The organism is Leptospira idonii, from assembly GCF_004770995.1.
Taxonomy (GTDB): Bacteria; Spirochaetota; Leptospiria; order Leptospirales; family Leptospiraceae; genus Leptospira_A; species Leptospira_A idonii.
In genome coordinates this window covers 57672-156221 of record NZ_RQHW01000008.1, presented here as the reverse complement: position 1 = coordinate 156221, position 98550 = coordinate 57672, and the positions used below count along the sequence as shown (strand labels likewise).

The window sequence follows — 98550 nt, the reverse complement described above, 5'->3', positions numbered from 1 at the left end:
TTAGGTTGGCTTTTCGTTAAGGTTATAAGTGCTAACCCGGCAATGTCCTACTCTCCCATTGAGCGAACCCAATAGTACCATCGGCGATGAGAAGCTTGACTTCCGTGTTCGGAATGGGAACGGGTATGGCCTTCTCTCCATTATCACCAGGAGTATTTACCATATGAAAGCAAAGAGCTCTCTCGTCAAGCAACTTTATAAAAAAAGATTCACTATTTGAAATCTAAATCGTAGCTGACTCCCATTTTAATTCCAGAGATTTTGATTCGATCTTCGGAAGTTGCGGATACATATTCTCCCAATGTTCCCAAAGTATTGAATCCGACTGTGGTCACGCTCAACGCAAAAGGAGATTCCGCTTTCAAATGAAGTCTTTCTTGTTCCAAAGACGCATTCAATCTGAGTCCAGGCATCAATACGAAACTACCGCCTAACGATATCTTTTGAGAACTGAACGTATAACCACCATTAGCAGTTGAAAATGTAGCAAACCCGTTTCCGATTTCGAATTTTTCGTTATTGTATTCTCCTTTGGAGCGGAAAAGAAAAGGACCATACACTAACAAATCGGCAAAGAGTGTGATAGATTCGGAAATATCATATTCAAAACCCACTCCCAAAAGCCCGGAAAGGCCTCCTGCCGTTCTAGTTTGAGACCCATACTTGGAAGGATTTCCCAATCCGAAGTATTGTCCATCCAACTGTTGAGACAAAGAACGAATCACATATTTTGGAAGGATTCGGAAACCAGGTGCTACAGCTAAAGTAACTCCTGCATTGATATCCGTGTAATTTAAAGAATAATCGCCTTCTTTTTTACCGATCCCGAAAGGATAAAAAGAATCCCATTGATAACTTCTACCATAACGATTCAATTGAATCCCTATAAAAAAATTAGAAAGAACTCCAGAGTTTAATGAATGAAAATAATCTACGCCGAGGCCGTTGATCAAATCCAAATCTCGGTGGTTCTTCCAATCTTGATTGACTTCCGCTGAACTAAAGATATCGGAAGTTTGGTTTCTTTTTTCAAAATCTGTTTTTACGCCGCCATAAAAAAGGCCGCCTTTGATGCGAAGTGCGTTTCCTTCCACTTTTCCTTGTGCGGAAATTCCAGTGACTGCAAGAAACAGAAAGGTAAGCAAAAAAGCTACATTTCGAATGAATATCATATATTTACACCTATTTCCTAGAACTTAGTAATGTTACTAGGTATTGGACAAGAAAAAAATAAAAATGGTTCCTTAGGGAAAAAGTTAGGAAATATATTTTTGCTGAAATTTAAATTTTTTTTCAACAGATTCACTCAATGGAAACTGTAATATTGCCGATGAGCGCTCCTGCTGCATTTGAAACAGCCGTTACACTAAAAAAATAATCTCCAGGTGTGAAGATTGTATAGATAGTTGTTCCTGAAGAAGACGAGGAAGTAATTGCTGATGTGGATGCGACAACAGGATTCGTCAAATCGAAAGAACAAACTGAACCGGAATATGCACGGAGAGTCACTCCCGATGCAGGGAGATTATGAAATGTGATTGTTTTAGCAGTGGTTAGTCCTGGTGCTCTGGCTGCTGCAACTGTGTATGTTCCCAATGCGGTTCCAGTCAGATATAAAGAAACTCCTGTGGCTTGAATAGCGGTTACGGTTCCGATGGAAGTTCCGTTAGAAGATACGTTGCAAACTGCATCATTTGTCTCTGCAAGTGCGGAGAGCAAAAGCGCATCTTCCTCGCTTCCTTTGAGTTCCTTTTTACAATCCTGCAAAAAAACGACGGATAAAAGCACCCACACAAACAGAGAAAGATTTCGTTTCATTTTTTTGAAATTTCTACCTAGATCCTTTTTGGTAGAAAAAGAAAAGTTTGGAAAGGATTTTTGTAGGAGTTCCTACAATGGATTTGAGTTATAAGTGCTAACCCGGCAATATGCCAATCCGCAGCGACCGCTTGCGAGTCGCAGGACATTAGCCGATTACACAAAACCTTCGGGCATAAAAAAAGCGTGATCTAATGACCACGCTTTCGGATTCAATAATGACTAACCCGGCAATGTCCTACTTCCACCCCCAGGCACCGCTCCGCTCCGCGGGTGCCTGTCCGAGCCTTGCTCGATCATCCGTGTTCACCCCCCTATTTTTCTTACGAAAAATCCTAGCAGGCTTCGGCTTCCTACTGAAGCCTCACCCATTTCGCGAACAGACTTTTTCTAGTATGGGTTCGCTCTCATGCTTACTATGCTGAACAAATAAAAAAAGCCAACCTTTCGGCTGGCTTTTTCGTTAAGGCTATAATTGCTAACCCGGCAATCATGCCGGAAAAAGTAGAGCAAGACACCTTGCTCTACTTTTGAGGCAGCGACCGCTACTGCGAGTCGCAGGACATTAGCCGGTCAATTTGGACGCCCACAAACAAAAAAGCGCTCACTTACATGAACGCTTTCTATTACGATAATGACGAACCCGGCAATGTCCTACTCTCCCATTGAGCGAACCCAATAGTACCATCGGCGATGAGAAGCTTGACTTCCGTGTTCGGAATGGGAACGGGTATGGCCTTCTCTCCATTATCACCAGGAGTATTTACCATAGTCATGAGGAATTGCGAGAAGGCAAGAAAAAAATTAGGAAATGATTGCAGAAAGTTTTGGGGGGAATATTTTTTCACAATGCCACTCATGAGAGAACCTCTCGTATCCACAGAACCTTTTACGGTTATGGGTTTGAAAATCAGAACCTCAAATGCACCGGGAGAAGCAGATATAAAAATTCCGGCGATTTATTCCGAGTTCTACAAACAAGATCTTCCTAAAAAACTAGAAGTCATTCGTAAATTCGATCCACTCTTTGCCGTTTATTTCAATTATGAAAAAGACGAAACAGGTTTATACGATTTCTTATTGGGTTATTCCGTTTCGCCAGAACAAAAGGCTTTGCCTGGATTAGAGATTGTGCATATAAAAGCGCAAAACGGTCGTTACTTTGCAATCCAACCGGGAGCTCCGGAAGAAGTAGTTCCTAAATTTTGGGGAGAAATTTGGAATCATCCGGAAATCCCGAAGGTGAGAAGCTTTCAAATGGATTGGGAAGAATATTCGGAAGCGGGGATCAGGGTTTTTCTTTCTTGTAAATAGGCGGTTACATAGATCCGCCAGTCTCTTACGATCCAAACCCAAATTCCGACAAACATGGCTGTGGCGATCCAATTGCCGAAAGTCGCTCCAGGAATCAAAAGAAAATCGACCACACCGTGTTGCAAAACCGCCAGAACAAAAGCTAACAGTAAATATGTGATTCTATCCGTTTTTTCCTTGTCGTTGGATTTCAACATAAACAAGGCGAAACAAAGATCGATCAATAAATGAAAGTTGGAAGAATGAATCGTTCTTCCGATAAAGATGGCGATCTTTTTATCAGGAATCTCTCTTGCTATATAAAGGGAATTTTCGATCAAAGAAAAGCCCATAGCGATAAACGCCGCAAACAACACCACTTGAGGCTGAAATTTTTTCTCTTTATAATCGTAACCTAAAGCAGCGGTAAGAAATAGAAGAAATAAAATCTTCACGCTCTCTTCCATAATTCCCGCTTGGATGAATGCAATATGAACCGTCTGAGTCAACATACTTACTTTCTTCTTAGGATTGAAATCTGTTTCAGGCCAAAGAATCGGATGAAGCCAAGTGATGATTTCAGTGGAAATCCATCCGAGTGTCAATGCGATCAAAATTCCCGAGACCAATCGAACCGTTTTTTTCTCAGGATATGCCTTCCATACCACACAGGCCCAAGGAAGGATCGTGAGTGCTCCGATCATGTATTCGGTAAATCCGATAGGAGTTTCTTTCATTCTGGAAGTTCCTCCATATATCTGCCGTCGAAAAGATTGATCATTTCTTTCTGCAAGGGAGTGGGAACGAATTCAGGATCAATCGGACCGTTCCAAAAAAGCTCAGTCACTCGAATGTCGCTCTTTGTATTCGGAGGAGGGAGCAGAGGTCCTAAATTTTCAATCAATTGTAATGTTTTTAGATCCTGATCGGGATAGGAAGATCCTTCCACCATTTCTATATCGATGATGTCTCCTTCCTGAGTGATCGTATAAGCGACCACACTGGAGTATGGATGAGGAGCGTTGGCCCAATAATCCATATAACTTTCAGGAATTCTCATCTTTGCGGAAATATAATTGGAATATGTGGGAGGAACTTTTTTACCTTTGATTCTTTTTACGAATCCCGCCTTTGGTCCGTTATCTGCAGTTTTCTCATTGCTTATCTTTTCGCCCTGTTTCTCATCTTTGGCATCATTTCCCGTAATGACTCCCCCGTTCAAACCTTCCATTTGATCGGGAACATTGGGATCGATGAAATAAAACTCCATTTTCTCCGGCTGAAAGTGATTCGATTTTTCACTGCTTTTGTCTTTTTTCTGTGAGGATCTTTGCAAAGTGACAGGAATGATAAAAACAAGACAGATCAAAATCAAATGCAGTAGTAAAGAGACGGGAAGAGTATTTCGAAACCCTCTTCTGATTCCCGCTTCGAAAACGGGATCCAGTTCTTTGTCTCCCGCTTTTTTAAGGCCTAAGTTCTCCAAAGAGAAAGTTCTTCCTAAAAGATGGGAAGAATAACCGTATAAAAGCACTAGTCCCAAAACGGTCATTATAGAATAAGCGATGTTTTGTGAAGTAATGAAAAAATCTTTGTCAGGAATCCCGGGTTTCAACCCCATTCCACCTAAGAATTGTAATCCGAAGATGGGACTGATATAAGAGAATGTCCAAACGGCAAAAAACAACCAAAGAAGAAGAGAGACGAACAGGATGGGGAATCCTCTCCAATAGTCTTCTACATAAACATGTCCCCAACCCGGTAAAATCCGATCGCGAAAGAATGCTCTTTTTCTGATTTCAATTTCCTTTAAAAAAGGGAATTTTTCATTTTTCAGATAACTTTGTTTCCAAGCCTCTCTCAAACGAATTCCTTTTTGATAACGAAGGAACCATCTGGAAAACAAAGAAGGAGTTTTGTGTTTAGAAAAAGAAAGAAGCAGGATCGCATTGGAAGTTAGATAATTGAAATAAAACTGAAATAGCTCGGACAAAGGAGCCATTTGATTTCTAGCGGCACTCGGATGGATTTTTTCGAGCAGAAGATGCAGCCCTAAGGTCAAAAACAAAGAAAGAAAAAATACCAGAAGAAATGTATCGAATCGGGAATCCTTGATGGGTTTTCCTTTCGGACGGGTAAGATCCGGGAAACGCTGCTTATAACTTTCATTTCTTATTTTTTCCCGACGGTTCTGCCGGGAAGAAGAATGCACATAATTGAAAAACAAAAGAACGGCAACGAAGAATACAATCCCCAGTTTGGCTAAGGAGGAATAATCCTCTTCCACAAGTTTTGTATTGAGGAAGGTCTCCCATTCCTGTCCGAAACGATGCAATAGCTCCAAAGGATAAAAAAGAATCCAAGAAGATACATAGATTAAGATGATCGCCAGAGCTTTTCTCTTGAGCAGAAGAGAATGAGGAAACGCAAATAAAACTCCGATGGAGAAGAAAATCCCCAAATCGAACATGGGGGACATCCAAATCAGCAAACTGAGTCCTGTCAGCATCCAGGGAGACATTCGGTTAGAAATTACAGAGTTCATTCGGTGACATTCTCAAGGAAAATACTTTGAATTTTCATGGAAAACAAAAAATTTGGCGGATATGGCACAGCCGAAAGAGAAAGAAGAACAGTCACTCAAACCCATCGTCGCAGTCTCCAAAAGGAGAGGTTTTGTTTTCCCAGGATCTGAAATTTATGGGGGACTCTCCAATACATTTGACTATGGTCCGAACGGAGTGGAAGTATTAAATAACCTAAAGAGACTTTGGTGGGAATATTTTGTCCACCGCAGAGATGATGTTTTAGGATTGGATTCCTCCATTTTACTTCACCCTCGTGTTTGGGAAGCTTCCGGCCACGTTTCCAATTTCAACGACCCTCTTATGGACTGTAAAAAATGCAAAGCCAGAGTTCGTGTCGATAAGTTCCTGGAAGATAAGGAAGGAGAAGGTGCCGCTACAGGAAAAACCTTAGAGCAATTGACTGCGCGCATTTTGGAAAAACAATATGCCTGCCCTACTTGCGGCTCAGTAGGAACTTTTACGGAAGCCCGCCAGTTCAATTTGATGTTTAAAACTTCTCACGGTGCCTCGGAAGAAGGAGCTACCGACATTTATCTTCGTCCTGAAACGGCGCAAGGTATCTTTATCAATTTCAAAAACATTGCTCAAATCGCTCGTAAAAAAGTTCCTTTCGGAATTGCCCAAGTAGGTAAATCTTTTCGTAACGAAATCATGGCGCGCCAATTCATTTTTCGTACGAGAGAATTCGAACAGATGGAGATGGAATTTTTCTGCGAACCAGGAACTCAGAAAGAATGGTTCAAATACTGGGTAGACTATTGCATGAACTGGCTTGTGAATGTGGTAGGTCTGAAAAAAGAAAACCTAAGAGTCAGAGAACACGAAAAAGAAGAACTCTCTTTTTACAGTGATTCCACAAGCGACATCGAATACAAATATCCTTTCGGATGGGGAGAACTTTGGGGGGTCGCATCCAGAACCGACTACGACCTAACCCAACACGAAAAATTCTCTTCGGAAGATATGAAATACAACGACTTGGATGGTAAAAAGAAATACCTTCCTTACGTGGTAGAACCTGCTCTTGGACTCAATCGACTCTTCCTCGCAGTGTTATGCGATGCTTACGAAGAAGAAAAATTGGAGAAAGACGAAATTAGAACGGTTCTTCATTTCGGAAGAAGAGTTTCTCCCGTAAAAGTCGCCATTTTCCCTCTAATGAAAAAAGACGGTTTGGATGAAAAAGCGAAAGAAATCTACCAAGATCTAAGAAACCATTGGTATGCGGATTATGATGACAGCGGTGCCATCGGAAAAAGATACCGCCGCCACGATGAAATCGGTACTCCTTTCTGTATCACTGTAGACTACGACAGTTTGCAAGATGGAACCGTTACCATCAGAGAAAGGGATTCCATGAAGCAGGAAAGAATCGCAATATCATCCATTAAATCCTACCTCATCGACAGAATGGTGTAGTGCTTCTTAGAGAATTAAAAGAATCGGATAGAAACCAAACGATCGAACTGGTGAATCAGTTCTTTCGTTTGGTAAATGAACTCTCCTTAGACGGTGTATTCAGCATCCGGCCGAGAGCGGCCACAAAATTCACAGACATCTATTTTAAACTTCTAGGCTCCGGGAAAGTGTATATGAAAGGAATCTTTGAAAAAGGTCCCAGTCAGGAAGAAGAATTAGTTTCCCTCATCATCGGCAGGCTGGAAGAGAAACCCCATTTGGTAGAAGAACGATCTTTATTTATCGATCTGGCGGTGACCAAAAACGGCAAAAAGAAAAAGGGATATATGAAATCCCTTCTTGCAGATGTGGATCTTTGGTGCAAAGAAAAACAAATCCTTGCCATTGAACTGCGCGCCATTTTGGCAAATACCGATGCGGTTTCCTTTTGGGATCATTCCGATTTCGAACGATTTTATGTTCGCTACCGGAAATTGGTGAAATAAACTTACAAAATCAAAATGAAATCCTGGGGAAACTTCCTTCGTTCTCTAGGAACAAGCACTCCTACCTTCTATAGTATCTGCTTCCTCCAATATTTTATGTCATTTATAGCATTTTTTATGATAATCCGTGGTAGGTACCACAATTTTTTCAAAAATCAGTGGCACATGTGTAAAAAATCCTTGCACACCATGTCATAATCTGACACACTTTCTCCTTAGAAAATTCAGAGGTGAAAAATATATGAATCGTAAGGCAATTTTAGCCCTATTTGTTGCAGCTTTCTTGACTGCTCCTACTTTTGCGAGCTCAGGCTCTTCTTCTAAACCACTTGCAGGAACATATCCAATTGTTCTTTCTCACGGTCTTTTTGGCTGGGGATCTAATTCAGGTGGTATCATCAGCATCATCAACTATTGGGGTGGAATGGATGACTACTTAAGAAGCCAAGGAGCAACGGTTTATGCTCCTTCTAAATCTGCAGCGAACTCAAACGAAGTACGTGGAAACCAATTCAAAACTTTGGTTCTTTCTTATGCAGCATCTTCCGGTTACACTGGAAAATTCCATATCCTTGGACACTCTCAAGGTGGATTGGACACTCGTTATGCAATCTCTAACTTAGGACTTTCTTCTAAAACAGCAAGTTTAACGACTCTCAATACTCCTCACTACGGTTCTCCTATTGCTGATATCGTAAAAGGTGTACTCCCTAGCTGGATCCAACCTTTCGTAGCAGTGATCGTAGAAACTTTGGTAAAAATCGTTTACGGTGGAACCAACCAACAAAATGCATTGGCAGCATTGACTTCTTTGTCTAAAGAAGGTCTTGTTGCATTCAACAAGGCAACGCCAAACGCATCTGGAGTGAAATACTTCTCTTACGGTTCCAGCATTACAATTCCAGACCTCATCCAACACCCTCTGATGGGACTTCTTCACCCTGCATGTGCAGCTGGTGGTCTTTTCCAAGGACAAGGAATCACTAACGATGGTTTAGTTCCACTTTCATCTCAAAAATGGGGAACTTGGAAAGGTGGTCCTTCTTACGGAATCTTCACCACTGGTATCGACCACTTGCAAGTATCCAACACTCTCAAATCAGGAAATCTTTGGTACGACGTAGAAGGTTTCTATCTTGATATGGGAAAAAACATGAAAGCGAATCAATAAACGCAAATCCCTTCGATTCGAAGAGGCTCAAAGCAAATGCTTTGGGCCTTTTTTTTGCATATAGAAAGCTCGGCATTTGCTTGCCAATCCCCACTGTCTGCTGTAAACTTTGTATCTTATCGTTATGAATAGAAAATTAATCCTAATCTTACTCTCCTCTCTTTCTGCTTTGGTTCTCATTCTGATCCTAATCAAAGTCTTCTCCGGCAGCCCGGAACAAACCCAAAACGAAGAGGAGAATCCAAATGACAAAGCTCAATCTTATTTTTCCAGCTCGGGAGATGGATTCGAAGTCGATCCCTACTACTTGGAAAGTTCCAAAAATCTATTTCAACCTGATGGAAGATTTCTCCGATTCGACGAGATCATGGACAGAGTGAGATCGGGAGAAATCAATCTGGTTTCCGAACTTTGGACCCTCAGAAGACAATGCCCGGAAGGAAGCACCAGAGAACAATGCAATGAATATATCAAAGCTTTCCTAAAAAACCAATATTCGGAAGAAGAAGCAAAACATCTGATGACCCTCCTGAACGGATACCTTCGTTACGAAGAAGCAATGGTTCAATTCGAAACTCCTAAAGATATTTCCAACCAAGAAAAATACGAATTGGTGAAAAACTTCAGAAGGAAATTTTTTTCCAATGACGATGCAAACTTAGTTTTCGGCCTAGAAGAAACCACTGCCGAATTTAGTTTCAATCGAAAACAATTCTTAGATGAAACCAAAAACGTAAGCGGAGACGAAAGGATCCGTCAATACGATCAGTTTAGAAAAAAAACATTCGGCAACTATTACGAATCTGTACAAGCTAGAGAACCTAAGTTCGGGAAATTTGAAACCGAAATGGAATTAAGAAATATAGAACTTTCCAAATTGGATTCTAGCCAAAGAGATACAAAAGAAAAAGAAATTCGAATTCGTTACTTTGGAAAAGACGGAAACGAAAGGATGGAAAAAGTCTTAAAAGACATGAAGGAAGAAGAGGAAAGAGAGAAAAAACTCGCCAAAGAAGAAGAGGAATATCTCAGAAAAAATCCGAACCTACCTGAGAAAGAAAAAGAAAAAAAACTATTAGAGATGAGAACTCAAATCTTAGGAAGCAAAGAACTTGCGGAAGAATATACACGCAGACAAGAATACGAAAAGAATATGAAGGAACTAACAGAGTAAAAATTCTTTTCTAACTAAGGAAGTTATCCTGAAACACAAACAATCTTTCCCAACTTTACTCACCATCCCCTTGGCCACTATCTTTCTGGCCTTGGGATTAGATCCCATCGCTTCCAGTCTATGCAGTCTGTTAGGTCTTTGGGTTCTCATCCGTCATTTGGAAACAATCACCGGGGAAACAAGTTTCAAATCGATCCTGTTTTATGGATTTTTATTTTCCTTTTCCATCACAATCTTCGCATTCACATGGATCTTCACTGCCGCACAAAATTTAACAGGTGCAAGCTGGCCTGTAGTATGCATTTGTTTTCTAGTCTACGGGCTTTTCTCTTTTTATAAAATCTTCTTTTTTTATATAGGAAAATGGGCATTCGAAAGATTCAGAAAAGAAGAACTTCCTTACACCTTTTTCCTTATCATCGGATACCCTTCCCTTTCCTTGATCAGCGATTGGTTGAGCCCTATGATTTTTCCAGTCTATTGGGGAGATTTTTTTCGAGGGAACTCCATCTTACGTCAGTTTGCAAGTGCGGCGGGAGTGGAAGGTTTAGGTGCGGTAGGATGGTTTTTCGCAGCAACCTCCTACCATTTCTTTCGCATCTATCGAGAAAATAAATCGAAAGGGAAACAAACGAATCCTTCTACTGCATTTCGCAAATTGAATATCGCACTGATCAGCACTGTTCTTTTGATTTTATCCTACGATGTACTGGTCCTATTCAGAACTCCTGAGACCCAAGGGGAAATTTTCGCGGCAGCGATACAACCTAATCCTAGTTTTGCGAAATTGGAACTTAGAGAAAATAAAGAATATATAGGCAAAACATTACAAACCGTTTTGGATATGGGAAAAGAGGCGATCCTTCGTTCTCCTAAAGCGATCGATCTTTTGATTTTTCCCGAATCCAGCGTTCCTTTTCATGGAACATCCCAAAAGGAAGAATCGAAAGAAACCTATTCTTCCACATTCTTAGGAATTCTGGAATACCTTTCCAAAACGGGAAACACTACCATTCTATTCAATGAACTTATATTAGATGATGGAACTAGGAACAGCGCAGGTCTTCTCAATTTCGAAAGGCAATCTGTGGAAAGATATTACAAACAAAAACTCCTCCCTTTCGGAGAATACCTTCCTTTCGAATCGAGCCTGCCGATCCTGAGAAATATATTTCCGGAAGCTTCTTCCCATAAGGAAGGTAAAAACTCTGGGATGTTCGTACTCTCTAAAAGCGGAAATATACCTGGGACAAACAGAAACCTAATCGAAAGGATTTCCGAGAACGAAGATTTGATCCTAAATCCGGTCTCCCTTTTCGAATCGGAAGCTGTTCCGAAAGAAGGCCTAACTCTTTCGACTTCTCAATTTTTTATCTCTTCATTGATTTGTTATGAGGTTATGGATCCCGATTTGGTGCAGAAACGATACGGAACAGGTTCCGCCCCCGACTTGATCGTCAATCTGACAAACGATTCTTGGTTTCAATCGGAAAGAGAATCTTACCAACATTCGGGAGCTGCCATGATGAGAGCCATAGAGACGGGAACACCTATAGTACGTTCGGCGGTTTCCGGAGTGACTCAAATCTTCGATCCCTGGGGAAGAGAAATCGTAGAAGCAAGCCCCTTCGAAAAAGAAGCGATCATCTACGTAAATATCCCAATCATTCGGGGAGGGATTCCCACTCTCTTTCGGAATTTAGGACCCTATCCTTTCCGAATTATTGCGGGTTTGAGTCTAATTTTTGCATTTTTGGCCGCAAGAGGTCTTTTTCCTCTTTCGAAGCAAAATTAAAAAATGAAATTGAAATTTACATAAGGCAAGAAAGGCTATTCGAATATGGAATGGGAAAAAGTCCTTCGCGACGCAGTAAAAGAAAATTCAATTAAAGAGTTACATTTAAGGAAGGTACCTTCTCTCAAAACTTGCGAAGATTGGAATAAAGTCACAGAACTGGGAACCATCGATCACAAAACGAAATATGCCTATTACAGAGGCGGACTAGTGAAATACGGAGACAGACTCTTCTTTGTGACTCAGGAACGTCTCGATGCGGTGTCCCCTTTTCGCAAATGGGAATTCAAATCCAAAATCAAAGTAACAGATCCGGAAATCGTTTCGGAGAAAAAATAGAAATAACTTTCGAGTTAAAAAACTAAGAACAAAAAAGATCAGCGATTCAGACGAATGATCATATTGAGCTTCTCTGCAATCGCAATCACTTCCATCACCTTCGATTTTTCAATGATGATCCCTGTCGGGCTCACTTCTTCCAAAACGAATTTTTTACCTTTGATCTGACCTAGAAGCAATTCCATCACCTGAGCATCTTTCGTTCTGAGAAGAACGGAATCTTCCGTGATTGTGACGATAGGCAAATTATTGCCCCAATCATCTAACAAGAAGAGCAGGTTTTGCGCCAATTCCGCTTTGCTGGATTCTCTTAAAAATTGAACGAAAGTTTCTTTTTCGTAACCGAGAAGTACTCCCAACTGGAAGGAATCCTTGGTCAAAACGAAAGTATAAACTCTGTCGTAATCTTTCAGTTCACAGAAAGCTTTTAATAAATGAATTCCATTGATGGAAACTCGATCCGGGAAAGCGATGATCGAGAAGTCCGGGTTGATCGTGATCCCGCCTTTTTCCGTAAGCGTAGCGAGAGGATCGTGATTGAAATAATGTTTTCCTAACTCCGCCAAACTAAGGTTTCGTTGAGGATACTCTACTTCGATAAGACCGAATAATTGTAAGTAAAAGATAGCGGAAATAATTTCTTTTCTAAGATCAGCCAGATCTTCTTCGTAAGTTTTGATTTGAAAAGTCGGTGCGAATACCAAATGATCTCTTACGATATGGGAAAAAATGACGGATACATTGATTTTTCCGTGAGCCATAATCAGCTTCACAGTTTTGTCTAAAATTCCTTTTTCATAAAAAGGAACTTCCGCCGCAGTGAACACTTCAGGTGGGCTGAGTCTTCTTGTGCGAGCTTCATTCACTTCGTGAATGACCACTTTCATAATCTCGAAAATATCTTTTTTGAGGAACTCGTCGGTTTCGCTAGTAAGGATTACATTCTCACCTTTGATGTCGACGTAACCTAACAATTTTAAAATGGGAAGTATAAGTTCGATTTGATAAACTTGGCTTTTCTCGGGAAAAATTTCGATATCAGGAGAAAGTAGTTCCGTTTCGGTGCGTTTGTGATCCGCTTGTTTGATCTTGCCGGATTTAGCCAGATTCAAACCCTTTCTGGAAATATAGGAAATTAATTTCTTAACATTTAGGAAGAAGTCCAAACCGTTCGCACTGATTTTTTCCTGACGAACTCTAGTTCCTTTTTTAACAGGAGGTAAAATCGGAGAGAACTGAAGGAAATCGAGAATTTCCTTAGGGATGACAATCACACGAATGAACTTGTCTTCCACATAATAGATGTCTCGAATCAGATATAAAGAAGCAAGAAGAGGGATAGATTGTTCGAACTTACCTCTATTGACTGTGATATAGTTACGGATTGTATCCGCTTCAATGACACCGCCATGAGTGTAGATCTTATGAAGCACATCGCGATCGAAATCGCCTAAAGAATCTATTACCTTTTGGAGAACTTCTTTGGAGAGAGCATGGACTAAAAAGTTTTCGACAGTGTCTTGTTTTTTGGCTCCTGTCGCGTCTTTCCACTCGTTAGGAATCTCCGCATAAGTGGATTTGTTCAGAGATTTTTCGATGGAAAATTTGAATTTTTCGCCCTTAGGATTCGATTCTACTTTGATGAGTTTGAGATACTCATCGTAAGCATGGTATTTATCTAAATTATTAGTAAGACGTTCCCTGTTCTTTCTTTGGTAGACCAGGTAGTATTTGCGTAGAACATTCAGTTCCATCTCCACGTTGATAGGAGGGATGTTTACTTTTCGGGAGATTTCCCCCAGGGTCATGACCCCTTTGTTCTTGAGAATGGAAGTGAGAATGTTGACTTGGAGAGGAGTGAACTTCTCCAAAACCCCTTTGAGGTAAAATTCGTTCTGAAAAATCTCCATTAGGCCCAGAATTGTGGACTTTTTGTCCTTTCCTGGCAATTTCTGGATGTTCCAAAGAGTCGCAATCTTCTTGATTTCGTTCAAATCGAGCTTTTCTAGCTCTTGGTACAATACACTCTCTTGGCTCATGGGGGTGATTTGATTAGTTTTTAGAGGTCACCTAATCCTGCAACTCTAATTCATTTGGAGGAAAGGAAGGGATTTTTCTCGTTTTCGGACCTCACTCGGGTCATAAAATTGCCCTATGGATTCCATTTCCGACTACCTATCCTTTGGAATGAACTCAAGTTTACGAGTCGTACATTCCAGTCTTGTCTTTACTACAAAGGCAGCATCCATCCTTGCCAAACTGGCAACAGGCAAAGCGAACCATAAAGAAATCGCAATCTCACTGAGGGAATCTTTCGAGTCCTTGGGAGCAACCTACATCAAATTAGGTCAATTCATTGCAAGCGCCCCTTCCCTCTTTCCGGGGGAATATGTAGAAGAGATGCAGAAGTGTTTGGATTCGGTTCGACCGGTCAGCTACAATGAGATCAGACATATCGTAGAACGAGAACTTGGCGATAAAATCAAAAACGTTTTTCATAGTTTCACGGAAGTCCCTTTGGCATCGGCATCCATCGCTCAGGTGCATCCTGCAATCACCAAAGACGGATTAGATGTTGTAGTAAAAGTACAACGTCCCGACATCCAAGTGACACTCAAAACGGATATGCAGATTTTAGGACTTTTGACTAAAATTCTGGAATGGATCGCTCCCGAATTCAAAAAATCGGGACTTACGGGAATGTTCCAAGAATTCCAAACTTCCATCCTTCAGGAAATCGATTTCATTCAAGAAGCAAGGAACATAGAAGAGTTCGAAGAGTATCTTTTAAAAACGGGAGAAACCAGAGCGAAAGTTCCCAGAGTCTATCATGGACTTTCCACAAAACAAGTGCTCACTATGGAAAGATTCTACGGAGTCCCTATCACGGACGAAGCAGGACTTCGCAATTTTACGAACAATCCCAGAAAGGTTTTGAACGATGCCTTGGAAATTTGGTTTTCTTCCTTGGCTTCCAAAGGATTTTTCCATGCAGACGTACATGCAGGAAACGTAATGGTCTTAAAAGACGGTCAGATCGGATTCATCGATTTCGGGATCGTAGGACGCATCTCACCTAATGTTTGGAAAGGTCTTATGCTGTTTACCCAAGGGATCGGAATGGGGGAACCCAGATTGGTAGCGGAAGGACTCGTTGCGATGGATTCCACGGACAGAGGAGTGAATCCGGATGCGCTTGCGGAACAATTGGAGACTCTCTTCGAAGAGATGGAAAATATCTACGAATCTATGGCGACGGGAGATGCAACCCAATTCGACGAATCCAAAGTCAATAGAATCATGTATGATCTGAAAGATATCGCAGAGAAAAACGGTCTGAAGATCCCGAGAGAGTTCGCACTCCTTATGAAACAGATGTTATATTTCGACCGTTATGTAAAATCAATGGCCCCGGAAATCAATCTCTTCCGGGATACCGGCAAATTCATAGCAAACTGAACAAAGGCGAATCCGAATATGAAGTCTTCCTTTCCCGGTTTGGATCTTTTGAAAGAAAATTCTTTCGGAGAGATTGTCTCTTTCGATTCGCAGACCCCTTCTCATTTTTTGACCGAGTTACTCGAACTGGGTTTTTTCCCGGGAGCGAAACTGAGAATCTTAAATACGGTCCCCAGTCAAAATAAAATGATCGTCCTCATAGGAGGAAGCAAAGTAGGACTTCGTCTCTCCGATTGTAAATTCATATTGGTGAAGGAAGAAATCATTCCTTCCACCACATAACATAAGTTCATGATGACAGAAAAAACCATTTATTTAGTCGGCAATCCCAATTGCGGCAAAACCACTCTCTTCAATCAATTGACAGGTCTCAGACAAAAAACGGGAAACTTCAGCGGAGTCACAATCGAAAGAAAAACGGGAACAATTTCCCAAGGAGAACAATCCCTGTCTTTGACCGATCTTCCTGGAACCTACGGATGGGGAGGGAAATCGGAAGACAAAAAAATCGCCTATGAAGTGTTACTTTCCAGAAAGCAGGAAGATGCCGCCATATACGTATTAGATGCATTGAATCTGGAAAGAGGGATGCAGTTCCTTCTTCAAATGGTGGACATGGGAGTTCCTTTGATCCTGACTCTTACCATGAAAGACGTTTTGGAGAAAAAAAACATCCGTTTGGATCTGCAAAAATTGGAACAAACTCTGGGTTTGAAGGTATTCCTCATCAACGCAAAATCGGGAGAGGGAGTCAGGGAGCTGAAAGAAGCCGTCTTTAGAAACGACTTCGCCAAACAAAAAAGACTTTGGACTTGGGACACCAAAGAAGAATCTCTTTTCGCCAAAGCGAAACAAGAGATAGGAATCCCGGAACCGGACGGAGAATTTTTTCTCTCACAAGCTTTCAAATACGTAAACAGGGATCTCAGCCTTCCCGATTCCCGTTACTTCGAATCGTTCCCGGAAGAAACCAGAGTTTGGATCAAAAAGGAGATAGAAAACAAAGAATACCGTTTCTCTTACCAAGAAGAAATCATACGTAAATCTTTCTTCATCAAACAAGTATTAGCAAAAGTTCTGCAAGCCTCCGCCAAGGAAAATTTCGCCTTTCAGAAAAAGGCGGATGCGTTTTTACTTCATCCTTTTTGGGGATTCGTTTTTTTCTTTTCATTGATGGCCATTTTGTTTCAAACATTGTTTTCCTGGGCGGAATATCCCATGGATGCGATCGAATCCGGCATTCAGTTTTTGCAAGGAACAGTGGGTTCCCTTTTGGAAGACGGACCTCTAAAATCGCTGTTAGTGGATGGAGTTATGGCGGGAGTGGGAAGTGTGGTCGTTTTCGTTCCTCAGATCGCACTTCTTTTCACATTCATAGGAATTTTAGAAGAATCAGGATATTTAGCGCGTGCTAGTTTTTTGATGGACCGTCTTATGGGAAGATTCGGTCTATCCGGAAAATCCTTCATTCCTTTGCTTTCTTCCGCAGCCTGCGCCGTACCTGCCATTATGGGGACCAGAACGATCGAAAACAAATCGGACAGACTCACTACCATTTTGGTTTCTCCCTTGGTGATGTGTTCTGCCAGATACCCCGTTTATATTCTGATCGTAGGGACGGTATTTTCCCTTCCTCCTTTGTTCGGATTCATCAATGTGCAAGGAATCGTTTTGTTCGGAATGTTTCTTTTGGGAATGTGCACCTCACTCGTCTTCGCACTTCTTTTCCGCCGAACTGTGTTTAAAGAAGATTCTTCCTATTTCATTATGGAACTTCCCAGATATATGGTTCCTTCCTTTAGAAGCATCGCCCATTCCGTATTGGGAAAAGTTCGATCCTTTTTGACAACAGCAGGACAAGTGATTCTTTATATTTCAGTATTATTGTGGTTTCTATCCAATTTCCCTGCGAGTTTTGAAAACGAGGAATGGAAAACAAGCCCCATAGAATCGTCCTATATCGGAACAATGGGAAAAACGATAGAGCCGGTTTTATCTCCCATGGGTTTCGATTGGAAGATAGGAATCTCCATCATCACTTCGTTTGCCGCTAGAGAAGTGATGGTATCCACCTTGGCAGTGCTATATGGAACGGAAGACTCCGAAGAATCGGAATCTCTCAGGGATTCCTTACGATCAGAAAAAAGAAAAGACGGCTCCCCTCTTTGGACTCCTCTCACAGGAATTTCACTGCTTCTGTTCTTCGCATTTGCCAGCCAATGTATGTCCACTCTGGCAGTTGTAAGAAAAGAAACGGGAAGTTTGGTTTGGCCTTTCGTTCAATTCGCCTATATGACCGCACTTGCAGTCGCCTCTTCCTTACTTATCTTTCAGTTGGGAAAAGCTTTTGGTTTTTCTTAATCTGCCGATGATGAGAGTAGAGGTTTCTCTTGGACTTTATTCTCGGCAAAAAAACAATCACTCGTTCTTCCAGACCCTATCTCATCGCTGAGATCGGTCTCAATCATAACAATGATTCGGAGATAGGCAAACGAACCATCCAAGCCGCAAAAAAAGCGGGGGCGGATGCGGTGAAATTCCAATCTTACATCACGGAAGACTTCGTGAACGAGAAGGACAAAGACGCCAAATTTCTTTTCGATATATTCAAACAGTACGAACTTTCCGAATCCAAACATAGGGAGTTTCAAAAAACGGCGGAAGCAGAAGGCCTTGATTTTTTTTCCACTCCACTTTGCCTCAAATCTGTGGACCTTCTTGTTTCCCTTAAAGTTCCCGTTTTAAAAATCGCTTCCGGAGATATCGTCAACTATCCTTTGTTAGAAAAGGCGATCTCCACAAAACTCCCTCTGATCGTATCTACCGGTGCGGCATTGCCTGAGGAAGTGGTTCGAACATTGAGTTTGTTTCGAACCAACGGAACCAATCTTTCCCTGTTACATTGTGTTTCTCTTTATCCTACTCCTGCGGAAAAAGTGAATCTAAACTCCATCCCTTTCTACTTGGATACGACTCCTTATGTGGTCGGTTTTTCTGATCATTCCGCAGGGCCATTGGCGCCGAGCATTGCAGTAGGAATGGGAGCTTCTCTTATCGAAAAACATTTCACTTTGGACAAAAACTTGGACGGGCCGGATCATTCCATCTCCGTTGACCCGGAAGGTTTGAAACAGGTTTCCGAGCAGATTCACCAAGCATACGATATGCGGGGAGTCTACGGTAAAAACACTCATCAAGAAGAATTGAACGGATGGTTTTGGGGAAGAAGATCTCTTTATAAAAAAGAAGGACAACTCATTGCGATGAGACCCGCACTTCATACGAAAGATTCCTGTTATGCGGAAGCTTGGGACTACTCCAAAATAAAAGACCCGTCTCTTTTTTCAGAGGACGGGCCGATTCGAAATTCCTGGAAATAAATCGATTAGATTTTTTTAATCAATCGATCCAAAAGCGTTTTGAGGAAAACAGGGTTAGGTGTTCCGCTGTCGATCCTCTTATCATTGATATAAAGAGAAGGAGTCGCTTGGATGTTCAATCGTCCCGCTTCTTCGATTTCTTTGTTCAACTGATCGGACGCTTCTTTAGAACTCATGCAAGCTTTCAATTGGTTTACGTTGAGAGAAAGAGTGTTCGCTAAATTGAGCACTGTGCTTGTGGAATGAGCCACTCCCTTCTCCGTATTGTCGTAAAGCCCTCTATACATTTGTTCGAACTTTCCTTGTTTGTCCGCACAGATGGATGCCATAGCAGCCACGCAGGAACTAGCACCAGGTCTCGCTTGTTGCACGAAATGGTTACAAGAGCCGTCTAACGGGAAATTGCGATACACAACTTTTACCATTCCGTCATATTCGGAAAGAACGGTATGAAGGATGTGGGATGTATGAAGACAATGACCGCAATTGAAGTCGGCATATTTAACGATCGTGATAGGAGCGTCTTTTTTACCGATGGAAGCAGAGCCGGAAATATCGATATTCAAAGCTGGACTCGCCTCGTATTCCGCGACTTTTTTCTCGATCTCGGAAGTATCCATTCCCTTACTTGTGGAAAGAGTATTCGAAGAAGGAGAAGCGGTTAGTTTGGAAGATGCGTATCCTACCGAAAAGGAAAAGAAAAACACCAAAGCAAGCGTGCCGATAGTGGAAACGATCGCCGATTTTAATTTTTGATAATCTGCTTTAACTTCTTTCACAAGCAAAACTCCCGTAACTCCGATGATGAAAGTGACTAAGTATGTAAAGGCGCATAACTGACACACTGTGCCGATGATCCCTACGGAAATGCCGAATAAAACGATGTCCAACAGAAAACCTAACGCTGCAATAGCGACAATCAAAAGACTTCTGGTTTGGAAACTTTCTTCGTCGGAAGGGCGAAGATTTAAGAAGAATAAAAAACTAAGGACTCCGTAAAACCCGAACCCGAAAAGAGCGATGGGAACGTCCCCTAAAATAGGAACATTAGGAATGGCGGAAAAACTACTTTCTGCCACCTTAAGGCAGGAAGATCCTCCTCCCATAGCGGAACAGGCGGAGTTCGCTATATTGTCCGTTCCCAAACCAAAGTATTCCACAGCCAACAGGAAGGATAACACCAAACCTGCGATGCTCGCGGCAATACCGATGATATTTAATTTTTTTCGGTCCATTGACTCACTTCCTCTTAAACTTTCGAAAATTCCCGAAAGGTTTCCTTTAAATTAATTTTTCCTTCGTAAACGGCTTTTCCTGTGATGGCACCGTAAAGTTTCCCGTTCGTAACTTGGCGCAGTCGTTTCAGATCCTCCAAAGAAGAAACCCCTCCGGATGCGATGAGTTTCATTTCAGGGAAACGATCCAAAATATCTTTATAAATTTCAAAATTGGGTCCAAGCATCATACCGTCCTTGGAGATGTCGGTAAAAATGATATGACGAACTCCCATAGAATGCATGTTTTCCAAAAAGCCGAAGATCGTTAAACCGGTGTTTGTTTCCCAACCTTTGGTTCTTACGATTCCGTCTTTTGCATCCACTCCCACCACGATTCTTTCCGTTCCGTAAACCTTTAGACCTTCTTCGACCACTTTAGGTTGCTCTACTGCTATGGTTCCCAAAATAAAACGATCGATTCCCAAATCGTCATAAAAAGCCATGGAATCGAGAGAGCGGATTCCTCCACCTAACTCTAATTTCATTTTACAGAAAGAACGAATGTTTCGGATCGCTTTTCCATTGTCGGAACTTCCCGTTTTGGCAGCGTTCAAGTCGACGATATGGAGAAGTTCTCCTCCGTCTTTTTCGAAACTGACAGCCATCTCTTCCGGCCGGGAGGAATAAACGATTTTTTGATTGTAATCGCCTTGAGTGAGACGAACCGCCTCGTTGTCTAATAAATCGATTGCAGGGATAATGAACATATTCAGATTTCGATAAAATTTTTGATGATTTGCAGACCTAGTTTGTCCGACTTTTCCGGGTGAAACTGAGTTCCCATCACGGAACCTTTTTCCACCACTGCGGGAAAGGTTTCACCATAATAACGACAATTAGCCGTAGCATCGGCTCTATCCACACCTGTAGGTCTGTAGGAATGGATAAAATACATAAAGGATTCGTTCTGGATTCCCTTTAGAATTTTAGTCGATTTGGATTTGATTTCGTACAGTTTGTTCCAACCCATATGAGGAACTTTGGAAGTGGGTTTTCCTTCGAACTTTCTGATTTTACCTCGCACCAAACCCAAACCTTGGACGAGTTGTCCCTTTTTGGAAGTTTCGTCCGAGTCTTCAAATAACACTTGATAACCGATACAAATTCCCAGAAGAGGTTTTTCCTTCAGAATGTGTTCTTTGATGGAATCTGTAAATCCCGATTGGTTCAGGTTTTCCATCGCTTTGTGAAAATGCCCGTCTCCTGGCAAAATCACTTTATCCGCCTTTGCGATGTCTTTCGGTTGATTCGTAAACTGAAACTGATCCGTATAAAGTGAAACCGCTTTCAATAAGGAATGGATATTTCCCATTCCGAAATCAAGAATTGCGATCACTCTAACATACCTTTGGTGGAAGGAATTTGACCCGCCGCCGCAGGATCCAATGCGATCGCTTGCCTAAGAGCTTTTCCCAAACCTTTGAAGATGGATTCGTGGATATGGTGGCGATTGTCCCCGTAGTGAACCACAATATGCAGATTCATTTTTGCATTGAGAGCCAATTTTTGCATAAACTCCAAAGTGAGTTCCGCATCGTAAATTCCGAACTTTCCGTCCAACTCGGGGCCGGTGTATTTGAAGAAAAAACGACCGCCCAGATCCACGGCAACGGTAGTCAAAACTTCGTCCATAGGAATGGTAAAATGGCCGTATCGAAAGATACCTTTTTTATCCCCTAATTGTTTATGGATCATTTGTCCCATAAGAATGGCAGTGTCTTCCACGGAATGGTGACAATCGATTCCTATGTCCCCCCGCAGATGGAGATCCATATCGATCAAACCGTGTTTGGAAATATGAGAGAGCATATGCTCAAAAAAGGGGATTTCTGTATCAAAACGGTAATTTCCGGTTCCGCGAACCTCCAGGTCCAAACGGATATCGGTTTCCGAAGTTTTACGGGATTCGATCATATTCTGAGCATGCTTGGCGGAAAACCACCATGTCAACCGAGAAAGAAACCTGGTTTTCGGGAAATCTAAGAAGGGAGGCTGACTAAACCGACAATATCGTAACCTACGAAAATCCAAAGCATATAAATAGCGGTGATCAAAAGGAAAATAATAAATCTTTGAAAATAGGGATTCATGGCTAGCATTCGAAATTTCTCTCTATACTAACATTAACAATCCCGGTCTGTAAATATCCCAGCTGGGACAGAATTTTTATTTTTTTTCGATTTCCCTAAGGAAGGAAAATGGGGAGAGAAACGGAAAATTTCGTGCCTGAAGAATCGGAATTCAGTTCAATTCGTCCGTCATGTTTCTCTACGATTTGTTTGGTGATATGAAGCCCTAGCCCTGTCCCCTCTCCTGCAGGTTTCGTCGAAAAGAAAGGTTCAAAAACTTTCTTTTTGTCTTTTTCGGGAATGCCCTTCCCTGTGTCTTGAACGGATACAACCGCATAACTTATATCGTTTGAAACTTCCTGTCTGATGGAAATGCGAAGTATCCCCTTCCCCGTTTCCATCGCTTGAATGGAATTATGGATCAAATTGGTCCAAACTTGAATGAGTTCGTCCGGATAACATAAGAATGCGGGAATCTCATCGAAGTTTTTCTGCACTTCGATTCCGAATTTCAAAGGATGGGAAAATATAATAAGCACGGTTTCAATCCCTTCTTGGATGTGAGAAAGTCGTTTTTCCGCCTTAGGATCCAAATGAGTGAATGTTTTCAAGGACTGGATGATTTTAGTGACGCGATCGGAAGCTTGATGAATCCCTTCCATTTTTCTAAGGAAACCGATCCACTCGGAAGTTTTAATCCAAACGGAATCACATTCCGGATCCGTTAGATATTCCTTGTAATCTTCAGAAATAGAAACAAATCCTAAATCCACAAGCAGTTCCGCCTTCGAAGAAGGATTCGGACATCCGATTTCATTCAGATACTTTTCAATCTCTTTGCGGACAGTTCGTTCTCCGATTCCCGGTAAATTACGTTTGGGTTCATCCGCAAATCGAAGCAATTTTTCGAACAAAGATAATTTTTTTCCCTGAAGAATAGACCCGAAAGAAGGAAGATCGGAAAGCATCTGTTTCAGCGAATAAAGTACGTTTTGTTCGGCAAGACGGATGACTGCCATAGGCGAATTGATCTCATGAGCCACTCCCGCAACTATGATGCCCAAAGAAGACATTTTTTCGGACTGAACCAATTGGTATTGAGCCGCCAAAAGTTCTTTTTCCGCAAGATTCACAATCGCAGAATGGATTCGGGATAGATAAACGCTTTGGGACAAAACGAACGCAAGTAATCCGAAACTCAAACTGTCTTTCCATGAAGTGGAAAAGAAAGTGGAACAGATATCCACAACGATGCTCACCATAAGTATGATCATCCCTGAAATCAAAATCAATCTTCCTTGTCGATCCGCCATCCATATCTTTGCCAAAATATAAAAGCTTAAAGAAAGAGGAATGAAAGTGAAAACCAACATAGGATGAAGAGTGAAACTCAACCAATAAAGGGAACCGAATACGGCAAAACAAGAAGCAAGTATGTACAACGAAGAGAAACAATGAACCCACAAAATGGGAACTGCTTGAGGATACAAGGAACGCACATAATACATCGCAATCGCAGCCCCGGAATAATTGGTTAGATAGTCAAGCCTAAACGGAAGTTCTCCGTCCTGCAGATTTCCGATGATGGCAAAAACATAAGAACCGGTTACTGTCAAACGTAAGGACATGACAAAACAAAATGCAGAGAACAAAAGAGAACTTGGGTTTTTACGACGGAAAAAATAAAGAAAGAGCTGATACAATCCTAATAAAAATAAACCTCCCATAGCGAAAGATTCTCGAATCATATCCGTACGAGAAGAGGAGATCATATAACTTCTTTCTCCCAAAGCGGGAGCCTTCCACATTCCTCCTCTTATATGCATGGAGTTGGAAACCTGAACATACAAAACGGCGTTTTTCCCGATTTCATTCAAAGGGAAAATAGTTTCTCCGAAAGACATCCATTCCGTTCTCCCGGCAAATGCGGAAGAAACTCTTCCGACTTCCCCGATCTCTTCTCCGTTTACGATGAGTTTGGCGGCAACTCCATAAAGACCCGAATTCAATCGGTAGTCCCTAAAGGCAAATCGCTGAGGCAATTTCAATTTCAAAACATAAGTGCCCCATCCCAAACCTTCTCTATCAGAGGAAGGGAACAAAACTTGATCGTTCCAAGTTCCCCTAGAAACGACAAGATGAGGTTTGCCGGAAGCAGGATGACGATCGTCCACCCATTCTTCCGGGTAAAACAACCATTCCCCGTCTAACAAGATCATGTTTGTTTCGGAAAGATTCCAAGAAGAAAGATCGATTTCTCCGTCGATAGCCCGGGGAGAAAAGTCGGTATTTTGGCAGCTTAAAAAAATGCAAAAACAGAAAAGAGCGGCGCATCTAAGGAAGCGTTTCATTTTCGACAGTCTCCGTTTTTGTTCCTAGAATGGCAGGACAAACTTATGATTTGCCTGGTCCGAAGATGATTCTTAATATTCGAATGAGTAACAAAATCAATTCAAAAAATAAATTTCCTTAGAACGATGATCCCTTTTCCAAAGCGAAGCAGAAACGAATCTTCTCTCCTTCTTCCGAAAATTGAAACCCTTTCGCATGCAAAGCTAGTATTGAATCTTCGATCAATTTTCTTCCTCTTCCCAAAGATTCATGCCGAGTCGTTTTGGAATCGAAATTGAAACAGACCTTATCTCCTTCTTCTAAGATCTCCCATACGGGATCCCCGAAACCGTATTTCAAGTCGTTGTTTGTGATTTCGGTAAGAAGAGATAAAAACTGTTTTTCCTTTCCTTTGAGAGAAAATCTTTCCAAAGACTCGGGAAATCGAAACTTCAGCTTTCTTCCCGAAATGGAATACCTTCGGATCAGGATGGACTTCATTCCCAGCAAAAAATCTCCGGATAGATTTTGCACATCCTCTTTCACCGAGATCCCTGACTGGAGGCTGCTGATCAAAAACAAGGCGGTGTTTTTCAACTCTTCCTTTTTTTCACTGCTGACAACCTCCCCGATGGGAATTTTATCAACAGCTAACATAAGTTGAGTGAGTCCTGCGCCCAGATAATTATGCATGTCGCTGTAGATGGAAGTCCTTTCCTGCTGCACAAGTTTGGCCTGAAGCATAAGAATTTTCTGTTTTTGGGTTACGTTCTGAAGATTCAGTTTGTACCACCAATTGAACGTAAGTATGGCGAAGATATAAGTGGGAATTCCGTATGTGGACATAACGATGAATCTGGAAATGATGTTATCCAAAGGGCCCAAAAATGTATAACGAATGAAAGAATATAAATAAATTCCCACCCAGAATAGAAAGAACTGATATGGTTTTCCAGGAAAAAGAAAAACGGACAACATTAACACTAGATATACGGCATATCCAACTCTAACGTTATCGAACTCTCCCACAGGATCGAAAATTTGAGTTTCGATTTCCAGAACGATCCCTACAGTCAAAAAGAATAGATAAAGAAAAATATGCGTCCTTCTTTCCCTTCCGCCGGAAAGTAGAATCAAAACGACACTGACCAAACACATTGTAAAGTCGAGATAGAATAAAATAGGAACATTCCTTTTCCATTCCAAATAACAACCAAGTGCATTTGCGAATAAGAATGCGAATCCGAAATAGAAGCGGGGTTTTTTGGTGATTTTTCTGAAAATCAGTTCATAACGAGAATGGGATTCCATTTATCTTTTGAACTTCAGAATCAATTCGCTTTTTGATTTAACTTCCAGTTTGCGATAAATGCTTTTTAATTGGTTTCGAACCGTACCGTCCGAAGTTCCCAAAGACAGGCTGATGTCTTTCGTATTCTCTCCGTTCACGATTCGATCCAATATTTGTTTTTCTCTTTCGGTAAGAACGCTTACGATCGAATTTTGACTGGCAGGAGTCTGAAAATGTTTGATGATACGAAGAGCGATGCTTTGTGTTAACAGAACTCCTTCCTCTAACAATACTTTGGAGGTCTCCGGAAGATTTTTCACATCCGATTTCCAGATGTATCCGCAAGCTCCGTGACGAATCGCCTGAAACACTCTTTCCTCATCCTGAAAGATGGAAAGAACGGAAATTTTGGCTCCCGCATAACGAGTAGATAAGTAAGGAATGATTTCCAATCCGTCCACATCGGGAAGTCCCAAATCCAGATACACAAGATCCACATGTTCGGGTTGATTGGCGGAAAAGTCGCGAAATGAAGTGAAGTGGATGATTTTATAACCGTTTCCTTCTTCTTGAAAACGGGAAATCGTTTCGTGTGCGAACGATAAGTCATCTTCCAATAAGAGGATGACTTTTTTTAAAGCATCGTTCATTTAAACTAACTCTGCTTATTTGCCAAATCTTTGGCTTAACATTCGAATCAATTCTTGGATGGATTCTTCTACGTATTTAAAATGTTTCGGTTTCATAGGTTCCATCGGCATCAGACTATGGATTTTTTTATAACGTTCGAAGGCTTCCCTTACATACTCCAAATATTTTTTTCCGTTGATTGAGTGTCTTTTGAAGATGTTTTCGTTTTCTAAAAATAAATTTTTGAATTGAGTCCCGTAATCGGCTTCGCCTAAAAAATAATACCTTAAGTCTTTCGTTGCTTGGGAATAAGCGATGTCAAAAGCGGTGATAAATCTTTTAGAAGAGGAAGCGGAAGCGACAGTTCCGGAAGATTTAGAGGAGGTTTCCATTTTGGCAACCGCAGCCTCGATCGCCTTTTTTTCCGTTTCGATTTTTTCTTTTTCGAAGTCTTTGGAAAGTTTTTCCCTTTTCAAAACTTCGTTGATCGTACTGGACTTAGGTTCAGCCATGCGCTTTATTATCTCTATTTGACAGCTTTGTCAAGAAATTACCGAAAAAAACTAATTCCTTGCTTTTCTCAAAGCGCAGTTCGGCAACCAATCACATCTCAAACAGACAGGATCCGTTTCCTGAAAACTGGAAGGTGGGCAGATATTGGCATTTGGCACCTGTTTATCGAGAAGAAAAGCTTCTATCTGCGCCAGATCCACCCATTTTGAAATTTGAGATAACAATTGCTCATTGGCTTTTTTCTGATCGGAAAATAGTTCCTCTGTTCCGGGAGAACTCTGTTTGACGGGAACATTTGGGGATTCCTCTAAGGTTTCCCATTCCGCTCCGGGTAACGTAGGTAAGTTCTTAGGCTGAATGTATTTTTCAAATAAAGTATAGAGTAGAATTCCTGTAACCATTCCTCCCATATGAGCGGTGTTCGACATAGGCACATTCATAAATATGCTGAGAGCGTATCCTACCAAAAATGCAACCCAAGCGGCATTGCTTGCTCTTACAGGAAAAATAAAAATCACAATCATCGCATTCGGATAAAAAACTCCGAAAATGGCAAGAAGCCCGAACACTGCCCCGGAAGCTCCCACTACCAAAGTAGAAGGATCATAAAGAATGGGAATGTCTCCTCCCAACTTCACATTCAAGTAAGCGGATAAAACAACAAAGGCCCCACCACCTAACTGAGATAAGAAATAGAGAAGTGTAAACTTAAATTTTCCTAGAATAGGAACGAGATAGTTTCCCATCATATACATGGCATACATATTAAAGAGCAAATGAAAAGGAATGATTCCTTGTTGGTGAAGGAAACCGTATGTAAACACCTGCCAGTAGGCACCGGAAAAAAAGAATTTAGGAATGAGGGCAAAACGATAGATCAGCTGCTGTTCCGCAACCATCTGAATTAAATAAACAAGGACGTTGAAGATTAAAATTAAGTTGAGCGGATGAAGAATTGGATTTCCGAATAATTTCAAATCTTCCCTGCGGCTTTCTCTCATACATCTTCCAGTATTTGCAAATCAGAGAAAGAAACAAGGGAAATAAAAAAAAGGGGGTCCCCTTTCGGCGCCCCCCCGGGAGTGATTTTAGACAAAATCAGGCAACAGACTTTGTCTTGATTATCAATCACTAAGATGATCGGAATTTTAGGGATTTGAGTTAATAGCCGAGAAAGTTTTTTAAGCAATTTTAGAAAGGGAACGAAGTGCGTCCTTGTTCAGAATATCGATTTTATTCTTTTCTACGGAAATATAATCTCTGGCTTTTAGGTCTGCCAAAGCACGCACCAAGGTCTCCGTTTGAATGCCTATGAAACTAGCCAACACGTCCCTCGTGATCTTTAGATCCACTCGATTGCGGCTTCCCTGTGCATTGTCTAAAACAATTATGATTTCAGCCAGTTTCTCATGAACTTGTTTCGTTCCTAAGGAAACGATTTGTTCCTCGGACTCTCTCCATTCCTTCGCCATCTGACGGAACACGTCTTTTTGGAAGGAAGGATCTTCCTGTACCAAAGTTTCCACCAGTTCCCTGGTAAGATAACATGCATCCGTATCTTCCACAGCAATGGCATTGTGATGAAAAGAGCTTTGGGAGATGCAGTCTCTGAACCCGAGCCAGTCTCCAGGACCTCTCAGGCAAAAGGTTTGTTCTTTGCCGGAAGGAAGTTGTGCAAAACAACGTACCAGACCTTTTTTGATAAAGAAGAAGCCGTTGGCAGGTTTACCTGCTTCTAGGATATGAGTGCCTTTTTTGAAGAGATTGTATCCTTTCTCTTCATTGATTTTGACGATGGTAGAATGCGCCGCACAATGCAAAACATTATGATTTCTATAATCACAATCAAAACAGTCAGGATTGGTATCTACATCCATGGAAAGTAAACAGACCTACCTTTTTCTTTAGCGCAAGTTATTGCGAAGTCCATCTTATTTTTAGAAAATTTCTAAAACAGGGAAGCTATTTTCCCAGAAAAATAGGACTCCTTTTTTCCGCTACACTGTTTAGAGTCTCCAAGAAGTCGGCAGAGAGAAAATTTCGTGCCTGAGAGGATGCTTCCTTTTTTAGGGCTTTGTCCAAAGTCTTCCAGGAATACAGATTTTCTTTTAACTCTTGCAAGGCGAGAGGAGCTCCGTCCGCCATATATTTCGCATACTCTTTGGCTTTCGAATAAACATCTTGTTTCGGAACGGAATCCCAAGCCAGTCCCCAGTTTTTTGCATCGATCCCGGAAAAGGTTTCTCCCGTAAGAAGCAGTCTGCCTCCCAAACTTTTCCCTAAAAGTTCAGGGGAAAGAAAGGAACTTCCCATACCGGGATGGATTCCCAATCTAACAAAGTTAAACGAATACTTTCCTTCGTCGGCAAACACTCTTAAGTCGCAAGCAAAAGCCAAAGACAAACCGGCTCCGATCGCATGTCCGTTCAATGCTGCGATGACGGGAACATTCAAGTTACGAACGGAAAGAAAAAAGCTGTAAAACTTTCTCATATCACGTTTGTTTTGCGAATAAGTTTTTTTAGAAAAAGATCTGAGAAGATTCAAATCTCCTCCTGCACAGAACACATCGTTTTTACCGGATACGATGACGGCACGAGGAAGAGTTTTTTCCTTACGCAACGATTGGATGACGGAATAAAATTCTTCTCCCATCTTCCAAGTCATTGAATTTCGGGAGCTGGGATTATTTAAAAAAATGGAAACGATGTTGCCCTGTTTCAGGGTTTCCGTTTCAACTTCTAGGAACTCGTATTGGCTCATATTTATACAGCAACTTCCTGTAAGCTGAATGCTTCATACCAAATTTTATCTTGGATGGAAAGAGGGCGTTCTGCAAGACCTAGGTTCTCGAAATAATCCAATAAAATTTCCAAATGAATGGATTCCTCTTCTTCCGCTTTCCAAAGCGCAGCATCGATTCCTCTGCTGACCATCGCTTCCGAACGAACTCTGTTTTTATAATATTCCGGTTTTCCGGAAAAGATCAAATGAGAAGAAATCAAATCGAAACGAATCGTATCTACGATCTTACGGAAAGAAATTTCCGATTCCAAAAAGTAACGAGAAGCCACCTCGGTTTGGAAATAGTCCCCCCAAGTGATGATGTCGGGCAAAACTCCATGTCTTTCCTTGATCCTCAATTGCGCCTCTTCTTCCGTAAAAAGAGTGGTGGCGAATCGATCCACGATTTCATAGAGATCGACTAAAATAGCCAATTTTTCCGGGCTAAGCAAACCCTGGCGGATCATCGGCAAAAGTTCGGGATTTACGTTTTTAGGGAGAACTAATTCCATATACTTCCTCTTTCGGAGGATTTTGTCGTTTTCCCGCATCATTTTCCAGGCTCGAATTTGGATTTTAGGCCTGCAAAAATCGATATTATAAGTATGGCTATCGGCAGATCCGATTCGATGCAGGAACTCATCACGATCCTGGAATCTCTTTTCGAAGAGACGATCGTAGGATCGGACGTGAATATAGTCAAACATCTGTTCTACTATCTTAAAGCGGACAATCGGGAATTCGAATTCATTTACGAAGAAGAAATCCTGATTGCGGCGGTGGAAGAGATCCGGACGGACACTGTCGTTTTGATGATTCCCGACCTTGTGGAAAAAGGTTCCAGAAGAGCCAGGGTCAGATTCGAGGTGATGAACATCAACTACCAGTTCGAGGTGGTGATCTCCGACATCCATCAAGATCAAATCATCATTCGTACACCTACGGAGCTGCAATCCTACCAACTAAGAACCAACAAAAGGATTCCTGTGGACGATTTGTTCATGAACTTCATCATTCTGTTTCGTTCCTTAACGGGCGGTTCCAGAGAAGTGGGAAAAAACCTTTATGCGGAAAGTCGTTTCCCTCATTTGATGAAGGAGATTCGAAAGGATCAGCCGGATCTCAAACTATTGAATGTGATTCTTACGGATGCCATTCAAAAAGTTTCCAAGGAATATGAACTCAAGTTTTTTCAGGAAGGAGTTCATCTATCGGAAACGGAATCTTTCGTTAAAAAAACTTTGGAAAGAACCGCGAAGACGATTTATATCCCAGACTGCAGCAGGGTAGATTCTTACATTCAAACCACGGACAGCGAATTTTTATTCAATTACCATTCCGAATACAAACAGATGGTGGAGGACTTGGGCGAAGATTTCACTTTGGAATTTTTCGAGTCCATGAGGAAATCGGAATCAAGAGACTTTTTGGTTTCTTACGTGATCGCTCCGATCCGACTTTATGACGATGTGGTCGGTTACGTGAAAGCCTACTCTACAGCTATGGATCGTTATACGGTTTCCAACACTCAGGCGATTTACATTCACGAACTTTCCGAAATCATCAGTTATGCATTCACAAAAGTGACCATTCAATACGGAAGTTATGAAACGATGAAAAGTACGACCAGAGTGGTCGACATTTCCTTGGACGGCCTTTTGTTTGAAATTCAAGACAAACGTTTGTTCCATTATTTAAAACGCCACAATATCATTAAAATGTTCATTCCTCTTACGAAAGACAGAACTATGATCGTCCGGGGAGAGATCATCCGATTTTTGGACAGAGGAGATCACTATCATTTGGGAGTGAATTACTTCAGCACTGCTCCGGATGATATGTTGTATTTGGAAGCCTTTTTATTCGAAAAAAGTATGAAGATTCTTTCCGAGTAAAATCAGAGAATCTCAGTGAATTCCTGATTGTTTTTCCGCAAGTCTCACCGCATTTAGAATTTCTTCGGAAATGGTTCCTTCACCGGTATAATAGATTCTCAATAATTTTCCATGTTCTACGAGTTTGTCTCTGTAGTCTTTTTCCTTCTGAGAACCTCTCGTTTCCTTCCACTTCAAATTATAATATTCGCAAGCTAATTTATGAAGATAATAGTCGGATTTACGAAGAGACAAAGATTTTGCCAAAGCCTCTTCCGCTTTTTCGGACCACTCATCCTTGTTTTTGCGGGCATCCATTCCTGAGGCCAATGCATTCGCTCTTACAAACTGAAGATAAGCGGATTCGAAACTGTACAACCAAGCTTCGTAATTTTTAGGATTCAAAGTTCTGGCTTCTTTTGCGATTTGAGGAAGTAGTTCCAGACTCTTAGGATTTTCCTTTCCTTCCGTTTTGAATTGATAGATGAGGAACCTCATATATTCCAGATAGAATAATAGTTTTTCCTGTGCATTGGAAAAACGTTCCCTGTTTTTCCAAGCTTGCGAAAATTCGTATGCTGCGGATACGTATCCTTCTCCATCCTGCCAATGCACCTTTCCTAATGCGAAATGAATATCAGGATGCCCGGGGTCCATGGAAATGGCTCGTTTGTACAAACGAATCGCTTCTTCTAACTTTCCTTTGGCGACAAAATGATCAGCTTGTTTTTTTGCGATGAATGCTTCTTCGTATTTAGTGGTATCCAATAACCTAGCAGCAGTTACAGGTCGATCTTCGATCAAACGAAGGTATCCTTCCCCTCGAACCTGCCATCCGAAAAATGTCGTTTGGAAAACGGATTTCACTGTGACCATTCCCACGATATTTCCGTCCCGATAGGTTTTATGATCCGGATTTTTTTCCAAAAGATATAGAGTCTGTCCTACTCTGAGTCCTTTCGGACTGGGAACTTTCACAGTCACAGTATCCGGACGAGTGTCCACGTCCAATTCGGCGGAGACTTTATCCACTTCGAAAAAACTTGCCTTCTCGATTCCAATGACTTCGCCTACAATGATCATGCGAAGAGGATCGAGAGAGTCTTGGCTTTTGAATGCGAAAGCAAGCCTTTCTTCCGAAGTTTGCGAAAACAAGGAAAACAAACTTAAGAATAAAGACAAACATACCAAGACGAATCGAAAGGACATACTACCCAAACTATCGGCCGAAACGAAGGAATAGAAACAGATTTATCAGCCCGCTTATGGCAGAAAGATGCAAATTTCGAAGGAAAAAGAGAAAAACCTAGAATGTTTTTGGGAAAATCTTCCCCAAATGACAGGATTCACGCGCAGAGCGACTGAGAGATTTCTCTCCCAGACAGAGTGCGGATCGAACGATTTACGCGCCCTGCCCTTCCTCGGAGCAAATCCAAAGATAAAAACAAGGAAGCAAGGTCAAAGTAAGGAAGAGTTCACAAAACAACCCTCCCACAATGACTGTGGCCATATAACGTTGGATGTCGGATCCGACCCCATGTCCCAACATAGCGGGGATAAGACCACATAACGCTAGCAAGATTGTCATAATACGAGGTTTGTATTGCAAAACGGCGGCTTCTTTTACTGCGGCAATTCTTTCTTCCAAACTTCCAGTGATGGAATGTTTTTTCATTCGAGATAAAAACAAAACCCCTGTCATGGTGCAGATCCCGAATAAGGAAATAAAACCGATCCCTGCGGAAACATTGAAGTGATACCCTCTCAGTGCGAGAAACACGACTCCTCCCGTTAAGGAAAAGGGAACACAAATCATGGCAGTCAAAGAATATCGGAAATCTTTGAAATGAAAATACAATAGAATGAATACCAAGAAGAATGTGATAGGAATGATGATCATCAACCTGTCGCCTGCCCTTATTAAATTCTCGTATTGACCTCCCCATTGCAGTTCATATCGTTTATCAAGAGTCACTTTTTTAGAGACTTGTTCTTGAGCTTCTTTCACGAACCCGGCTTGATCTCTTCCTCGAATATTTGTGCGAACGGAAATCACCCTTCTGTTGTCGTTTCTTTGGATGATGGTGGGGCCGTCCTTTTCATCTATATAAGCAAGATCTTTCAAAGGCACGAAGGCTCCGTTTTCCGATTTAATCAACAGCCCTTCCAGCGCCTTTATTGAATTTTTATAAGAGGAAGGATAACGAACTACAATCCCGAAACGCCAAGCATCTTCATAAAGAGTGGAAATTTCTTTACCTCCGATGGAGGCTTCGATCATATCTTGGATCTCGCTGATATTGATTCCGTAACGGGCAGCTTCCCTTCTTTTGATTTCGATCACAACTTGAGCTTGAGAAGCTTCTTGTTCGATGGCACCGTCTACAGAACCGGGGATGGAACTGATCACGGAAAGAATTTCATTTCCCAATTCTCTCAAACGAACCAGATCCGTCCCCGCAACATGAATGGCTAAGTCGGCAACACTTCCCGTCGCAGATTCGGCCACATTGTCCATAATAGGTTGGGATAATAAAAATTTGACTCCTGGAAAAGTTCGGATCAATTCGGATTTGATTTCATCAGCTAACTCTGCTTTGCTCTTTCCCGATTCCCATTCCTCATAAGGATATAAACCTACAAGTATCTCGATTCTGTTGGAACCGTAAGGATCTGTTCCATCATCATTTCTTCCCAATTGGCTTACCACTAAATTCACTTCTTTTTTCGAAGAGATCAATGATCTGGATTCGTCCGAAATGGTTCTTGCAGTTTGTAAAGAAATTCCCGCAGGGAGAAAAGCGCGTATATTCAAGGAACCTTCATCCAATTCGGGGAGATATTCCACACCGATTCGATAGAAAGTGATGCTGAAGATAAAAAAGGCGATACTAAAGCCCAAAATCGCATACTTTTTGAAATGAAGAAAAAGTTTATCGAGAAGAAGGGAATAATATTTTTCCATTCTAAGGTAAATAGGATTCTCCCATTCCATACGGGACGATTTAGATTTTCGAATCGTGTAATATAATAAAATGGGAACAATGGATAGAGTCAATAACAGTGAACCGCCGATCGCAAAGGAAAGAGTGTATGCCATCGGGGAAAATAGTTTTCCTTCCACCCTTTGCAGCGAAAAAATAGGGAAGTAGGATAAAATGATGATCAATATGGAAAAAAATATTTCTTTCCCGGTGTCTTTAGAAACAGCAATGAAGTGGGCTTGGTTTCTATCCTCCGGTTTACGTATGGAACGAAGTAAAGCTTCCACCATCACAACAGAACCATCCACTATGATCCCGAAGTCAATCGCACCTAACGAAAGTAAATTGACTGGAATCCCTGTGATGTACATCATCCCGAATGCGAATAAAAGGGAGATGGGAATGGTAGTCGCGACGATCAATGCGGTCGACCAACTTCCCATAAAAAAAATCAGAATGATCAAAACGAATAAAATTCCTTCCAATACGGTTCTGCCGACGGTTCGAATGGTATGATCCACCAAATTGGAGCGGTCATATACCAGAGTCAGCTTGGCTCCTTTAGGAAGAATGTTTTCGTTGATGTCTTTGATCTTCTTTTTTAGACTTTGGATCACTTCCGTAGGATTGGACCCTCTACGCATAACAACCATTCCCTGCACTCCCGAGGGATTTTGGACTTGGATTCCGTCTTTAAGATAGTAATAACCTAAAATTCCGGACGGTGGTTTGTATCCTTCTTCCACTCTTCCCAATTGGGATAAAAAAACGGGAACTCCCCCGGAATTTTTAACTACGATCGATTCCAAATCATCTTTCGAACGAATGGCACCCATACTTCGGATCGCTAAACTCTGTTCGCCGGAATGGATATAGTTTCCTCCCGTATTATAATTGTTTTTCTGAATGGAATGCACTACATCATCCAAACTTAGATTCAAACCGTACAAACGTTCCGGGAAAACGACTGCATGGTATTGTTTGGAAAGTCCTCCGAAATTGATCACATCGGCGACTCCTTTCACTTGCAGCAAACGGGGAATAACGATCCACTCCTGAAAGGTTCGTAAATCCGTTTGGCTATGATAGTCTTCCGACTCGATCACATAACGTAAAATTTCGCCGACAGGACTCGTAAGAGGAGCCAAGTCGAAATCAGCTCCTTCCGGAAGATCAATCAAACTGAGCTTTTCTAAAATTCTCTGCCTTGCAAAATAATCGTCCGTTCCGTCATCGAACACCAACTGATAGACACAAAGACCGAAGATTGTTTTGGAACGCCTGCTGATCACTTGAGGAACGGAACCTAAGGCTCTTTCCAAGGGTAAAGTAATGAGTTGTTCCACTTCCAAAGCGGCACGCCCGGGATACCGCACAATCACTGTTACTTGGGTATCTCCGATGTCTGGATAAGCCTCTTTTTTGAGAGCCTTCCAAGCCCAAAGACCTCCCAAAATGATCATAATCGTAAAACAAATAGTGAATACTTTCTGATTTTGGCTGATCTCAATGAATCTTTCAATCATGCTTATAATCCGAAACTGATTCCTTTTAAGAGGATGACGCTTTTTACGATCACCTCTTCCCCCTCTTCCAAGCCGGATAAGATGGAGATTTCATTGCCGGAACCGATCAAATACTTCACTTCCCTGCGAAGGATTGTTTTTGAATCGGCTTTTACGAATACATAATCTTTTCCCTCCACGCTTACGACGGAGGTTTTGGGAAGTATCAAAAGGTTTTCGGTTCGATCACCAAACTCTACTTTTGCGAACATTCCCGGAAGGATTTTTTGTGAACCCACTTTCAAAGCTACTCTGATTTTTGCCGTACGAGTTGCACTATCCAAACTGTCCCCGATAGCTTCCGCCTTTCCCACAAAAACCTTGTCCGGATAAGCGGAGAAAGTGATGTCCACGCTTTCTCCCACTTCCACTTGAGACAATTGGGATTCGGGAAGTTCGGAAACGATGATGACCGTGCCGGAAGAATAAGATTCCAATTGGATGGGATTGAAGCCCAAACTTCTGAGTTTGGATTCTTTCTCTTCTATGTCTGCGATGCTGTCTGTGAGTTCCGCCTCAGCTTCAAACATATCTTTTCTCGTAGCGACTCGGTTCTCGAACATATCCTTCACACGCTCTATGTTTTTTCTGGCTTTTGCCAAATCGGTTTTTGATTTTTTATAACTGGCATATAAAGATGCGATTTCCGGGTTTTCGAATAGAATCACTTTTTCCGTATTACGAACAGAAGACGAGATGCTGGCGATCACATGAGCCGTAGCCAAAACAGAAAGGAACCCCTGTTGTCTTTGTAGAACGATCGACTCGAATCGGTGCATCGATTCTTCACTTGAAAAGGTGATTGTTTTTCCGTTGTTCGTTACGGTTGGAAAACTGTGGTCTACCACCGATTTTTCCTCTGACTTGGAACAAAACAGAAAGAATAGAAAGGAAAAAAGGATGAAAACGTTTCGCATTTTAGTTTTTCTCCAATTCCAAAAGATTAAAGCCGACGGAAAAATTCAAATTCTCGAAAGACTGAAGCCTTTCGATTCTCAAATTCAGAAACTGCTCCATACTTTGTCTGTATGCGTCGAAAAAATCGGCGAATTCTATGATTGTAATATAACGTTTCGTATAATTTTTCAACATAACTTCCGCTAAAGAATGATAGTCTACGATAAAGTTTTTGGCGTAAGATTGATACACTTTATCTTTTTCGAACGCCTTTTTCCAGGATGCATAGATTTCCTTTCTCAATTTATTTCGAACGATCTCCTTTTTCACTTCCGAAGTCTTTACGGATTGTTCGGCGGACTTGATATTTCCTTGGTTTCTATCGTTGATCGGCAAAGCGATGCTTGCGGTCAGTGCGTAATAGTTTTCAATATAACTTCCCTGCCTGTCCCATAGGATTCCCAAATTCAAATCGGGAATCACTTCCGCTTTCGCAAGAGATAAGTTGGTTCTTTCGTATTGAATCATCAAATCGGCAATTTGAACATCCGGACGATTTTTTTCTCCCCAATCCTGCAGGTCCGTAACATTCAAAGAGAATATATCTAAACGATCCAAGCCGGATTCATCCAATTCCAATACGGGAAAACGGTTCGATTCCGTTTGATTCAAGAGCAGTCTCAAACTATCTTCTTGTTCCTGGATTTTGACGGAAAGATTCGCACTTTCATTATCGAGTAAAAATAAAATCGCCTTGAGCCGCATGATTTCACTGAGGGTCACATCCTTATCGGAATAGGATTTTTCCATACGAGCAATGGTTTCCGAAATGGAACGGCTGCTGCCTTTGTAAAACTCCATCATCTCACGATAGTAGTAGAGGGAAAAAAAGGCGGATCTAAGTTCGAATTTTAAAGCACGGGTAAGATCATATAACTCATATTCGGTGATTCCTTTCAACAGTGATTTTGCTTGGATTCGTTTTTCTCTTTTTCCTCCCAATTCGATCAACTGCTGAAACGAAACTACAGACTGCCCTTTGCTGGTTACGTCGAAATAACGACCAGTTTTCCAATTATAAACATTCTGTTCTATATAAAGATTCGGATTCTGCCAAAGTCTTGCTTGCAAAATCTGAGCACGGGAAGATTCGATCTCGTATTGTTTGGATAATAAAAATAGATTTTTTTCCTGAAATTCTCTCTCTATTTCTTTAAGAGATACGGAAAAAACGGGGGAACGGAAGCATAAAAAACAAATGATCGTAAATAGGGAAACAAATCGATTCATCATCATCCCAGCTTAGTTTACTTATTCAGAAACAGTCCGGTTCTAGCAAGTAGATAATTGAAAACGAAGATCCGAATCGAAAACAGCATATCTTCCGAACAAAGAACGGAAAGATATGCTACTAAAAAAGATAAGGTTATTTGGAAGGGTGAAATTCCTTTTTAAATCTGCCTTGAGAATAACTTTCTTTAGAATATAAAATCGTTCTATGTTTTCCCAGGATATAATCTTCCACCATATTCCCGTAAAACGGGCTTCCCAGATTTCCGCTATTTCCTATCGGCAGTTGAGTGACGGAATCGCCAAACCTGCCATAATCGATCACTCTTCTTTTGGATGGGCCCGCCATTGCGGTCCAGTCTTCCTTCATTAATTTATACTTCAAATTATTGACGACTTCCGTTCCTCCTGCGGAAGGAAGAGGACCGACGTCGAAAATTTTTCCCAAAACAGGAATCACCCCGAGAGGATGAGGATGTTTGATTCGATATAAATTTTTCCATAACCATAAGGAAGGAGACTTGGAAACGTTTTGTTCCAAATAAACAGCAGTGTCCTCCAAAGATTTTACGAAAATATCTTCTCTGGTTTCTTTTCCTTCCGTTCGGAGATCATCCCAAAAAAGAGAATCTGGATTTTGCACGAATGCTCTGTATGCATTCAGGAATTCCGCAAAATCTCCATACAACTCAAAGTTCTTTTCGCCTAACTCATCGATCAGCATATTCTTCAAAGTCAAATAAAAGAATACGTCGTAAACTACAGCGCCTTGCGAATCTGGATGATGTTCGAAGTTCCATTGTTTCAGAATGGACAACGCTCGTTTTGCGGGAAGGGATTTGACTTTCTCGAGCGCAGGAAGGGCGATCTCCAGATATACGGGAGCAAAAGAAGCAACTGTATCTGTCTGTAAGGAAGCAAGTTCCTCCAAAGACCATTTTTCCTGACGCCCCAGAACATCAACTAACCTTTGAAAACGATCCGCTGGTTGCCAGTTTCCTTCCGGAAAACCCAAACCGGGAATCGGACGGGAAGTCACTTTATTATTCGCAGTGACAATGATTCCATTTTGAGGGTTGATGAGTTTCGGGTTTTGGCTGGAAGGAAGATAACCGATCACATCGTTTTCTCCCGTAGCGCCTTCCAAAATTTTACGGGAATTTCCGGATTTTAAAATAGGGAATCTCCCTACGGAATAATAAGCGATATTTCCTTTTGCATCCGCATAACTAAAATTAAGTCCGGGGGCTGCGATCAAAGAAGAAGCGGAATCGAGTTCCTGAAAACTTTTCGCCCTTCCCATTTGGAACAATACGTCCAAAAGAGGATTCGGAAGATGATGGTGTGACCAATACAAACTGATCGGCCGATCTCCCGTGTAACCTTTGATATGCTCCGTTAGTATCGGACCGTGAGGAGTGATTTTTACTTCGAAATTCTCCGACCCTCCTCCTTTTAAAGAGATCGGATCGGAATAAACCTGAATCGGAACTTGTTTTCCTTTTTCCGTCACGAAATTCCCTGATACGGTCTCATAGTATAGATTGACGTCGTCATGTTCCAACATAGTGAGACCCCACGCCTTATCTTGATTATGCGCAATCAAAGGGAAAGGAATGATGGCTAAAAAATAACCGTAATTTTCGTAACCAGGGAAACGAATATGAGCTTCGTACCAAGTTCCCGGATTGGAAAGAGCGATATGAGGGTCGTTGGCAAGAACCGCTCCCCCGCTGGAAGACCTGGACGGAGCCACAAGCCAGGAATTACTTCCTTCCATCGGCTCGATAGGAAGATGTAAATTACTCACGACATCTAACAACTCGTAAATACCGGAAACATCTTTCAAGGGTTTAGATAAAGAAGCTTGTGCTTTTTGTTTGAAAGAAGTTTCCGGAAGAGGAGTTTTTTTCGCCCCGGAATTTGTCGCCAATCGGGGAAAACCCGGTTGTGATTCCAAAATGGTAGCATTCTGTTCAAAATCGTAACGAGGGAATAACTCTCCTACCTTTCTATCCTTGATTTGAGATTCCAGGATGGAGAACAAACTGTCCGATTTGATTCCTTCCGCAAAAGAAAACCCCATATAAAACAAAAATGAAATCGCATCTACACGGTTAAATGGTCTAGGAGTGGTTCCTAAAATCGTATATTCGATCGGATAAGTTCCTTCCGCTACGAAGGCATTGATCCCTTCCAGAAAGGAATCCAAGTTTTCCCATGCCTCAGGATGGATCTTCTTCTCCGCATTCGCATACTCTTCCGCTGTTTTTTTCAAAAGAAGGGTTTTGAGAAATTTATCCGTCTCTAATAATTTTTCCCCGAAAAGTTCTGTCAGTTCCCCTCTTCCGATCCTTCTTTGCAGCTCCATCTGAAACAGACGATCCTGCGCCGTTACATAACCTAACACAAAATAGGCGGATTTCGCATCCCCTGCTTCGATATGAGGAATTCCATGTTTGTCTCGAACCACAGTGACTTCCGAACTTAAGTAAGGATGCTGCACCGTTCTTTCATAATCGGGAGCTTTGGAAGCGACTAGTCCCCAAAAGATAAAATGGAGAATCACAGGGAGTAATAATAGAAAAAGCACCCCTCCCGAAAGGAAAGGGCGCTTTTTTAGAAGGGAAAAAGTATTTGTTACGATTGAAAGGTTCATCACCTAATCCTAATTACTGTAAAGATTTCAACTGCCTAATGCGGTCTTGTTTATCCTGAGAATCATAAGCCGCTTTGGAGAAGGTTTCTACCTGATAGAATTTAGTTTTGTATTCGTCTTTGTACGGATACACTAGTTCTCTATCCGGCTCGGTGGTTTTGGCTGCTTGGAGTTTTCTTAAACCTTCCTCTCCTTGGTTGTACCAATCCGGATCGATCGGAAGATTCACTCTATGCCCCCGGAATGAAGTAGCAAGGAACGGTCCGTCCAAATCCTTATCTCTCAGAATTTTTCCGAAAAAGATGAATTCAACTTCATTCGAGCCTGCTTTTAGATCACCGTCATAGATGGCGTAGGCGATGTATTCTCCGTTTTTCTCATCTTTCAGATTCGCTTCCAGATGATATTTCCCTTTTCTGTAAACGTTCACAACGGCACGTATCACAAGAGAACCGTCCTGCAAACCGTCACTGAACACTCCGTTGAATTCGGCAGGGATGTTCGGAGAAGAAAAGAAACTACTGGTAACGGTAGTTTTGTGTCCTTCCGGTCCGTACGTAATGTCCGCAACGAGAGACATCTGTCCCCAATCCGCTTTCGCAGGTTTCCATGAGAAAGTAAAGATATTGTCCCCTCTGGTTTGATCTCCGTCGGTTCCGTTATCGTTTACGGAAGCACTTACGACTCCGTATCTTTGTCCTTCCCATTCCCTGAATACCTGATGAGAGTCTATGGAAATTTTAACACGATTGCGGGCTTTATCCCTACACTCCAGTGTAACATACATTAAATCTCTATTTCCGATGACGGCCCAAGTTTTAGGCTGAAACAAACAGACGTATCCGTTTCCTTCTTTGGTTTTGGGATCCAATTGATAGTCGGGAGAATTTTCCACGATAAAAGGAAATGCCAAATCGTGATTCAAGATGGACATAGGCCGGGAATAAGGAGGGTATTCCGCCCATTCTAAGTATTGGTCCAATACATATTTTGCGGTAGCTCCGTCATTCGGAACCTCTCCATAACCGGAATCTCCGCCCGGGCCTCCCGCATAATCACTGCTGGTAGGATCGGAATTACTAGACATCATTTCTTGTTTCGATTTTTGTCTTTTTTCGGAATCGGAATCACTTCCTTCCTTAAAAACAAAGAAAAGAACTGCCACGATCAATAACAAAACAACTGCTAGATACACACCGTATCTACGAAAAAGATCCATACCCTAAACCATCCTTTTTTTGAAAACGGTTTAGAGGCTGGGTTATAAATTGCGAATGTAAAGTAAAATTTATTCTTCTTCGAGAAGGGCGATGCTAGAGGAAAGAGTTTCCGCAGTTTCAAATTCTTTCCATGAATGATAATGATCACCGATAGATTTAGGATAAGAAGAAAGCCCTCCCCATCTTTTCCAACCGCCCAATCCTGCATTATAAGCCAAAAGAGCATCTGTAGGAGATCCTGTTTCCTTCATCAGATCGTTCAAATAAAGAACTCCCATCTGCAGATTTGTATGAGTGTCGAATAAATCTTTTTTCTGAGAGTATGGAATTCTTTTGGTTTTGGAAAGCCATTTGGCTGTGGCGGGCATGATTTGCATATAGCCCAAAGCCCCTTTGTGAGACTTAGCGGTTCTTTTGAATTGGGATTCGGTTTGTACCACACCGATGAGAAAAGCGACCTTATCTATTTTTTTCTCACCTGCGAAACGGGAATTTTTAGGAAATACCAAAAGATGAGAAGTGGTAAAAAGAGACTGTGCTAAATTCTTTCTTTCACTTCGAGAGAGAGAAGGACGCACTTTTCCGATATACTCTCCGATGCGAGCAATCTCTCGTTCTTGGGTTCTAAAATCGGATTCGGAACTGGTTTTTCCGTAGGATTCGAATAGAAAGAGGCAAAGAATCAATCCGTAAGAAAAGATTTTTACCGTTTTTTTGATTTTTTCAAATTTCATTTTTCGCTCCCGTTGTGCACCGCACAACGTTAGGACCAGTTTTTTATGCGACGCACAATCGTCCAGCACTTTAGTGCAGCGCACTATTCGCTTTTCTATCCTCTTTTTGTTTTTGATTTGCCCTCCCCTTCCAAATCGAGAAGATCTGAGCGAGGCAGAGCTTTGTTCCTAAACTTCTATAGTTTCTACTATTTTGGGCTCTGCCTGGTGAGTGCGACCGCCTTCCTGTATTTTTTCTCGGAAAGAAAGACTCTACCTCGGTCTTTTCTGGGATTTTTGACCTTTTTGGGCTGTTTGTTTCTTTGGTCCCTGACCTGGGCCATCTGCAATTCGTTTTTGAGTCCTTGGACCGCCTATGTATTCGTATTCTTAAAAAATCCTGCAGTCGTTTTTTTGGGAAATTCTCTCATTGCCACTGCATTTCATTTCCAAGGAGACAACTTCCCCCGACAGAGAGAAATCGTAGGCAGAATTTCTTTGGCCCTCACCCTGTTTGCCATTTTGGGGAACGGGGTCGGATTTTTTTTCAGAGAGATCAAATTCGAAACCAAGATGGAGTTCTATGTTCCGGAACAATCCAGCTCCCATTTTTGGGTACAGATGAGTATCATCATCATCGCATTGACTCTATGCATTCAATTGATCGCCACATTGACGGTTCTTACGATCAAACTCATCCACTCGAGCAGATCGATTCGGATCAAAATTAGAAACTTTCTTTTTGCGATCCTTGCGATTTTTTCCTTAGCCGTAGCAGATATGTTAGTCGATCTAGGCTACATAGAAAAAAGCACTTACCTATTCATCTTAACGAACGTCACGATCATAGCAGTGACTGTCATTATCCTTTCTTCCTTAAATCAGGAAAACATTCCTTCTACGGTCGGATTCAAAGTGATGACGTTTAATATTACTTTGATGTATCTCACTTTGTCCGTAATTGCAAACATTCTGTTCAATCGTTATAAAATCGATTTCCAAACGGATATGAACAGAGAAAAGGAAATTGTTCGTTCTCAAATAGAAAGAAATAATTTTTATCCCATCATCTACCAATCCGATTTGGTGATCGATTTGGAAGCGAAACGATTTCGGATCAATAAACTGCAAAAACCTTATTCCGATCTGAAGATTCCTGCGATGGATTCCATACCTTTTTATGAATTCAGGATCTTCCAACTTTATCCCAATCCGGACGGTATTTTTTGGGTCAGCAGTTTTTATGCAAATAATACAAGTTTTATGACTGCGATCTCTTATAGAGATTATAGAAAAAACATAGAACCGATCGTGATTTGGCTCATCATCACTCTTCTCATTTCTCTTATGCTCGTTTTTTTACTTTATCCTTTGCTTCACAAAAAGAACATAGTTGAGCCTTTGAACCTGCTTTTGGACGGAATTAGAAAGATGCAGAAGGGAGACTTGGATGTTCGGGTAGAGGTTCTTACTCAGGATGAAATCGGGCAGATCACATCCAGCTTCAATCAGATGATCTATCGTGTGAAAACGTCTCATGACGATTTAGAACAGAAAATTCAAATGAGAACAGTAGAACTTCACGATAAACTCAAGGAACTGAAAGAAACCCAGTCCCAACTGGTTCTTGCGGAAAGAATGTCCACCTTGGGAAAGATCGCCGCAAGTGTTGCTCATGAAATTAACAATCCTTTGGCGGCAATCAAAGCCAGTGCAAGTTTCCTTAGATCCGAAACCGTTTTATCTCCTCCGTCTTCCGAAAAAGCACAAGATGCTACAAACATCCGTATTGCGAACGAACTGATTTTCGGAAACAAACCCAAATCGAATCTGGAAGGCGGTAAAAAAATAAAAAAGAAAAGGGAGATGGAACGTTTTTTCGAATCGCTAGATTATCTCGATCCTGCGGGGCTTGCGGATACTTGTTCCGATTTAGGAATCGAATCCATCGAAGAAGAACATAAAAGTTTATTTCAAACCGAAGCGGGCAAGGAGATATTCGTTCGAACTTTGGAAAGAGCTCAAGTCATGTTTCATCTTTCCATCATAGAGACCGCAGTCAAAAGAGCTTCGAAAATCGTATTTGCATTGAAACATTATTCCTATGCTGGTCCCAAAGAAAACAAGACCGTTTTTTCTTTGATGGAAGGAATCGACGCTGTGATCGTTATGTATTCCGCCACTTGGAAACAAGGAATCGAAATAGAAACGGAATATTCGGATGAAACCACTGTATTAGGTTATCCGGACGAACTTGTCCAAGTTTGGACCAACCTCATATACAATGCAGTGCAGGCCTGTCCGCCCCATAATGGAAAGATTAAGATCCAAGTCTCTCGAACGGATCGAGACGCTTTCGTTTCCATCCGGGACAACGGCAACGGAATCTCCCAAGAAAATTTGGATCTGATCTTCGAACCTTTTTTTACCACCAAAGAATTGGGAATGGGAACCGGGCTCGGCCTTCCCATTGTCAAAAAAATCATAGAAAATCATGAAGGGGAGATCTCTGTGGAGAGCCAGCCGGGAGATACGATCTTTCGGATCCGGCTTCCTTTGCACCTGTAGCGCCCTTTTACCCCACAGATTCGGCTTTTGCCCCTCCATATTTAACATCGTTATCTTCGATGGTGGCAAGGTTGTGAAAAATTTATGACATTTTTTAGAAAAATTCTTGCCTTATTTTTGCCAAGGATATAGAACATTTTAAACAATTCATCGGAGAACAGAAATGCAAAAGCGAACACTATTACTTGCACTCACTACTGCTCTGACCCTGGCATTCGCAGGTTCCATCAGCGCACAAACTTACACGGTCTTCATCCACGGAAAGTCTGGATCTAACCACAATGGGGTAGGTACCACAGACGTGAACAATTATTGGGGATCTTCTCATAACTCCGTATCCGGTTCTAAAATCTTCATCGGTTATGATGGAACTTCTGATCCAAGAACTTATGGATCTTCTCGTGCACAAACAAACATCACTACTGGACTCACAAACTACTGTAAAAACGGTAAATCTTGTAAAATCGTTTGCCACTCTGCAGGATGCTATGCAATCGAATATTGGTTGTCTAACCTCGGTGGAACTGCTTCCTCCAAAGGATTCAGCATCACAAAAGTAACTGCTCTTGCTGCTGCTTCCGGCGGATCTGAGCTTGCTTCTGCTCTCAATGGAATTACATTCGGTTTCGGTGGAAACGCAATGGATAAGTCCCTCATCGTAGGAACTGCTCGCGGCGCTTTCAACCACAACAACACTGGCGGAGTAGGTATCTACCACGTTCCTGGTTACAAAGGTATGATCGGTGCTTCTTTGATTCTTCCTGGTGAAGACGACTATGCGGTTGCTTACCACTCTTCTTGCGGTTACAACAAAGCAGGTGGTTTGGACAAATGCCAAGCTTCTCTCACTCAAAGTGAAGGAATCTGGCCTTTCAACTCCAACGTGACTTACACTCAATACTCAGGTCACTACAGAGCTCCTTCCTTGTCTGCAACTGGTTTGTATCTAAACCACTCTGAAATCAAGAACGAAGGCTGGAGATAGGATTCTCTTTTTAGTATCTCTATTTTCTCTCCAAAGAAGGTCAGCGGAAACGCTGGCCTTTTTTTTTGCCTTAGTCCTCGCTTTTGTAGGAACTCCTACAGCCTCACCTCTTCAACTCCCTCCCAATTCACATAAAAAACATATTTATAAAAAAAATTTGACACAATTGACGCATTTATCTATAATCAGCAAAAAAAATAACAAGGAAAATTGCAATGCGAAGTACAATTTTAGGAATGGTGACCATCCTTTTTGCCACTGGCCTCAGCGCCCAAACTTACACCGTGTTCATTCACGGAAAATCCGGCTCAAACCACAACGGGGTAGGTACCACAGATGTGAACAACTACTGGGGAACCTCTGCCAATACAGTATCCGGTTCTAAAATTTTCATCGGTTACGATGGAACTTCTGATCCAAGAACTTACGGAACTGCTCGTGCACAAACAAACATCACCACAGGACTCACGAACAATTGCAAAAACGGTAAGTCATGCAAGATCGTTTGCCACTCTGCAGGATGTTATGCAATCGAATATTGGTTGTCTAACCTTGGCGGAACCGCTTCTTCCAAAGGATTCAACATCACAAAAGTAACTGCTCTAGCTGCAGCTTCCGGCGGATCAGAACTCGCATCTGCGTTAAACGGTGCCACTTTCGGTTTCGGTGGAAATGCAATGGATAAGTCCCTTATCGTAGGAACTGCTCGTGCAGCGTTCAATCACAACAACACTGGTGGAGTTACCATCAATCACGTTCCTGGTTACAAAGGTATGGCGGGACCTTCTCTCATCCTTCCTGGTGAAGATGACTATGCGGTTGCTTACCACTCTTCTTGCGGTTACAACAGAGCAGGCGGATTGGATAAATGCCAAACTTCTATCGTAAGCGGAAGTACCACATACACTCAATACTCCGGACACGTAAGAGCTCCTTCCCTCACAGCAGCTGGTCTTTACAAAAACCACTCTGAAATCAAAAATGAAGGAACTAGATAATCGGAAAACCGAACAACTTCTCTGATTGAATTTATTTTGAAAGGTCGGCAGGCACTCGCCGGCCTTTTTTTTGCCCTGATGTCTGCTTTTTTGTAGGAACTCCTACTCCCCTACCCCAAACCTCAAATTTGGAAATTTATTTCCGCCTTTTTTAAAAAAATGTTGCCACATTTGTAACATTTTCGTCTTATTTGAACAGAATACTCTTTCAGGAGAAAAAATATGCGCAGCATATTCACAGCACTGGCAGCCCTTCTGTTCACAGCAGGAATCAGCGCCCAAACTTACACCGTGTTCATTCACGGAAAATCAGGTTCAAACCACAATGGCGTAGGTACCACAGACGTGAACAACTACTGGGGAACTTCCACAAGTACAGTTTCCGGTTCTAAAATCTTCATCGGTTACGATGGGACTACTGACCCAAGAACTTACGGAACTGCTCGTGCACAAACAAACGTCACTACAGGGCTCACAAACTATTGCAAAGGCTCAAATTCTTGCAAAATCGTTTGCCACTCTGCAGGATGTTATGCGATCGAGTTTTGGTTATCCAACCTTGGCGGAACCGCTTCTTCCAAAGGATTCAACATCACAAAAGTGACTGCTCTAGCTGCTGCTTCCGGCGGATCCGAACTCGCATCTGCATTGAACGGTGCCACTTTCGGTTTCGGTGGAAATGCAATGGATAAGTCCCTTATCGTAGGAACTGCTCGTGCAGCTTTCAACCACAACAACACCGGCGGAGTAGGTATCTACCACGTTCCTGGTTACAAAGGTATGGCGGGAGCTTCTCTCATCCTTCCTGGTGAAGACGACTATGCGGTTGCTTACCACTCTTCTTGCGGTTACAACAAAGCAGGTGGTGTAGACAAATGCCAAGCTTCTCTTACACAAAGTGAAGGTGTTTGGCCTTTCAACTCCAACGTCACTTACACTCAATTCACAGGCCACTACAGAGCGCCTTCTTTGACTGCGACAGGATTATATCTAAATCACTCTGAAATCAAGAGCGAAGGATATCGTTAAGATCTAATTTCTCATTTCTGAAGAGAAAGCCCGAACGAAAGGTTCGGGTTTTTTTATACCTTTCTTTCTCTTTTCAATCCGGGAACACCTATCATCCAATAATATAACACAGGCACTGCGAATCTACTCAATAGAGTCGCTGCAATTTCACCAAACATCAAAGATACGGCAAGACCTTGAAAGATAGGATCGAACAACATCACGAACGAGCCTACAACGACTGCAGATGCAGTCAAAAGCATCGGACGAAACCGGATCACTCCCGCTTGAATCACCGCTTCCTTTAAAGGAATTCCTTTCGCAATTTCTTCCTCGATAAAATCCACAAGCAGGATCGAATTTCGAACGATGATCCCCGCTCCTGCAATAAAACCGATCATAGAAGTGGCGGTAAAATAAGCGCCAGTCAACCAATGCCCAGGCAGGATTCCGATCAAAGAAATAGGAATCGGCGCCATAATCACAAGAGGAACCGAATAACTTTTAAACCAACCCAATACCAAAACATAAATCAAAATCATCACGACGGCGAAAGCGGAACCTAAATCCCGAAACACTTCATAGGTGATGAACCATTCCCCGTCCCATTTTATGACAGGAGCGGATAAATTCCAAGGAACATCCGCAGTTCTTGTTTCATATTGGATCTTCGGACCGATCTTTAACATTCCGTAAACGGGGGCTTCTTCTTTTCCGGAGAGTTCCGCAGTCACATAAGAAACAGGTCTCAGATTTTTTCGAAATAACACTTTGTCTTTAGTAAAATAAGATTCTCCTAATACGGAATCCGCAGAAATGCTTCCGGCCTCCATGGAATTCAAACTTATATTTCGGAAAGGAAATTCTGAAGAACGTTCTTCTTGAGACAAAGATAAAACGACAGATATTTCTTCCGGTTCCGATACATCCGCCAAACTCAAAATAGATGATTCGGAAAATAAAAATTTACCGGAATGAGAAAAATCGAACGCTTTGACTCCGAAAAATCCGGCACGAAAATAATCGATGGGATACACTCTTTTTTCTCTGCCCTCTCGATAACTAGAATCCAAATCGACAACACTCTCTTCCTGCGAAAATACTCCATAAACATGTCGAGCAGCAATCTCTCTTTCCTTAGGTTCGTTTGCATACACTTCCGCAACCAAAGTCGCCATCACAGGAGGGCCGGGAGGAATCTCTAAAATCTTCGTCACCGCCTTTGTTTCTTTCCCGAAAGAAACAATCACAGGACGTAAAGATTCTATAATTTCATGACTAGATTGTTTGCGATCGTCTTTATGTTTCAGTACAACGTGTAGATCGTTTTTATATTCTTCGTTCCTTAAGAAAGAATGTTTCACCATTCCGGAAAAAGAGAAAGGAGCAGGTTCTCCCGCAAAGATCTGTATCTTAGTGACATTCTCATTCGCCAAAAGTTTTCGGACTAAAGCTTGGGACTTCGCAATTCCTTCGGACAAAGGAGTATCAACAGGATAATCGATCAAAATCTGAAATTCCTCCTTATTATCAAAAGGGAGCATCTTAACTTTTACCCATTTGAATCCTAAAAAACCGAATGAAACGAAAAGAAGCAGAATCGAAACCACGCCGAAGATAAGGGAATTTTTACCGGAAAACAAAAGTTTGTTGGATATAAGAATATAAATGGAATCCAATCGGGAATGCTGAGGATTGTTTTTTTCTCCTTCCGTTCTTTTCAAAAACCGAAGGCTCGCCCAAGGAGTGATGATAAAAGCGACAATCAAAGAGATCAACATTGCAAGACTGGCACCTACAGGAATCGGTTTCATGTAAGGACCCATCAGACCTCTTACGAAAGCCATAGGAAGAATGGCAGCGATCACGGTAAATGTAGCTAAAATCGTAGGATTCCCGACTTCGGCAACTGCTCGTAATGTGATCGAGCTTATTGAGGAAAGGGGATCTTCTTTCAGACGCCTCTCTACATTCTCAACAATTACGATCGCATCATCCACTAAAATACCTATTGAAAAAATCAATGCGAACAAGGTGACACGGTTCAAACTATAACCTAAAAAATAATAAAGGGCGAGAGTTAAAGCTAAAGTCACGGGGATCGCAATCGCAACTACGAACGCTGCCCTTCCTCCCATCCAAACTGCGATCAAAACGGAGACGGAAATTGTAGCAATAAACAAGTGTTCAATGAGTTCTTTGGACTTGTCCTCAGCACTACTTCCGTAATTACGAATGACGGACATCTTTACGTCTTCTGGTAGCCCTTGTCGGAACGATTCCGCCCTTTCTAAGATTTGTTCAGCCAAAACAACCACGTTCGTTCCCTTTCTTTTTGCAAAAGAAAGTGTGACCGCATTTTTGGGAGTGTTTCCAAATTGTTTATCATACAGTAACAAGTATTTGGTTCTTTCTTCCGGTCCTTCCTCAACGGAAGTTACGTCCCCCAAACGGACGACTCTCCCTCCTCTTTGTGCCACAGGAAGATGTTTTAATGTCACTGCATCTCGAATGCGCCCTCCTACATCCACATCAAACACCTGGGATTCGGACCAATTTTTTCCTGCGGGAAGAAAACTGTCCTGACTCTCCAAACCAGAAACGACCGCAATAGGATCGACTCCGAAAGATTTCATCCGCACTGAATCCATAATCACACGGATCGTTTTTTTTCTTCCTCCCAATAATTCCAGTTTGGAAAGATCGGGAGTGGAGCTGAGTTCTCTAGCTAAGGGAGAAATCATGGAGCGAAGACGATAATCATCGGTAGAATCGGAGCTGAAACTAATGCTCAAAAAAGGAACATCATCGATCGAATAGGAAGTCACTGACGGCTGCAATACGTTTGAAGGAAGAGAGTTTCTAACTTCCATTAGTTTATGATGAATCTTCAATAAGGACGATTCCGTTTCTTCTCCTACCTTAAATCGAACCGTGATGAGAGAAGAATGCCATCTGCTGCTTGAATAAACATACTCAACACCGTCCAATCCCCAGACACTCCTCTCCACTACCTCGGTCACCTTACGTTCCATCTCTTCCGGAGAAAACCCCCAAGCAGACAATTGAATGTCTATCATAGGAACATTGATTTGAGGCTCCTCCTCTTTAGGAGTCATGATGATCGCTAAAAAACCCACGACCAAACTAACAAAGATGATTACCGGAGTTAATTTAGAGTCTAAAAAAATTTCTGCAAGTTTTCCTGCAAAACCCATTCGGATAGAATCATTTTTTTTCATGGATTGATTCCTTTTGGCGAAACATATACTGTTCCGTTCTTACCTGCAGCAAACCGAGCTCTACTTCCAATAAACGAGAATAAGTATCCGCAGAGCGGTTCAAGGCCTCCGCAAACTGCATGGCATTCACATTCCCGTTTTGATACAGCTTAAGCATATATTCGTTTTGTTCTTCCTGGTATCTCACGGAATCGGAGATTAACGAATAACTTTCCTTCAACGAAATTTCCTGCCGATTGAGAGATTTGATCTTCAGATCTTCCTGTTTTTTCAATTCTTCCAGCTTTTGCCGGAAAGCATAAGCGTTGAGTTTCGCCTCCTCTACAACACCTTGGTCCTTAGGATGATAGAGATTCATCTGTAGATATACTCCTGCATTATAGGCGGATTGAGTGTTTCTGCTTCCTCCGTAAGTGTTCGTCTCCGAATAAAGCCCGAACTTGGGAAGGAATTTGGACATCTCCAAATCGGATTTGATCTCTTCCCCTTCCGCATAATGAGTCATAGATTTGCTGAAATTCGATTCATCCGATTCTCCCTTTGGGAAATATTTTTCCATGAAGGAAAAAAGATTTTCATCCTGCAAAAAAAGATCGGAAGAAGACATTCCGGATAAAACGGATAAATTCTCCTTCCATTCATACAAACAAGCGTTTGCCTCGGATATCATCGAAGACAATCGATGATCCAAATTTTTAAGAGCCAAATAACCGGAATAACCGACCGGATTCGATCTATGCCGCAGTCCGTAACTTTGCAAAAATCGAACATTCGCTTTTTTGGTGTCTTCCAGCTTTTTTAAATAATCGTTTACGGACTGAATCCCTCTATATAAATAACCCGACCGGGAATATTCCTTATCCTTCACGGATTCTTTTTCCAAGAATAAAGCAGTCGTTTTTTTATCTTGTATGCGTCTGAGATTCTCTCCAGCACCTCCCTCATACAAAGGCAAATCAAGTCCTAAAGCGGCTTTGGAATAGGTATTGTAACCGGGATCGTTCAATTGATCCTTAGCGAATACGTTCATTGTGTCCGAATTGAGATTCGTATATGGTTGGTTATTCGAATCTAGGAAATTTCCGGGCCTTGTTCTCATCGATTGAGTGGAAAAATCGGATTCGGTCACCGATCTCTGTCCCAATTTCCCCATAAAATTCAAACCGGGATCATTCGTACGATACGTGCGAACGTCCGCATAAATGCGAGGAAGCCAATGTTGATCACTTCTGGACTTAGCGATTTCAGAAGCCTTCCATTCGGAATGTTTCGCCTTCTGAGCGGAAGAATTTTCCAAAACTCGATTCCAAAGTTCGGAAAACTCGATCGGCTCAGAAAAAAGAAATCCAGGAAAGAGCATATAACAAAGAATAACAGAAATCAGTGGCCGAATCATGATCTTATTTTTTAGGTTCAAACCCTAGTTTGGCTAAAATCACAGCCATCGGGCAAAATCCTGTGAAAGAAAAAAGAATCAAATTAAAGCCGACAAGCAGATTCAATAGAAACCACCACTGCGACAGATACAAACCCAGACCGAGTCCGATTAAACCAATCGCTCCTGCGATCAAAAATAGAACTCTTTCCAGATGCCAAACTTTAGTAGACGCAATATACATACTATACCCCCTATTGTATATAATTTATACAGGATACCGCCGGGGGTATATAAATCGTCAAGAAAAAACGAAAAGAGGAAGGAATTTTAGAGATTGAATGCGGCCTTGATGGCCTTTTTTACGTCCGCTTCCAAATGAGTTTGCGACTTTTTTTCCTTAAAACAGGTTTCCAAATGGTCTTGGATGTATGCTTCTCCAAACTTCTTCATTGCCTGTTGGGAGGCTTTTAAAAGAAGAATCGCATTTTCACAGTCCGTTTCTTCATTAAGGATGGAATTTTTGATAGCTTGTAATTGCCCTTGTATTCGATTCAGTCTGTGAACCAATTTTGTTTTTTCTTCGGAAATGGCCATAACCTATACCCATATAGGTATCTGCTGAAGTCAATCTGGAATCTATGATACCTTATCCGTTCACAACCGCTCCGGCGAAAGATTTCCCTCAAGATCCGCCTTTCTATTTTTCCAATTTCGGGTTTTGGAAAAACCATACCTCCTATCCGGAAGCTTCTAGAGCCATGGCGGAAGAGGTGGGAAAAAAAGCAGGATTAGATAAAAATTCGATTCTACTGGAAATCGGTTCCGGGTTAGGAGGAAGCCTTTTCGTATGGAATCGAAATTTCGGAACAGAACATATAACATCCATTAATCTTCCGGGAGAACAGAGCGATTTTGCGAAACAAAATCTACAAAAATGGAATTTAACGTCTGTTCACTGGATTGACGGAGATTGGAAATCGATCAAAGAATTCGAATCGGAATCTTTCACTCAAATCATCTGTCTGGACTGCATATACCATTTTGCGAATAAGGACGACTTTTTTGCGGAGGTTTTTCGATGTTTGAAACCCGGAGGAAAATTCATTTTTACGGATATTGTTTTTCCCAAGGAAATTTCCAAGTTTTCGATTCAATATAAGTTTTTGGAATTTTTAGTAAAGATGGCACTCATTCCCAAAGAGAATCACAGCTCTTTGGATCGAACGGTGATTCAAATTTTAAAATCGAAATTGAAATTTAAGGAATTCGAAGAATGGGGAGAGTTTGTTTTTCCAGGTTTTTCCGTATTTGCAAAATCCCAAAGCACAGGCTTACAGATGTTCGCCAGCACTCTTCTTCATTTTTATAAAGCGGGAATGCTTAATTATTATCTATTTTCTGTGGAAAAACCTAATTAGAAAGGATCTCATCTAAGCTTCGTTTGCTGATTTTCTCCGCAACATTCATCGCCGACTTCGCCCCTGCTTCCAAGAGAGGGATTCCGAATAAGGAATAAGAACCGCAAAGCCAAATCTTTCTGTTCGCTTCGGAATGCAGAGTCTCAATTCCTCGGATACCGAAAATGGTTTCGGAATCAACGATAGGTCTTTCGAACTTTGCTAACTTCAAAATTTTAGTTTCTTCCGGAAAATGATGAGGATTCCAGGTTTGAAAGATATTTTCCCCTTTCAATTCGGGCATGATCCTTCCCAAATCCAAAGTAACTTCCGGTTTATCGAATCTTTCATCCACTTTAAAAAGAAGCGATACGTCTCTTTTTTTTAAATAATCCGCATCGGAATGAACGATTACATCACTTGCCTCGTATCTGAAATAGGAAAGTGCCTTTTTTTCGGATGCGTAAGAGTCATCTAACAAAGAATATGCCTGATTCGCTTGGGTCGTTACGATGATATGATCGAACTCTTTTGTTCCGGATTCAAAGTGAATCACAGGTTTTCCCTTCTCACTTCCAATCGAACGGATCTTCGCACCCAATTCAATGTTTCCGATTCCTGCAACCATCCGATTGACGATGTCTCTTGTTCCGAAACTGGCAGTTTCTTGAGGTGTATAGGAATACCCTCTGGAATGATATCCTATGATGGTTTCCGCAGGATATTCTCCTACGGTTTTCGTTTTGCATGTATTTACCAGAGCGAATGTAGGCAGAAGAAATTCGTGGATGAATTCTTTAGAGTATTTGTTTTTTTTCAAAAACTCCAAAATGCTGACGGGATTTTTTTCTTTCTTCCAATCGGATTTGGAATTAGCATAAAATCGAAGTAAGTCGAAGAATATGGATCGTCCTTTTTTCGTTCGGAAAGAATCGAAAGTGGGGAATCCGAATGTACTGCCCGCAACTGAATAAGAGCGAAATCCGAAAACCGGTTTTTCTTCCGACTCTACTCGAAAAGAATAATCGACAGGTCTCGTCAAAATCCCCGCTTTATCGTAAATACGGAAAAGTGTAGGATAATAATCCCTTTTGATGGTTCGGAAAGGAATATCGAATTCGAACGAATGTCCGTTGATTTGATGTTTAGCGCCGAAGGCTGCCATCCCTATTTCCGAGTGTTTTTCATAAAGAGTAACAGGAAAATATTTAGACAAAGCCCATGCGGTAGTGAGACCTGTGATTCCTGAACCGATCACTGCAATCATTTCATACTTCCTGTTTTTAAAAATCGAACATGCCAAGACAAAGCTTCTTCCAAATGATGAGGTGTATGTTTCCCTTTGGAAACTTGTTTTGCCGTTTCATAATAACTCCTCAGCCGATCCCGATAGGATGGATGAGCGCATTTTTCTATGATCAACTCTGCTCTTTTTTTAGGAGGGCAGCCCCTTAAATCAGCTAATCCTTGTTCTGTGACAATAATCATAGTGGAATGTTCGCTGTGATCCGTATGAGAAACGAAAGGAACGATCGCAGAAATGTCTCCGTTTTTAGCAAGAGAGGGAGTCATGAATATACAAAGATGAGAATTACGGGTGAAGTCTCCGGAACCACCGATTCCGTTCATCATGGAAGTTCCCATCACATGAGTCGAATTCACATTACCGTAGATATCCACTTCCAATGCAGTATTCATAGCAATGAGACCCATCCTGCGAATCACTTCAGGATGATTGGAAATTTCTTGAGGACGAATGATAAACTTGGATTTCCATTCGTTTATATTTTTATGAAACCGTTCCAAACCTTTTCCGGAGAAAGTGAGTGCTGATGTAGAAGCGACCTGTAATTTTCCTGCATCGATCAAATCGAACGCAGAATCTTGAACCACTTCCGTATACATTTGGATCTCATGAAAATGATCGTTCTTTGCCATACTGCCTAAAACCGCATTGGCAATATTTCCGACTCCATTTTGAAAAGGGAGATATTCCTTAGGAATTCGTCCTTTTTTGATTTCATCCCGAATAAACTCTAACACATGATCGGCGATAGCGATACAATCTGCATCCGGTGCTTTGAACTCAGCACTTGCGTCTCTGGCACTCGAACGAACAATCCCCTTGATAAGAGAAGGATCCACCTGCACATAAGGCTGGCCGATCCGATCATCAGGAGAAAGAATAGGGATCGGACCTCCTTTCGAATGATGAGTAGGAAGATAAATATCGTGATATCCCTTCAGTTCTTGGGGATGGACATCACTTAACTCGATATAAATTTCTTTCGCCTTTTGTAAGTAAGTGGCGCTCATCCCGGAGGAAGTAGTCAAATAAACCTTACCGTCCGAAGTGACATCGACTGCTTCCACAATGGCAGCGTCTATGGAAGGGAGAATTCCATGTTCAATATATTTCACCACATGAGAAAGATGCATATCGATGAAATCGACATTGCCCGCATTGATTTGATTTCTAAGATAAGAGTTGGATTGATAGGGAATTCTAAGTTTTAAAGCTCCCGTTTTGGCAAGAGCACCGTCTAACTCTTCACCAGTGGAAGCGCCTGCATAAAGCCGAATCGAAAATTCGTGACCTTGTTTTTGTTCCGTTTCGATCCGCTTGGCAAAAGCAGGAGGAATGAGTTTCGGGTAACCTGCAGGGGTGAACCCGGAACAACCTAAAGTCACATCCCTGGGAAGGAGGAGAGCCACCTCTTCGGGAGATTTCAACCTGCTTTCGATAAATGGGTTTGTAACAGTCATAAAGGAAAACGAATCACTCTTATGGACAAAGATAAAGAGATTGCATAAAAAGAAAAAGTCCAAAAAATGAGATTATGGATTTTCTACTTTATTTCTACATCCTGCTTTTTGGAATCATTCTCCTTCTTCCTTTCGTTATCTTCTATCTGCGTTTTCAAAGTCATGTTTCTCCTTTCGGAGAAGACGAAGACCAAACACTTCTAGCACTTACTCAGAAAAAAAGAAATTTACTCGATTCCTTAAAGGACGTCCGTTCCGATTATTACGCAAAAAAATTGACAGAAGAGGAATTCCAAACCCTATCTTTACCCTTCTTACAAGAATTAGATGATTTGGAATCGAAAATAGGAAACAGAAAAAAAGAATCTGTTCCGCAAACGATCATTCCCGTGCCTTCCTCTGCCGGATGGAAATGCGGTAATTGCGGATCGGCGATTTCCATACCGAATGCGAATTTTTGTCCCAATTGCGGGACTTCTCGCCTAGCTTAGATTAGAGCTAAGTAGCCCCGGAAAACTGTAGATCGTATAGTCTTTTGTATTTGGAGTCTTCCCTAGACAGCAGTTCTTGGTGGCTTCCCTGTTCTACGATTTCTCCGTTTTCCAAATAATAAATCGTATCCGCAATCTTCACCGTGGATAAACGGTGTGCGATGATAATCACTGTTTTGTTTTGATAAAGTCTAACAAATGCTTGCTGAATCAATCGTTCGGATTCAGTATCTAATGCGGAAGTAGCTTCATCCAAAATCAATACTTCAGGATTAGCAAGAAGCGTACGTGCAATTGATATCCTTTGTCTTTGTCCTCCGGAAAGCATCACTCCTCTTTCTCCTACGACCGTATCGTAACCGTCCTCGAAAGATTCGATAAATTCGGATGCGAATGCATCCTCAGCCGCTTTTCGAATTTCCGCTTCGCTTGCACTAGGATTTCCGTACGCAATGTTCTCTCTAACGGAACCGTTGAATAAAAAAATGTTCTGAGAAACGACACCGATCCGTTTTCTAAGATTATCCAAAGAAAGATCTTTTGCATCGATCCCGTCCCAAAGAACCTTTCCTTCCGTAGGATCGATAAGCCTAGGCAAAAGATCCACCAGTGTGGATTTCCCAGCACCGGAAGAACCTACGATCGCAATGGTTCCTCCCTTAGGAAGAACCAAATTCAAATCTTTCAGAGCGTAAACTTCTGTTCCAGGATATACGTAAGAAATATGATCATAGACGATGTTCTTTTCCAAAGGGCCGAGTGCAAATGGAGATTGCGGCTCTTTAATATCTGTTTCACGACCCAATACTTCAAATACACGATCACTTGCGGAAACGGATGCCTGTACAAGATTGATCAAAATGCTCATCTGTTTCAAAGGACGCATTAGAAAGATAAGTACGATAAAAAAAGTTAAGAACTCCCCTTTGGTCATTTTTGTAACTTCCAAAAGATAAGCGCCGATCCCTAAAAACACCATAGTCACAACCGCACCGGATAACTCGATCAAGGCGGGTCCGACTTGATGATAAAAATGGGTTTTGAATGTTTTTTCGGAGAGGTCGTCATTCACATGATAAAAACGATCGGACTCTTTCTCTTCCATAGAGAACGCACGAATCACTCGAATTCCTGAAATCACTTCTTGCAAGTCTCCGTTCAAAGCTGCCAATTGTTCCTGCTGATTTTTGGTAGTTCTTCGGATGCGGTCTGCGAATGCACTGACAGGACCGATGATAAGAGGAATCACTACGAAGATCAGAAAGAAGAGCTGCCAGCTGATAAGAAGCAATAACAGCAAGTGAGTGACTATATAGAAAAAATCATTGATGGCATCTTTTAAGTCGTTGGAGACAACTTTCCCGACAGTATCCACATCGTTGATGATGCGGCTCATAAGGACTCCCGTTTTCTCACGGAGAAAATCGTTTAACGGAAGTTCTTGTAGTTTCTCATATAAAACCTGCCGGATGTCCCTTACGGAAAGCAGACCTGCAGAGTTGACAAAGTAAACTGTTCCCGCCAAACAGATTAACTTCAATAGATATACGGGAAGAATGATGAGGCAGAATAAAAAGACGAGTTTATCCGGATCTTTTTTAGCAAGTTCTTCATTGAGGGAAGTTTTACCTTTGGCAAACAGCCACTCTCCATACTCGTATCCTTCCAGATCTTTTCCCGATTTCGATTTTTCCAGAACCACATTGTCTCTGGAAGTGAGTGCAATCTGAAACTTGTAATTGTCCCCGGTTCCGAGTGAATTGAAAATAGGAATGAGAGAAGTGAGAGAAACTCCGTTAAAAATGGAAACAAAAATAGAAAGGAATATACCAAAACTGAGTCTATATTTGTATTTTACAAGGTAAGGCCAAAGCTTTCGGTAAATCTTCACGTATGAGAACCTTTTCCCTTGTTTTCCTCCTCTTGTCCCTCACTTTTTGCCAAAAAACAAAGCAAGATGCAGAGATCTCCATCGCATTCCCTACGGATCCTCCCAGTTTGGATCCGCTTTTCGCCACGGATTTAGTCAGTGGAAAACTTTCTAAGTTTCTGTATGCGGGGCTTTTTCGCATCCAAGATTCCAGACCCATTGAAAATCTCGCCTCTTCTTCCGTATGGAAAAAAGAGAAAGATGGAATCGTATGGGAAATTCGATTGCGAAAGACGCAAAACGGACCCAGCGCGGAAGATGTTCTTTTTTCACTCAACCGTCTGCTGCAAGGAAACTCTCCTAGAAAAGGGGATTATCATTTTCTAAAAAAGATATCTTTATCTTCCGAACCGAACTCCATTATACTTTCGTTAGATGAAAATACTTCGGAGGAAGAGGCTAAGGAGAAATTAGCACTTCCTTTCGCTTCGATACTTTCGAAAAAAAAATTCACTGAAACGGGAGAGTTTCATTCTTTCGGAGCCTATCGTGTTGATTTTTGGAAAAAAAACGAATTCATCGATTTGAGTTTGAAAGAACCAAACCCTTCTCTTCCTGGAACGATCCGCATCCGCATCCTTCCCCAATCCAGCACTTCCTTATTTTTATACAGAAAGGGAGAATTGGATGCTTTCAAACTCACTGACTTTTTGTTGTCTTTGCCGGAAGCGAAACAAGAGAACACATTGGTCAAAAAAGGAAGATCCATCCAATACGTTGCCATCAACCAAACCAATCCTTGTTTTGATAAAAACTTTCGTTATGCGATCAATTATTCGATAAACAGACAAGAAATCATCTCTAAACTTTTGGAGGACAAAGCCGATTTGAGTTTCGGTCCGGTTCCTCTTCCTTTTTTCGAAACAGCTTTTCCGAAAACGAAAGTTCCTGCCGCTTCTTATCCTTATGATCCTAAGAAAGCTATGGAATATTTGAAACAATCCAAATGTTATCCTAAAATTTTAGATACTACTCTCGAATTCAGGATGAGGGGAGACGATGAAAATCAAACGAAAGGACGAGCCATCTTACAAGCATTAAAGAATATAGGACTGAAAGCGAATCTGAAAGGGATGGAAAAAGCCCCTCTGTACAAAGAAAACGGAGAAGGCAAAGGTGATTTAACACTGCTTACATGGTATGCGGATTATGAATCTGTTTGGAACTTTTTGGATCCTTTGTTTCACTCCGAAAAAAAAGGGAACGGAGGCAATAGATCTTTCTATGAAAATGAAGAGGTATTGAAGATACTCAAAGACCGTTCCAGGAGAGATGAGACAACAGCATGGAAAGTGTTGGAGAAAGTAGAGAAGGATGCACCTTGGATTTTTCTTTGGTCCATCCAGGAAAACTACATGATCTCCGAAAAATTCATTCGCTACGAATCACTCTCTGATTATCTATGATAGGAGGTTCCAATTCGACCGCATCCACTCCTGCGGGAGGTTCCGTTCCTTCCTGGAGTTCATAAGTAGAGATTTCAGAATCCCCCGGCTCTTCAGGAACATGTGCAGGAACCGGTTCCGGCGGTTTAGTGAAACCGGCTCTTTTGGGAGGCAGATCACCTATATAATAATACTGAGCGTATAATGGCAACTTACAGGCATAATTCGGAGAATGTTCGAATAAAGTTCCGTCATCGGCACAAACATCCACCTTTACGAAATCGCCCACAAAGTTAGAAATCAATTGAGTTCCGAAACCGATTTTGGATTTTACGGATTGAACATACTTCAACCATATTCCCCCTGACACTCCCGATCCGGAACCTGGAAAAGGAGCGCCTTCGTCATGTCCCACCCAAACAACGGTTACATTGCGAGGGGCGAATCCTGCGAACCAAACGTCCCTTACTCCCGTCAAACCGGACCATTTGCTTTTTTTGGTTTTAGGAGACTGAACCGTTCCTGTTTTCCCCGCAAACAAATTGGGCTCTCCCTCTTTTTTCTTTAGATTCATAGTTCCTTGTTCCGTAAGAACCGATTCCAAAGTGTTGATTGCCATAGCACAGGCAACAGGATCTAATATTTGTTCGCTGGCCTCATTGGGAGTGGTTTGATAAAATTCGTTTCCATCCTGATCCGTGATTTTGATGATCTTCCTAGGAGTGACTCTCCTTCCTCCGTTGGCCAAAGTGGAATAAATGACGGAAAGTTCCAAAGGAGAAAGTTCCCCGGAACCTAAAGCTAAAGATAGGTTCTTTTGAAAGCGGGATTCGATTTCCTCATCCGGAAGAGATAAAATCTGCCCTAATTTTGATAAAAAATAACTTAACCCCACTTCATGAAGAAGTTTTACGGACACAGTGTTCACTGACTGCGCCAATGCGGTTCGAACCGTCATCTCTCCTCTAAATCCTTTGTACCAGTTTTTAGGAGAATAACCGGAGAAATCCAATTTTTCGTCTACGATTTTGGAAGAAGGATTCACGACTCTTTTTTCAAAAGCCAGAGCATATACAAGAGCTTTGATGGTAGAGCCTGGTTGTCTTCTTGCATCTTCCGCACGATTGAATCGGAACGAGTTGGAAATTTTATATCCCCCAACTAACGCTTCTATATCGCCTGTTTCAGGATCCATAGAAATAAGAGATCCGCTCATTTGGGGCAACATGGATCTGGTGACTTCCGCAAGTTCCGTTTTTCCTTTTGCGGAAAGAGTGTTCTCTTGTTGGATCAAATCCCCTCTTACGGAATCCACTCCCACACGCAAAGCTTCTTCCGCCATTCTTTGTTTGTCTAAATCCAAAGTGGAATAAACAAGCAGTCCTCTTTCTTCTAAATCCTCATTGGAAAAATTTTCCAAAACGAATCTTCTCACTTCCGCATTGAAATCGGGAGCCAGATTGATTCGAAAATCCTTATCCGCTCCGTATTTTCCGATTTCACTAGAGTAGCGGGGATTTCCGTCGTCATCTTTGTATTCTTTGATTTTATAAATCGTTTTGAATTTTTTGACGTTCGATTCGATCGAATCTCCGAACTTTTTAGGAATCTCGGAAGGAACAGGATTCAATTCCGGATTTCTAGCCATATCATATAACACTCGTTTCTGTCTGGACAATGCGATTCCTAAATTACGAACCGGATTGAAGACGCTTGGTGCGGGAATGGTTCCTACAAGAAGGGCGGCTTCTTCCGGACTGAGTTCCGTGGCAGGCTTACGGAAATAATAACGAGCCGCTTCTTCCACACCGGTGTTTCCTTCTCCCAAAAAGATCTGGTTCAGATACATCGCCAAAATCTCATCTTTGGAGAATCTGCTTTCTATATAAAACGTGCAGTACAGTTCCGTAAATTTATTGAATAGGTTTCTTTTTCCTAAATTCAATGTTAGTTTAGCTAACTGTTGTGTGATGGTAGAACCGCCTTGGGACAAACGGAACTGGATCAAATTCGTAACGAAGGCCCGTCCGATCGCAGTATAATTCACTCCTCCGTGAGAAAAAAATTCCCTGTCTTCGGAGGATAAAACGGCCCAAAGAATGGTATGATGTTTCTTAAGATTGTCCGTACGAATGGGTCTGAAATTTCTTCTGTAAAATTCCCCCATCACCCTTCCCCCGCGATCCAAAATCTTAACCGATTTCGGCTGAAAGCTGTCGTAAAAGTTGGAAATTTCGGATCTGTATTTATCTAAAGATTTTTCTACCCTTGCCTGTTCTCCTGACCAAACAACGTAAGCTCCTCCCAGAAAAAAAAGGGAAAGAAACAAAAACACGAAGAAAGATACGAAAAACAAGGTGACTCTTTTTTCCCAGAGTTTTTTGGCAAAATCCAAAGCGTGAAGAGCTAATGCCCGTAAAATGAGAATAAATGTATTCTGGTTGTTCATAACATTACGACCGTTACTTCTTTTTATTTTTCTTTTTCGGCAGAATTAAATCTACTACTTCATCAAAATGGGAAACAGGAAAAAACTGAACTCCCTTCTTTACATAATCGGGAATTTCCTTAAACGCCTTCTCATTGTCCTTTGGAAAAATGATTTTTTTAACGCCTACTCTTTTGGCGGCTACGATCTTTTCTCTGAGCCCGCCGATCGGAAGAACTTCTCCCGTAAGAGTGATTTCACCGGTCATACCGAATCCGGGAAGAACGGTTTTGTCTAAGACTAAAGAAAGTAAGGCGGTAGCCATAGTGATTCCCGCACTCGGACCGTCTTTAGGAGTGGCGCCGTCAGGAACGTGAAGGTGGATGGATTTTTTATCGAAAACGGAATCGTCTTTCACATGATTTTTCACATACGACAAAGCGATGTTTGCCGATTCTTCCATCATTTTCCCCATCTGCCCGGTGAGAAGAATTCCTCCTTTACCGGAAACAAAAACCGCTTCGATGAGCAGAGTCGATCCTCCCGCACTCGTCCAAGCCAATCCTAGAGCGGTTCCAGGGACTTTAGGAATGGTCATACGATCATCTACGAAAGGAGGAGGTCCTAAATAATTTTCCAAATCCTTGATTCGGATCTCTTTGGAATATTTTTCTTTTAACACTTGTTTTAGGGCAAGCTTACGAACCAATTTATCGAAGGTTTTTTCCAAACCGCGAAGACCGGATTCTCTCGAATAGGAATTGATCAAATAAACGATCGTATCCTTGTGCATGGAAAAAGAGGAAGGATTGAGACCGTTTTTCTCGAATATCTTTTTCCAAAGATACTTTTGGAAGATCTGCACTTTTTCTTCCGTGATATAACCGGAAAGCTGAATCACTTCCATACGATCCAAAAGAACTCTAGGGATCGGTTCGAATGTGTTAGCTGTGGCAAGAAAAAATACCTGAGAAAGATCGAAGGGAAGATCCAGATAATGATCTCTAAAATTACCGTTTTGTTCCGGATCTAAAACCTCCAACAAAGCCGCCTGAGGATCCCCTTGAAACCCTTGCGACATTTTATCAATCTCATCGAGAAGAATCACTGGATCCTTTTCTTTTGTGATCTTCATCGCATTGATGAGTTTTCCAGGCATGGCTCCGATATAGGTTCTTCTATGGCCTTTGATCTCCGCTTCGTCCCTAACTCCTCCTACGGAGAAACGATAGAACTTGCGACCGAGTGCCTCTGCGATGGATTTAGCGATGGAAGTTTTTCCTACCCCGGGAGGTCCCACCAAACATAGAATTGATCCTCTGCTTTTCGGATTCAATTTGTGGACTGCAAGAAATTCAAGAATTCGCTCCTTTACATCTTCCAGTTTATGATGATCTCTGTTTAAAACCTTCTTCGCATGCACCAAATTGATTTCTTTTTTGTTTGGTTCTTCCCAAGGAAGTGCATCCACAAGATCCAGATAATTACGAATCACATTATAATCGCTTCCGATCGGATCAGAATTTTTGATTTTATCGACTTCCCTTTCCACTTCCCGAATGATCTCTTCGGAAACAGGAATTTGTTTCAGTCTCTCCACAAGAGCATCGTATTTGATTTCGGTTTTATCTTCCCCGATTCCCAACTCTTGTTGGATAGCCTTCAATTGTTCTCTGAGAAAAAATTGGCGTTGTTGGTTATCGATTTTATCGTTGATTTGATCTTGTATTTTTCTTTGCAGAATGACAAGTTCGATCTCTTTTCTTAAAAAAAGAAGAACCTTTTCCAATCGATCGTTTAACGTAATCGATTCGATTACGCTTTGGTATTCTTCCTTTTCCAAATTCAAGATGGAACAAACGAAGTCGGACATTTTTCCCGGCTCGTTGACATTCATCATCGTAAGTTTCATATCTTCCGTAAACAAAGGATTGTTTTGTGCAAGTTCCTTCGTCAATACGAGCAAGGTTCTCATAAGAGCCTTGATGTTGTTTTTGGAAGTTCCAGGTTCCTCGATAGGATATTCGACATTAGCCGTTAAAAAAGGAGTTTTAGTAGAAATGTTTTTGATCTGAAACCTTTGGATGGTATTGACAAGAATGTTCATCCCTCCGTCAGGAAGGTTGATTTTTTTGAGAATTCTAGCGACCACTCCCACCTGATATATGTTATCTTCGGAATCTTCATCGGATTCGTCTTTTTTCAGCAGTATGAGTCCCACAAAACCGGCACCTTTCGATGTTTCTTCGATTGCGGGAATGAACCTTCCGGGAGGAACGATCAGCGGTGTGATGATTCCCGGAAAAACAGGGCGGACTTTGATAGGAATTAGAAAAATCTGTTTTGGTAATGCGTCTTCGATTCGAATGAGTTTGGTCGGGTTTTCCCAAGATTCGTTTTGATCCAATGGATGCTCCTATGGTTCTATTTTATCCGGACCGAGAGCCATCATCTTGTCCCGGAACATGGCAGCCTTTTCGAAATCAAGATCGCTTGCGAATCTTAACATTTCTTTCTTCAAAGCTTCTCTTAGTTTATCTTTCGTTTTGTATTTTTTCAGAGTGAAATCCCTTTCCATTTCGGCAAGAGCTTCTTCTTTGCTGTTTTCTTCGGCCATTTCACGAGGTAATATATCGTGAATTTCTTTCATGATGGTTTGAGGAGTAATCCCAAAACGAGTGTTATGTTCTTCCTGAATTTGACGTCTTCTTTCCGTTTCATCGATCGCCTTTTTCATGGAATCGGTGATTTTATCCGCATAGAGAATCGCTTTCCCACTGACATTCCTTGCCGCTCTACCGATGGTTTGGATGAGGGATTTATAATTACGAAGAAAACCTTCTTTATCCGCATCCAAAATGGCGACAAGGGAAACTTCAGGAATGTCCAAACCTTCTCTCAAAAGATTGATTCCCACCAAACAGTCGTATATTCCTTTTCTGAGATCTCGAATGATCTCTACCCTTTCGATGGTATCGATCTCGGAATGGAGATAGGCGATTTTTAATCCCATCTCTTTATAATAATCGGTTAGATCTTCCGACATCTTTTTGGTTAGAGTCGTGATTAAGATTCTTTCCTTATTGGCGATGCGAAGATGGATTTCCTGAAGCAGATCTTCGATTTGATTGGCAGTAGGTCTGACTTCCACAATCGGATCCAAAAGCCCCGTAGGACGAATGATTTGTTCTACGATGGAGCTACTTTTTCCCAATTCTCTTTCATCCGGCGTTGCGGATACATATAGGGTTTTGGGAGTGAGTGTTTCGAATTCCTGAAAATTCAAAGGACGATTGTCCAGAGCGCTGGGAAGACGAAAACCAAAATCAACTAATGTCTGTTTTCTGGTCCTGTCGCCCGCATACATCCCTCCGATCTGAGGGAGTGTTACATGGGATTCGTCGATGATCAGTAAAAAGTCAAGATTGGGAAAATAGTCCAAAAGACAAGCGGGTCTTTCTCCTTCTTGTCTTCCCGTAAGATGTCTGGAATAGTTTTCGATTCCGTTGCAATACCCCAATTCGGTCAGCATTTCCATATCGTAATTGGTTCTGGATTCGATTCTCTCCGCTTCCAGAAGTTTCCCTTGCGCCTTGAAGGTTTCCTTCTGGATTTCCATCTCTTCCTTAATTTTAACGATGGCGTCTTTGATTTTGGGACCGGAAGTGATGAAGTGTTTTGCAGGATAAACCACAACTCGATCCAGTTTGAGTTTCGTTTTTCCTGTGACCGGATCGAACCTGGACAATCCGTCCACTTCGTCTCCGAAAAGTTCGATTCGAATTCCTTCTTCCTGATAGGAAGGCATGATTTCGATCGTATCTCCTCGAACCCTAAAGTTACCTCTGCTGAAATCGATGTCGTTTCTTGCGTATTGGATGTGTAAAAATTTGCGGATGATTTGATCGCGGTCGATTTTATCTCCCACCTTCAACATCACTACGGAGTTCATATAATCTTCCGGAGAACCCAAACCGTAAATGCAGGATACGGAACTTACTATGATGACATCGTCTCTTTCCAACAAACTGGAAGTGGCGCGTAACCTAAGTTTATCGATCTCTTCGTTCATCGACATATCTTTTTCGATGAAGGTGTCCGAAGAAGGAACGTATGCCTCCGGTTGGTAATAATCGTAGTAGGATACGAAATATTCCACGGCGTTTTCCGGAAAAAATTCCTTAAACTCTCTAAAAAGCTGTGCCGCCAATGTTTTATTATGCGAAAGAATGAGAGTGGGTTTTTTGACCCTTACGATCACTTCCCCCATTGTGAAGGTTTTACCGGAACCGGTGACCCCTACTAAAGTGACTTTATCCTCTCCCGCATGAAAGGCATTGGCAATATTTTGAATTGCATTGATTTGATCCCCCGCCGCAGAGAAAGGGGATACCATTTTGAAATCTGCCATATAACTTACGCTAGTTTGCGACTTGCTTTCAAGAAAGCTTGTCTTCTGTTGTCGATGATTTCCAGATCCACCGCATCGAATAATTTTTGCATCACCATCATCCCTCTCATTAGAGTCGCAGTGGAAGAGAATTTGCCTCTTTGAATGTCATCTTCCAAATTAAAATCTTTCACTGTGTTCACCATGGAAATGGTAAACAGTTTGGATTTATCAATTTGGTAATCGATCTCTACATTCAAACCGTCTCCGTACTTGGCTGCATTTTCCACAGCCTCTACGGTAGCGATGCAAAGATCCATTCGCAGTTCTTCCTCCACTTGGTTCATTTTTAGAAAATAATCCAAACGAGCCCGCACATACTGCATGGGGTTGTAATGAAGAGCGCCTAATATGACATATTTCTCGGCGTTGCCGACCTTTCTTTTGAATGTGGATTTTTCAGAGAGAGTGTATTCTCTAGGATCTAAAGGGTTAGTGAGTATATCTCCGTTCTCTTTTAAGTGGTCTAAAAGTTCTTGAACGGATTCGAGAGAGGTAGACGGAACATCTTTGAACTTACGAAAGACCTCCATCTGGATCCAAGAGTGAAAATCCTTCGCATTCCCGGCGAGACCGAACGAAAATAGGGTCTTCACTTCTTTCTCTAACTCGGAAGGGGAGAGAGGGAATGGCATAATAGTCCCATTTCATTGAGAACGAAAGTGTTGTAAATTGTTTTATATCTTAGGGGGAATTCCTCATATTTCTTTGACGCAGTGCTTCATAAAGTACGATGGCAACTGCGTTCGATAAATTGATCGATCTGGATTTGGGAGACATGGGGATGGAAATAATCTCATCCGGATTGTGCGCCTGGGTGATTTCCTCCGGTAAGCCGCTGGTTTCCCTCCCGAAAACGAAAACATCGGTGGAAAAATACTCCAAATCCCAATAAACCTTCTTTCCGAACTTAGAAACTAGAAAAATCCTCTGCGCCTTCGCCTCTTTTTCCCGTCGAAAATCCCCCCAAGAGGGGAACTGAGTGAGGGAAAGATCCTGCCAATAGTCCAGCCCCGCCCTTCGAACCGCTTTTTCGGAAAGATCGAAAGCAGGTTTTCCGATGATGGACAACGGAACGTCCGCATTGACGCAAAGCCTGGCGATGTTACCTGTATTAGGCGGGATCTCAGGTTCGAATAAAGCGATTTCCAAAACGAATTACTTGGACTTTTTCTTTTCTAACGACTGTTTGAGAAGAAGTCCGAAACTGGAAACGGTTCCCGGTTCCTCATCCTTATTCAGATATTGCTGATATTCCAATCTGTCTTTCGCATCCGCAGCCTTTGTGATGGAGAGTGCAATTTGTCTCTTTTCAGGATTCACTTCCAAAACGAAAACTTCCACCTTTTGGCCGGGAGAAAAAACGGTATTGACCGGGGTTCTCATAGGAACTCCCGTTTCTTTGTTCGGAACAAGTCCCACGAATGTTTCGTTTAACTTAACAAAGATGCCAAAAGGTTTGATGGATTCCACTTCTCCCGTTACGATATCGGACTCTTTGAACGGAACTTTTCCGGACCAAGGGTCTTGGAGAAAATCTTTCGCACTGAGAGAGAACTTCCCCTCTTCCCAATTTAAGGAAATGATTTTAGCGCGAAGAGATTCCCCTACTTGGAATTCTTTTTCCAGATCTTGATTTTTTCTGAAGCTTGCTTCGCTTGCAGGAACCAGTGCGTCGAATCCCCCCATGTCCACGATCAAACCGAATTTATGGATGCTCTTCACTGTGCAAGTAACGAACATCCCTTCCTTCAATTCTCCTTGCAGAACTCTTTTTTTCGCTTCTTTCTCCCGGTCGGAGATCTTCTTCTGAGAAACGATCACTTTGTTCTGTTTGGAATTGATTTCATTGATGATGAATTTGAATTTTTTACCGTAGATTTCTTTGCCTTTGTTTTCGGCATCTAACTGAGAATAGGGGACAAAAGCGAGTATGGAACCCAATTTCACCTCATAACCGCCGTTTGTTTCATTTGCGATTTGACCTGAAACGGGAATCTCCGAATTCATTGCGATTCTCAGATTGTCTTCCGTAATGGAATCTCCCGAAAGGGAAGAAGTAAAATGATAGTCCCCCGAATCTTCTTTGAGGAAATAAACGGTCAAACTGTCTCCCGCTTTCGGAGGAGTTTCCTCTCTCCATTCTTCTGTGGAAATATTTCCCACTACGTCGGAACCTACGGTTCGAACGAATACATAATCGTTTTTCACAGAGAGAACCTTGGCAGTGTGTTTGGATCCCGGTTCGATGGATTTTCTTTTTTTGAAACTTTCTTCTAAGAGGCGATCGAATTCGCTAGATGGGTTGTAATTCCCTTTCATGGTTTCTTTCCTACTTTCTGTGGTTTGGGGGTATAAACCAGTTTTCCACCTAGGACCATGGATTCAATTGCAAATATTCCGGACGTTCTTTTGAGAGGATTTTCTTTAAAAACGGAAAAATGGGCAGGGCCGCCGGTTTTGATTTTTCCCTCATGATCGGCTCCGATGAATCCGCATGTTTTCTCTGTTAGAATTTGCAACAAATCGATTCGATTTTCAGGAATACTCTCCTGATCGGAATGTGTAGGAAGAAGAACCTTTTCCTTTGGGGAAAAGGAGAAGAGTTTTTTCCAGAAGGATGTTTCTGGTTCCGAGGTAGGTACCACAAAATCTCCCCTAGTTTCCTTCCATGCCTCTTCCCAAAGATACGCTTCTTGGATGGCAGCCACACCGGGGAAGGCTCCCCAATGTCCCGAACCGGAAGCAAAAATCAATTTTTGTTTGAGGTTGGGATGTTCTTTGAATGTTTTCCAAATCCCTTGGAAGTCTTGGAAGGATTCTTGGGAAATTGTAGGATCTCCTACTTCCGGCAAAGTAGACAAAAACCCATCCATCAATTGTTCCCGAAAGACAGGATGCAACTGAGCGATCTCCCGAATTCTTTCTTTCAAAAGAACAGGATTTTCCTTCATGGATTGAAAATAAGCTACATTCAAAATCGGTGCCCATTGAAACGATCTGGTTTGGATGGAAGAAAGACGAGAATGAGGAGGCATAGGTTGGAAGATCACCAGATAACCGGTGTCTAACGCATCCTGCCAAGCTAGCTCTTCCGAAAAACTGTATATAATAGGAATGTAATTTTTCCCTTCCCAGTCTTTTCTCCACTGAAAGAGGTTGGTTTGAGGAAAGGAAAGACCGTCTTTTTTCTTTAAAAATACGGGAAGATGGCGGGTTCTTTGCTCTTTCGTTTCGGAAATGGAGATTTTAGCATCTTCCAAACCGACCATTTGGTACTGTTTGGTAGGTCCGGGTGGTTCGGAAACATGAGAAGAAAGTAAAATCGGCTTCTGGCTTTGCAGAAGGATCGGTCCGACCCATTTCCCTTTTGTGATTTCTTCTCGAACTCTGGTCAAATCCGGATCTCCCACTGACTCCACATGGCTGAATCCAGTGGAAATAAAGCTCTGCAAGTAAACGGAGAGGTTGTCTTTTGTGGTACCTCCTCCAAAAGAATTCGACCCCAAGTTCACACTGGCATCGCAAAATCCGGGAAGAAGATACCGCACCTCGCCCCCCGAAACCCTAGGAGAAGCTTTGATGGATTTGATCTTCCCCTGTGCCACTTCCAGATCACTGACTTCCCCGAATTGACGTTTTTCATGGTCCCAGACCCGAACTCCTCCCATTTTCAAGTTTTGTGACAAAAGATAAGAGGGGGAACCTACCGATATTAAAAGTAGGACGAGGAAACAAAATGGCCTGCGGTTTTTCATACTTGCGGTCTTAGTACCTTGACATTAAGGGCTAGAATTAAAATGATTTCGGGTATGGGAAAGGAAACAAGCGAGATTTCTGATCACATAAAACTACACGTAGAAAACGGGAAAATTTTATCCCTAAAAACGCATCGAGTCTCGAAATCCGTCGAGGAGCATATCAAGGAAGCCGTAGGCCTCATCTTGGATCGGCTCACTCACCCTACTCTCGTGCCCACTCTCTACACGATCATCAAAGAACTGGCCATCAATGCATGCAAAGCCAATCAAAAAAGAGTCTTTTTTGAGGAAAGAGGGTACAGTATGTCCATCCCCGGAGAGTATGCGAAAGGGGTAAGGGAATACAAAGAAATGTTTTCCGAAGAGATGTCGAACGAATTCGGAATCAAAGCCAAAAAAAAAGGTTATTACTGCCTCATTAACTTCAATTATACCGATCACGGAATCACGATCGAAGTGATCAACAACACACCCATCGCCAAACAAGAAGAAAAAGCGATCCGAGAACGTTTGGAAAAGGGAATGGTTTACGACGATATCGCTCAATTCTATATGGACAATGCGGATAATACGGAAGGAGCAGGCCTTGGTCTTGCCCTCATCTTAATTATGTTAAAGGGTGAAGGGATCGATCCTAACTATTTCCGAATCATCATCGGTGAAGATTCTACGACTGCTAGGTTGGAAATTCCTTTGACCAAAAATTTCACCTCAGTTCGCAAATCAAAACCTTCTTAATATGCACCTTCCCGTTTCCTGCGCAATCATCACACTCAACGAAGAAGACAATATAGAAAGAACCCTGAAAGCCTTGGACTTTCTGCAGGATATAGTCATCGTAGATTCCGGCTCTACGGACAGAACATTGGAATTGATCAAAAAATTTCCAGCAAAGGTGTTTCAAAGGAAATTCGACAATTACGCCAATCAAAAGAATTTCGCAATCGATCAAACGAAGAACGATTGGGTTCTTGCCATCGATGCGGATGAAGTAGTTTCTCCCAAACTCAAAGAAGAGATATTATCCTTATTCCACGAAGGTTCTCCCGATACGGAAGGTTTTTTAATCCCCAGGCTCACATGGTATTTAGGGAAATGGATTCGTTTCGGAGGATTCTATCCCAACTATCAGATCCGTCTTTTTAAAAAAAGCAAAGGAAGGTTCGGTGGAGGAATCGTTCACGAGAAAGTGGAACTGTCCTCTCATGCAAAGCCGTTGAAACACCCTCTCTTTCATTTCTCTTATAAGGATATATCCGATCACTTAAAATTTATCGACCGTTATTCGAGCCTCTTCGCAGAGGAGGAATTCAGAAAAGGAAAATCCAGTTCGGTAACTTTTGCGGTTTTGAAAGGAGCCTTCAAAGGCTTTTATATGTATTTTATACGATTGGGTTTTTTGGACGGGAAAGCAGGATTCGTCTTAGCAGTGTTAGGTTTTTATTATAATTTTCTAAAGTATTTGAAACTTTATGAGAAGAGCCGATCAATCCCTTCTCTCTTTGTTGTGGTTGATTCTGTTCATGATGTAAAGAGCGATAAATCCGCCGAGAAAGATGGCGACCAAGTTCACGTTTGAAAGCTGAGTCGATCCGATCTTAGGAGACATGAGCCACATAATAACGTCTCTGATGTACGTTTGTAAGGTGGCAAACACGATGAGAGCTCCGATGCCTGCAACAAACGTGGAACCCCAGAACTTTCCGAGTAAATCTTTCCGCTTATAATAGTAAAAATAATAGGCGCAAGCAGCGGATGCCAAAAAAAAGAATAAAATATCTACTAGAATGGTCCAAGGTTCTGATGGTGCTGCAAGAGGGATTAAAATCATAAAACTTTTTCCTATCAATACTTAATTTTCGGTAGGCGTCATGTAAGTCCATTAGATAAAAAAAGAAAGGGAAAACTTTGTATTCAAAACACACTCAAATCTTCGGAATCCTCGGATACCCACTAGGGCACACTCTGTCTCCTTGGATTCACAACAATCTATTTGCATTTTCCAAATTCGACGGAGTCTATCTTGTCTTCGAAAAAGAAAATTGGAAAGAAACAGGTCTCAAACCTCTCTTAGATTTGAATGTGAAAGGGGTGTCCGTTACCATTCCTTTTAAGGAATGGGCCTTCACCCAGGCAAATTCCGTCTGCAAAGCTTCCGAAACTATGAAAGCTTCCAACACTTTGGTCCTAACGCAAGATCAAATCTCTGCGCATAATACGGATGGAGAAGGAGCCCTTCGTTCCATTTTGGAATCGGATTCCAGACTCCTGAAACCGCAAGATCCTTCTTCCATTTTGATTTTAGGAAGCGGAGGAAGTGCCAAAGGAATTCTGTTCTCCCTTGCAGAATACCTCAAAGAAAAAAGCAAATCTCTCCCCTCAGATCAAATCAAAAAGAAAATCAAAATTCTGGCTAGAAATCAAACAGCGATCCAGGAAATCATCGATTCCTTACAAGCGGAGGATTTAATCCTGCCTATCACTAAAGAAGAAACGATGGATTCTAAAAAAGACATTTCTCTTGTCGTTCATACGACTCCTTTAGGAATGAAAGGAGTCGGCGGAGAACCATTGTTAGATAAAAACTTCTTTCACAAAAACTGTACACTCTTCGACATCGTATATAATCCTTTGGAAACTTCTTTGGTGAAAGAAGCAAAAAAAGCGAAATCCAAAATCATTCCCGGCTACTCTATGTTACTCTACCAAGGGATTCGGCAGTTTGAAATCTTTACAGGGATCACTCCTAAAGACAAATGGATCCGCAAGCTGGATTCGATTCTTCTCAAAGAACTCAAAAAAAGAAACTGAATATGAAATCTTTTTTCACACTTCTTTCCGAACTTTCCAATCCTGAAAAAACGAGAAACTTCAACGTATTCAAAAATTATTCCCTGGATCATTTTCAAAAAGCATTAAACGAGTTCTCTCTCATAGACAATTTGAATTCGAAATACAAACCTTTTCGTTTTTCCGTAGTGGGAACGAACGGAAAAGGCTCCACATCACATTATTTAAGCGAACTTCTACGCAATCTTTCTGCGGAAAATAAAGTGGGGTTGTATACATCCCCACATTTCATCACCCCTTTGGAAAGAATCTCTCTGAACGGCACTCATATCTCGGAAACAGAGACAAATTCCCTTCTTTCCGAGCTGCCTGCCGACTGCGAAAATATACTCAAAGAACTTTCCTATTTTGAACTATTAACACTCGTTTGTTTTCTTTTCTTTAGAAAGAACAAATGCGAATACGAAGTTTGGGAAGCGGGTTTGGGAGGAAGGCTGGATGCAACAAAACTAATCTCCCCTGATGTGGTCGTGCTGACAAAAATCGGACTAGATCATTGCGAGATCTTGGGAAACAGTCTCACTGGGATCGCTTTGGAAAAAATAGCGATCGCATCTCCTCGCACAAAATATATTTTCTCTTTTCGCCAAACAGAAGAAGTGGAAGAAGTCATCCGCAGAGAAGGAAGCAGATTGGGCTGCAAGGTGATCTTTCAAAAAGAGGAAAATAAAGACAATTACCTACAATCTAACTTTCGTTTTGCTTGCGAAATCCTTTCCGAACTAGGACTTTCTTCCGAGTCCCTAACGAAACTTTCTTTCCCCCTAGTGAAACCTCCCCGAGGAAGGATGGAGATTTTATCATCCTCTCCTCAAATCGTTTTCGATCCGGCCCACAACCCGGATGCAATCCTACACAGTTTGAACCATTTTCAAACTCAGATTGCAAAAGGCCCCTTCTCCCTTCTTTTAGGGTGTCTCCCCGACAAGGACTCGGAAGGAATCGCAAACGTTTTAGAAGGATTCTCATGGGAGAACTTGATTTTATGGGAAGGATCCGGTTTTGCCAGATGGACACATCTCCCCCAAAGAAGAAATATTTTAAGAACCGATTCGGAATCCGAACTTTTCACTCAAATTTCAGGGCTTTCTCATCCGTTATTTGTATTGGGAAGTTTTCGACTTTACAGCCTGATTCTACATGCTATGGACAAGTCCAACCATCTGTAATTTTCAGCTTTACAAATGAAAACAGAACAGAAATCTTCTATTAGGAAACAACGTTCAGGATCATGCAGACCCCGAAAGAACACACAAGAAGAGAGATCTTACAAGCGGCAAGAGAAGAATTCATCCAACTAGGATTCGAAAAAGCTTCTATGCGAACCATAGCCAAAAAGGCAAAAGTTTCAACAAGCAATATCTACAACTACTTTGACAACAAAGAACATTTGTTAGTTGCAATTCTCAAGCCCGTTCTGGAGGGAATGGAGAAAGCGTTCCAACACGTATCCCATCCGAATCAGTTCGAAAAACGTTTTACCGAGTCTTACGAGACATGGAAAGAGAGATTCAACATCGCATTGGAATATGTGGATGCGAATCGGGACTACTTCACCCTTCTCCTTCTTAAATCCCAAGGTTCTTCCATGGAAGATTTCCACGAAGAAGTCCTCACCCGATTAACGAAAGTTAACTACGAACAATACCAAACTTTTAAAACGGCAAATCCCAATTACAAAGGTGAAGTTAACGAATTCGTAATCAGAAATATACTTTCGTTCTTCCTAAACATCTTCGTACAAATGATTCGGCAGAATATTTCCAAAGCGGAAATGCTTCAGTATGAAGACAGTTTCCTTAAATTTTTGCACTTCGGTTACAAAGGATCGATTGCATCTGATCTGAATTAAATCAATTTGGTTCTCATAAGCCATGGGAACCGAAACGAAAATCAAAATCTGCGGGATCAAAGATCTTCCTACCATCAAGGTATGTCGAGATCTCAAGGTCGATTATATCGGCCTAAATCTTTCCCCCAATTCTCCCAGAAGCATTTCGGAAGATTTAATTCCGGAATTATTGCAGGATAGAAACTCTCCCGGTTTCCCTCAGGTCGTTTTTTTATTTTACGACAACTCGCCCATCGACATTCAAAAAATTGTCCTTAAATACAAACCCGATCTCATCCAACTGGTGGAAGGAGATCCTAAACCGATCGCGGATGTTTGGAACCATCATTCCAAGCTGGGAAACCTGCTTCCTTCTTTTCGCATCCAAGAAAGAATCGAAGACGAAACCTATCTGCTTCCTCATTTGCCTTTTGTCATTCTGGACAGTTTTAAAAAGGATTTCGGCGGAGGAACAGGTCATACTTTTCCTTGGGAATATGTAGAGAACATCAAACGTCCCTTTCTACTGGCAGGAGGACTCACACCGGAGAACGTGCAACAGGCGCTTTCTCAATTGAATCCTTTCGGGATCGATGTGGCCAGTGGAGTGGAAACGGACGGAAAAAAAGATCCGAACAAAATAAAAGCTTTGGTAAAAAATGTCAGAGGAACTTGAAGCACTAAATACGCCTGTTATGCGGCAATACTTGGAAGTTAAGTCGCAGCACCCGGACGGAATCGTTTTTTTCCGAATGGGAGACTTCTATGAAATGTTTCTGGACGATGCGAAACAAGCGGCAGTCCTTCTGGACATCACTCTTACCAAAAGACAAAACCAAATCCCTATGGCGGGCATTCCTTACCATGCCATGGAAGGTTATATCGCCAAACTGATCAGCGGGGGGAAAAAGGTAGTCGTTTGCGAACAAACAAAGTCCGACGATCCCAAAGCGAAGATCATGTCCAGGGAAGTGGTTCGTATCGTCACTCCCGGAACCGTAGTGGAAGACAATCTTCTCAGCGGTTACCAAAACAATTATCTCTCCTTGTTTTTAGCCGAGAAAAAGTTCGTCTACCTAGCGTTTGCCGATGTATCCACTGCGGAACTGGTGTATTTTTATTATCCTGCATCCGAACACGAAAAAATCAAAGACACGATCCAAAGATTTTCTCCCAAAGAACTTTTGTATCCCGAATCGTCCCTACTCCCCGAATTTCCGAAAGACAGTGAAATCATTCTTACTTCTCTTTCCCCTTCTTTTTTTCCCGCAAAAGAAACAAAACCGATCGATACAGTGGTTCATGTTTTAGATGCCTATCTTCAATACAACTACAGACAACATAGTTTTAAATTCAAAGCTCCTAGGCTGATCGACGAATCCGATTTTTTAGGGTTAGACGAAAGGACAGTGTCCCACTTAGAATTGGTTGAAAATCAGAACAACAAAAACCATACTCTGTTCGGAGTTCTCAACCGCTGCATCACTTCTCCCGGTAAAAGATATCTAAGACAAAGAATTCTTTTTCCTACAAGAAATCCCGAAATGATCCGCTCTCATTGGGACAAAATCGAAATTTTATCTGGTTCCAAAAAAGAAAGAGCCATCATCAAAACTTCGTTAGCTGAAATGATCGATTTGGAAAGAGTGCTTGCTCGTTTCCGAGGAGGAAAGGCTTCTCCTAGGGACTTCAGAGGGATTCAAAAATCGATTCAAGCATACGAAGGGATCAAATCCGTATTGGATTCGATCGGCTTTTCTTTTTCCTCCCTGCAAAAAGGAATCCTATCGTTTCAAAAACAAATGGAAACCAGAATTACGGATGAGGAACTTCCCGTTTTTCTAGGCAACTCTCCTTTCCTCAAAAAAGGTTATTCAGCCGATTACGACAAAGCATCCCTTGCCAAAGAAAAAGGGAAAGATTGGATCTTAGAACTGGAAGAAAAAGAAAAATCTAACTCCGGTTTATCGACTCTAAAAATCAGATACAATAAAATCTTAGGTTACTTTATAGAAATCTCAAGAGGGCAGGCAAAAGATGCCCCTTCTCATTTCGTTAAAAAACAAACCTTAGTCACAGGAGAAAGGTTCACCACTCCGGAACTAGAAGAAATGGAAAGAGCCATCCTAGAAGCGGATGAAATCATAGAAGCAATTGAAAAGAAAGAGTTCGACTTTTTAGTATCTCTCGCTTTGGAAAATTTTTCCGACTTTCTGCATCTGGCTTCCGAAATCGCCTCTTTAGACTACCACCTCTCTCTTACGGAATGTAAGGAAGAGTTCCAATGGATCTGTCCAGAGATTAGAGAAGACGGAAATATGATTCTGACCGAATCAAGGCACCCCGTCGTAGAAGCTTTCTTACCGGTAGGAGAACGTTTTGTCCCTAACTCGATAGAATTGAATCCTAGTGAAGATGCGATTGCCATCCTGACCGGACCGAACATGGCGGGTAAATCGACTTACATGCGCCAGGTGGCCATCGTTCAAATTTTATTCCAGATGGGATCTTATATTCCCGCTAAATCGGCTTCTTTGCCGATCGTAGACCGCATTTTCACTCGAATCGGATCGGGAGACAATCTCACTACGGGTGAATCCACATTCTATGTGGAAATGAAAGAAACGGCATACATCCTCAGTCAATACACAAAAGACAGCCTTATCATTTTCGATGAAGTAGGAAGAGGAACTTCCACTTACGACGGTTTATCGATTGCCTGGGCCATCATCGAATTTTTATCCAAAGATTTCCCTAGAGCCAAAACCATTTTTGCAACGCATTACCACGAATTGACGGAATTGGAAAAAGGAAACGGAATCTTCAATCTCTATCTGGATACTTATGAGAAAGAAGGAGAAGTTCTGTTTCTCAAAAAGGTAAAACGAGGAAAGTCGAAACAATCCTTCGGGATCTACGTGGCAAAACTGGCGGGAATTCCAGAAGTTGTGACTTCCAGAGCGAAAAACATACTCTCCGGATTGGAATCCAAAAAAAGGGAAATCAAAATCAAAACGGAAGAACCTTCTCTTTTCGGAAGTCTATTGGAAGCACCTTCCTCCTCTTTAACGCAAGGAGAAGAGAGAATCTTAAAGAAGCTGAAAGGACTGGAGATCAACAAGATCCCTCCGATGGAAGCTTTGCAGATCTTAGAGGAACTAAACCGTTGGTCGAAAGAGAAAGAGTAAAACGCTCATATCCGAAAAATCGATCCAATTCATGATTTGATCTTTCAGCCCTTGTTTTGCATGGAATCCGATCCCGGTTCCTGCTGCATTTAACATCAATGAGTCGTTAGCTCCGTCTCCCACTGCCACAACTCCGGAAATAGGAACTGAATTTTCCTCAGAATAAGAACGAAGATAATGTTCCTTCTTTTCCTTATTGATGATCTCTCCCGTGATTTCTCCCGTAAAGATTCCATCCTTCTCTTCCAGATGATTTGCTTTGTAAAAAGACACGGGGTATTTTTTTGCGAATAGATCCAAAACAGGGGTGAACCCCCCGCTGAGAATGACGATCTTAGTTCCCTGTTTAGGAAGTTCGGAAAATAAAACTTCCATTCCAGGATTCAAATGCAATACATCGTACACTTCTCCGAAACTTTTGCGGGAAAGACCGTTCAAATGTTTCACTCTCAGACGCAATGCCTCGTCGAATCCCAATCCTCCGTTCATCGCCTGTTTGGTGACTGATGCGACCTCTTCGAAAACTCCGTGTTTTCGCGCGAGTTCGTCGATCACTTCTTCCTGGATCACTGTGGAATCCATATCGAAAAAGAAGAGAGAAGGTTCTTTAGAACTAAGTCCGTTTTCAATCTGCAAAAGATCGATCTCATAAGGCGCCAGTCCCTTTCTAAAAGAAACTAACTCTTCTTTGGTGAAAGGAATTTCTTTCAAAAACTCGATTTTAGTATGGCCGAAAGAAAAAAGTTCTTCCGAAGGAGAAGCCAACTCAGGGAATTGCAGTTCTTTCCAAACGGAAAGAAGGGAAGATAGATCAAGTTTGCCTTTTTTTAAGAATAATAAACGGAACATTTGTGATTACTTACGAAGAAGAGGTCTTAATTTCCTACCCCAAACCTCGTATCCTTTGTCATTGAAATGGATCGGATCTCCCGATTCACGGAAGTATTCTTCTTTCAAGCTGGGTTCATCCTGCTTTTTCATTTCATCCCAGACTTCCACATAACGAACGTTCTTTTTCTCTTTTGCGAAATCCTTCAGATACAAGTTATATACAGGAACGATTTGATTCAACTCGGGAACTCTAGTGGGAGGAACTGCGATGAATATGATCTGAGTGGAAGGTTGTTTTGAATGGATTTTTGCGACAATCGCTTCTACATTTGCCTGGGTTTCCGGCAGGCATTTCGTATAGATCATATCATTTCCACCGATTTCGATGATGATGGTGGACGGGGAAAGGGAAAGAACGTCCTCATCCAGCCTCTCCAAAAGGGTTTCCGTCATATCTCCCCCGATGGCTCGGTTCACCACTCCCATTTTAGGAAGTTCCTTTTCCATCTGAGGCAAAAATAGAAGGGCCAAACTGTTGCCGGTGACTACGATTTTGGCGTTTTTAATTCTTTGATTTTCTTCTCTATAATGAGCCCGAAATAAATTCCAAACGTTGAGTTTGTATTTCAGAAAATCTTTTCCGTCTCTCCAGCCAGGACCGGAGACACATCTAAAGTTGGGGTCAAAATAATTCTTGGTCCTAGAGACGGAACAACTGGCTAAAAAGAGAAATAAGAAGACCGCAAATAAGAGCGGTCTGGAAGATAAGAATGGACTATTCTTGTTCTGCTGGCTCATTCATTCGAAAGCGTTTCTGCCAGTCTTTGATTTGAGACTGAGCGTATTCTTCCGTATCACAAATGCGAAACTCAATTGGATTATTGGTCGTAGTTTCGATGAGTTTGGCTTCGATGTATCCATTCTTTAGTTTGGTTGTCTCAATGCGATATCTCATCTATCTATCTCCGTTTACCAGAATTTATTTATCACGTATCTTGGCAATCTCTTCTAAAGTTTCTTCTTCTCGGTATTTTCCGAATAAAAAGATTGCCAAAAGACAAAATCCAGAAGCAAGAGGGCCTGTTAAGCGAACACCTAGTTCTCCACCGCTCTCTTCTTCTTCGACTTTACAGACGATGTTTTCCGAATTATTTTTACCGATTTCCGCCGGATTTTTTTCACTTACACCGGATTCCGAATTTTTAGGAATTTCTTTGGAAAGATTGTCCGGTACGGAAGGTGCGATGATTCCGGTTACATTCGGTGATACTTTTTTTCCGGATTCTGAATCGAGCCCTACTAAAATTACGGAACTGAAAATCAAGACAGCTAGTGTTTGTCCTAGTTTCTGCATAAAGGTTCTGCTGGCATAAAAAAGACCTTCTCTTCTCGAGCCGGTTTTTAAAGAGTCCAGTTCCGCAATATCTGCTAATATAGCATTCGGTAATATTCCAAGAATTGCAATCGGAATCGCAGCCACCGCAACGATCATATAACCTTGGAGATGCGGTGCCAAAGGAAGGCTGTCTTTTCCTAAAAAGAAAATGGAAAGAAAAAGTCCTAAAAAAATATAAAATCCGATCAAAACCGTTTTTTTCTTTCCTATCCTTTTTGCCATCATATTGACAACAGGATAAAACGCAAAAGACACAAGCAGCATAACAGTGAGTAGTTGAGTTACGAACTCCCTCTCCAATGCAAGAAGCACAGTTACGTAATAGGAAATCCCTGTGGTAAGAATGGTGAGCGCCAAGAAGTAACAAAGATCGGAAAGGGCAAAGTACAGAAAGTTCTTATTCTTAAAAGTAAGTCGAACCGCTTCCCGAAAAGGAACCCCGGACGCCTCCGACTCGCAGTATGTTTTTTCTCGAATGCTAAAAACCGGAAAATACATGCATACTGCCGCAAATACGCAGAGAATCCCCAATGCGTATTGTCTGGAAATAAGAGACTGAATGGCAGGATCTGCCGAATACGAAAAGGAGGATTTCAAAAGACCCGCAATCATCGGCTCCGTAGACGCGATGATGATCCCCAGTGCATAGGTCACTGAAATATAAGTGGAAAGGTTCAGTCTTTCGTTGGGAGTGTGCCCCAGCTCGGGAATCAAAGCAAAATAAGGAGTCACATAAACAGTCAGAAATAGATAGAACAGGATCATAAACCCTGTCATCCAAATCAGATTATAAGAAGAAACATAGGAATGAGGGGGCACGAAGATCAGCCAACAAAACACTGCGGCGGGAATCCCTCCCAAAGCCAGGAAAGGAATTCTCCTGCCGAATCGAGATTGGAACCTGTCGGATGCATTGGCCACAACAGGATCCGTAACTGCATCCCAAAGCCTACCGACTGCTGCAACTACCCCAATGGTAGACAGACCCCAAAAGGCCATTTTTTCAATGAGATCGGGAAAGCAGTCTTCTCCCAATTTAGGAGCAGGAGGAAGATAAAAATAAACCTGATGAAGTCCTATGATGTTGATGAGTGTCGACCAACCCAATTGGCCGACAGCGTAACTAATTTGTTTACCAAAAGGTAACGACGGTTTTTGCATGTTTTTCTCAGCAGGAAAAGTAGAAGCATTTTACCCTCTGAGAAAAAAAACGCAAACTACTTTTTGAATTTATAAAGCTCCGGAAAGTTTTTCTCTTCGTATAAGAATTCTTTTTCGAAGTTTTCCCATCCTTGGGGAATTCCTTCAGTGAATTCAGGAACCATAGAACAATCCTTAATGAGTCCCATCGTTTGAGAAATTTCACTTCCCTTCACATTCAAATACCCGTCTGCAAACAAGGAATTTGCCACATACAGAGCCATCGATTGCAAATGTCCCAAATGCCCTTCTCTTCCCGCCCCGATTCGAATTTCCGAATCGGGATTTACCAATCGGAATACGGAAAGCACTCGGATGCAATACTCAGGAGTGAGTGAGGAGGATTGAATCACATGTCCTTTGATGGGAATAAAGAAATTAACAGGGATAGATATAACGCCTAACCGCTTTAATTCGAAAGCAACTTGAATCAAATCGGAATTTTGTTCTCCCATCCCTACGATGAGACCGGAACATAAACCGATGTTAGCTTGCGATGCCGCTTCCAAAGTGGTCAATCGATCTTTGAAAGTGTGAGTGGAACAGATTTCGTTGTAATTGGATTCGGAAGTGTTTAGGTTGTGGTTGTAACGATCAAGTCCTGCGTCTTTCAAAACTTGCGCTTTTTTAGCGTCCAAAATTCCCGCAGACAAACAAACCTTCATTCCCAGTTCGGAATTGATACGGGAAATCGTTTTCGCAAGCGTATCCACCGCCTTGTCTGTTGGCCCTCTTCCTGAAGTCACCATACAGAAACGATAAGCACCGTTCGCTTTGGCAAGTTTTGCATCTTCCCAAATTTGTTCTTCCGATTTCAGAGAGTATTCTTGGATGCCGGATCCGCCGCCTTTTCTTTGTGCGCAATACCCGCAGTCTTCCGGGCAGTATCCGTTTTTGATATTATCTAAAATATGAATTCTAACTCTGTTTCCGAAATAACGGAAACGTTCTTCACTGGCACGGCTCACAAGGGAAAGAAGAGGTTCTTTTCCTTCCAGAAAGGAAAGAGCTTCCTCCGGGGTAATGAGAGAAGGTGCGGAAGAAGTAGTCGTTTGAGACTCAAGTGCGATCATGTTTGCAATGTCACAGAATTTAGCGGGATTGTAAACGAAGAAATCAGAGAGAGGAGATGGCCGACTCCAAGGCAAGGAAGATCTTCTCCAAAGAAGTTTCTGAGATGGTATAAGGAGGAGTGACATAGACAGTGTTCCCCAAAGGCCGAAGGAGCACCCCCTCCTCCATCAATTTTTTGCGAAGGGCCTTCCCTATCGGATTGAGATATTCATCTTCCCCTATGGTTTCATTCAATTCGAATGCGGCAACCGCCCCCATCACTCTGGGGTTCTGAACTCTTTCGGGAAAACGATCGGCAAGATCGTCCATATATGCCTGCATCTGCCCTTCCAGGCTTTTGACTCTGGGAAGAACTACAGAAGAAAGAAACTCCACACTCGCCAAACCGGCGCTACATGCAATTGCGTTTCCAGTCATCGTATGTGCGTGAAAAAAGGAAAGGTAAGGATCCTTGGTCAGGAAGTTTTCATAAATTTTTCCGGAAACCAATGTGGCAGCTAGAGGAAGTGCACCGCCTGTCAGACCTTTGGCGAAGGCGACTAGATCGGGAACGATACCCGCCTTTTGGAATGCGAAAAACTCGCCGGTCCTTCCCATTCCGGTAAACACTTCGTCCAAAATAAACATCACTCCGAATGTCTCAGTAATCTCCCTAAGTTCTCTAAGCACTTTAGGATGATAGAAAATCATTCCGCTGGCACCGAAAATCAAAGGTTCGATCACCAAACCTGCATAACTTTCCCCGTTTTGTTTCAACTCTTCCTTTATCGGATCCAAACATTCCGTGTTGCAATTTTCCGGATTTTTCCGAAATGAACAGTTTGTACAATCAGGGCAGGAAAATTCCCTTACGGGAAAACGAAGGTCTTTAAAGATGCGGTTGAAGTAGGTAACCCCGGATACGTTCATCGCACCGATGCTGTCTCCATGATAGGAAGCGGAAAATACGATGAACTTGCTTCTATCCGATTTTTGTTGAGAAGGAGGATCGGACAAGGAAGATGAATTTTTATAATATTGAATGGCCAGTTTCAAGGCGATCTCTACCGCATTAGATCCGTTATCCGAATAGAACACTTTCGTAAAATGAGAATCGGCGATTTCCAGAATGAGTTTGGAAAGAGATTCCGCAGGATCATGAATGAATCCCGCAAGCATGACATGATCCAATACTTCCGTTTGTTTGCGGATCGCCTGCATGATCTTAGGATGTCTATGGCCGTAAATGCAGGTCCACCAAGAAGAAATTCCGTCGATGTATTCCTTGCCTTCTTTCGTATATAGATATTCTTCTCTGGCGGAAACGATATGAAGTAGTTCCTCTTCGGAATCTTGAACTGTGAGAGGGATCCAGGTAAAAGTTTCTTTAGGAATCAAACTCTTCTCCCTCTTCCATCACGGAACCGATTACATGGTTGCGGATGTCAAAGTTCAAATTAGCGTATTCGATAAATTCGGAAGGAGAAAGTTTCTGCATGGGAAATCCCGTATAACCAAAGCTAGGTACGCCGCCAAGTTTCTGGATGATCTGCATATTGTCTTCCACTAAATCATTTTTCGGACCCACCAAATAAAATCCCATGACGGGAATGAATCTGGATAAAAGAGCTTCGAGCGTCAGTAAAGTATGATTGATTGTGCCCAGTTCGGAGGAACCTATCACGATGACTTTCAAATTGCTTTCTTGGATCCCTTTCCAAGAAAGATAATCTTCCGTCCAAGGCACAAAAATCCCTCCTGCGCCCTCGATTAAGACTCGTTTGGTTCGAATTTCTGCGATTCTCCCTAAAACGAGTTTAGGGTCGATTTCCATAGATGCTCTTTTTGCGGCGAAATGGGGGCTGGCAGGATAGTCGAGTTCATAGATGGGTTTGAGGAAATAGGAAGAATCGAAATCGGTGATTTTTTGGATGAAGGCGGTGTCGTTGGTTTCGGAAAGCCCCGTTTGGATGGGTTTCCAGTATTGAAACCCGAATTTTTTCCCATATTTTGCCAAAAACAACGAAGAAAAGAAGGTTTTTCCCACATCCGTTCCCGTACCTGCAATGAAAAAGGCCTGACTCACAAATCGATAGTATTTTTCAATTCCGAGTCTCGTCTATCCGATTTATATAATAGAGGATATATGCAACTCCCACTTTGGAAATCCATTCTCAAACGCGATGACAACCCCATCACGGAAATTTCTCATTTTTTAAGAGAAACCGCCATCTTTCAAGGGATGCCCAGAAGGACTCTTAGGGAAGTAGCTAGACTCATCCACAAACGAAAGTATTACGCCGGGGAAACTATTTTTTTTCAAGGACAAGCAGGAACGGGAGTGTATCTCATTCTAAGCGGTAAAGTGGAGATATCTTCCCAAAGAGAAGGAATCACTTTGAAACTCGCAGAACTAGAGAAAGGTGCTTTTTTCGGAGAGTTAGCTCTATTCCAGGATATCCCAAGATCCGCTACCGCAGTGGCGGCAGTGGATTCCATCCTGCTGGGTTTCTTTCAACCGGAACTCAAAACACTTTTAGAAACTAAACCGAGAATCGGAAACGATCTGCTCCTTAGTTTTGCGACCATTATCGCAGACAGGCTTCGCAAAACAAATGATACACTGGAAGCCGCTTACTTTAAAAGCAAACGAGATAAAGAGAAAAAATGAAAACGAATCATATCTCGGAACTCATTCTTAGGATCGCCTTTTTCGTATTGGTAGGACTCACCATTCTCATCGGTGTGATAGGAATTAAATTTTTAGCTGTTCCTATGCTTGTTTCAGGAATCCATTTTTACCTCTTTCACGGGATCGTGGATCATTTGGAATCCAGAGGAGTTCCCAGATCGATCACCATACTTTTCATATTCGGAATCATCACAGGTTTCGGATATTGGTTGTTAACCTTTTATTTACCCAGCCTCTTCGACAAAGCACAGCCGATCATCGCCGAATGGTCCTTAAAGATGGCAGATCCCGACTTTCAAATATTGGATTTCAACGAACTTCCTATCGTTTCCAGAAATCCGGAATTATGGAAAAAAATCTTCAAACCGGAAGAAATCGCCATTCTTATCACTGTATCCTTGGAAGATTTTATGAAAGAAATGGTTTTGATGATTCCCACTTTTCTCAGTTGGATGATCATCATTCCCATCATCAGTTTCTTTCTTTTGTTAGATGCTACTTTGATTTACAAAACTTTGATCAGCTTCATCCCCAATCGTTTTTTCGAGATGTTTCTAATGGTTTTTTACAGAACCAACCAACAGATCACCAGTTACTTAAAAAGTTTAGCCATTCAATGCGGAATTATGGCAGTGGTCGCTTCCTTGGGTTTTTATCTGATAGGAGTGAAGTTCTTCTTTTTGTTCGGCTGTTTTTTAGGAATTGCAAACTCCATCCCTTATCTGGGACCTCTATTAGGTGCTATCCCACCGATTTTGTTTTCCTTTTTATTCCCTGAAATGTCACCTTCTCTGGCTTCTATCGCAGGAGTCGTCGTAGTGGCTCAATTGATCGACAATGCGATTGTTCAACCGGTGGTCATTGCAAATGCGGTTTCCCTACACCCATTAGCAATACTTATAGGAATCGCAGTGGGAGGGAATTTCTTCGGAATCTTCGGAATGTTACTTGCGATTCCAGTGTTGTCCATCCTGAAAGTAACGATAGGAATTTTGTATCAATCCTTAAAAGAACATCAAATCATTTGATCATTCTTTTCTTTGATTCCATTTTCCCATTTCGGAAAGCAGGATCCCGAACAATACGAGCGCGGAACCTAAAGCTCCTATGGAAGAAAGCCTCTCGCCTAAAATCAAATAGGCGAGGATAAAGGAGAACACAGGTTCCAAAGAAAATAAAATCCCCGCTCTAGTGGGAGAAACCGCCTTCTGAAATCGTGTATGCAGTTGAGTCGTAAGAATCGTAGCGAATAAAGAAGTATAAATCACTCCCATCCAAAAATAGGAATCGAATCGTAAGGATTGTCCTTCGCTTGTGAAAAAGATAAGTTCGAAAGGAAAGACCACAGTCGCCAAAGCCGCAGTAAATAGAATCTGAAAGGAAACAAATTGTTTCTCTTGGATTTTTTTGCTGAATATATCGATGAGTATTATGTAAACTGCGAAGAAAAACGCACTGGCAAGAGTCAGCAAATCTCCTTTGGAAAAACGAAGTTGTTCTAAAAGGCCGCTCCATTGGGAATCGTTTTGAGAAATCAAAAAGAGGCCGAACAGCACAACCACCACAGCAATCCAAGTACGAAAAGCAGGTAATTTCTTCTCTACAAGTATTTGTAATATGGGAACGAAGATCACATAGGCTCCCGTAATGAAGCCGGATTGGGTTGCGGTAGTATACACAAGTCCCAAAGTTTGAAACGCATATCCCGAAAATACACAAATCGCTGTTAGTAAAGAAGGAAACCAGACCGATCTTTTGAGATTCCCTTTTTGGAATAAATTTTTTCTGTAGATTAGAAGAATTGCAAGGCCTGCGATCCAGAATCGAATGGCAATAAAGAAAAAGGGCGGAACCGATTCCAATGCGAGTTTGATCGCAACAAAGGTGCCTCCCCAAAGGAATGCAGCCAGGATCAGGAAAAATTCGGGTGAGAAGATGCGGTTCATCTAAAGAGACAATCTTCGCCGGTTCCGATTAAGAGCAAGGAAAACATGAATTGGAAGTTTAAAATCAAAAAACCTGAAGCTGGCACTCCTCTCAATTGGGAGATCTATTTTCCACCCGGTCTTGCCACTTGGGCTTCCGAAAAAACAAAACAACTGCTAAGTGAAATCAAACTTCCGAATCAACCGGAACCCAAACTCAGGACGTTCACAGAAAAAATCAAACTGGAAAACACGAACTCCCATCAAATCGCCTATCTGTTTCAATACGGCTATTTCCTAAGAGACATTCGTTTGGTGGTGGGGAAAACGGAAGATTGGAATCATTTTTCCTCCCATGCACCTGTCGAACTTCCCAAAGAGATCGAAAATTCGGTCCCCATAGTCAGAAATTTATTCCAAGATCCTGACAAGTTTCTTCACAGCGAAATCATTTCTTTTCTGCACGGTTCCTATTTCGAAAAGGAAATCACAGTCACCTTATCTTTATTTGGTGAATCTTCCTATATCCGAGGAGGTAAACCTCAATTTTCTACAAGCGCTCCCGTTCCGGAAGATTTAGCTGCAAGTTTGCTTTTACAAGGAAAAGAATTCGGATCCTGGGAAGGAACGGATCCTGCGTTTTTATATCTTCCTTTTGCAGGCACGGGAACATTCTCTACAGAATGGGAATTGGAAGGAAGCGATACGGATCGACTGCGTTTTCCCAGGTCTTTTGTTTTCCCTTTTCTAAAATTCTTTCCGGAAAAAACAATCTCTCATTTTCAAAAACAAAGACAGTCTTCTCCGAAAGGAAAAAATACACATCTTTGGCTAGATACGGATCCTTCTTTGAAAGCTTATTGGCAAAAGGAAAAAACTCGTTGGGAAAAGATATTCGGGCGAAACTTAGATTGGAGTTTCGAAACGGAAGACTTCTTTCTTTACTCTCCTTTGAAGCAAGTGATCCGCCAGAAGGAAACATTCTTTTCTTCGAAAGAAAACTCCTCGCGGCCAAAATTGTTTTTCCATATGCCTCTCAATCCTCCTTACGGCTTTCGCAAAAAAGAAATTCAAGGGGAAGACCATTTACTCTATCCTAAAATTGCGGATCGAATCATTCAATTAGGCGAAGAGTTTCAATCCCACTGTAGAAAAGAAAAAATAGATCTTTCATTTTCCGGTTTTCTTCTTTGTCCTAGCGAAGAGAAATGGATGAGTGTTCGGAACAAGTTGAGAAATTTCCGCCAAAAGACAATTCATGTGACTCACGGCGGAATCGACTTGAGGGTTTTATTTTTTGATTTAAAATAGAAGATTCGTTATATGAAAGACGTACAAATAGAAGAAGGCTGGAAACAAGCACTTACGCCTGAGTTTGAAAAAGATTATTTTCAAACACTCAGAGAATTCGTAAGACAAGAGTATAAATCGAAAATCGTTTATCCTCCCGCAAAACAAATATTTGCCGCATTTGACCATTGCCCTTTTGCAAAAGTAAAAGTTGTGATTTTAGGACAAGATCCTTACCACGGCCCGGGGCAGGCAAACGGATTATGTTTTTCCGTTGCCAAGGGGATTCCTTTTCCACCTTCCTTGCAGAATATTTTCAAAGAAATAGAAAGCGATTTGGGTAAACCCATTCCGAAAGAAGGGGATCTTTCCCGTTGGGCCGAACAAGGTGTTCTTTTATTAAATGCAAGTTTAACTGTAAGAGCGAACCAGGCCGGCTCCCACCAAAACCAAGGATGGGAAAGATTCACCGACTCCACAATACAGAAATTAGCTGAAGAAAAATCGAATTTGGTTTTCATCCTTTGGGGTTCTTTCGCACAGAAAAAAGAGGAATTGATTCCCCAATCCAAACACTTGATTTTAAAATCACCTCATCCTTCCCCCTTGTCCGCACATAGAGGTTTTTTCGGAAACAAACACTTCAGCAAAACGAACGAATATTTAGTTCAAAACGGGATGGATGCGATTGACTGGTAACGAAAAAAAAGGATACTTCTTCGTATTTTTAACGGGTGTTTTTTTTGCCATCGAAGTCATCGGGTTTAAGGAAGTTTTTAGAAGATACAAACTGGAACCGGAGATTGCCGCCTTTTACGGAGTTTCGGCAGCCGCACTATTCGTTTCCTTTTATTTTCTGTTTCACAAAACAAGAAGAGAGAACATCAAAACAACTATTGTAAGAGACGGTAAAGTTCTGCTCTTAGGAACTTTTTCCAATGCGATAGGAATCGTAATGTATTACGCTGCCCTTCGCATTTCCGACCTGGGTCCATCAGCCATTCTTATCAAAACGACAGTTCTTTATAACGTACTTTTGGGTGTTTTTTTATTAGGAGAAAAGCTGAAAGCCTTCGAAAGTTTCGGGATTATTCTGGCTTTGGTGGGGATCTACGAAATTTCCACTTTAGGAGGACAAATCACCGTTATATCTTCCCTTATCATTTTAACTTCCGCTTTTTTATTTGCCATCCAAAGTTATTTGATCAAAAGATATGTTCCTGATATCTTCGGCATGGAATATGCCTTTTTGCGTTTGATTTTACTCTCCTTATTTTTCGGTCTTTATATTTGGATCAAAGGTTCTTTTTTATTTCCTCCTTTAACAACTGTGATTGTCTTGGGACTTTTCTCCGTATTAGGTTATTTTTTCGGTAGAGCTTTCTTTTTCGAGGCGCACAAATACCTGCCCATCAGTAAACTCAACGCATCTCTTCTGATAGAACCCATTTTTCTTATGTTTGTCGGTTACTTGTTTATGAACGAATCCTTGGAACTACAGAAACTTTTAGGAGCTGCGTTCATTTTGTCCGGCTTATATCTGCTAATACTTCACAAAAGGAAAAACAAAAACGAATCGGAGGGCTAAAATGAAAGAAGTCCGCATTCTTACGGAAGAAGAAATCAAAAACGTATTGTCCGACTTGCAAAAATGGAAACTGGAAACGGAAGATGGCATTCCTAAGTTGGTAAGATCCTTGGAATTCGAGGATTTTATTCAGGCATTCGGCTACCTTACAAAAATCGCACTGCTCTCGGAAACGATGAATCATCATGCGGAAATAAAAAACGCTTACAACCGAGTAAGACTGTCTTTATATACTCATACTGAGAAAAACATAACTAACTTGGACCGGGATTTTTGTTATGCGGCGGAAAAGTATCTTTCTTCTAAGTGAGATTTTCCTTCATCCATTCTGCAATTTTCGCTTCGTTCTCGGATTTACTTTTTTCCAGATTTTGAATCACTAGTTTCTGTCGTTCCACGGAATGGTTCTGACTTAGTTTAGCTTTGGCCTCGATTCTGGAAATTTGAATTTCGATTCCTACAATTCCTGCCACCAAACCTTCTTTATACTTAGATTCAACATTCTGTAAGGAATAATTAGAATCTTCCGATTCATAATATTTTACCAAATTAGCCAGTGAAGAAAGCAGATCCGACTCGGAAGAAACCAAACGTGCCTTTCCATATACATGAACACTGATATAATTCCATGTAGGAACGGCTCTATCCGTTTCGTACCAGGAAGGGGAAATATAAGCATGAGGTCCCTGGAATATAGCTAAAACTTCTTTGGATTCTAAATCTTTCCATTGAAGGTTTTGTTTCGCAATATGTCCGACTAACTTTGTTTGATCGGAATTCAAAAGCAGAGGGAGATGAGTGGCCCACAAAGATTCCCCGCTCATAGAGATCAGTGTAGCAAAACTATATTCTCCCATCACCTTATGGATGAGATCTACGTCTTTCAGTTCGAAAGCGGAAGGAACAAACATAATATCCTCATTTAAAAACAAAAAACCCCCAAGATACCTCGGGGGTTTTCGAACGCATAAGATGATAAACTGTGAAGTTTAAATCTTAGTTGTTAGGGAAGTCAGCAAGAGTTTGAAGACCTGTGTCAGCAAACTTCACAGAACCAACACCAGCGGAAGCTGCTGCTGGGCAGTGGCTGATACCAGCCAAAGTAGCTCCGATCACAGCGATTGGAGCCGCTCTTCCAGCAGAAGTCAAACCGTAGATACAAGATGTTAGAAGAGTTGTAGATCCACCATCACCTGTAGTTCCAGTTACCGCTCCCAATTTTCCACCACCGATAGCAAGAGGAGGAGCGTAAGATGCTCTCAATCCATTGTTACAAGAGGTTGCTTCATCAAATGCAGTTTGAGTAGAAGCTACTCCAGAACCGTTTGTTAAAGCAGGACCGTTCAAAGTAGTTCTAGCTGCTGCATAAGCACTTGCCGCTTGACCTTGAGTCGAGAAAGAATAAGCAACTTCTCTCACAGGAGACAAAGGAAGAGCTGCTGTTGCAGTAGGTCCACCGGATGGTAAACCAAGAGCTTCACAAGAAACTACTTCTGTAGCAGTGATGTTGCTTCCTTGAGTGTATGCATCTGTAGTTAAAGCATAAGCAGTAGATGCTGCGCTAGTTGCAGCGATCATCGGCATCAATTGACCGAATCCTAAAGATACTAGAGTACCGAATTTAGGGTAAGATCTCTCAGCCAAAACACTTGTAGATGTGGTATTGCTTCCAGAAGGTCCGTCGTTTACAGGAGTAAAAGTAGATCCGTCAACGAAAGAGAATACTTCTCCAGCATAAGCACCGTTAAACAAGTTTGTTTTCAATGCATACTCAATGTTAGGAGTTTTTTTACAATCTTGAGCAGTTGCCACTGTGTTATAAACAGTAACTTGGTTTTCCAAATCTTTTGTTCTAGATGCTGTAGTCAAAGCAGAGTAAGAACAGCTGGATTTTGGAATTCTAGCACAAGCCATAATCGCAGAACCACGAGAACCCTTCAATGCTCCGTAAGTAGCAGCAGAAAGACCAACACCTGCAAGGTTGTTTGCTTCCGCTTGAGTCTCTATTGTTCTTAGGTAAGTAGCTCTAGCAGCAGCATTCCAAGTATCTTTATCTGTAAAGAATGCATCATACTTTCTATTGTAAGAAACGTTGTTCAATGTAGCTGCTGTATGAGAAGAACCGTGCAAGCTGTTAAAGTGAGCTAAAAATTTAGCACCATTAAAAGTTGTATCAGCAGTTCCACTGCTCACTGCTACCTGAACCAATGTTCCGTAGCTAAGACCAGTCAAGTTGATGTTTACAGCACAGTTTCCTTGCCCAGCAGTACGAACCGCTTGGGAAAGAAGTCCAGCAAGTAAAGCCTCTTCTTTTACTTTTTCTTTATGGCAAGCAGTGAAAGCAAGAGCGCTGATCATTGCAATGCCTGTAAGTTTCATAATATTGCGTTTCATCTATATCTCCTGATTATAGCTCTAGTTTGTAACCAACGCGGTATGTTTGACCACCGATTACGACTGGGTATGCAGCGATAGGAGCGAGAGCGTTAGCTCCACCCACGGAACGAGTTCCTGCTGTTCCCATTCCTGCAGAAAGGATAGTTTCCAATTCGAAGAAAACGTGTCCTTTGTCTGTAACTTTTGTTTGAGCACCGATCAACCAGTTCAAACCAAAGCCGCTTGCACGGAATTGAGCGTTTTCTTTATAGATTCCAGGAGATGGAGCATCAGAAAGGAAAGCTCCGCCAGGACCAGCTAGACCAGGAAGTGCGTTTTTAAGAGTGTCACCATCGATTGTTCCAGCAACTCCCCATCCACCTCTATAGTAGTTCACACCACCGGCAACATACACAGCTGTGTCGTTTGCAGCGTTGAACAATTTAACACCCACGTATGCAGGAATTGTCCAAGCAGTGTAGTTCCACTCTTGTTCCAACCACTTGTATCCAGCGATTGTGGAAGTAGTGTAACCACCAGCGATTTTAGTAGTATAATTTACGTTAATTCTCCAGAAGAGGCTGTTGATTCCGAAAAGACCTTCTTTTTCGTAACCTAGGTTAAGGTTCAAACCAACCATAGCACCATTATCTTTCACACCGACTAAACCGTTAGTAGATCTGTTAAGACCGATCAGAGTGTTTTCTGAATAAATTGCTTTTTGTGGGGTTCCTGTAATGTTCCCTTGAGAATCTCTGGATGGTTGACGAGAGTCAAGACCGTCTTTTAAAATGGTTCCGCCCATTTGAGCTAAGTCAAATTGGCCACCAATACCGAATACAACATAAGAACGAGGACCTGTTTGTGCGCTTAAGCTACCAGCCATAGCAACAAACAATGCCCCCATCATTCCTAAACGAAGTGAGTGCAACATTCGATGGTTACTCCTTGTGAGTTTTTCTTTCCTGAATTTTTGGTATCCTGCGGACGTATTGCACTTTAGGTTAAGTACGATTTTCCGACAATTGGAAGGAAAATAGACCGTAGAATTTTTTCTGTCAAATAAAATTGTTAAATTAAGATAAAAATGTGTTTTGTATGGAATTTGTGACGCATTGCACCAAAAACTTAGGGAACCAACGGGTATGAAAGCAAAAGTTCTAACAAATGTTCTTTGGATCGCTGGATTATTTTTTCTGGGAGCTGTGAAGTTGGAGGCAATCGAAAGAAAAGTGCATCGTTTTTCCGGAAAATTGATCCAAATCGTGGCACAAGGCCAGGAATCTTATATAGAATACGAAGACAGCACCTCTCTTAGGTTGCGAAAGGTCTTTTGCGATGCGGATACGATGAAAACTCTCTTTTCTTACTCCGGGAAGGAGGAAGGTCATTTTGTGGAAGGAAAGGCGACCCAATTGACTCCTACTTCGGAAATTTGGGTCTGTTTGGGAAAACCGAATGTGATGAAGAGGTTCAGTGTAGGAGTTCCTACAAAAGTAGAGCCCAACTCCAAATTTGTCGCAGGCCAGGTGGTAGAAGCCTCTGGGGAAACAGGCAGAATCGTCTATATGACCCAAGGAAGGCGAAATTATCTAACAGTCGCTCCTTCCATAGCCCAAGACTTCCAATCCAGACTGGAAAAAATGGAAATCGTGGAGATTAAAGGGAATTTCACCTACGACAGAGTGAAACGGTATTACGTGGGGGAATAAGTACCCCACCCAGCCGCCTTCAGGGCGGGGGGTGGGATCGTGGGCGGCTTTGCTCTGCAAATCCGCTTTACAAAATTTTCCCTTTTTCGTAAACTCTTGCCTGAAATTTTTTTTCTTTTAGTTCGCACTTTTGCCCGCTTTCTCTGGAATGGAAAATCAATGAAGGCTTTTTTAGTTTTAGAAAATGGAACTGTGATGGAAGGAGAGTCTTTTGGCGCAGAAACTTCCACACTTGGCGAAGTTGTTTTTAATACTTCCATGGCAGGGTATCAGGAGATCCTTACGGATCCTTCCTACAAAGGTCAGATGATCAACCTCACCTACCCCATGATCGGTAATTACGGAATCAATCCGGACGATATGGAGTCCGATCAAATACACGCCACCGGACTCATCGTAAAAGAATACGTATCCAGGCCATCCAACTATCAATCTAAAGAAACTTTATGCGACTTTCTCATCCGATTCAATGTCCCTGGAATTCAGGGAGTGGACACAAGAAAGCTAACACGCATCATACGAAACTCGGGTGCGATGTCTGCAGGGATTTTCGTTGCAGACAAATACTCCGACTCCTTCCTGGAAAAAGTAAAGGCCGCTCCCAAAATGGTCGGGGCAGATTTAGCAAAAGTAGTTACTACCGCAAAACCTTATCAATACGGAACCCATTCACCTAACAAATACAAATTGGCTGTTTATGACTTCGGGGTCAAAAAAAACATTCTTCGCCTTCTTGACAAAGCCGGTTTCAATGTGAACGTCTTTCCTGCAGAAACGAAAGCGGAAGAACTTCTGAAAGAAAACTATGATGCATACTTCTTATCCAACGGTCCCGGTGATCCCGAGCCTTTGAACTATGCAATTGATTCCGCCAAAAAGATCATGGAAAATAAAAAACCTCTTTTCGGAATTTGTCTTGGTCACCAAATCATCGGTTTGGCGCTGGGAAGAAAAACCACCAAACTCAAGTTTGGGCACAGAGGGGGAAATCATCCGGTTCGAAACGAAGAAACGAAAAGAATCGAAATCACTTCCCAAAACCACGGTTTCCATGTTCTAGGAGAATCCACCGAAGAAACTCCTATCACACGTTTGAATCTTTTTGACAACACTGTTGCTGGCCTCAAACAAAAAGGTCTTCCCGTAATGGCAGTGCAATATCATCCGGAAGCTTGCCCCGGCCCCAACGATTCCGCATATCATTTTCAAGAATTTTATGAAATGGTAAAGATCACTAAACAAAACTAACAGGAGACGGTTAATGAAAAATCAGGATGAAAAAAATTTCTGGGGAATTCCTTACGGAACGGAAATCAGCACGGAAGCGTTTGTAAAAGATGTTTGGGATCCTACTACGGATGAAATCATCACTCCAAAAAACTTTCTAGGACTAGGGTGGGGAGTGAATCTTCACGCACTAGGAAAAAGAGTAGGATTGATTCGATAATAACTACCGAGTCAATTCCCGAAAGAGCACATCTCTTCCTTTTCGGTTGAGATGTGTCCAATCCGCATAATTACTTCTTTTCGAAAATAAACTTCTCTCTAACCGAACGTATTTCCAGCCATCTAACTTCCGCAATTCGACACCGTAAACAGAATTCACCCCTACGACATCTAAATCTTTCTCTAAATCGGGCGAAAAGGGAATATCCAAACAAACGATTTGAATACCTTGTTCCGAAGTTTCCCGAATGAGTTTACGGAAGAGAGCGACCGATACGTCCCTTCTTTTTATAAAACCGTAGGCACTTCCTTTTTTGAACTCTTCCGTATCACTTAAAATAGGCGAATTTCCATAATCCTTCCAAACCCAAGCTCCTTGTTCTCGATCGAATTGTTCTCTCAAAAATTCGGATTCTCTTTTTCTTTTTTCCAAAGTTTGCAGGATCGGGTTCGGTCGTAATTCCCCGGAAGTATCTTCCGTTTCATAAAATTGGGACTGAGAAGGAAGGATTCCGAAAAGAGCCGCATAATTTGCGTTCAATCCGAAAAAAGGAAAACATTGGATGATCATTTTCCAAACGAAATCATGAACGTTGGAGAAATAAGCCTTTCTAAGATCCGAATCAACAATTTGCCTCCAATGGAAACTGCCAAATCCGTAATATAACTGTTTGTGGGTATCTGTGACTGAATTCTGCGACAATGCAATCGGAGAAACATTCAAATATATCTTTTGCAAATGAGGGAAACGATTTCTCAATCTGTAATATTGATCCAATATACCTTCAGGTTGTTCGCTGGGTCTGGGATGGTAGGAAATTTGATCTTTATTAACTTTTTCTATCTTGGAAATCATTTCCACGGTAAGGCCGCTAATGATCTGACTGTCTCCTAAAACCAGAATCGTAACTTTCTCGGAAGAGGTCTCTTTTCCTTTTTCTTCCAAAAACCAATACAATGAGCTAACTTCACAGAAAGATGCGAGAGGTTCTACAAAAAGTCTCATGCAAAGAGAGATCAGAATCAGTGTTAAAAACAAGTAACGTAGTTTCATAGGTTAAAACTGAAAATAAAAAAACTCTTGTTTATCGAAGGGAGAAACCAAAGCAAATAAAACGAATAGAACAAAGAAAAAAAACAAAAATCGATACGGTCTAGTGTTGATCTCCCAATCTGCCTCAAGAGTTTGTTTTTTCTCCTGGGTATAATCGAATACCAAAATGGGAATCATAAATAAAAATACATACGACCATTGCAAAGTTTCCCAACCGAAAGAGAAAATATTTCGTAAATAACGAATCAATTCGGAAGGGTCATTGACACGAAACAGAAGAAGCCCGAAAGCAAAACTTAGAAAGGTAAAACAT

The 98550-nt window shown here is 41.7% G+C and carries 87 protein-coding genes and 2 rRNA genes (1 of these 89 cut by a window edge); 35 read left to right on the top strand and 54 right to left on the bottom strand.

Annotated features, from left to right (window positions below; genetic code table 11):
• Nucleotides 1-34: 34 nt before the first annotated feature.
• From rrf (EHS15_RS02655) to rrf (EHS15_RS02640), 4 genes are all read right to left on the bottom strand, one after another.
• Nucleotides 35-151 (bottom strand): 5S ribosomal RNA (rrf, locus tag EHS15_RS02655).
• A gap of 61 nt (nt 152-212) precedes the next feature.
• Nucleotides 213-1172: a hypothetical protein gene (locus EHS15_RS02650; RefSeq protein WP_135758990.1), complete on the bottom strand. Its 960-nt coding sequence runs from the start codon at nt 1170-1172 to the stop codon at nt 213-215.
• A 130-nt stretch (nt 1173-1302) separates the two neighbouring features.
• Nucleotides 1303-1818: a hypothetical protein gene (locus tag EHS15_RS02645; RefSeq protein ID WP_135758989.1), complete on the bottom strand. Its 516-nt coding sequence runs from the start codon at nt 1816-1818 to the stop codon at nt 1303-1305.
• Between the two features lie 641 nt (nt 1819-2459).
• Nucleotides 2460-2576, bottom strand: a 5S ribosomal RNA gene (gene rrf, locus EHS15_RS02640).
• A 91-nt stretch (nt 2577-2667) separates the two neighbouring features.
• Between rrf (EHS15_RS02640) and EHS15_RS02635 the strand changes: the two genes are divergently transcribed.
• Entirely contained in the window at nt 2668-3132 is a 465-nt protein-coding gene (locus tag EHS15_RS02635; RefSeq protein ID WP_135758988.1) for a GyrI-like domain-containing protein, read from the top strand.
• Here the strand turns inward: EHS15_RS02635 and EHS15_RS02630 are convergent.
• Together EHS15_RS02630 and EHS15_RS02625 are read right to left on the bottom strand one after the other, a co-directional pair.
• Nucleotides 3072-3848 (bottom strand): PrsW family glutamic-type intramembrane protease, encoded by a 777-nt coding sequence (locus tag EHS15_RS02630; protein ID WP_135758987.1) that lies wholly within the window; start codon nt 3846-3848, stop codon nt 3072-3074. The genes EHS15_RS02635 and EHS15_RS02630 overlap by 61 nt on opposite strands.
• Nucleotides 3845-5656 (bottom strand): energy transducer TonB, encoded by a 1812-nt coding sequence (locus EHS15_RS02625; RefSeq protein ID WP_135758986.1) that lies wholly within the window; start codon nt 5654-5656, stop codon nt 3845-3847. Before EHS15_RS02625 ends, EHS15_RS02630 begins: the two co-directional genes overlap by 4 nt.
• Before the next feature lie 61 nt (nt 5657-5717).
• Here EHS15_RS02625 and EHS15_RS02620 point away from each other — a divergent pair, with 61 nt between their 5' ends.
• The 6 genes from EHS15_RS02620 to EHS15_RS02595 all read left to right on the top strand — a co-directional run bounded on the left by EHS15_RS02620 (nt 5718) and on the right by EHS15_RS02595 (nt 12082).
• Complete coding sequence (locus tag EHS15_RS02620; protein ID WP_167884136.1) at nt 5718-7118, top strand: glycine--tRNA ligase; 1401 nt, start codon at nt 5718-5720, stop codon at nt 7116-7118.
• On the top strand, nt 7118-7603 hold the full coding sequence (locus EHS15_RS02615) for a GNAT family N-acetyltransferase (RefSeq protein WP_135758984.1): 486 nt from the start codon (nt 7118-7120) through the stop codon (nt 7601-7603). The genes EHS15_RS02620 and EHS15_RS02615 overlap by 1 nt, the downstream gene beginning before the upstream one ends.
• A gap of 241 nt (nt 7604-7844) precedes the next feature.
• The gene (locus EHS15_RS02610; RefSeq protein WP_135758983.1) at nt 7845-8774 is read left to right on the top strand and encodes an esterase/lipase family protein; all 930 of its coding nucleotides are present in this window, start codon (nt 7845-7847) and stop codon (nt 8772-8774) included.
• A 124-nt stretch (nt 8775-8898) separates the two neighbouring features.
• Nucleotides 8899-9948: a lipase secretion chaperone gene (locus EHS15_RS02605; protein ID WP_135758982.1), complete on the top strand. Its 1050-nt coding sequence runs from the start codon at nt 8899-8901 to the stop codon at nt 9946-9948.
• A gap of 91 nt (nt 9949-10039) precedes the next feature.
• Nucleotides 10040-11743 (top strand): apolipoprotein N-acyltransferase, encoded by a 1704-nt coding sequence (locus tag EHS15_RS02600; RefSeq protein WP_135758981.1) that lies wholly within the window; start codon nt 10040-10042, stop codon nt 11741-11743.
• 45 nt (nt 11744-11788) lie between these two features.
• Nucleotides 11789-12082 carry a hypothetical protein gene (locus EHS15_RS02595; protein WP_135758980.1) on the top strand — a complete coding sequence of 98 codons (294 nt, stop codon included), beginning with the start codon at nt 11789-11791 and terminating at the stop codon, nt 12080-12082.
• 38 nt (nt 12083-12120) lie between these two features.
• On the opposite strand, the gene EHS15_RS02590 is transcribed toward EHS15_RS02595, so the two are convergent.
• Entirely contained in the window at nt 12121-14121 is a 2001-nt protein-coding gene (locus tag EHS15_RS02590) for a helicase-associated domain-containing protein (RefSeq protein ID WP_135758979.1), read from the bottom strand.
• Between the two features lie 115 nt (nt 14122-14236).
• Here EHS15_RS02590 and EHS15_RS02585 point away from each other — a divergent pair, with 115 nt between their 5' ends.
• Genes EHS15_RS02585 through EHS15_RS02570 form a run of 4 tightly spaced genes read left to right on the top strand, consistent with a single transcriptional unit; the run spans nt 14237 to nt 18921 of the window.
• Nucleotides 14237-15541, top strand: coding sequence for an ABC1 kinase family protein (locus EHS15_RS02585; protein ID WP_135758978.1), 1305 nt, complete (start codon nt 14237-14239; stop codon nt 15539-15541).
• A gap of 18 nt (nt 15542-15559) precedes the next feature.
• Nucleotides 15560-15823: a FeoA family protein gene (locus tag EHS15_RS02580; protein WP_135758977.1), complete on the top strand. Its 264-nt coding sequence runs from the start codon at nt 15560-15562 to the stop codon at nt 15821-15823.
• A gap of 12 nt (nt 15824-15835) precedes the next feature.
• On the top strand, nt 15836-17902 hold the full coding sequence (feoB, locus tag EHS15_RS02575) for a ferrous iron transport protein B (RefSeq protein ID WP_135758999.1): 2067 nt from the start codon (nt 15836-15838) through the stop codon (nt 17900-17902).
• A gap of 29 nt (nt 17903-17931) precedes the next feature.
• Nucleotides 17932-18921 (top strand): N-acetylneuraminate synthase family protein, encoded by a 990-nt coding sequence (locus tag EHS15_RS02570; RefSeq protein ID WP_135758976.1) that lies wholly within the window; start codon nt 17932-17934, stop codon nt 18919-18921.
• Between the two features lie 5 nt (nt 18922-18926).
• Here the strand turns inward: EHS15_RS02570 and EHS15_RS02565 are convergent, their stop codons facing one another.
• The 12 genes from EHS15_RS02565 to EHS15_RS02510 form a co-directional block, all read right to left on the bottom strand.
• Nucleotides 18927-20156, bottom strand: a complete 1230-nt coding sequence (locus EHS15_RS02565) for a vitamin K epoxide reductase/DsbA family protein (protein WP_135758975.1) — start codon at nt 20154-20156, stop codon at nt 18927-18929.
• 14 nt (nt 20157-20170) lie between these two features.
• Nucleotides 20171-20905, bottom strand: coding sequence for a 1-(5-phosphoribosyl)-5-[(5-phosphoribosylamino)methylideneamino]imidazole-4-carboxamide isomerase (hisA, locus tag EHS15_RS02560; protein WP_135758974.1), 735 nt, complete (start codon nt 20903-20905; stop codon nt 20171-20173).
• A gap of 2 nt (nt 20906-20907) precedes the next feature.
• Nucleotides 20908-21534: an imidazole glycerol phosphate synthase subunit HisH gene (gene hisH / locus EHS15_RS02555; protein ID WP_135758973.1), complete on the bottom strand. Its 627-nt coding sequence runs from the start codon at nt 21532-21534 to the stop codon at nt 20908-20910.
• Complete coding sequence (gene hisB, locus EHS15_RS02550; RefSeq protein WP_135758972.1) at nt 21531-22112, bottom strand: imidazoleglycerol-phosphate dehydratase HisB; 582 nt, start codon at nt 22110-22112, stop codon at nt 21531-21533. Before hisB ends, hisH begins: the two co-directional genes overlap by 4 nt.
• Before the next feature lie 271 nt (nt 22113-22383).
• Nucleotides 22384-24618, bottom strand: coding sequence for a sensor histidine kinase (locus EHS15_RS02545; protein WP_135758971.1), 2235 nt, complete (start codon nt 24616-24618; stop codon nt 22384-22386).
• 118 nt (nt 24619-24736) lie between these two features.
• Nucleotides 24737-25909 (bottom strand): hypothetical protein, encoded by a 1173-nt coding sequence (locus EHS15_RS02540; protein ID WP_135758970.1) that lies wholly within the window; start codon nt 25907-25909, stop codon nt 24737-24739.
• On the bottom strand, nt 25910-26539 hold the full coding sequence (locus EHS15_RS02535) for a response regulator transcription factor (RefSeq protein ID WP_135758969.1): 630 nt from the start codon (nt 26537-26539) through the stop codon (nt 25910-25912).
• A gap of 15 nt (nt 26540-26554) precedes the next feature.
• Nucleotides 26555-27031, bottom strand: a complete 477-nt coding sequence (locus EHS15_RS02530; RefSeq protein ID WP_135758968.1) for an LIC11177 family protein — start codon at nt 27029-27031, stop codon at nt 26555-26557.
• 51 nt (nt 27032-27082) lie between these two features.
• Nucleotides 27083-28033: a rhomboid family intramembrane serine protease gene (locus tag EHS15_RS02525; RefSeq protein ID WP_135758967.1), complete on the bottom strand. Its 951-nt coding sequence runs from the start codon at nt 28031-28033 to the stop codon at nt 27083-27085.
• Between the two features lie 180 nt (nt 28034-28213).
• The gene (locus EHS15_RS02520) at nt 28214-28909 is read right to left on the bottom strand and encodes a Crp/Fnr family transcriptional regulator (RefSeq protein ID WP_135758966.1); all 696 of its coding nucleotides are present in this window, start codon (nt 28907-28909) and stop codon (nt 28214-28216) included.
• An 85-nt stretch (nt 28910-28994) separates the two neighbouring features.
• A complete protein-coding gene (locus tag EHS15_RS02515; RefSeq protein ID WP_135758965.1) occupies nt 28995-29795 on the bottom strand; it encodes an enoyl-CoA hydratase/isomerase family protein in 801 nt (266 codons plus the stop codon).
• Nucleotides 29796-29797: 2 nt separating this feature from the next.
• On the bottom strand, nt 29798-30328 hold the full coding sequence (locus EHS15_RS02510) for a hypothetical protein (protein WP_135758964.1): 531 nt from the start codon (nt 30326-30328) through the stop codon (nt 29798-29800).
• Nucleotides 30329-30421: 93 nt separating this feature from the next.
• Here EHS15_RS02510 and EHS15_RS02505 point away from each other — a divergent pair, with 93 nt between their 5' ends.
• Nucleotides 30422-31711 carry a PilZ domain-containing protein gene (locus EHS15_RS02505; protein WP_135758963.1) on the top strand — a complete coding sequence of 430 codons (1290 nt, stop codon included), beginning with the start codon at nt 30422-30424 and terminating at the stop codon, nt 31709-31711.
• Between the two features lie 12 nt (nt 31712-31723).
• Here EHS15_RS02505 and EHS15_RS02500 read toward each other — a convergent pair whose 3' ends face one another.
• The 7 genes from EHS15_RS02500 to EHS15_RS02470 form a co-directional block, all read right to left on the bottom strand.
• Entirely contained in the window at nt 31724-32899 is a 1176-nt protein-coding gene (locus tag EHS15_RS02500) for a tetratricopeptide repeat protein (protein ID WP_135758962.1), read from the bottom strand.
• Between the two features lie 193 nt (nt 32900-33092).
• Entirely contained in the window at nt 33093-36200 is a 3108-nt protein-coding gene (locus EHS15_RS02495; protein ID WP_135758961.1) for an efflux RND transporter permease subunit, read from the bottom strand.
• A gap of 2 nt (nt 36201-36202) precedes the next feature.
• The gene (locus EHS15_RS02490; RefSeq protein WP_135758960.1) at nt 36203-37156 is read right to left on the bottom strand and encodes an efflux RND transporter periplasmic adaptor subunit; all 954 of its coding nucleotides are present in this window, start codon (nt 37154-37156) and stop codon (nt 36203-36205) included.
• Nucleotide 37157: 1 nt separating this feature from the next.
• Nucleotides 37158-38432, bottom strand: coding sequence for a TolC family protein (locus EHS15_RS02485; protein ID WP_135758959.1), 1275 nt, complete (start codon nt 38430-38432; stop codon nt 37158-37160).
• 130 nt (nt 38433-38562) lie between these two features.
• Nucleotides 38563-41085 (bottom strand): penicillin acylase family protein, encoded by a 2523-nt coding sequence (locus tag EHS15_RS02480; protein WP_135758958.1) that lies wholly within the window; start codon nt 41083-41085, stop codon nt 38563-38565.
• Between the two features lie 13 nt (nt 41086-41098).
• Nucleotides 41099-42304 carry a hypothetical protein gene (locus tag EHS15_RS02475; RefSeq protein ID WP_135758957.1) on the bottom strand — a complete coding sequence of 402 codons (1206 nt, stop codon included), beginning with the start codon at nt 42302-42304 and terminating at the stop codon, nt 41099-41101.
• 69 nt (nt 42305-42373) lie between these two features.
• A complete protein-coding gene (locus EHS15_RS02470) occupies nt 42374-43039 on the bottom strand; it encodes a transglycosylase SLT domain-containing protein (RefSeq protein ID WP_135758956.1) in 666 nt (221 codons plus the stop codon).
• A 276-nt stretch (nt 43040-43315) separates the two neighbouring features.
• Between EHS15_RS02470 and EHS15_RS02465 the strand changes: the two genes are divergently transcribed.
• From EHS15_RS02465 to EHS15_RS02450, 4 genes are all read left to right on the top strand, one after another.
• Nucleotides 43316-45586 (top strand): ATP-binding protein, encoded by a 2271-nt coding sequence (locus EHS15_RS02465; RefSeq protein ID WP_246051862.1) that lies wholly within the window; start codon nt 43316-43318, stop codon nt 45584-45586.
• A 163-nt stretch (nt 45587-45749) separates the two neighbouring features.
• Entirely contained in the window at nt 45750-46571 is an 822-nt protein-coding gene (locus tag EHS15_RS02460; RefSeq protein WP_135758954.1) for a hypothetical protein, read from the top strand.
• A 215-nt stretch (nt 46572-46786) separates the two neighbouring features.
• Nucleotides 46787-47569, top strand: a complete 783-nt coding sequence (locus tag EHS15_RS02455) for a hypothetical protein (protein ID WP_135758953.1) — start codon at nt 46787-46789, stop codon at nt 47567-47569.
• A gap of 222 nt (nt 47570-47791) precedes the next feature.
• Entirely contained in the window at nt 47792-48598 is an 807-nt protein-coding gene (locus EHS15_RS02450; RefSeq protein ID WP_135758952.1) for a hypothetical protein, read from the top strand.
• Between the two features lie 53 nt (nt 48599-48651).
• Here the strand turns inward: EHS15_RS02450 and EHS15_RS02445 are convergent, their stop codons facing one another.
• From EHS15_RS02445 to EHS15_RS02430, 4 genes are all read right to left on the bottom strand, one after another.
• A complete protein-coding gene (locus tag EHS15_RS02445) occupies nt 48652-51819 on the bottom strand; it encodes an efflux RND transporter permease subunit (RefSeq protein ID WP_135758951.1) in 3168 nt (1055 codons plus the stop codon).
• Nucleotides 51806-53215, bottom strand: a complete 1410-nt coding sequence (locus EHS15_RS02440; protein ID WP_246051861.1) for a TolC family protein — start codon at nt 53213-53215, stop codon at nt 51806-51808. Before EHS15_RS02440 ends, EHS15_RS02445 begins: the two co-directional genes overlap by 14 nt.
• Nucleotides 53216-53219: 4 nt before the next feature.
• Nucleotides 53220-53438 carry a YgaP-like transmembrane domain gene (locus tag EHS15_RS02435; RefSeq protein WP_135758950.1) on the bottom strand — a complete coding sequence of 73 codons (219 nt, stop codon included), beginning with the start codon at nt 53436-53438 and terminating at the stop codon, nt 53220-53222.
• Nucleotides 53439-53524: 86 nt separating this feature from the next.
• A complete protein-coding gene (locus EHS15_RS02430; protein WP_135758949.1) occupies nt 53525-53791 on the bottom strand; it encodes a metal-sensitive transcriptional regulator in 267 nt (88 codons plus the stop codon).
• A gap of 44 nt (nt 53792-53835) precedes the next feature.
• Between EHS15_RS02430 and EHS15_RS02425 the strand changes: the two genes are divergently transcribed.
• Entirely contained in the window at nt 53836-54615 is a 780-nt protein-coding gene (locus EHS15_RS02425; protein ID WP_135758948.1) for an SAM-dependent methyltransferase, read from the top strand.
• Here the strand turns inward: EHS15_RS02425 and EHS15_RS02420 are convergent.
• The gene (locus EHS15_RS02420; protein WP_135758947.1) at nt 54608-55861 is read right to left on the bottom strand and encodes an FAD-dependent oxidoreductase; all 1254 of its coding nucleotides are present in this window, start codon (nt 55859-55861) and stop codon (nt 54608-54610) included. The two genes, EHS15_RS02425 and EHS15_RS02420, sit on opposite strands and share 8 nt — an antisense overlap.
• A complete protein-coding gene (locus EHS15_RS02415) occupies nt 55858-57360 on the bottom strand; it encodes a succinate CoA transferase (protein WP_135758946.1) in 1503 nt (500 codons plus the stop codon). Before EHS15_RS02415 ends, EHS15_RS02420 begins: the two co-directional genes overlap by 4 nt.
• Nucleotides 57361-57434: 74 nt before the next feature.
• On the opposite strand from EHS15_RS02415, the gene EHS15_RS02410 reads away from it, so the two are divergent.
• The gene (locus EHS15_RS02410) at nt 57435-57851 is read left to right on the top strand and encodes a zinc ribbon domain-containing protein (protein ID WP_135758945.1); all 417 of its coding nucleotides are present in this window, start codon (nt 57435-57437) and stop codon (nt 57849-57851) included.
• A 7-nt stretch (nt 57852-57858) separates the two neighbouring features.
• Here the strand turns inward: EHS15_RS02410 and EHS15_RS02405 are convergent, their stop codons facing one another.
• Nucleotides 57859-59742: an ABC transporter ATP-binding protein gene (locus tag EHS15_RS02405; RefSeq protein ID WP_135758944.1), complete on the bottom strand. Its 1884-nt coding sequence runs from the start codon at nt 59740-59742 to the stop codon at nt 57859-57861.
• A 2-nt stretch (nt 59743-59744) separates the two neighbouring features.
• Here EHS15_RS02405 and EHS15_RS02400 point away from each other — a divergent pair, with 2 nt between their 5' ends.
• The gene (locus EHS15_RS02400) at nt 59745-61187 is read left to right on the top strand and encodes an ABC transporter substrate-binding protein (RefSeq protein WP_135758943.1); all 1443 of its coding nucleotides are present in this window, start codon (nt 59745-59747) and stop codon (nt 61185-61187) included.
• On the opposite strand, the gene EHS15_RS02395 is transcribed toward EHS15_RS02400, so the two are convergent.
• The 7 genes from EHS15_RS02395 to EHS15_RS02365 are packed head-to-tail and all read right to left on the bottom strand — an operon-like array spanning nt 61153 to nt 71733.
• On the bottom strand, nt 61153-63615 hold the full coding sequence (locus EHS15_RS02395) for a transglycosylase domain-containing protein (protein WP_135758942.1): 2463 nt from the start codon (nt 63613-63615) through the stop codon (nt 61153-61155). The two genes, EHS15_RS02400 and EHS15_RS02395, sit on opposite strands and share 35 nt — an antisense overlap.
• A 13-nt stretch (nt 63616-63628) precedes the next feature.
• Nucleotides 63629-66001 (bottom strand): endopeptidase La, encoded by a 2373-nt coding sequence (gene lon / locus EHS15_RS02390; protein ID WP_135758941.1) that lies wholly within the window; start codon nt 65999-66001, stop codon nt 63629-63631.
• A 9-nt stretch (nt 66002-66010) separates the two neighbouring features.
• Nucleotides 66011-68005, bottom strand: coding sequence for an excinuclease ABC subunit UvrB (uvrB, locus tag EHS15_RS02385; protein WP_135758940.1), 1995 nt, complete (start codon nt 68003-68005; stop codon nt 66011-66013).
• A gap of 5 nt (nt 68006-68010) precedes the next feature.
• The gene (locus tag EHS15_RS02380) at nt 68011-68679 is read right to left on the bottom strand and encodes an ATP-binding protein (protein ID WP_135758939.1); all 669 of its coding nucleotides are present in this window, start codon (nt 68677-68679) and stop codon (nt 68011-68013) included.
• 49 nt (nt 68680-68728) lie between these two features.
• Nucleotides 68729-69196 carry a tRNA (cytidine(34)-2'-O)-methyltransferase gene (locus tag EHS15_RS02375; protein WP_135758938.1) on the bottom strand — a complete coding sequence of 156 codons (468 nt, stop codon included), beginning with the start codon at nt 69194-69196 and terminating at the stop codon, nt 68729-68731.
• Between the two features lie 6 nt (nt 69197-69202).
• Nucleotides 69203-70366, bottom strand: coding sequence for a S1 RNA-binding domain-containing protein (locus tag EHS15_RS02370; RefSeq protein ID WP_135758937.1), 1164 nt, complete (start codon nt 70364-70366; stop codon nt 69203-69205).
• On the bottom strand, nt 70363-71733 hold the full coding sequence (locus tag EHS15_RS02365; RefSeq protein WP_246051860.1) for an amidohydrolase family protein: 1371 nt from the start codon (nt 71731-71733) through the stop codon (nt 70363-70365). Before EHS15_RS02365 ends, EHS15_RS02370 begins: the two co-directional genes overlap by 4 nt.
• A gap of 111 nt (nt 71734-71844) precedes the next feature.
• On the opposite strand from EHS15_RS02365, the gene EHS15_RS02360 reads away from it, so the two are divergent.
• Nucleotides 71845-72543 (top strand): histidine kinase, encoded by a 699-nt coding sequence (locus EHS15_RS02360; protein ID WP_167884135.1) that lies wholly within the window; start codon nt 71845-71847, stop codon nt 72541-72543.
• A gap of 1 nt (nt 72544) precedes the next feature.
• Nucleotides 72545-73384: a glycosyltransferase family 2 protein gene (locus EHS15_RS02355; RefSeq protein WP_135758935.1), complete on the top strand. Its 840-nt coding sequence runs from the start codon at nt 72545-72547 to the stop codon at nt 73382-73384.
• On the opposite strand, the gene EHS15_RS02350 is transcribed toward EHS15_RS02355, so the two are convergent.
• A complete protein-coding gene (locus EHS15_RS02350; protein ID WP_135758934.1) occupies nt 73292-73636 on the bottom strand; it encodes a hypothetical protein in 345 nt (114 codons plus the stop codon). The two genes, EHS15_RS02355 and EHS15_RS02350, sit on opposite strands and share 93 nt — an antisense overlap.
• Nucleotides 73637-73713: 77 nt before the next feature.
• On the opposite strand from EHS15_RS02350, the gene EHS15_RS02345 reads away from it, so the two are divergent.
• The 5 genes from EHS15_RS02345 to mutS all read left to right on the top strand — a co-directional run bounded on the left by EHS15_RS02345 (nt 73714) and on the right by mutS (nt 79674).
• The gene (locus EHS15_RS02345) at nt 73714-74616 is read left to right on the top strand and encodes a shikimate dehydrogenase family protein (RefSeq protein ID WP_135758933.1); all 903 of its coding nucleotides are present in this window, start codon (nt 73714-73716) and stop codon (nt 74614-74616) included.
• A gap of 2 nt (nt 74617-74618) precedes the next feature.
• Nucleotides 74619-75824 carry a Mur ligase family protein gene (locus EHS15_RS02340; protein WP_167884134.1) on the top strand — a complete coding sequence of 402 codons (1206 nt, stop codon included), beginning with the start codon at nt 74619-74621 and terminating at the stop codon, nt 75822-75824.
• 62 nt (nt 75825-75886) lie between these two features.
• Entirely contained in the window at nt 75887-76507 is a 621-nt protein-coding gene (locus EHS15_RS02335; RefSeq protein ID WP_135758931.1) for a TetR/AcrR family transcriptional regulator, read from the top strand.
• Between the two features lie 22 nt (nt 76508-76529).
• The gene (locus tag EHS15_RS02330) at nt 76530-77162 is read left to right on the top strand and encodes a phosphoribosylanthranilate isomerase (protein WP_135758930.1); all 633 of its coding nucleotides are present in this window, start codon (nt 76530-76532) and stop codon (nt 77160-77162) included.
• Entirely contained in the window at nt 77146-79674 is a 2529-nt protein-coding gene (gene mutS / locus EHS15_RS02325) for a DNA mismatch repair protein MutS (RefSeq protein ID WP_135758929.1), read from the top strand. Before EHS15_RS02330 ends, mutS begins: the two co-directional genes overlap by 17 nt.
• Here the strand turns inward: mutS and serB are convergent.
• Genes serB through bioD form a run of 7 tightly spaced genes read right to left on the bottom strand, consistent with a single transcriptional unit; the run spans nt 79645 to nt 86240 of the window.
• Entirely contained in the window at nt 79645-80523 is an 879-nt protein-coding gene (gene serB, locus EHS15_RS02320; RefSeq protein ID WP_135758928.1) for a phosphoserine phosphatase SerB, read from the bottom strand. The two genes, mutS and serB, sit on opposite strands and share 30 nt — an antisense overlap.
• Before the next feature lie 6 nt (nt 80524-80529).
• Nucleotides 80530-81303, bottom strand: a complete 774-nt coding sequence (locus EHS15_RS02315) for an SGNH/GDSL hydrolase family protein (protein ID WP_135758927.1) — start codon at nt 81301-81303, stop codon at nt 80530-80532.
• The gene (locus tag EHS15_RS02310; protein ID WP_135758926.1) at nt 81281-81460 is read right to left on the bottom strand and encodes a hypothetical protein; all 180 of its coding nucleotides are present in this window, start codon (nt 81458-81460) and stop codon (nt 81281-81283) included. The genes EHS15_RS02315 and EHS15_RS02310 overlap by 23 nt, the downstream gene beginning before the upstream one ends.
• Before the next feature lie 24 nt (nt 81461-81484).
• Nucleotides 81485-83062 (bottom strand): MFS transporter, encoded by a 1578-nt coding sequence (locus EHS15_RS02305; protein ID WP_246051859.1) that lies wholly within the window; start codon nt 83060-83062, stop codon nt 81485-81487.
• Between the two features lie 56 nt (nt 83063-83118).
• The gene (gene bioB, locus EHS15_RS02300; RefSeq protein WP_135758995.1) at nt 83119-84174 is read right to left on the bottom strand and encodes a biotin synthase BioB; all 1056 of its coding nucleotides are present in this window, start codon (nt 84172-84174) and stop codon (nt 83119-83121) included.
• 43 nt (nt 84175-84217) lie between these two features.
• Nucleotides 84218-85552 carry an adenosylmethionine--8-amino-7-oxononanoate transaminase gene (bioA, locus tag EHS15_RS02295; RefSeq protein ID WP_135758925.1) on the bottom strand — a complete coding sequence of 445 codons (1335 nt, stop codon included), beginning with the start codon at nt 85550-85552 and terminating at the stop codon, nt 84218-84220.
• Nucleotides 85542-86240, bottom strand: a complete 699-nt coding sequence (gene bioD / locus EHS15_RS02290) for a dethiobiotin synthase (RefSeq protein WP_135758924.1) — start codon at nt 86238-86240, stop codon at nt 85542-85544. The genes bioA and bioD overlap by 11 nt, the downstream gene beginning before the upstream one ends.
• Before the next feature lie 60 nt (nt 86241-86300).
• Between bioD and EHS15_RS02285 the strand changes: the two genes are divergently transcribed.
• Nucleotides 86301-86825, top strand: a complete 525-nt coding sequence (locus EHS15_RS02285) for a cyclic nucleotide-binding domain-containing protein (protein ID WP_135758923.1) — start codon at nt 86301-86303, stop codon at nt 86823-86825.
• Nucleotides 86822-87874, top strand: coding sequence for an AI-2E family transporter (locus EHS15_RS02280; RefSeq protein WP_135758922.1), 1053 nt, complete (start codon nt 86822-86824; stop codon nt 87872-87874). Before EHS15_RS02285 ends, EHS15_RS02280 begins: the two co-directional genes overlap by 4 nt.
• On the opposite strand, the gene EHS15_RS02275 is transcribed toward EHS15_RS02280, so the two are convergent.
• Nucleotides 87875-88792, bottom strand: coding sequence for a DMT family transporter (locus EHS15_RS02275; protein WP_135758921.1), 918 nt, complete (start codon nt 88790-88792; stop codon nt 87875-87877).
• Nucleotides 88793-88837: 45 nt separating this feature from the next.
• Here EHS15_RS02275 and EHS15_RS02270 point away from each other — a divergent pair, with 45 nt between their 5' ends.
• From EHS15_RS02270 to EHS15_RS02255, 4 genes are read left to right on the top strand one after another with little or no spacing between them, the layout of a single operon-like run.
• Nucleotides 88838-90082, top strand: a complete 1245-nt coding sequence (locus tag EHS15_RS02270) for a hypothetical protein (protein WP_135758920.1) — start codon at nt 88838-88840, stop codon at nt 90080-90082.
• 12 nt (nt 90083-90094) lie between these two features.
• On the top strand, nt 90095-90760 hold the full coding sequence (gene ung, locus EHS15_RS02265; protein WP_135758919.1) for a uracil-DNA glycosylase: 666 nt from the start codon (nt 90095-90097) through the stop codon (nt 90758-90760).
• Complete coding sequence (locus tag EHS15_RS02260) at nt 90750-91649, top strand: DMT family transporter (protein WP_135758918.1); 900 nt, start codon at nt 90750-90752, stop codon at nt 91647-91649. Before ung ends, EHS15_RS02260 begins: the two co-directional genes overlap by 11 nt.
• A gap of 1 nt (nt 91650) precedes the next feature.
• Nucleotides 91651-91959: a 4a-hydroxytetrahydrobiopterin dehydratase gene (locus tag EHS15_RS02255; RefSeq protein WP_135758917.1), complete on the top strand. Its 309-nt coding sequence runs from the start codon at nt 91651-91653 to the stop codon at nt 91957-91959.
• Here the strand turns inward: EHS15_RS02255 and EHS15_RS02250 are convergent.
• The 3 genes from EHS15_RS02250 to EHS15_RS02240 all read right to left on the bottom strand — a co-directional run bounded on the left by EHS15_RS02250 (nt 91952) and on the right by EHS15_RS02240 (nt 94911).
• A complete protein-coding gene (locus tag EHS15_RS02250) occupies nt 91952-92560 on the bottom strand; it encodes an FMN-binding negative transcriptional regulator (RefSeq protein ID WP_135758916.1) in 609 nt (202 codons plus the stop codon). The two genes, EHS15_RS02255 and EHS15_RS02250, sit on opposite strands and share 8 nt — an antisense overlap.
• Before the next feature lie 85 nt (nt 92561-92645).
• Nucleotides 92646-94007, bottom strand: a complete 1362-nt coding sequence (locus EHS15_RS02245; protein WP_135758915.1) for a hypothetical protein — start codon at nt 94005-94007, stop codon at nt 92646-92648.
• A gap of 49 nt (nt 94008-94056) precedes the next feature.
• Complete coding sequence (locus EHS15_RS02240) at nt 94057-94911, bottom strand: porin OmpL1 (RefSeq protein ID WP_246051858.1); 855 nt, start codon at nt 94909-94911, stop codon at nt 94057-94059.
• 259 nt (nt 94912-95170) lie between these two features.
• Here EHS15_RS02240 and EHS15_RS02235 point away from each other — a divergent pair, with 259 nt between their 5' ends.
• From EHS15_RS02235 to EHS15_RS02225, 3 genes are all read left to right on the top strand, one after another.
• Nucleotides 95171-95737, top strand: coding sequence for a hypothetical protein (locus EHS15_RS02235; RefSeq protein WP_135758913.1), 567 nt, complete (start codon nt 95171-95173; stop codon nt 95735-95737).
• A gap of 159 nt (nt 95738-95896) precedes the next feature.
• Nucleotides 95897-96985, top strand: a complete 1089-nt coding sequence (gene carA / locus EHS15_RS02230) for a glutamine-hydrolyzing carbamoyl-phosphate synthase small subunit (protein WP_135758912.1) — start codon at nt 95897-95899, stop codon at nt 96983-96985.
• A 13-nt stretch (nt 96986-96998) separates the two neighbouring features.
• Complete coding sequence (locus tag EHS15_RS02225; protein WP_135758911.1) at nt 96999-97184, top strand: hypothetical protein; 186 nt, start codon at nt 96999-97001, stop codon at nt 97182-97184.
• A gap of 3 nt (nt 97185-97187) precedes the next feature.
• Here EHS15_RS02225 and EHS15_RS02220 read toward each other — a convergent pair whose 3' ends face one another.
• Both EHS15_RS02220 and EHS15_RS02215 read right to left on the bottom strand, forming a co-directional pair.
• Nucleotides 97188-98237 (bottom strand): hypothetical protein, encoded by a 1050-nt coding sequence (locus EHS15_RS02220; protein ID WP_135758910.1) that lies wholly within the window; start codon nt 98235-98237, stop codon nt 97188-97190.
• A gap of 3 nt (nt 98238-98240) precedes the next feature.
• Nucleotides 98241-98550, bottom strand: partial view of an MBOAT family O-acyltransferase gene (locus tag EHS15_RS02215; RefSeq protein ID WP_135758909.1) — the 3' portion only. 1097 nt of this gene lie beyond the right edge of the window; only the last 310 of its 1407 coding nucleotides appear in the window; its start codon lies off the right edge, out of view — the gene reads right to left on this strand; its stop codon occupies nt 98241-98243.

Bases quoted from the DNA above. Each gene is read 5' to 3' on its own strand.
- EHS15_RS02650 (WP_135758990.1), bottom strand. From the start codon at position 1,172: ATGATATTCATTCGAAATGTAGCTTTTTTGCTTACCTTTCTGTTTCTT.
- EHS15_RS02645 (WP_135758989.1), bottom strand. From the start codon at position 1,818: ATGAAACGAAATCTTTCTCTGTTTGTGTGGGTGCTTTTATCCGTCGTT.
- EHS15_RS02635 (WP_135758988.1), top strand. From the start codon at position 2,668: ATGCCACTCATGAGAGAACCTCTCGTATCCACAGAACCTTTTACGGTT.
- EHS15_RS02630 (WP_135758987.1), bottom strand. From the start codon at position 3,848: ATGAAAGAAACTCCTATCGGATTTACCGAATACATGATCGGAGCACTC.
- EHS15_RS02625 (WP_135758986.1), bottom strand. From the start codon at position 5,656: ATGAACTCTGTAATTTCTAACCGAATGTCTCCCTGGATGCTGACAGGA.
- EHS15_RS02620 (WP_167884136.1), top strand. From the start codon at position 5,718: ATGGCACAGCCGAAAGAGAAAGAAGAACAGTCACTCAAACCCATCGTC.
- EHS15_RS02610 (WP_135758983.1), top strand. From the start codon at position 7,845: ATGAATCGTAAGGCAATTTTAGCCCTATTTGTTGCAGCTTTCTTGACT.
- EHS15_RS02605 (WP_135758982.1), top strand. From the start codon at position 8,899: ATGAATAGAAAATTAATCCTAATCTTACTCTCCTCTCTTTCTGCTTTG.
- EHS15_RS02595 (WP_135758980.1), top strand. From the start codon at position 11,789: ATGGAATGGGAAAAAGTCCTTCGCGACGCAGTAAAAGAAAATTCAATT.
- EHS15_RS02590 (WP_135758979.1), bottom strand. From the start codon at position 14,121: ATGAGCCAAGAGAGTGTATTGTACCAAGAGCTAGAAAAGCTCGATTTG.
- EHS15_RS02585 (WP_135758978.1), top strand. From the start codon at position 14,237: ATGGATTCCATTTCCGACTACCTATCCTTTGGAATGAACTCAAGTTTA.
- EHS15_RS02580 (WP_135758977.1), top strand. From the start codon at position 15,560: ATGAAGTCTTCCTTTCCCGGTTTGGATCTTTTGAAAGAAAATTCTTTC.
- feoB (WP_135758999.1), top strand. From the start codon at position 15,836: ATGACAGAAAAAACCATTTATTTAGTCGGCAATCCCAATTGCGGCAAA.
- EHS15_RS02565 (WP_135758975.1), bottom strand. From the start codon at position 20,156: ATGGACCGAAAAAAATTAAATATCATCGGTATTGCCGCGAGCATCGCA.
- hisA (WP_135758974.1), bottom strand. From the start codon at position 20,905: ATGTTCATTATCCCTGCAATCGATTTATTAGACAACGAGGCGGTTCGT.
- hisB (WP_135758972.1), bottom strand. From the start codon at position 22,112: ATGATCGAATCCCGTAAAACTTCGGAAACCGATATCCGTTTGGACCTG.
- EHS15_RS02545 (WP_135758971.1), bottom strand. From the start codon at position 24,618: ATGAAACGCTTCCTTAGATGCGCCGCTCTTTTCTGTTTTTGCATTTTT.
- EHS15_RS02540 (WP_135758970.1), bottom strand. From the start codon at position 25,909: ATGGAATCCCATTCTCGTTATGAACTGATTTTCAGAAAAATCACCAAA.
- EHS15_RS02535 (WP_135758969.1), bottom strand. From the start codon at position 26,539: ATGAACGATGCTTTAAAAAAAGTCATCCTCTTATTGGAAGATGACTTA.
- EHS15_RS02530 (WP_135758968.1), bottom strand. From the start codon at position 27,031: ATGGCTGAACCTAAGTCCAGTACGATCAACGAAGTTTTGAAAAGGGAA.
- EHS15_RS02525 (WP_135758967.1), bottom strand. From the start codon at position 28,033: ATGAGAGAAAGCCGCAGGGAAGATTTGAAATTATTCGGAAATCCAATT.
- EHS15_RS02520 (WP_135758966.1), bottom strand. From the start codon at position 28,909: ATGGATGTAGATACCAATCCTGACTGTTTTGATTGTGATTATAGAAAT.
- EHS15_RS02515 (WP_135758965.1), bottom strand. From the start codon at position 29,795: ATGAGCCAATACGAGTTCCTAGAAGTTGAAACGGAAACCCTGAAACAG.
- EHS15_RS02510 (WP_135758964.1), bottom strand. From the start codon at position 30,328: ATGGAATTAGTTCTCCCTAAAAACGTAAATCCCGAACTTTTGCCGATG.
- EHS15_RS02505 (WP_135758963.1), top strand. From the start codon at position 30,422: ATGGCTATCGGCAGATCCGATTCGATGCAGGAACTCATCACGATCCTG.
- EHS15_RS02500 (WP_135758962.1), bottom strand. From the start codon at position 32,899: ATGTCCTTTCGATTCGTCTTGGTATGTTTGTCTTTATTCTTAAGTTTG.
- EHS15_RS02495 (WP_135758961.1), bottom strand. From the start codon at position 36,200: ATGATTGAAAGATTCATTGAGATCAGCCAAAATCAGAAAGTATTCACT.
- EHS15_RS02490 (WP_135758960.1), bottom strand. From the start codon at position 37,156: ATGCGAAACGTTTTCATCCTTTTTTCCTTTCTATTCTTTCTGTTTTGT.
- EHS15_RS02485 (WP_135758959.1), bottom strand. From the start codon at position 38,432: ATGATGATGAATCGATTTGTTTCCCTATTTACGATCATTTGTTTTTTA.
- EHS15_RS02480 (WP_135758958.1), bottom strand. From the start codon at position 41,085: ATGAACCTTTCAATCGTAACAAATACTTTTTCCCTTCTAAAAAAGCGC.
- EHS15_RS02475 (WP_135758957.1), bottom strand. From the start codon at position 42,304: ATGGATCTTTTTCGTAGATACGGTGTGTATCTAGCAGTTGTTTTGTTA.
- EHS15_RS02470 (WP_135758956.1), bottom strand. From the start codon at position 43,039: ATGAAATTTGAAAAAATCAAAAAAACGGTAAAAATCTTTTCTTACGGA.
- EHS15_RS02460 (WP_135758954.1), top strand. From the start codon at position 45,750: ATGCAAAAGCGAACACTATTACTTGCACTCACTACTGCTCTGACCCTG.
- EHS15_RS02455 (WP_135758953.1), top strand. From the start codon at position 46,787: ATGCGAAGTACAATTTTAGGAATGGTGACCATCCTTTTTGCCACTGGC.
- EHS15_RS02450 (WP_135758952.1), top strand. From the start codon at position 47,792: ATGCGCAGCATATTCACAGCACTGGCAGCCCTTCTGTTCACAGCAGGA.
- EHS15_RS02445 (WP_135758951.1), bottom strand. From the start codon at position 51,819: ATGAAAAAAAATGATTCTATCCGAATGGGTTTTGCAGGAAAACTTGCA.
- EHS15_RS02440 (WP_246051861.1), bottom strand. From the start codon at position 53,215: ATGATTCGGCCACTGATTTCTGTTATTCTTTGTTATATGCTCTTTCCT.
- EHS15_RS02435 (WP_135758950.1), bottom strand. From the start codon at position 53,438: ATGTATATTGCGTCTACTAAAGTTTGGCATCTGGAAAGAGTTCTATTT.
- EHS15_RS02430 (WP_135758949.1), bottom strand. From the start codon at position 53,791: ATGGCCATTTCCGAAGAAAAAACAAAATTGGTTCACAGACTGAATCGA.
- EHS15_RS02425 (WP_135758948.1), top strand. From the start codon at position 53,836: ATGATACCTTATCCGTTCACAACCGCTCCGGCGAAAGATTTCCCTCAA.
- EHS15_RS02420 (WP_135758947.1), bottom strand. From the start codon at position 55,861: ATGATTGCAGTGATCGGTTCAGGAATCACAGGTCTCACTACCGCATGG.
- EHS15_RS02415 (WP_135758946.1), bottom strand. From the start codon at position 57,360: ATGACTGTTACAAACCCATTTATCGAAAGCAGGTTGAAATCTCCCGAA.
- EHS15_RS02410 (WP_135758945.1), top strand. From the start codon at position 57,435: ATGGATTTTCTACTTTATTTCTACATCCTGCTTTTTGGAATCATTCTC.
- EHS15_RS02400 (WP_135758943.1), top strand. From the start codon at position 59,745: ATGAGAACCTTTTCCCTTGTTTTCCTCCTCTTGTCCCTCACTTTTTGC.
- EHS15_RS02395 (WP_135758942.1), bottom strand. From the start codon at position 63,615: ATGAACAACCAGAATACATTTATTCTCATTTTACGGGCATTAGCTCTT.
- uvrB (WP_135758940.1), bottom strand. From the start codon at position 68,005: ATGGCAGATTTCAAAATGGTATCCCCTTTCTCTGCGGCGGGGGATCAA.
- EHS15_RS02380 (WP_135758939.1), bottom strand. From the start codon at position 68,679: ATGCCATTCCCTCTCTCCCCTTCCGAGTTAGAGAAAGAAGTGAAGACC.
- EHS15_RS02370 (WP_135758937.1), bottom strand. From the start codon at position 70,366: ATGAAAGGGAATTACAACCCATCTAGCGAATTCGATCGCCTCTTAGAA.
- EHS15_RS02360 (WP_167884135.1), top strand. From the start codon at position 71,845: ATGATTTCGGGTATGGGAAAGGAAACAAGCGAGATTTCTGATCACATA.
- EHS15_RS02355 (WP_135758935.1), top strand. From the start codon at position 72,545: ATGCACCTTCCCGTTTCCTGCGCAATCATCACACTCAACGAAGAAGAC.
- EHS15_RS02350 (WP_135758934.1), bottom strand. From the start codon at position 73,636: ATGATTTTAATCCCTCTTGCAGCACCATCAGAACCTTGGACCATTCTA.
- EHS15_RS02340 (WP_167884134.1), top strand. From the start codon at position 74,619: ATGAAATCTTTTTTCACACTTCTTTCCGAACTTTCCAATCCTGAAAAA.
- EHS15_RS02335 (WP_135758931.1), top strand. From the start codon at position 75,887: ATGCAGACCCCGAAAGAACACACAAGAAGAGAGATCTTACAAGCGGCA.
- EHS15_RS02330 (WP_135758930.1), top strand. From the start codon at position 76,530: ATGGGAACCGAAACGAAAATCAAAATCTGCGGGATCAAAGATCTTCCT.
- mutS (WP_135758929.1), top strand. From the start codon at position 77,146: ATGTCAGAGGAACTTGAAGCACTAAATACGCCTGTTATGCGGCAATAC.
- serB (WP_135758928.1), bottom strand. From the start codon at position 80,523: ATGTTCCGTTTATTATTCTTAAAAAAAGGCAAACTTGATCTATCTTCC.
- EHS15_RS02315 (WP_135758927.1), bottom strand. From the start codon at position 81,303: ATGAGCCAGCAGAACAAGAATAGTCCATTCTTATCTTCCAGACCGCTC.
- EHS15_RS02310 (WP_135758926.1), bottom strand. From the start codon at position 81,460: ATGAGATATCGCATTGAGACAACCAAACTAAAGAATGGATACATCGAA.
- EHS15_RS02305 (WP_246051859.1), bottom strand. From the start codon at position 83,062: ATGCAAAAACCGTCGTTACCTTTTGGTAAACAAATTAGTTACGCTGTC.
- bioB (WP_135758995.1), bottom strand. From the start codon at position 84,174: ATGATCGCACTTGAGTCTCAAACGACTACTTCTTCCGCACCTTCTCTC.
- EHS15_RS02285 (WP_135758923.1), top strand. From the start codon at position 86,301: ATGCAACTCCCACTTTGGAAATCCATTCTCAAACGCGATGACAACCCC.
- EHS15_RS02280 (WP_135758922.1), top strand. From the start codon at position 86,822: ATGAAAACGAATCATATCTCGGAACTCATTCTTAGGATCGCCTTTTTC.
- EHS15_RS02275 (WP_135758921.1), bottom strand. From the start codon at position 88,792: ATGAACCGCATCTTCTCACCCGAATTTTTCCTGATCCTGGCTGCATTC.
- EHS15_RS02270 (WP_135758920.1), top strand. From the start codon at position 88,838: ATGAATTGGAAGTTTAAAATCAAAAAACCTGAAGCTGGCACTCCTCTC.
- ung (WP_135758919.1), top strand. From the start codon at position 90,095: ATGAAAGACGTACAAATAGAAGAAGGCTGGAAACAAGCACTTACGCCT.
- EHS15_RS02255 (WP_135758917.1), top strand. From the start codon at position 91,651: ATGAAAGAAGTCCGCATTCTTACGGAAGAAGAAATCAAAAACGTATTG.
- EHS15_RS02250 (WP_135758916.1), bottom strand. From the start codon at position 92,560: ATGTTTGTTCCTTCCGCTTTCGAACTGAAAGACGTAGATCTCATCCAT.
- EHS15_RS02245 (WP_135758915.1), bottom strand. From the start codon at position 94,007: ATGATCAGCGCTCTTGCTTTCACTGCTTGCCATAAAGAAAAAGTAAAA.
- EHS15_RS02240 (WP_246051858.1), bottom strand. From the start codon at position 94,911: ATGGCTGGTAGCTTAAGCGCACAAACAGGTCCTCGTTCTTATGTTGTA.
- EHS15_RS02235 (WP_135758913.1), top strand. From the start codon at position 95,171: ATGAAAGCAAAAGTTCTAACAAATGTTCTTTGGATCGCTGGATTATTT.
- carA (WP_135758912.1), top strand. From the start codon at position 95,897: ATGAAGGCTTTTTTAGTTTTAGAAAATGGAACTGTGATGGAAGGAGAG.
- EHS15_RS02225 (WP_135758911.1), top strand. From the start codon at position 96,999: ATGAAAAATCAGGATGAAAAAAATTTCTGGGGAATTCCTTACGGAACG.
- EHS15_RS02220 (WP_135758910.1), bottom strand. From the start codon at position 98,237: ATGAAACTACGTTACTTGTTTTTAACACTGATTCTGATCTCTCTTTGC.